The organism is Paenibacillus hubeiensis, assembly GCF_032334105.1.
Taxonomy (GTDB): Bacteria; Bacillota; Bacilli; order Paenibacillales; family Paenibacillaceae; genus Paenibacillus; species Paenibacillus hubeiensis.
Map to the genome: position 1 here is coordinate 1 of NZ_JAVYAE020000020.1, position 81,902 is coordinate 81,902.

Sequence of the window (81,902 nt, forward strand, 5' to 3'; positions counted from 1 at the left end):
AATCCCTCCACCCGCATAGCAGGTGGTTTTTTGTTTCGCGCGTTTCACGCACTCAACTGGCTAAAGCCATAATAAAAAGGCTGCAAACAGGTTATCCCTGATTGCAGCCTTTTATTGTGCAGTGTCTTCTATCCCTTATTACTCTTTAATCAAAGCGCGGATGTCCGCGGCAATCGCTTCCGGTTGGACGTCCTCCGTATTGAAGGCATTGTACACTTTGCGCAGTTTGTTGTTTTTGTCAACCAAACCGATCATGTTCATGTGGGCAAAGTCGTCCTTGCTCTCGCCTTCGATCAGGATCTGAAACGAATCCCTGGCAAGCTGCTTCGTTTGATCCATATCGCCGCGCAGGAAATACCAACCCGCATAGTCCGCATGGAAGCGGTCGGCGAACGTTTTGATCTTTTCCCTCGTATCCACTTTCGGGTCAAACGAGATCGATACGAATGAAGCATCGTTGCCGAACGTATCATCTTCTTTTAGCAGGTCCTGCACCTGCGAAAGGGTAAATGTCGTAATCGGGCAAACATCCGGACAGCTCGTGAAGTAGAAATAAAATAACCGAACCTTGCCTGCCGTATCATCCAGCGAGATCGTTCGCCCGTCCACATTTTCCATGGAGAAGGATTGAACTTCACGAATCTCGGGCAGTTTCTCTTTGCCGGCGAATACGGTATTCCATGTCAGATATACAGCCATGATCAATGCCAGTCCCAGCAGCATCCAGGTCCACTTATACTTTTTCAGCATCACATTCGTCCCTTCTGTTCATTTGCCCAACTTTCGGGTCGTTTCCATTGTCTATGTATACAAATCACCTGTTTATGAATAAGCTCTCATTATTGTAACTGTTTTTCCAGCAATTGCCCATGCCTTTTGCGCATTTCTTCATGGAACCTGTACAGTCCCCCTATTTTCTGATGTTTTGCTTCGTGTCGCGGGGATATTATACACTGGATATGGGCATCACCTTAAGATAGATACACGTCATTGCGTACAGAAAAAAGAAGGATTTCAAAGGAGTCGTTTATGGACACTTCCACACATTTTGTCATGGGCGTCGGTTTGGCCGGTCTGGCTTATGTCGATCCGGTCGTAGCTTCGAACCCCACGCTTGCCGCAGCTGTCATGATCGGCACGATTGTCGGCTCGCAGGCACCTGACATCGACACTGCGCTGCGCCTCAAAAGCAATTCCCTGTACATCCGGAACCATCGGGGACTTTCCCATTCCCCTCCGTTCCTGCTGTTATGGGTAGCGCTTATTACAGGCGCGATCGCGCTCTTTTTTCCGAATGTTCCCATTAGCCATGTCGCGGGCTGGACCGCCATCGCTGTCTGCGTACACGTGTTTACCGATCTGTTCAATACGTATGGAACCCAGGCGGGCAGGCCGTTCACGGAACGCTGGATTGCCTTGAACGTCATTCACATCTTCGATCCGTTCCTGTTCGCTTCCCATGTCGTGGCCATTCTCTTATGGGCTTTCGACCTTGTCGCACCTGCTCCGATGTTCATCACGCTGTACGTCGTGATCGCATTGTATTACGTCTGGCGAGTGGCCGCTCATGCCAAAGCCGTCGCGAAGGTGAAACAATTGGATCAGGCCGAGGGCAAAACGAAGGCCCATTACATGGTCATCCCTACGATTTCGTGGAATCAATGGCATATCGTGAAACGGTATGCTGACGGCTCCTATGATATCGGCAAGATGGAGCACGCTCAACTGATATGGAATCTCCATGCAACGTCATCGACCCATGCCGCCGTGGAAGCGTCACGGAAATCACCCGAGGTGGCTGCGTTTCTGTATTTCACGTCCTATGCCGTCGCTGAAGTCGAAGAGCTGTCCGCAGGGTATAGAGTCCGGTGGGCGGACGTAAGATATCGGCATCGCAAGCAGTATCCTTTCGTTGCCGTCGTCGTTATGGATCGAAATTTCGAAACGATTGATACGTACGTCGGCTGGTTAAGCGAAGAGAAGATGAACAAAAAACTTTTATCTGCCCGGTCTTGACGAAAGTTGCGGGGAAGGGCAAAATCAAACATAGGAGCCGGTGCAAAAGCAAAGCCCGGAGCGTTTCCCGCTCCGGGCTTTTTTTGGAGATATTGGTACTGCGAAAATTATGATGGATTATTTGCCAGACCCAGCCAGAGACTGCTCAGCCAGTTGGACCAGACGTTTAGTGATATATCCACCCAGAGAACCTGTTTCGCGGGACGTGTAGTTACCGTAGTAACCATCCTGTGGGATTGTTACGCCCAGTTCTTGCGCAGCCTCCATTTTCAATTGTTGCAGAGCTGCTGTTGCTTGAGGTACCACCAAGTTGTTAGAACGAGATCCTTGAGCCATATTTAAAATCTCCTTTCAATCTGTGTCTGTGATGTATTGCAAGCTTGCAAGATTATTATGGCTCTCCCGTATCAGGTTATACGGAATTTTCAACAAAATCATGATGGAGGTTTTTCCCAATGAGCAAAGGCTTGTCTTTATGGTTTGCGTTTTCGTCCATTGTTTTGTTAACGGTTACAGCAATTACGATGTCTTATTCCGGTTGGCTTGCTGCACTTCTGTTTGTGGCATCTATCGGCAATATCGGCTGGGGCTTTGTCATTCGCGCCCAAAAAGAGCGCCAATCCTTGGGATCGCCGAATTCCGCATCCTGAGTATTCCCAAGCCTGCTGAATTTTTCAGGCTGCAAGAGAAGCCGCCATTCGGCATTTTTTATGACAAAAGGAGCGAATCGCCCAGGCAACCATTGCCGGCGAATCCCGCTCCTTTTTGTCATGTTCGCAGAACCCTTCCGCAAGATGGCTCAAGCCTACTTGCGTTTAGGGACAAACCCCATGCGTTCCTTAACTTCGCGAATGGTTTTGTCGGCCACTTCTTCGGCACGGCTTGCCGAAACCGCCAAGATTTCGGTCAGTTCGCCCGATTCGCGAATTTCGCGATACCGCTGTTGCAGCGGCTCAATGACCGAAACGACGGCTTCTGCCAATTCCTTTTTGAAAGGACCGTACATTTGCCCCTCGAAGCGCTCAGCCACTTCGTTCAGCGTAATTCCCGCGCATTCCGCATAAATGGTCATCAAATTGCTGACTTCAGGTTTGTTCGCAGGATCATACACGACCTCGCGTCCCGAATCCGTCGTGGCACGGCTGATCTTTTTGCGGATTTCGGCCGGTGTGTCCAGCAACGAGATGTAACTGCCCGGATTCGGGTTACTTTTGCTCATCTTGCTGGATGCGTCATCCAAAGACATGATGCGTGCGCCAACCTTCGGAATATACGGCTCCGGAATCGTGAAGTAGTCCCCGTAACGATGATTGAACCGTCCGGCGAGATCGCGCGTAAGCTCCAGGTGCTGCTTCTGGTCGTCCCCGACCGGAACGAGATCGGCATTGTAGAGCAGGATGTCCGCAGCCATCAACGACGGATACACGAACAAACCGGCTCCGACCGATTCTTTGCCTGACGACTTGTCCTTAAATTGCGTCATGCGTTCCAGCTCGCCCATCGCGGTGAGTGTGGTCAGCAGCCATCCAAGCTCGGCATGCTGCGGAACGTGGGATTGCAGGAAGACGTTGGACTTGGTCGGATCGATTCCTGCTGCAATAAACAGAGCAGCAACCGCCTCGGATTGCTCGCGAAGCGCTGCCGGCTCCTGCGGAACCGTGATGGCGTGTAAATCCACCACCATAAAATGGCACTGATAATCATGTTGCAGCTTGACGAAATTTTTGATCGCGCCAATGTAATTGCCCAGCGTAAGCTTGCCGCTGGGCTGAATTCCTGACAAAACGGTTTTCATATGACAAATTTCCTCCCTTAGATCGTGTCGAATTACAATCGTTATATTTTTGTACGCAAAAAGATCCCACATCCGCAAGGGACGTGAGACCGTGGTGCCACCCTAATTCACATTTCTTCCTTCAAAGAAATGCCTTCCATTTCCGTAACGTGGAATAGACGTCAGATCCTACTGCAGACCTGTCCTGCCTTCTCGGCTGCCGGCCTGGTTCAAACCCGCGCTCCAGAGTCCATTCGGCAATAAGTCCCTCATCGGTTCGCATCCTCCACCGACTTTCTGAAGAGAGCTCTCATAGCTTACTTGTCCCTATCATCGCTTTATCGTGTTTCAAATTCATTCAAACAACTTCTGTCTAATTCATATTAATGCGCAAGCGGCGGATTGTCAAAACCGGAAGAGCTTTTTTTACCCCCGGCCCTAAAATCTGTTATGATGGAATTGTTCATTGAAGGTAAGGCACATCATGATCCGACGGTTCCGGGAGACTGTTGTGCACAATTGACACGCCTGCAGGCGGCATGCTATCTTTGAGCCGCGCAGACAGATTTCAAGTGGGAAAAGGAGCATCCAAATATGAAACAAGTGACCAAAGGCCAATGGAATGGTTACGACACGTATATTCTACATAGCCGTGAACTGGAGATTACCCTGCTGCCTCGTCTGGGGAATAATATCATTTCGATTCGGGACATGGTACAGAATCGCGATGTTGTTCGCAGCCCGGAGGAAGACGAGCTTGCCTTTTATCTGCAGAAGCCTTATCACTTCGGCGTACCTTTGCTGGTTCCGCCAGGGCGTATCCATCGTGGCTCCTTCGAATACGAAGGCGTCCCCTACCAATTTGTTCAAAATACGGCCCATGACAATCATATCCATGGACTCCACCGCACTCAAGCCTGGTGTGTCAGTGACATAGAAGAAGACGAAGACGGCTGCGCGATCACCACCGAATTTCTGACTTCCAGCGATGAGGACTGGATGGCGCAATACCCCATTCCGCTTAAGCTTGAAATGACATTCAGGCTGCAAAACGCTGTCCTGAGCCAGAAGCTGAAAGTGACCAATCTGGGTTCGTCTCCCGCCCCGTTCGGGATGGGTTATCATACATGGTTCTTGCTGGACGGCAAACCTGCGGAATGGACGCTGCAAATCCCCGTTTCCGGAGAATATGCCCTCAATGAGGAACAACTGCCTACAGGCGCGATAGAACCGCCAGGAGAGTGGGCAGCCCTTAATGAAGGGATGAACATGGAAGGACGCAACTGGGATAACATTCTCAAGGCGACACCGGGCCAGCCGGCGATTGCCCATTTAATTCGCCAAGATGGTTATCAAATTAAATATTCAACAGATGAAGCCTATTTCAAGCATTGGGTACTATTCACAAAGGGTGAATCCGACCAGTTTTTGTGCATCGAGCCATATACCTGGCTGTCGGACGCCCCGAACTTATCTCTGCCCGCTGAAGAGACGGGGCTAATTCGTCTAGAACCCGGATACCCTGTCGAGCTGCTCACGCACATTGAAGTCGTTCCGCCCGCAGAATAGCTGCTTCTTTCTGCTGCATTGCCGGGTTTCACATGAAACTGCTTGGCCGATCCTTAACGGATCGGCTTTTTCTTCGTTTAGGAGCATTTCATTCCAAATGTTACCTCGCCCTCTATCGGGTATATTTCTCGCACCTGCAACCATACTAACATCACCAAGACATAAGGAGGTGATACACATGTACGGAGGTCAAAACCAAGGTAGCGGAAACCGTTCTTCCAACAACCTCGTTGTTCCCCAAGCTACAGCAGCACTGCAGCAATTGAAAATGGAAGCTGCACAGGAGCTGGGTGTGACAATCCCTCAGGATGGTTACTACGGTAACTACACGTCCCGCGAGACAGGTTCCCTGGGTGGATATATCACTAAACGTCTGGTTCAAATCGCTGAGCAGCAATTAGCGGGTCGTTCCTAACACTCGGAATAATTGCTTGGATTACCTACAGCAACATGCGGCCTTCTTCGGAAGTGCCGCTTTTTATGCTCATCGTCATGAAGTCGATCCCAAGCCGGAATCCTTGTATGTATTGGTTCTAGGGTAGCGGATCATAAGATTGGCCATATTGTAGTTGGACTCCATCGTAGCGTCTACCATGATCATGCCTTGCCTAACCGTAAAATCAAAAGAAATTTCTCCGTGCGTCCAATTCCGCTTGAACTTCAGCGTCTCCAGGGCCATGGCCCGGAATGAAGCACGCTGGGTCTCGTTCAAACCTTCGTGATCGGATTCCATTTGCCCATTGCGTCCAGCTATCGGATTATGTCGAATACCAAACTTCCCAATGACATTATTTCGTATTTGCACAAACAAAATTCCTGACCCCACCCCGCCTAACTCCTGATCCACTTCTTTGAACACCAAATCCAATTGTCTTGCTAACGAAATCTGGTCAATTTTTACCACATCTATTCCTCCTTTATGCAATAAGACCTGAAAGTTCAGGACTTACGGCTCATTATATGACATCATATTGGCCTATTCAACAATAATAAACAAATTTGGGTATTGCTTACTATATGTTGCGCAAATAATTGCCATTCTCCGACTTTTATACGAGTTTTTTCTTTCTATTACGACATCGGTATTCGACAAAAAAACCTGCAACCCTGTGTGAAACACAGCATTGCAGGTTAAGATTACTGGATGCTTGCAGGCGCTGCCTACTCCGTCATGGCAAGGAACTGTTCGATATCATCCGTAACGAGCCGGGCAGCATTCTGCCAGAAATCAGGCTTCGTCAAATCGGTGCCGAGATGCTTCTGCGCCAGTTCCTCAACGGTCATTCGTCCGGTATCACGCAGCAAGTCATCATACTTGTCTGCAAATGCGGTACCCTCTTGTTGCGCTCTGGCGTAAATGCCCGCGCTGAACATATAACCAAACGTATAGGGGAAGTTATAGAACGGAACGCCTGTCAAATAAAAATGCAGTTTGGATGCCCAAAAATGCGGATGGTTCGTCGCGAGCACGCCGCAGAATGCTTCATCCTGCGCCTCAGCCATGAGTTTGCACAATTCATCGGCGCTGACCAGCCCTTGTTTTCGTTTTTCATAGAAACGGGTCTCAAACAGAAAACGTGCATGAATGTTCATAAAGAACGCGACGCTGCGCTGAATTTTGTCTTCCAGCAAAGCCAGCTTTTCCTGCTCGTCCGTCGCGGCCTGAACAAGCGCATCGGCCACGATCAGCTCCGCAAAGGTGGAAGCCGTCTCGGCTACGTTCATCGCATAGCGCTGGTTCAAGGCAGGCAGCTCCTCCATGATGTGCTGGTGGTACCCGTGGCCCAATTCATGTGCAAGCGTGGATACATTGGAAGGCGTGCCGGAGAACGTCATGAAGATTCGGGTGGCTTTGCTCAAAGGAAGCGAAGTACAGAACCCTCCAGGACGTTTGCCGGGGCGATCCTCGGCTTCAATCCACCGTTTCTCAAAAGCCATCTCCGCAAATGCGGACAATTTGGGACTGAACTTGGCAAACTGTTCGACAATATTCAACGCGGCTTCGTCATAAGTCACTTTTCCGCCCGCTGTGCCCACAGGAGCATCCACGTCACTCCAGCTGAGTTTGTCTACGCCCAGCAACTTGGCTTTTCGTTCGAGATAACGCACGAGCGCCGGTTTGGCATCGTTAATAACGCCCCACATCGTATCCAAGGTCTGGCGGCTCATGCGGTTGATCGCGAGCGGTTCCTTCAAAATATCCTCCCAGCCGCGATTCTCATACAGCTTCAGCCGGAAACCAGCCAGATGATTCAGCGTATCCGCGCAGAAATCTTCCACATCGGTCCAGGCCTGTTCCCATTTGGCGAATACGGATTCGCGAACGTTCCGGTCGCTATCGCTCAGCTTATTGGAAGCTTGGCCTGCAGACAGCATCACCGTTTCACCATTTTGTTCAAATGGAATGTTCACTTTGCTTACAATGGTGTTGTAGAACTTGCCCCAGCCATGGTAACCATCGACACCCAGATCCAGAGCAAGCCCCTCCATCTCAGGCGACAATTTCTCCCGGGCCAGACGGCGGCTTTCGTTCAAAACAAAGCTTAGCGGCTGCCATTCGTCTCTGGCGATCCATGCTTCCCATACCTCATCTGGGGTCTGGCTAAGCAGGTTGTCAAAACGCGCTTTGCTGCTATTCAGCATGGCTGCAATAGAGCTGACGGTTCCCTGGAGCTGGGCGGCCTTTTTGTCAGCCTGGTTTTGCGCGGACAGACAGCTCACAAATGCGGAGCCTTCGGAAATGCGAACGTAACAGCTTTGCAGCAGCTCCAGTACTGGATCGAATACATGTGTAGCCTTGGCAGAGGTAGGTACAGGCGTTTCCTGCAAAAGCTGCTGCAGTTTACGCACGTCCTGTTCCAGATCCTTCAAATAAGCAGCAAATGCTGCGGAGGAGGATCCCCCGCTAAAAACGGACTCCAAATCCCAAACGGGCTGTAATGGCATTTTCATATTGCGCGACACCTCTCCCTTATCACATTATTCGAAATCAATGAATTCAAACTGGTGTTATGCATGATCGTTCACTATACTATAGAGACAGTTCAAGCCACACTCAGGAGGTTATAATAGATGAAACCTTTGCAAATATCGGCAGACACTGCCGTCAAATTAGCGGAATCTCTCGGCGTACCGCTCGAGCACTTGATGCATATGCCGCAGCATATCCTGTTGCAAAAAATCGCGGAATTGGCCAAAACGGAAGCAAGCACTCCCAAACCATCTTCTTCGGAAGGCGATCAGCAATGATTCCTTTCGAAAACAGCTGGCCCTACGACATCGTTATGGGCGATATCTATATGCCGCAATGCCCGTTCTGCAACGCGCACAATGTGCTGCTTCCCTTGAAACCGAAGGAGCTTGTTCGCATCCGGGAAGGCAAAAAGAAGCTGCTCGTCCTGCCCTGCTGCAACGGCAGCATGACCATCGTCGACAATGATGCCGACTATCTTCTTGCCAGCTCTCCGCTTCGCAAAGCATAATCCAGATTTGCCTACAAGGGGCTGCGCTTCGCAGCCTCTTTGTCTGCTTCGAGCATTTCCTCGGGCAATTCCATCTTTCCGGAAATCATCTGTTCGCGAAGCAGCGCCCACTGTTCCCTTGACGCGCGAATCATGGCCGCATCCGTGATACGCTTATCATGGATCACCCGGCCGAACCATTTGACCGCTTCATGAAAACGGCCTATTCTGCGGTTCAGCTCACCGATCAGGTAGAGCAACCTTGCTTCATTGCTGCCCGCGCCTTCCATTTCGAACACCTTGACGTAGGCATCCAGGCTGAATTCCAGAAAACGGCGCTCCTGTTCATGATCTTCCCGATACCGGTATAACCAGGCGATATGGTGGAGCAACCCGGCAATGACCCTGTCCTTCTCTTTGATGGCCTGAGCACATAATAACCCAAGCTTGTACGTTTCCAAGGCGTTAGCCAGCGTGCGCGGTCCGCTGTAATCGCGTTTTTCCCAACGGCTGCCGACCTGATCCATAAAGTTTTTCTTCTGCAGATCGCTCAGCTTTTCGGTGGAATTTTCCGTCGAGGCGAATCCGCACTCCGGGCATATGCGCACGACGTAGAAATCCGGGTTTTCTTTTTTATAATAGGCGCAAAAATCGGAATCCGAACGGTAAGGCCGCTTCAAACTCGGTCTTACCCGCGAGGTTTCGAATACATGCTCGCAATAATTGCATGTGATTTTCACTTTATACAGAGGTTCCAGTTCCAGATCCACTTTCTCCACTCCTCTCCGAATGCCTGATGGCAGGCTAAGGCGTATTTACGAAATGGTAAGCCGGCCCCGACAAACGTTGGAGAATAAAGGAATGCAGCGGCTCTTCCACACCAATCTGTGTCAATGCTTGATCCATGCAAGCGAGCCAAGCCTCTGCCCGCTGCACCGTCACTTCAAACCCCATATGGCGGGCACGCATCATCGGATGACCATATGCTTCGGAAAACAGAGCAGGCCCGCCAAAAAATTGCGATAAAAACATAAATTGTTTCTCCATGACCGGTCTGATATCCTCAGGAAACAGAGGGGCCAGCTGTTCGTTTTGCTGCACAATGGGATAGAACGCTTCGACCAGAGCGCGAACGCCCTGCTCACCGCCAAGGTTGTCATAAATACTTTGTCCTGGGTTCATTGGGCAAAACCTGCTTTGATCGTGTCGAATTTTGGCATTTATTACACTCCTATGCTTAATCTTAACAATACCTGCATGACTCGTAAGGCTCAGGCTGCAGTTGACCTAAACCTCATTCTATCAAAAAAATCCCAAAACTCCTATCTAACATGACATAGCTTTCCTTCAATTTATCCGCTATATAAACCACACGAATCAATCACACAAGGCCTCTGCGGGTGCAGTACCATCTTCCCATCGCTGTTATCCCCAGATTTTTTTATTCCCCTTTTCTAAGGGAACATCCGGTGATAAGCCTATGCTTCCGATGCAGCTTTCTTTCAGAAAGCTTTTAAGCGACCGCTTCGCTTCTCCAGATTGGTTCTGCCTCTCCGTTAACGTGTGTTTGTTTTTTGCGTTTATATAGGTCGCCGCCTAACGTAAACAAAAAAAGCACCAAACCGAAGTTTGGTGCATCACTCGATTTAATAGCTTCTCCAGTCCTCTTCCTCGGAAGGGACCAGCGAGGCTCGGATTACATACACAAATGCGCAAACCAAGATTCCCATGACAAGGCTCATCATCATCGCTCCATCCGTTCTGAATTCCACCGTCTGGACAATTGGGTGACGTATAGGCGTTGGGTTCATTTTAGCATACATCGTTTAAAAATACAGCCATTTATGCAAGCGTTTTCTTTATGAAAATGGTACTGTTTGTCCCTGCCGTTTCATATTATCGGAGAGACGAGCTTTTGTTGATTTCCGCCTTCATTCCAAACTAAAAAAGGAGAACTTTATGGCCGCAACCCAAAAGTGGATTCCCGCAATGATTGCCTTTGCGCTGCTCCTGATGTGTGGACTGATGGCCATGTTCCCAGCCGAAACCTGGCATGCGGGAGTGCGCGGACTCTCAATCTGGTGGGACGTGTTGTTCCCTTCCTTATTCCCGTTTCTGGTGCTGTCCGAGCTGTTGCTCGGATTCGGCATCGTTCATTTTCTTGGCACGATGCTTAATCCGTTGATGCGGCCGCTGTTTCGCGTGCCGGGAAGCGGAGGATTCGTATTTGCAGTCAGCTGCGCCTCCGGATATCCGACAGGAGCCAAACTTACGGCACAGCTGTATGAACAAAAGCTGGTTACGCGCGAAGAGGGCGAACGTCTGGTCTCTTTTACAACATCATCCGATCCGATCTTTATGATCGGGGCTGTATCGGTCGGTTTTTTCCACAACGCGGCCATTGCTCCTGTGCTGGTAATCGCCCACTACGCTTCCGCATTCATTGTCGGCGTGCTCATGCGCTTTCACGGCTCCTCAGGCACGATTCCATCGGCTCCCGCATCGGATGCGCATGTCCTCTCCTCCGGTGAACGGCGGAAAAACAGGGTCGCAAGGGCCATTCGGGCCATGCATGAAGCACGCCTGGCAGATGGGCGACCGCTGGGGGAACTGCTGCGTCAGGCGGTCGCATCTTCCCTCCGCCTTATTATTATCGTCGGCGGGCTGGTTGTATTCTTTTCGGTCATCATGGAGCTTCTGGTCCAGACAGGGGCACTCGGTCAATTGTACCGGTTTACCGAACATTTGCTTCAGCTTGCCGGCCTGCCTTCTGCCGTTTCCCACAGCCTTGTCGGCGGATTGTTCGAAGTCACCTTGGGTGCCAAAGAAGCGGGAGCTGCCGGCTCGGCAGTCCCCCTTCCGTATAAAGTGGCCGCCGCCACGTTTGTACTGTCCTGGGGCGGGTTATCCGTTCATGCCCAGATTATGAGCGTGCTCAGCCACACTCCGCTCAGGTACGGTCCTTTCCTGCTCGCTCGGGTTATTCATGCGTTGATTGCACCCGTACTCGTTCTTCTGTTATGGTCGCCCATCACGGGAAGTTTGACGCAATCCGTGTTCCATCCGTCGGGCGTGATTTCCGGGCAAAGCGCCTATAGGGCGGACTGGTCCTTAATCCTGTTTTCCGGGATCGGCGTACTTGCGGGCATGATACTGTTTATGCTTTGCATCTCTTTCATGTGTTCGCGGTTCTTGCCTCGTCGCATCGAAAGGTAGGCCCCTTCGTCACCATTTCGTCATTTAGTTTCCGCTAAACGTTGTGTTCTTCCGTGGAATTGATTATCATCGGTAATATAATGACCACAAAGGAGCTTTCATCTTGAGATACTATGTTCAAGACCGCGGAGACCAGTTATCGATTGAACTGAGTCAGCAGTTCCACGCGCTGGCCAAAGAAGCCGGATTCAAGCTTGATGCAGAATCCCCGCAGATCGTCATTTCCATTGGCGGAGACGGAACCATGCTGCAGGCCTTTCACAACTTTATCGACCGGATTCCGGAAATCGCCTTTGTCGGAGTCCATACAGGCCATCTCGGGTTTTATGCCGATTGGAAGAAGGATGAGCTGCGCGAACTGATTGATTTGATGAGCGGCAAAGGAGACCCGGAACTTCTCAAGCCCCGCATTGTGCAATATCCGCTGCTCGAGCTCGAAATTCGCAAAAAATCCGGCAACGCCTCGTACATTGCCTTGAACGAATTCACGCTCAAAGGCGTGGACGGCACGGTCGTCGCGCAGGTGGACATCAATGACGTTACCTTCGAGATGTTTCGGGGTGATGGAATCTGCGTATCCACGCCGTCAGGCAGTACGGCCTACAACAAGGCGCTTGGAGGCGCCATGGTTCATCCCACCATTGATGCGATTCAAATCGCGGAGATCGCTTCGATCAATAACAGGGTCTACCGGACGCTCGGCTCGCCCATCATTTTGCCCAAACATCACCACTGCGACATTTTTTCGCGAAAAGAACAGCGTTTGCTGCTGACGATCGATCATGTCAACGTGATGGTTGAGGATTTGATTTCGGTACGCTGTCAAGTATCCAGCCAAAAGGTAAGCTTTGCGCGTTTCCGTCCCTATCCGTTCTGGAGCCGGGTACGTACTGCATTTTTGGACTAGCCCTGCCAAAACACTTCGGGCACCTGTCGAACCAACAGCACCCCCAATAATAAGCAAACCAAAAAGCGGCCCTGTTCAGGAGCCGCTTTTGGCTTTCGGTGGCTGATCCTTGCTCTTTTGCAGCACGAAATATGCACAACCGAAATTGCAGTATTCATTAATGTAATCGACCATATGCGAAATGGCAGAGTCCTTGTTAGCCTTGGGATGGTTGTCCCGGTAAAATCCCTTCAAGCGCAGCTGGCTGTATCCCCAGTCCCCGACGATATAGTCGTAACGCTCCAGCACTTCGCTGTAACGATCGCGAAACACCTCGGGATTCCAGCCGTTTTTATGGTTTTGCACGATCTCGTAATTTTTGTTGCCGACCTGTACGATCACTTTTTCCTTGGGCCGCTCTTCGGGCTTTTCCTGAATTTGATCCTGGATCTGCTCCTGCTCGGGCGCCATGCTTTTCTGTTCTTCCAAGCCTGTATCCTCCATCATGCGAGTGTTGCCGCTTGCTCCGTATGCTTCGTCGCAGATTTGACTTGCTCATGGGCATGATAGGAGCTGCGCACCATTGGGCCGGATTCGACGTGGCTGAAACCGCGCTTCAAGCCTTCCTGTTTCAAGGCCGCAAATTCTTCCGGCGGGTAGTATTTTTCCACGTACAAATGCTTCTCTGACGGCTGCAAATACTGCCCTATCGTCATGATATCACAATCCACAGCCCGCAGGTCGTCCATCGTTTGCAAAATTTCATCATATTCTTCGCCTACGCCAAGCATAATGCTCGATTTGGTCGGGATGTTGGGCTGCATTTCTTTGGCGCGTGCCAGCAGCTCCAGAGACCGTTTGTATTTGGCCTTTGCCCGGACCTTATCCGACAGGCGTTCAACCGTTTCAATATTGTGATTCAGAATGTCCGGCTTCGCATCCATGACGATTTTTAAGGAGTCGCGATCCCCCATAAAGTCAGGAATAAGCACTTCCACGCTGCAGAGCGGCAGACGCCGACGCACGGCTTTGACCGTTTCTGCAAAAATGGATGCCCCTCCATCCTTCAAGTCGTCCCGCGCCACGCTGGTGATGACGCAATGCTGCAGGTTCATCTGCTCGGCTGCTTCCGCTACCCGTTCAGGTTCCTGCAAATCGAGCTCCGTCGGCAAGCCGGTATTTACCGCGCAGAACCGGCATGCCCGTGTGCAGATGTCGCCCAAAATCATAAAAGTGGCCGTTCGATTGGCCCAACATTCGTAAATGTTCGGGCACCTCGCTTCCTCACATACCGTATGTAAGGTTTTGGAACGCATCATGTTTTTGATTTCCTGATAATTATCGCCGGTTGTCAATTTGATCCGAATCCAGTCCGGTTTCGGCTCCTTAACACGTTTAGCCAATGTATAAACCTTCTTTCTACTGAAGTTAGGCTGTTCTCGGAACATATTATACCATGAAAGCGTTGGAAAAACTCCCATTTGTCACATCTTGTCCGATTCGGCCCCAAATGGGATAAAATTCACGCTTTTGTAGAACGCTACGAAAAAGGGCGATTCAGACGGAAAGGAGGAAGCTTCTACCGTGAAAAAGCGTTTGAACGCGCGATTATACCGTCATCGCTGGATCTACATCAGTTTTGCCGTCCTGCTGCTAATTCCTGGTTTGTCCGTGCGAACCTACGCCAAACCCGCAGCACCCGAACCAAGGCCGCAACTTAAGGAATTGAAGCCTGCGGAAATTTTTGCCGAAAGAAGGCATTTGTACGAAAGCATCGGCCAAATGACGGACATTCCGTGGTACAGGCTCGCCGCAATCGATCAGTATGAGCGAACGCTCACCCAAGCTCATCCGAAGGACCGCAAACACCCGGAGCGGCTGACAGGCATATTCATGACGTCTCCTGCCTGGAGAGGCTGGCTGAATCCGGATGAAACGGATCAGAAGCCGCAATCGATCCTGGTCTTCGGCGGTTACGGGCGCGACGGCTCCGGCGACGGTATGGCCGACGCCAATAACGATGTCGACGTGTTGTACAGCATGGCTGAATTTATTCGAAAGCACGGAAACCGGCAGGAGGATTTCAACATCGCCCTATGGGAGTATTACCACAATTCCCGCGCCGTGCAGCGGATCCAGCAATTCACCAAGCTGTATGAGCATTTCGATACGCTGGACCTGTTTGCGCACGTTTTTCCCGTGCCCCTCGGTACCAATTATTCCTATCGCAGCACCTGGGGAACGAAGCGCAGTTGGGGCGGCTACCGAATCCATGAAGGAACCGACATTTTCGCGCCTTATGGTCTCCCCGTTCGCAGCACCTGTTACGGGATCGTGGAAGTCAAAGGCTGGAATCCGTTCGGGGGCTGGAGGATCGGCATCCGGGACTTGAACAACCATTATCATTATTACGCGCACTTGTCCGGTTTCGACAAAAAGACGCATATCGGCCAAATCGTTACTCCAGGCCAAATCGTCGGATGGGTGGGCAGCTCGGGCTACGGCAAACCGGGCACGCAAGGCAAATTTCCGCCCCACCTTCACTATGGCATTTACAGGGACAGCGGGCTTGCCGAGTGGTCGTTCGACCCCTATCCGCTGTTGAATCATTGGGAGAAGGAAGAATACCGCCAAATCAAAGCAGGCAAAAAAAATAAATGATGCGCAGGCACCGACCAAACAGGACCTCGGTGGAACGAAACCGTTTGTTTCTTTCCATCATGAGGTTCTGTTTGTCATTGTTTTAATGGCTTTCATGCGCCGCGTCCGTCTGCAGTTCCTCCTCCATGCCGGGAATCGCGGGCTGCGGCTCGTGTTGTCCACCAGGCAGAGTCTGCTGCGGCACGACAGGCGTGCTCACGCCTCCGCTGCCCGATACGCCGCCGCCTTGGCCCGACGGCAGGGCAATGGCAGGTGCACCGTTTCCGTTATCCCCTACAGGCCTTCCTTGGTTATCGTAGTAGTACATGGGAACATCCCCTACGACTAACAAGTAGGAAATCGGAATTTCCGTATCCACCGTTTCGGGTTCCATATCAAACGGGACAACGACCGCGACTTCCGCAATAATGCGGATGTATACTTCGACCAGTATCATATTGATGCCCGCGTTCTGTTGGCGGGTATTCAGGTCGACTTTGACCGCGCCTTGAGGCTCTACACGGAGCGGAATGCTGGGTCCGAACGATGCCAGAACGGGGCTTCCCAACGCCTGGCCGAGAGGGATCTTTTCTTTCAACATATGGATGTTCTGCAGCGTGGACTGCACGATGTTCATCGTACTTGCGGTGATGCGCATATGTTCGTCATAGTTCAGCATGAAACCCGAAACTTTTCCGGTTTGATCCGTCTTCCAATCGATCAGCCCTTCCGTCGCTTTTCCTTCGGCCACTTGTGCGGTGATCGCGCTGTTAATCGCCTCTGTCGCAATCTGCTTGACCCGGATCTTGGCCAAATGCATGATTGGCGGCTTCATTTTTTTCTCGACGTAGGCAAACCCCTGCAGCACGCAAAAAACCGATACCAGCAAAATAATCAGCCATATGCGCCGCTTTCCGCTTGGCGGCTTTCGTGGTTTCCTTATCCTGCGGCTTCTCCAGCGCATTCTTCTTCTCATCATCGGGCAATCCTCCCCTGCAGGATGAGCTGTAATGTATACGTTATCCTTATGCAGGACATGGCCGAAAAAGAAGGACAATGCCTCAGCTCACCGCAAGCAACAGGACTAGGCCGGGCAAACGCAAAAAAGCCTCGCGGGCAGCTTCGCTGCCGGCAAGACTTTTTTCGCACGGTCCGAACCCTTATACAGGCCAGCTCATAGGCCCAAGGATACGGAATCATTCATGCTATTATTTTTTTTCGACAGCATGTCCGCCGAATTCGTTGCGAAGCGCCGCAACGACTTTACCTGTAAACGTATCTGTTTCAAGGGAACGATAACGCATCAACAGGGACAACGCGATAACCGGGGTAGCGGTTTGCAGGTCGAATGCCGTTTCAACCGTCCAGCGGCCTTCACCGGAAGAATGCATAACCCCTTTAATTTCGTCCAGGTTAGCGTCTTTGGAGAATGCACGCTCCGTCAATTCCATCAGCCACGAACGGATAACGGAACCGTTGTTCCACACGCGAGCCACTTTTTCGAAGTCGAAGTCGAAGTCGCTTTTCTCCAGAACGTCGAAACCTTCGCCGATGGAAGCCATCATGCCGTACTCGATGCCGTTATGCACCATTTTGAGGAAGTGCCCGCTGCCCGCTTTACCGGCGTACAGGTACCCATTTTCCACGGCAGTGTCGCGGAACGCAGGTTCAACGATTTCCCAAGCTTCCGGATCTCCACCGATCATGTAACAAGCGCCGTTGCGTGCGCCTTCCATACCGCCTGATGTTCCTGCGTCCATATAGTGAATGCCTTGCGGTTTCAGTTCTTCGTAACGACGGATGGATTCTTTGTAGTGGGAGTTGCCTGCTTCGATGATGATGTCGCCTTTGGACAGCAACGGAGCAACTTCTTTCAATACAACGTCAACCACGTTATGTGGAACCATGATCCACAGTACGCGCGGGGATTCGAGGGATGCCACCATATCTGCATAAGAAGATACGCCTTGTGCACCGTATTCTTTCATTTCTGCTACAGCTTGTTCGTTCAGGTCGAAGGCAACAACCTCATGTTTATGGTCGATCAAGTTTCTGCCCAGGTTCAAGCCCATTTTACCAAGTCCGATAAGTCCAAGTTTCATTCCAAACTCCTCCTATTTTATCAACATTTTTTTCTATATCTAAAGGGCCCGGAAGCGAAAACGGCATTACCAACGTATTAAAGAAAAATGACAAACTCGCCGTTTTCGCTGTTTGGGGCCACTTATCGCTATATCACACGCATGTTCTAATATATAACAGTAAAATGAAAGCTAATTTCCTCTAACGGTTCGGTTTTTCGTCTTACCACCAACGGAATCCGTCTGCCGCCGTCAGGCGATCTGCGGATTCAGGGCCTTGAGATCCTGCCGCATACGTATCCAGCGGTATGCTTCCTTCCTGGAAAGCTTCCAGGATCGGTTGTACCCACTGCCAGGACAGCTCCACCTCTTTCCAATGCGCAAAGAATGTGGAATCACCGCGCATGGCATCATAAATGAGGTTCTCGTAAGCTTCAGGAATGTTGCGCTTGCCGGAGGAGAACGTCAGGTTAATCGGCTCCACCTCGCCATGATGCAGCGGATTTTTCCCGTTGAGCTGCAAGGAAATGCTCTCGCCTGGACCGATTTCGATTGTCAGCAGGTTCGGATCGGATGTTCTTTCCGATTCATGACCCGTTTTGAGCGGCTCTTTGAATTCAATGACGATGCGCGTCGATTTCTCCGCAAGGCGTTTACCTGTGCGAATATAGAACGGAACTTCGCTCCAGAACGGATCGTCGATCCACAATCTTGCGGCAACGTAAGTTTCATTTTGGGAACCGGCAGGAACGCCAGGCTCGTCCAAATAACCTACAACGGATTCGCCTTGAAGTTCGCCGGCAGCATATTGTGCACGCACGACTTGGGAAGCGATCTTTTCTTTCGTCAGCGGACGAAGCGATTCAACGATTTTCCGTTTTTTGAAGCGGATTTCATCAGGCGTGCAGCGCTTCGGCAAGTGCAGGGCTGTCATCATCAGTATTTGCAGCATATGGTTTTGGAACATGTCCCGCGTTGCGCCGCTTTGATCGTAATACGCTGCGCGTTCCTCGACGCCAACCGTTTCGCTTGCCGTAATCTGTACGTTCGCGATGTAACGGTTCGACCACAAGGCCTGAATGACCGGGTTGGCATAACCGAGTACTTCGATGTTCTGCACCATCGGTTTGCCAAGGAAATGGTCAATCCGGTAAATTTCTTCTTCCGCAAACGTGCTGCTTAATTTCTCGTTCAGTTCGCGTGCGGATTGCAGATCATGGCCAAACGGTTTTTCAATGATCAATTTCTTCCAGCCTTTGGTGTTGCCCAAACCGCTTTGCTGAATGTTCTCCGCGATTGGCTCGAAGAACTCAGGAGCGACCGACATATAAAACATGCGATTTTCCGGAATATTCAATTCCTTCTCACGCTGCTCCACAAGCTCCAGAAGCTTCACATAATCTTCAGGCTTCGTATTGTTCAGCGAGCAGTAACGGAACGCCCCGATAAAATCGCGTACGACGGATTCTTCTTCCGGCGTCTGGCGCGAAAAGGTATGCAACGATTTTTCAACATTGCCCTGGAACTCGACATCCGACAGTTCACGCCGCCCCAATCCGATCACGGAGAAGGATTTCGGCATTTTCTGATCAACGAACAAATTGTATAAAGCAGGATAAATTTTGCGCTTGGCCAAATCGCCAGTTGCCCCAAACAAGACAAATGTCATTGCGTCCATTGAAGTGCCTCCTGTGTTCTGTGCAGTATAGTATATGATGTTGCAAAATGTTCAAATCCAAGCATGACAAAAGACGGAATTAGTGGGTATGTGCCCCGCCTTCGCTCCGTTTCGTGCCTTGGTTGAATTTAAACATCTGACATTCCTTCTCTCCACAACCCGAGTGATCAGGTTATAAAATGTAACCTACTTGAATTGCCGTAACCCATAATACACCCGTCGTCACATTTCGTCAATAATCGTGGCAAAACTGTGAACCCCAGATCCAGCAAGGGTTTTCAGTGTTGTTAACGCTTAAATTGGTAATATAAACTAACAATTGTATGTGATTTTTGACACATTCCGCGGTGGACATCTTGGTTACAATAAGTATACTAATGCTATATAGAGCCAAACTTTGAATAAAGGAGCACGTTTATGAGTGATGATAAGAATGCCAATCAGCTATGTGGAAAAGTGGAACAGTCTTATCTGATCATTGGCCGGAAATGGGTCGCCCTCATCATTCACGCATTGATGGAAGAGCCCAAACGTTTCAGCGAAATACACGCTTATATTCCAGATCTGAGCAAGCGTGTGTTGAATGACCGAATGAAGGAACTTGAAGAAGAGGGGATCGTCGTTCGCCATGTGGTGACAGAGCGCCCGGTTCGTACCGAATATATGCTAACGCGCAAGGGTACGGAGCTTGGGCGGGCATTAGGCGCTGTCGAGCAGTGGGCTGAAAAGTGGCTGTAACGAATGCATGGCATCTAAGAGGTAAATATGATGCATCATACCGTCTAAAAGTTTAGTGTTTTTCCCTAATGGAACATAAAGACAACAACAAAACCCCTTTGTCTGAACATGACAGCAGCGTCCGACTCATTTGCGGATCTTCGCCATTTCATCACAAAGGGGTATTCGTTCTTCTAGTCCGACAGGATGACTATAGGGTTGGCCGTATATTCCTTCCTATCGTATTTCAAGGCCCAGCCTCTTCAAATAAATGCTAATGCGCTGTGTAAGTTCGTCTAAATCCGAACGCTGTTTCTCGGACAGTTGGTCTTCATTTACGGTGCCATCACTGGTTACGGTCAATGCTTCAATGCGCTTCATTTCCTCGTAGACAGCTTGGAAATCGGCATAGTCTTCCGCACTGAACATTTCCTTGGCCTGGGCAAACTGTTCTTTCCAAAACTGCTCTTCACCCATGATGATGTTATGTGACATCCTTATATCATGTGAACTAACTTGCTCTAGTTGAGTAAAATAAGGTTCTAACTTCACGGCCAATGCTTCGTACTGCTGTCTGACTCCTTTATCCCATTGCTCGGGATGCAGCTGTCCATCCGGACCGGCTTGAGCAAGTGCAATTTTCCCCCACTGCTGGAGCAGACTCATAAAGGCGGTGTAATCTTCATTGCTAAAATGAGCCTTGGCGCCCTGCAATTTGGCTTCAAGCCGGGCATACTCTTCTACCGTCACGCCCAACGCCGCAACCGATTGTTGACTGCCATAGATGCCATCTGCCAAATAGGTGTAACCTGCATAGGCACCGGTAGGGATTAACAAGGCGATGCTAATGATGCCCGCAACCATCCATCTGCTGCTTCTTCTTTTGTTTATGGAACTGACTCTTTTTTCGATCTGCTGCATTAATCGTTCCTTGCTTTCCGTCGGCACGGTCCATTGACCTGTCTGATCCTTGTATGCTTCGCGTAATTCGTTCTCCAATTCCTTCATCCCCAATCCTCCACCTTTCTGCCTTCGATGAATTGTAAAATGCGCTTCTTCTGACGCAGCTTGCCCAATCCGGCATGGATGCGGGATTTCACCGTTCCAAGCGGAATATCCAGAATCGTTGCAATCTCTTCCTGCGTATACTCGCTCAAATAATGGAGAGTAATGACTTGCCGCTGTTTGTAGGGTAATCGCTGTACTTGTTCAAGCAACGGACGATGGGCCAGTTTGCTAACCAATTCGCCTGTAAAGTCTTGTTCCATGGCTGTGTCCGTTTTGTTCACCCGCTCGTTAAAGCGCAGACGAAGCAGTTTTTTTCGCCGATCGTTCTGAACGATACGCATGGCAATGCCCATCAGCCACGGGCGAAACGGACGCTGGACATCAAATATCTCCAGGGAGCGATACGCCTGAATGTAAACTTCCTGCACCAAGTCCTCCGCATCACTCGCATGCCTCACCAAAAAACGAACGGTGCGATACACGTCCTGCACTGTCTTTTCATAGATTTCCCCATATGCTTCGTGGTCCCCCGCACGCGACAGTTTAATCAAAGTTACGAATTGTTCATTGTCATCCATAAGTCTCTCCTCTCTGCAGCCTTTACTATATATTGTCGCGGGAAGCAGATATCGTTCGATTTATTTGAACAGCTTAACGAAAAATGGAGCAGCTTGCCAACCGGCAAACTGCTCCATGACGTTCTAAGCTAACGTTTCCCGTTAGCTGAAGTCCTTAACCTTCGGATCTACCAAACAAACAGTTTAGAATGGAATCCGCACATTCCTCTGAAGAATGTATGTGTGTGTTGACAGTACAGTCATACTGTATATCTTTTGCCATAATTTCGTTTTGCCAGTCTGATTGATCTTCGGTTCGATCTCCTCGTTCAATATTTCTCTGGCGACAAATTTCCAATGGACAAAACACTTCAACAATATGAAAGGGATAACCAGCAAATATTTCCTTAACTTTTTCATAATGAGGCTTTAACTCAGGTCTTTCTACCAAAATGCCATCGATAAGTACATTTTTGCCATGGTCAGAAAATAGTTTGGCGGTATGATACATCATAATAATGGCATCACTTAAATATTTCCAGTAATCTTCCCGAAGATAGTTATCGCCAATTGTATTTTCAAAAAGGTCGTTTGCAACAACGTAAAAGAACTCATCTGAGTTTAACTGGATAGCATCTACTATAGAAGTTTTTCCTGAACTAGTTACTCCGTTCAAAAATACAATTTTTCCTCTACTCATATCTCATCCCCAATTCATTGTTATAGGTAAAGTTATAACAGTTCCAACGTAATAAGAATTGCTACCGTGGCTGCCGCAGAGCAATTTTCCTGTCAGAATAATCGATATAGTTCTACAGCCCACGCTTTATTATTCAGTAAATGAAAAGGAGTATTATTAAAAGTATGGGCCCCGAAAGTGTCATTATTATAGAAAACTTCTTGTTTTGTATAAATTGGACTAAATAAAACACCAAAGAACCTGCCATAAAAATAAAGAATAGCGGCCAGTATCCTATAGATGCTATACCTCCTAAAAGTATATATAGTAAGGAACATAGGAAAAACTTTGATTCTTTATTATATTTAACGAGAATGGCATATAAGGCGATCCCCAATATACAACTAACGTAGACGTATAATGTGATCATTCCAAGTTGAAATTTGATGTATTCACTATGAATGGGGACGGAAAGGAAATAAATCAGTATACCTACCAATAAAGAACTGCCAGTCCCCCTCAAGTATCTAACAAACAAAATTAGGCCCCCTTTCTTTAAATAACTATTTTTCCACCCTATCTGACCACCGGCTACTGTCGATTACCTTTCTTTTCAAGCGAACACTTCCCGATAGTTGAATCCTTTTCCCTTATATGTGAGGTTTATAATCTTGTTCTTACGACAATTTTGTCCATATCATATTTTAGAAGATTAACTAGACCTGCCACGGTTATAAGTTCAAAGTAACCTAAGAAATTGATTTGATCTTGATCAGAATAAAGCGTAATTTCATCATTGACGCTCTTGCTAGCAGAAACCATAAGCCCATAACAGAATAACTACTGTAGTACTCGAACATATATTGTTTGAATATTACTCACCTAACGGTTATATCTTAACACATTTTGGAAGTGACCCTCCCCGTATGTTGAACAAAAGCAGCCGATCACATTGGTCAGCTGCTTTCTTATCAGTATTGAGCTATCGTTTCCCGTTAGCTTAATCCCTGGTTAAGTATTACACTGAACCTTTGTAAAAGCGTTCTATATATTCGTCCTTTGTTAGCCCAAACAATATGGAATCATAGTATCTTCCATTAGTGTAAAACACTTGCCGACGAACCCCTTCTTGGATACATCCTACGTTCCTAAGCATTGCAGCCGATGCCTCGTTCCCTTCAAGAACGTAATCATTGAATTTATTAAGCCTTCGCTCGAAAAATGCATATTTTAATAGTATATGTACAGCCCGTGTACCGTAACCTTTTCCTCGATAATCTCTGTCGATTTGAATCCCGATGCTAAAGGTACCATTTCTTTCATCGATACTGTTTAAGTTAACTCCTCCAACATTTTCACCGTCCAAACTCTCAATTGTAAACATAAGTCGATTAGATGAAAACTCAGAAAAGTTCTCTGCAAAAGCTTTTGCTTCTGAAATCGTGGGTGGTAGCTCAACAGCGCATTCTAACAAGCGTCGTGCTGGTGTATCGAAACGGTTAATATAGTGACCTTCCCAATCTTCTGGCTGTATCGCACGCAGTCTTATAACCTCATCTTGCCAAAAATAATGATTGTAATCTATATTCCTCATTGGGATTCCCTCCAATAATTTAATAATTCCTCCATATTATAACTAATGAATCCATTCTGTTGATAGTAATTTTTGATTATAACTAACCCGCCCGTATGTTGAACAAAAGCAGCCGATCACATTGATCAGCTGCTTTCTTATCAGTATTGAGCTATCGTTTCCCGTTAGCTTAATGAAATAAAAAGATAATCTTTCTATGTACCACTCGCCCTATCATATACAGCTACTCTCTCCACCAGAATAATTGGACTTGCGGTGAACCATCTTCCTCATGATGCTTTAATTCTGTCTCTACGGGGATGATTGATTTCTCTGTAACTATGGGTATAGGAAAGCCAATAAAATGAATACCCAATAATAAAACAAAGCTGATAACAAGAATTCCAAACAGGGTAAGGATAACACGTTTCAATGGATTCTCTCTCCCCAAAACAATAAGATTATCTTCCTTTTACGTGCTACTTTCAATTTCGGTATACAAACTATTAACTTCATTATTTTGAATCATCAACTTTCTCCCCTTCATACCAATTCAATATGTGTGCCATTCCATGAACCAAGATTTAAGCCACTGTGATTTAGTATCATTATCCCACACTGGAGCCATTCCTCCAAGGAAACAGCAATGGGGTCTGAACATTTATCGGGATATACGAAAATGAATCTTTCTACTGAGAGCTTAGTGTAAAGCTTCTTCCACTTAGAGCAGGGTAAGATTTGATGTCACGGGTCAATTAAACTTTACATCTTTAGTAGGGATATTGAGGCTGTCGGCTTCGACATTGCGGCTTCAGACATTATGAATGATTTCCAAAACACAACAAAAGCAGCCGATCATTGATCAGCTGCTTTCTTGATATTATTGAGCAATCGTTTCCCGTTAGTTTAATGCCGGTCTACATATTTTACTCTTGTTTTGAGGCATGGTAACTGAGTCCTTATCTACAAATATTATTTTGTAACTCCATTATGCTGCTTAATTTTTGAAAATCACGACCATATGCTTGCTTCCCATATATTCAACGGAAGTATTTAACTGCTCCGCCACAAAACGAACAGGAACGAACGCACTGCCGTTCTTCAGAAGTAAAGGAGCATCTTGCATCACCGTTTGCTGGTTTACTTTTACCTGCCTGTTCCCTACAACCCAACGAATCGTTTTACCATCCTTCTGAATCGTTACCTCTTTGGTGCTCTGCTTCCAATTCACGGCTGCCCCAAGCTTCTCGGAGATGAAACGGATCGGCACATAGGTACGTCCTGTCTGAATAAATGGCGCTGTGGTAATACGATAAGCACTTTCTCCAACATAAGCAGTCGTGCTGCCGATCACCAAGCGCTGTGTCTTACGCTGACCGCCAGGCAACTCATTTCCTGCCATTTTCACAAATAATTTATATGTTTTCGATCCCTTGCTTAAATCTAAATAGTTATTTTGCAGTGCAAGTGGTTCAATGAATGCACCCGTATCATAATACGGTAAAAAACCACGTTGTTGGAGCGGTTCTAAATCCCAGACTCGATTATTTTTCAAATAGAGGTAAGACAATCTTTGAAGATTTCTCAACGGCTCCAAATCATAGATCTGGTTAGATGATAAATCCAGAGAAAGTAAGTTAGTTAATTTAGATAAAGGAGCAAGATCTTTGATGTTATTATTCGCAGCATCGAGTCTCCAAAGATTAACCAATCCTGCTAGCGGCTTTAGATCTGTGATCTTGTTAGAACTTATGGACAACGTATTCAGATTAACTAGTCCCGCTAGCGCTGAAAGATCATTGAATTGGTTCCTAGATACCGATAAATCTGTCAACTTCGTTAACTTCCTGAGGGGCTTAATATCCTCAATTTGATTGTCACTCAAATCCAAAGTCGTCATATTGACTGCATACTCCAAACCCTGCAAACTCTTAATTCCTTTACCCGATAAATTAACGTCGGTCAGTGACTCTAAATCCTCTTTTGTCAGTGATTCATCGTCGTTTTTATTCAATAATGACTTAATCGCTTGTTCTAGGTTGATATCCTCAAAAGCTAAAGGCTGTTGGTTAAACGCCTCCATGTAAGCCTGTCTTGGTAAGCCAAAACATAGGACAAAAATAATTAATAATCCAGCAAGGTATTTCTTCATTCTGACCATTCCTCTCCAATCACTGTATAAACTAGCCAATGTTGCTTGAATTAAGACGCAGTTTGCAAAGAAAAGTTGTATTGAAGAGTAATGTAAGTATTCTGCTCGTTAGTTGAACAGCCCATCACAGTTGATCCGCCGCTTTCATTGTGTTATTGATTTATGACCCGTCTCGTAGTCGCTGGCAGCAAACAGTTTGGCTCCTTTATGCTCGCCATGAGTCGGGATTTTGCGTTGTTATCCTTTCGGAGACCAGTGGCACTGTAAAGCCAAATAGGCCCTTACCATTTTTTGGTGAATATATGTTTTAAAGTAGGAAATAATTGTTGGTATAGAAAGGCGGGGATAATATGTTTAAGAAAATATATTTAATAGCCTTTGCAGTGACTATTATTTCAGGAGTGTCATTAATTTCCAATTCAAAAGCAGACACCTATCCAGAAATGGAAACCGTAAATAAGACAGATAAAAATCCTGTTAACACGAATTTTTCAACAAATAATGTGAAATCCGAAGAATCAGTAAAAAACGTAGAATCCGTAGAATCAAAAATCGCAAAAGGGTATTATAGTCAATTCTATACACCTCATGGCATGTTCGTGCGAGCAGATGAACAAAGTATCTTTAAGGAATCAGAGATAGCAAGAACTATAGATGAAATCGGGCCTAATACGAATCAACTAATTTTTGAAGGCGAGTTTTTTTTAAAAGTAGATGAAGCAGAATTTTCTAAAAATTATCCCAATTCGTTGCTCTTAGGTAAAACCTTAAATGATGAAAACCCGACTGATACCGATGTTCCATCAAGTTCAATCTATATAGATTGATAAGCTCCGTTTCATTCACGTCCCTATCCTACGTTAACCTGCCCTTTAGTTGAACAAAAGCAGCCGATCACATTGATCAGCTGCTTTCTTGATATTATTGAGCTATTGTTTCCCTTTATCTTATCCTCAGATGCGTTTGGTGTAGGCAATCAAATCCGATATTGAGGCATCCATACGCTGCTGGATTTCGTGATCTAATTGGAATTGAATGTCTTGGTTACGAACTTCAATACGTTCGATCTGACTGTCGATGGCAAATACATTTTCCGCAAAAGATTTAGTTCCCATCGAGGCTAAAAGGGGCTTCAACGCATAGTCGATGGAAAGCAAGTTCGAAAGGGTACCTCCTACAAAATAGGCAGCTGCGATTTTATCTTTAAAGGCTTTTTGCGGCAATAAATCAACGTAAGCTTTAAGGATGCCTGTATAGGTTGTTTTATACACCGGGCTTGCAATAATGATTCCTGTCGCTTCTTCCACTTTGGCATGTGCGCTTAATATGGGCTTGCTGTTGAAATTGGCGTGCATCAAATCAGCCGGAGGCAAGGAGTACACATCGATGATCGCTACTTCGCAGCCTTGCTGCTCCAATTTCAGTTTGGCATATTGAACAACGCCGTTTACCCGAGATCTATTGTTGAGACTTCCAGAAATGATCGCTATTTTACTCATTATTTGCTTCAGCTCCAACAGCTGATCCTAGAGACGATGCGTAAGCTAATGTCATCCCATGCTGTGGCGGTAAGCCCATTAGTACTCTTCCGTATAGCTCAAGCCCGGTAGATGCCGTAGTCAGCGCATGATTAGAGCCGCCTCTAATGTCACGAAAGATTTGAGACAAGCGATTGGAATCGGCAATGACACTCCCTCCGCTCTCCGCCATTAGCATATCTACGGCTTCCCAGCATAACATCGCTGCATAGGTCATATCCGTCTGAAGCTGAGCCACTTCCTTTAGGCTGAATCCTTCTGCATTTTGCACATGACGCTCCAGATGATCAATGGCTCGACTGATATGAAGATGAGCGGATTCGACTTTCATGGCGGCAAGCCCTACTTTATACTGAATATGGCCCACTTCCGCCTGAGAATGATGGATGGTCATCGTTATTCCTCGATGAGGCGCTTTTTCAACAAAATACTCGACAGCCTCTCTGGCCAGTCCGAGAATCGCACTGATCCCGGTCGTAATACTTGTAATAAGCTGTACATAAGGTTTGTATTTGTCACGCCCTTTTAATTCAACAGGCAAAGAACTCATTTGTTTCGTGTCCTGGCTGACGACATATTTCTCTGGAATAAAGACATTTTTGATTTCCAGACTATTACTTGCCGACCCTTTTAAACTCATCGTGTACCAGTCATCTATAATGGTAACTTCACTCATCGGAACGACACCCAACATCATCCCCAAATTTTCGCTTTCCTGCATGGACTTTGCGTCATTCAGATTTAACAAAGCATGGGTTGCATGCTTGGAACCTGAACCGAATCCCCAAAAGCCCTCCTCTACCCAATAGCCCCCGTCTACTTTTTTCACTACAGCTTTGCGTGCTGCTAAGACGGAACAAAAACGTACTTCCTCTTGCTGACCAAAGAGAGCATCCAATGCTTCGGAAGATAAAGACAATGAAGCCGTATAGTTGTTGCCGTTAATGATTTGAACGACCCAGCCAACAGAGCCGTTCCCCTTGGCCACCTCGGAAATAATTTCAACCATGGCACGGATACTTACCTCATGACCTCCGTACTTTTTCGGTGTGCCAAGCTTAAACAAACCCGCATCCGAAACTTTCTGAATAACCTCTTCAGGAATATGTCTTTCTTCATCAATCATCGTTCCGAATTTTTGAAGATAGGGAACTAACGCTGTAGCTTTGTTTAGTAATTGACGTTCAAGTGTGGTGAGCTGATGGTCGCTGCTTAAGTTAGCCATTCGTATATCGCTCCTTGTTTTCGAATTATACATCTGTATATTTAAAATGTATTTGTAGAATAAATAATATGATGTATAATAGGCCTCATCAACCGATAAAAACGCCAATATGTCGAAAAACGATACACAGAGAGGAATCTGTCATGGTAAATAAAACAACGGAAGACCTTAGAGTCAGAAGAACCCATAAGCTCCTGTACAATGCTCTATTTGATCTCATGGGCAAACACTCATTTGAACATATAACGGTGAAGCAAATTTGTGATTTGGCGATGGTGCACCGGACTACGTTCTATACGCATTTTCAGGATAAATTTGATTTACTTTCACGTGCCGTGCAGCAAATTGCCGAGGAAGAATTCAAGAACTTTGCCGAGGTATCCCTTTCTCCGTTCGATAATTTTCGGGAATTGTTTTCCGTTGCAGCGAAACATAAAACATTATTTTCACAGCTTTTATTTGAGGAAAGAGATTCCTTAAGGAATTTGCTGCGGAGGGATATGGGGGCAGGTATGAAGAAATACTTGGTTGAGCATCACTCCATTGAAGTAGATTCCATAGAAATACAAATTAAACTGGAAGCCTACATCGGAGCTGTTCTTGGTGTGTTAAATTGGTGGATGGAGAACAACATGTCTATTGATGAAGAGGAATTATACAAAAAGATGAATATCTTTTCAGAATGGACTTTCGCAGAATAGTCTCATTGCACCAAAAAACCGATCCCGATGGAACCGACGGACAAGCCAGTCCCTAACATTGAACGAAAAACCCCTCGAAACCACCGTTAACGTGGGTTTGAAGGGTTCTTGTGCTTCGCTTATTTCTCATCTAAATGGTAGATGACTTGCACGACACCGGAAGCAAACGTTCTTGTATCCACCGTTTTCAAGTTTATTCTCTGTTTCATATCCATAAATAGCGGTTTTCCTTCCCCTAATATGACAGGGTGAATGGATAATCTAAATTCGTCAACTAACCCTAAATGAATAAACGTAGTTATCAGATTTGCTCCACCATATAACCAAATATCTTTACCCGGTTTATTTTTTATTTTAATGACTTCTTCCATAATATTATTATTAATGTAGGTCACTTTATGATCCGTCTCGTTTTTAGTCCTGGAAAATACATATTTCTCTTTCGCATGAACCAAATCCCAAAGCTCTTTCTCAGCATCCGTAGATTCATTTTCTGGAGTAAGTTGTCCCCATAAATCATAGCTTTTTCTTCCGTAGAAAATCGTATCAATTTGACTCAGAAAGTGATTAAACTCCATATCAGGATCCATGATGCACCAATCCACTTCCCCATTTTTCCCTTCAATGAAACCATCTAACGTAACGGCTAGATCTAAAATAACTCTTCGGTTCATCCCTTGCATCTCCTTTCATTCATCTACCTTCAGTATAGATCTGAATTACGACAAATCACGTCGTAGTTAAGAAGAGAAGGTTCTTTTCAATTAGGTTAGTAGAGCTATAAATTCATTCGTTGAATTAGGCTGACCGCTTCGCTTCACCAGATTGGTTCTGCCTCTCCGTTAGCCGGTACTTTCTACATTCTGGCTCTGTTAAGACAAAGTAATCTAAGCAAAAATAAATATATTTCATACCTTTGTATAAGTTTACTTTACTTTTATAAACATTGAGTTTATAATCGATCCATGAGGTGATGGTCGTGAAGAAAGATTTTGGTGATTCGATATCAAACAAGGTTTACGAATATCGTGTACTTGCCAGAATGTCTCAGCAAGAATTAGCAGAGAAAGTCGGGGTTTCCAAACAAACCATCTTCGTCATGGAAAAAGGAAATTATGTTCCAACTTTGCTGTTAGCTTTTCGAATTGCCGCTTTTTTTAATGTCGATGTAAACGATATTTTTACTTATGTGAAAGGAAATGATCAAAATGATAACTAAGTTCTTCTCAGATGTCCATAATGCTATTTTTTCCCCTTTAAAGTCCTGGGCTGAACAATCTACGGCAAATTGGAATATTCTCATTGGAGTTGGTTTTTTACTGGTTATGGGGAGCGCAATTTTAGTGTATGTATTGTATAAGAAAACCGGGCAAGACGACGAACGGACCAATAAAATCTTTTTGAAAAGCAGTTCCTACATGCTGTTGGCCATTATTCTATGTGACATCATTTTTCCTAAAGACGATATGTGGACCATCTTCTTCTTGTTCAAATATACGCTGGCATTTCTAGCCGGTGGAATTTACATGGCCGTCCAATATAAAAGGGATTTTTCATAAGGAAAGATCGAGAAGCGAGATTGGGGTGCAGTAGGGCTCGTTATTACTGGTTGTACTCGTGTTTTACCTAATGGGCATGGATTTACGAATGAATTTGCTCGATACAACGATGAATTGTTCCAAGTTTACACCAAAGCAGCTGATCACTATGATCGGCTGCTCTCTTGGTTATATTGAGTTTACGTTTCCCGTTAGTTCAATGTCGTGGCGCATAAATACGGTCAGTATCCGTATCAATTACAACATTTGGCCTGACATCTATTTCTTCTGAAGAAGGTAGACGCTCAAATTGAAACATCCTACAAAAAATATCTGCAAATTCACTTATGTTTGTACAACAGGTTTTGGCTATTTCATATTTCTTTCTTAATTCCGAAATTGAACATGTTTTGCCGATGATAAGTACATTTTCAAAATAACCATCAATTTCAACGATCAAGTTCATCACCGCCAGTTGCTATCCAGCCTGTAAGCTCAAAAGTATTGATACATAAAGATTAATAACGGCACCTCTTAGTTAAACTAAAGTTTCTCGATAGTTGAATCTAGAATCTTTAGATTTTCACTTCTTCCATAACTCGACTCAATTTCTTTAGACAATACTTTTGTTTGTTCCCCTAGATATTTCAAGGCGTTAGTATAAACTGTTGTATCGTCGCCTAGCCGAGCCATAACGGTTACACTTACAACATTTCGAACATCAACATCATTACTTAAAGCCATTTGTTCAATAAACCCAAAAATTATAACAAGTAAATTTTCCTCACTTTTGGTTAATTTATAGTTAATTTGGAGTCGGTTGATTAAATATGGATTCAGTATATTGCCAAATGCAACGTGAGGCGGAATCTCCCCCTCTTCTTTCCATAGTTCATTTAGCTCTTTTATGTATAGCGTATTTAATACCGGCAATAGCCTACGCATTTCGTGAACAACGTTTTTATAATTCACCGTCATCTCTTTCCTCCTTTAGCAAGGTTAATCCCTCTTAACTCTTCGACTTATTTGTTAAACTAACCTGCCCGTTAGTCGAACAAAAGCAGCCGACCATGTTGAGATCGGCTACCTTAATGTTTTTATCAAGCTATCGTTTCCCGTTAATTTAATCACTTGGCAGGCTTCTCTGCATCAATAATCAATGAGACAAAGCCTAATTTACCATTAATATTTCTATGATCAAAACGTTTGGAACGGAAAATTAAACCTTTGTTTTTGTCCCATTCCTTGTAACGAAATTTACCTTCTTTATCACAATATTCGAGTAAACGCACATTGAATCCAGCAGCTTTAAACATGATAGTTAAAGTCTTATAATTATATACAATCTTATGAGAAGCAGCTGGATGGTCAACTGGTCCTGGTCCTCCAATTTGCACTTCATTTTGATATTCTTCATTGGGAAAATAACCATCTGGAACCGCGCAACGTACATAACCGCCGGGTTTTAAAAATTCAAAGCATATTTTTGCTGCTTTTACACCTTCGTCAAAATCTAAGTGTTCCCAAACATGTTCTGCTAAGATTGATGTTATCGTATTAGGTGTAAAACGATCTGCCCATTGATTTCTTTGTAGTAAACTCAACTCTGATTCCTGAGTTTGTATCCACTCAGGATTGTTATTATACATTCCAGCGCCAATAACTACTCTGATATCCTCTTTTATACCATGCCACTCCTTTACATATTTATATAAAGTTTAGCATACATATTCTGGATATAAATGGATTTAAATCACTTCCGGATGGAACGATGTGATATCTATCAAAAACTCCTTGTTCAAACAGAATACTTCCGAGCGAATCACGTTATACATCCCCTTAGAAAAGCTTTCAAGCTCCAACTGTGAAATTGCAGAATCATTGTGCTAACCTCCCGTTAGACGAATGAAAGTAGCCAATCACAATGATCGGCTTTTTATGTTATTGAGCTATCGTTTCCCGTTAGCATAACAACGAATTATACATCATTTATGCGGCACGTAAAGCTAAATCTTTATGATCCCATTTAACCACCATTCTACGTACTTAGTCACTGAAGGCGCGACCCACATTCGGCTATCATTTTCATGATTCCATACAAACACATCATCTCTGCAAACTCTATTTTGGGATACTGGAAAGGCAAACAAATCACCAATACCACTCTCTGCAAAGAAGACTAGATTTTCAAATGGCATATAATACTCTTCTAAAAAACCATCTCTATAATGCTTGTTTTCATTCATAATACGGTCCAATGGCCATATCAGCCCCAGATCATAACTCCCCTTCACCCCATTTGTCTCTAACATGATTTCTTTCAATTCCTGTGGGAGAGTCACATTGAGCAAGCTTTCAACCTTGTCAATCTCGTCTTTTGTTGCAGGAGTGCCGAATGTGCACTCCTCTGAGATTCCCTGAAAGTATTTTTTCCACATACAATAGCCCACCTCCCAATATGTCTACTTTGTATTTTTATTGATTAAGAGCAATTCTTTATAATGATCGTTTGCGCTCTTGTTTGTTTGAGAGGTATTCCACGTAAATCAGATCCTCTACCTAGGTCTTGAAGACGTCGACGCCTTGAAACAGGCACGGAATGCAGAATTACCTCTAATAGTGCGGATTCATCAGTTAGAAAAAAGTTCCCTCGCTTGATTCTAAACCAGAAAAATCATTTGGCTCTAGTTCGCCATCATTCAATACAACTGGATGTTAAAGGAAACATTTATCCAGCTTGTAGCGTTTATGTTACGTAAACAAATTACTTTAGGAGGAATCAAGATGAAGCGGATCGTTTCTCTATTGTTGATGTTAACTTTAATTGTGGGTGTAGGGTCCGTTGCCTCTGCTGCTTTGGACCAATCCTTGTTGGATCTACCTTTTAAGGAGCGTGCGGCGAATGTATATAAAGCTTCACTAAAGAAGGTAGAGCTAAATATCACAAAGAATCACAAATTAACTACCACTGATTATAATTCCGTTTATGTTCCTGTAAAGGATGTCTTTAAACAATCAGGAGCAACAATCCAATGGGATGGAAAGAACAAAGTTACCACCATTAAAAATCAGGGAAAAGAATTGATTCTCAATTTCTCAGGAAAGGACATCATTGTGGGAAAGAGCCAGGTTACTCTTCCGCAAGATTGGGTCCAATTGAAAAACGGGGTTTCAAGTATCGATGCATTTGTCCTAGCATATATTTTTGAAGTAGCTGCTGATGACTCGGATCAAGAAAGAGTAAATTGGGAAGAAAAACTTAAATTTTTGGATATCAAAGGAACGACTGGTCTTCCAGGATTCGATAAGTATATGCATGTGTTTGTTGAGTTTAATGATTAATTACGATCGTTTATTTATTCTTACGAGCCTTTTTCGGTTATCACCGGGAGAGGTTTCTTTTTGTCTTAGTCCATGGACACCCATCTATAGGATACTCGCACGTCAGTTGAATAAAAGCAGCCGCTTGGACAATGCTGCGTTTGCGACTGATGTATGGTATGGCCATTAAAACATCATGAGTAACCCCCGTCGCAGGATACCGGCTAGCGGATCGAATGCAGAACGGGGGTTAGCATATTTATTGTCTTACATAAGCAGAACGGCACATTTATTGCACGGCTGTAACCGTGATATTATCCACATTCGGCCCTTCCGTGCCGGTTGTTACCACTGTAATCGTATTGGTTCCCGCGTTCATGGGAACCTGAATGGTTTTTTCACTCCAAGTCGACCAGCTGCCAGTTGCCGGGAAAGGTTCGTTGCTGATGACTTTGGTCCCGTTGACATAAATGTCGAGATTACGCGTTCCGCTTTCCAGCGCATAGCGAAACTTTACGTTTTTGGTACCTGTTATCACGTTATTGATGGCATTCCATTGAATGGCCGAACCTGTCAATGCGTTGAAGTTCACGTATCCAGACCCCGTGTATCCAGGATAGAGGGTCTCAATGACAGCATCGGTAAGTGTGGTGCCCGTCTCTGCCTCGTATGTGGTTCCACTACCCGGGTTAACGCCGCCGCCGGTGAGATCGGCTACGAACGTGGTTACGCTTTGGGCTGGCAGTTGTGCCGTAAAGGCTCCACCGGACACCGTAATCGGTGCTCCGCTTGCCAGGTTTCGACTGCTGTCCGTAACCCATGAGGATACCGTAGAGGCGTTCCCGTTCTGCAGAACGAATTTTTGGCTTGCAGCCGAGGTACCGCGATTAATTGCCACAATGACCACCTTGTTGTCGCCTTTATAGGCCGAAACGAAAGTATTGGTATCCGGATTTTTGGTAGCATCTACTCTGTAGTAGCCTGGCCGTACAAATTTCGAGAAATGGGCCATATTATATCCACGTTTGCTAATGGTCCCGTTCTCATTCATCGGACCGTATTGTCTCCGAATGTACCACCATACATAAGCCTGGAAATCCCCTTCAACCATGGCGTTATGCATATGGTAAGATACGTCCAGTGCCTCAGGCCAGCGGTCCGACGAGTTGTTGTCACTGTTCGGGTAATACACCTCGGTCATCCACAGTTCTTTGCCTGCTCCTTTTTGCTTAAAGAGCGGGTATGCAAAATCTTTGAACTGAGTTCCATAGGTATGTGCTCCCAGAATGTCCATGTTGGCGAGTGCCTGAGGATCATTCAGGATCGGGTCAGACATGTTTTTCAAATACTGGAACGATTCAGGTGCCATGACCTTGGTATTTTGAATGGAACCGGCATTCTCCTTCATGAAACGAAGCATCTCCTGCGGTGTCCACCAGGTCCAGTCATGGGCATAATCCGGCTCATTTTGTACCGAGATGGCATACAGGTCTACGCCATTATTTTTCATATAAGTGACAAAGTCGTTCAGATGCTGCGCGTACGCGGCATATTTGTCGTATTTCAATCGTTTGGCGTTCGGATCCCCATTGTGATTAAAGGTTTCGACCATGTCGCTTGGCGGATTCCAAGGTGAAGCGAATACGAGGGCGCCTTGCTCTATCGCTCTTTTCGCGGTAGCAACCTCTCTGTACCAGTTATTTCTATTTTCGTCGACATAGATTCTTAAAATGGAAAACCCAAGCTGATTTTGTCCGTTACCAAAGGCGGTTTCACGCTGAGCTGCCGTCAAGTCGCCGATCCAGGCCGGATGGTTAATTCCCCCAAAACCCTTGATGAGCTGTTTTTCGGAGGATAAATTAATGTTGGCATCACTTGCTGCTGACACGTGGGTCGGAGTTAACATTAGGGGCAGAGCCGTCAAACAGGCTAACAGAATATGGACGGATCTTTTTAAGTTCAATTTCAACATGTTCACCTTCCTCAAATGGATATACTTATGAGAGCGCATTCAAAACTATAAACTTGTTCAGTGCCCAATAGAATTGTACGTACCACACCCTCTCGAATTGCAAAAGAATTTGACTTATATTTGTAAATATTACTATATTATTCCCCGCCCCAAAACCTGACAAATTATAGTTCATTCATTTTTTGATCTCAGGCATGTCGGATTTCAATGACAATAAAAAAGATGACCCCTAATGAACATAGGAGTCATCTGCCGATTACGAAGCAAGCTCAAGTTAATATTCCAAAAATGTATACAACAAGGAGGTTCGTTCAGATGTGAATCGAATTGGTCCCTTTTTCATCGGAGGCCGTTGGGTTGTTCGTTTCCTTGTAAACAAAGTAATCAAAATCAGCGTGTTTCCGGGTCCCGCCAAGATCCTGCGCACACAGACCGATATAGGTTCCCGTGAACCGGATGTATTCCGGGGATTCATCACACAGATGTGTGATATCCGTCCACCCGCCTGCCGGAACCCATGACGGATCATCGTCTAACGCATAGTAAAAGCAGGCACGATCATGATCGACCACGGTTTTTAAGCGAATCCGATGCCCCGATTTCAGTGGAATGTCCTCCTCCAAAACTTCATCATACACCCCGTATTTGGACTGAATGATGCCAAGGCACAACCCCTTGTCTTCATGATGCGTTACCCGTAGGTAGAGGTAATCCTGAGTATCGTAATACAGAATAAGTCCTGCCATTTGCTGCGGATGGTCCGGCGCGAATTCAAGGCACGTCTCGGCTTCGCACTCGAAAGCCTGCAACCTGCGGGCAAGCATGCTTTGTCTGTGCGTTGAACTCATCGATTCCATCCCATGCAAGCGTAAATAACCTGGACGTTCCGTCAGACTAAGCCATGTTGCATCCGGCGGGATGCGAAGTGTATTCCAATCGTGGCGAAGCTCGGCCTGATCAAAATGGTCCATCTCCCCTGGCGGTTCAAACGGGTGCGGCTTGATCGTCGGTGCTGTCACCTGAAGCTCCGGATACCGATCCCCGCTTGCAAGCCTTAGCCATCCGTCATCACTCCAAGTACAACGCTGCAGAGCCGTCTCACGACCAAGGATGCAGTGTTTCTCCTGAACAGGTCTTCCCACTAGGTGCGCCATGTACCATTCGCCCGTGTGCGTCTCGACGAGACTGCCGTGACCCGCCTTTTGCAGCGGTAAATCCGTCCTGCCGTGTGAAGTGAGAATCGGATTAGCCGGATCAACCTCATAAGGACCTTGTAACGAACGAGAGCGGGCAACCGTAACGGCATGCTCGTATCCGGTTCCGCCTTCAGCTGTGATCAAATAATAGTATTCGTTGTGTTTATACAGATGAGGCGCTTCCGTCAGTCCCAGTTCCGTTCCCTTAAAAATGTTAACCGCGGGTCCGACCAGCTTTTGTTCCTGAACCGAATATTCCTGCAGCACGATGCCTGCAAACCGGTTTTTGCCTTTGCGGTGATCCCAGATCATATTGACCAGCCACTTGCGTCCATCTTCGTCATGAAACAAGGAAGGATCAAAGCCACTGCTGTTCAAATATACCGGATCGGACCAAGGGCCCTCAATCTCCGTTGCTGTTACAAGATAATTATGAGTATCTTTAAAAGCGCCTATCCGGCTCTTCACATCGGTGTATATCAGATAAAACACGCCATTATCGTAGCTGAGACAAGGGGCCCATACGCCTCCCGAATTAATATTTCCCTCCATGTTCAACTGAGCCATGCGAGTCAACGGAGCAGCCATCGCGCGCCAATGAACCAGATCCCTGGAGTGGTGAATGCGTACACCCGGGAACCACTCGAAGGTAGACGTAGCGATATAATAATCTTCCCCAGCCCGGCATATGGAGGGATCAGGATGAAAACCGGGGAGAACGGGATTGGTAATCCTATTTTTGATCGTATTCATTAAAGAAACCTCCGGTAAGTAAATGGTAACTGTACAAAACAGGTAAGAACATGATGCCAGAGTTGCTTGGTTTCAGTGCCACCCCAGCGCTTTTTTGCCAGCCTCCAGAGCCGTTATGATCCGTTCGACATCGTACACATTGCCTCTCCACGTACCACCGCTGACGGATTGCAGTGCTGCCCACAATCGTGTATCCTCCGGCAGCGCTTCATCTGGCTGCATATCCGGATGAAAAGGCCGCTGTGCCAGGATGAGTGCTCCTTCTTCGGGGGAAACCTCCATCCCTTCTTCTCCGACAAAATTAATGCTTCCATCCAGGGTGCTTCGATCCACCACAATGTCAATCAAGTCACCGTTCCGCAGCTTGCCGATCGGCCCGCCGGCCAGCGCTTCGGGACCAACATGCCCAATACACGCACCGGTGGACACACCGGAGAACCGGGCATCGGTAATGAGTGACACGTATTTTCCAAAGGACAGATGCTTGAGCGCAGACGTAAGCTGATAGGTCTCCTCCATCCCGGTCCCGGAGGGTCCCCGTCCAAGCAGAACGATGATGTCCCCTGCCCGAATTCCGCCTGTTTTGATCGCCCGGATCGCTTCACGTTCCGTTGTAAATACCTTTGCTGTACCCCGATGACGATATACCCCGTGCTCATCCAGTACATCCGGGTCGATGGAGGTGGATTTGATAACCGAGCCTTCGGGGGCAATATTGCCGGTCGGGAATGTCACGGTGGAGGAAATCCCGAGACGCTGCGAGTGTTCTGCACTCATGATGACGCTGTCCGGATCAATGCCGTCCTTCTCCTTCAATTGTTTCCGCATGACATGGCGGCGTTCTGACGATTCCCACCAATCCAGCACTTGCCCCAAAGATGTGCCGCTTACTGTCGGAACAGACTCATCAAGTAAACCAAGCTGCCTGAGGTGAAGCATGACCTCGGGGACACCTCCGGCCTGGAAAACACGAATAGTCGGGTAAAAGATGGGGCCGTTCGGCAGAGCACTCACCAGTCTCGGAACATTCTTGTTGACCTGAATCCAGTCCTGAACGCCGGGCAGCGTTAAACCAGCCGCATGAGCGATCGCCGGGATGTGAAGAAGCAGATTGGTAGATCCGCCGAACGCGGCATGTACAATCATTGCATTGCGAATCGATGCATCTGTGACAATGTCCGCCATCTTCATCCCTTGGGTCTCCATATGGATGAGTGCACGCGAGGATTGCCGTGCCATCTCGATCCAGATCGGCTGCCCTGAAGGAGCCAGAGCGGCATGAGGCACCGTCATGCCCATGGCCTCGGCTACCACCTGGGCTGTTGCCGCTGTCCCCAGGAACTGACAGCCGCCGCCCGGTGTAGCGCAAGCCCGGCATCCCAATTCCGATGCCATTTCCAGCGAAAGCTCACCATTGGCGTACCTTGCGCCGATGGTTTGAATTTTACCCGCGTCTTCTCCGTTCGTAGGCGGAAGGGTAACGCCGCCGGGAACGATCACTCCTGGCAGCTGCGGCATACCTGCCAGCGCGAGCATCATGGCGGGCAGTCCCTTATCACAAGTTGCAACGCCGAGCACGCCTTTTCGCGTGGGCAGGGATCGAATCAATCTGCGGAATACGATAGCGGCATCGTTCCGGTACGGCAGCGAGTCGAACATGCCGGTTGTTCCTTGCGACCTGCCGTCGCAAGGATCGCTGACATAGCCGGCAAACGGGATTCCGCCGCGGCTGGACAGTTCTTCTGCCGCCGCCTTCATCAGCAGACCAACCTCCCAGTGCCCCGTATGATAACCGAGAGCAGCAGGACTGCCATCCTCGTTTCGAATACCGCCTTGCGTACTCAGGATCAGAAACTGTTTTCCGTTTAATTCTCCAGGCTTCCATCCCATTCCAACATTCTGGGACATGCCGAACAAGTCGCCGCTTGGAGCATTTCGCAGCAAATCGTCGGTCAAAGGCAGATGTCCTGCAGCCCCTGGAGCATGAGCTGTAATCCCGAAGAAGTCGGACTCCTTCTCCCCCATAATCGACATGATCTGTTCGTACATGATACCCTCCCCGCAGTTTATGACTTCACGAAGACGGTTTTGATGGCGGTGAAAAATTCGATAGCCGCTTGTCCCTGCTCTCTGGAATGCGAACTGGACATTTTCATCCCGCCAAACGGAGCCTGCAGCTCTACACCGGCCGTTTCCGCATTGATTCTTACAAGTCCGGCATCCATATCCCGGATGAACGAAAGCATAGCCCCGACATTTTGTGTGTAGATCGAAGCACTTAAACCATAATCACTGTCATTTGCCGACGCTATAGCCTCTTCAAGGGAATCCACCGGAATCAAGGCCAGTACCGGGCCGAATATTTCTTCCCGGGCAATGGACATATGTGATTCGACACCTTCAAATACGGTCGGCTCGACATAGAATCCTTCTGCAAGCTCAGGACTGTCCGGTCTTTTTCCTCCAGCGAGCAGTACTGCACCTTCATCCTGTCCTTTTTGAATATAGCTCAGTACGGTGTTGAGCTGTCCTTCGCTTGCACATGGGCCCATCCAGCTGCCGGCAGACATGCCGTCGCCCAACCGGATTTCTTGTATCTGCGACAGAAGCTTTTCTTTGAAAGCATCATAAACTTTGCGTTCAATAATAACGCGGCTGGTGGCCGTGCATTTTTGACCCGTTGATTTCAGGCCGCCGCTGATCGTTCCCTCTACAGCGAGATCCAGATCAGCGTCGGCTGCAATGATGATCGGGTTTTTGCCGCCCATTTCAAGCTGGTACTTGGCTCCACGAGCAAGGGCTGCAGCGCCGACCCGCTTTCCGACTTCATTGGAGCCTGTAAACGTTATGCCGTTCACATCCGGATGCTCGGCAAGTGCGGAACCGATTACCGAGCCTTTGCCGCACACGAGATTGAGAACCCCGGCCGGAATGCCGGCTTCCTCAAAACATTCCATTATTTTGGCTGCCGTAACCGCCGTTTCCTGGGCCGGCTTCAATACAACCGTATTGCCATAGATCAAAGCAGGTGCCGTTTTCCAGATGGGAATAGCCACCGGGAAGTTCCATGGCGCAATTACGCCGACTACGCCAAGCGGTACACGGGTCGTGAACATTAATGCTTCGCTATCCGTCGACGGAATCACATCACCCGTTTTGCGCATGCCTTCCCCTGCGTAATACCTCAAGATGGCGACGCCGCGCATCGTCTCTCCTTTGGCTTCAGGAAATGTTTTCCCCATTTCTCTCGTCATGGCTTCCGCCACCTCGTCGGCCCGGCGTTCCAGCACGTTTGCTGCCTGAAAAAGATAATTGCCCCGTTCTGCGCCGGTTAATCTCCGCCAGGTCTTCGCAGCCGCTTTTGCCGCTGCCACAGCATCGTTCAGATCCTCTACGCCGGAGGCAGGCACATGCCCTACGATTTCTTTTCGATTCGCCGGATTCATGCTGGGTTCCGTCTTTCCGGACGCTGCCTTCACCCATTCTCCGTTAATAAAATTGTTATAGGTCTGCTCTAACTGAAAAACGCTCATCGCCTTCATCCTCCTTAAGTCAACTAGTTTGAAATGACAGGATTAACGAGAGTCCCAATCCCGCTTATGGATATTTCAATACGGTCTCCGGATTCAAGCGTAAAATCATTGGGCGGTACAATATTGGTACCTGTCAGTAGAACCGTGCCGTCAAACAAATCGTTGTCTCTTGCTAAAAAGGAAACCAGTTCATCCAGCTTTCGGTTTAATTCACTTGTACTGGCCTCACTCTTCACCACCAATTCCCCATCGCGGAATATTTCGCAGACGATGTTAAGGTCATAAGGATTCCGGACCGTTTCCGCCAGACGAATCGCCGGACCGATCGAGCAGGAACTGCGCCATATTTTGGCCTGCGGCAGATAGAGCGGGTTATCCCCTTCAATGTCCCGGCAGCTCATGTCATTGCCCACGATGTATCCCGCAATGGTGCCATCTGCGGCAAGCACCAGTCCGAGCTCTGGCTCCGGGATCTGCCAAGTGGAATCGCTGCGAAGGGTAACCGCTTCATTCGGTCCAACGGTGCGGGCTGCTGTGGATTTGAAGAAGATCTCGGGACGTTCTGCATCATATACCTTGTCGTAAAAGGTGTTCGCATCCAGCTTGCCATCCGTTGCTTCATAGTTTCGAGCTTCCCTGCTCCGCTGATAAGTTACACCCGCCGCCCATACTTCCGGAGCTTCCACGGGTGTGATCAGGTGCAGGGAAGTCCAGTCGCCGCTCAGCTCGTTCAGCGGTTTAAAAGCGCTTTCAACCAGTTGAACCGGAGAAATTCCCCGCTCCCTTGCTTGATAGATCAGCGTCATGAAATCTGCTTGCGGCAAACGATAGGCTTTTTCATCATCCGTAACTGCTGCCAGCCACTTCTGTTGTCCATCCAGAAATCGAATAATTCTCATTCATGCTTGCCCCCATTCTCCCCTTCGGGGTGATAACACTACCATAGCATCAGCTAAGATTCATGACGATGTGCTAATCACTCCGACGACTTACCCTTTTCACGCATTTTTTTTCTGTTAATATGAATTTATCAGTATTTGGAATACAGAGCATTAAGAGGAGGTTGCTGTGACCAAAATCCCGGAAGCCATGTATTTAGGCCGTCTACCCGATGTTCGCATGTCTTTTCAGTTACTGGGGCTGCATGCAAGAAAAGTAGATTCCAACTGGACGTATCCATCCCATGAGCATTCCATGTATGAAATCCACTGGATGTTGAACGGTCAGATGGACATGGTGGTTAACGGACAGTTGTACAGTCAGTCTGCTGGAGACCTTCTGTTCATCCGCCCCGGTATGACCCATTCCTGCACCGGTGCCGGACCGCAGGGCTTCTCGTACTTTTCCGTTCATTTCAGCGTACATGATATCTCCTTTTGCAGAGAGCTCAACCGGTCCAAGGATATTTATTATCCGGCAGATTCGAATTTAGCCCTGGGACTTTCCTCTTCACTGTGTACGCTGTATGATCTGGCCACGGAGCACTTATCCATCCCGCTGTCTTCCTCCAAACAGATGAAGGTGCATGCTGCCGTATTCGATTTGCTCGGCTCCCTGGTCGGCCAGTTATCTCAGAACGCATCCGTGACCTTATCCAGAAAAGAAGCCATCGCCCATCAAATCGCTGAGCACATTGAGGATTCCGTTAGATATATCCATCTTCATGGTGAAATCCGGGATAGCGAGCGAACCTGGATCCAGGACATTGCCAAGTCGCTGAACATTAGTCCGTCGCAGGTCAATCGAATTTTTCGGCAGGTATATGGCACAGCACCGCGCAAGTTTCTATCAGAAACCCTTCTGAACGAAGCCCAGCGGCTGTTAAAGCAAACCGACCTAAGCATTGACCACATTGCGATGATGTTAGGATATAAGACCAATGCGCATTTCAGCAGGCAGTTCAAGCGGTGGACAGGCATTGCGCCAAGCGAATTTCGCAGCCATTCCCAGCAGGCTCCAGCAGCCGACCACCCTGATCATTGAAGAATCCGCTCATATCAACGGAGAGATGTACGAAACACGTCTCCGTATAAGATACTCAGGCCCCCACGTAGGGCATTACAAAAATCACATCGAAATATGCACTGCGGATGTTCAAATGAAATAGCAGCTGCTGGCGTCCAGCAGCTGCTATTTCATTACGCAGGTCGAACCTGCTAAGCCGTTAATTCTAAGGTAAATGAAGCCAAGCTCGCGCCTTCTGTAAGTAATACACGTTCTCCCCTTTTCCTTCAAAAGGCCCCCATTCAAGCCGCAGGAAGCCATTTTCCGCCTGAAGAATGGTTCCGTCCTCGTTAAAAAAGATCCGTTAGTGTGGATTTGATTTCAACAATCGAATGGTAAACGAGGTCCCTTGTGAGAGTTCACTTTTAACCGTGATCGTGCCGTTATGGGCTTGAACCAGCTTATAGACGATGGCCATGCCCAATCCCGTGCCGTCGGAAGCAGCATCCGTCGTGGTGCCACGGAAATATTGCTGGAATACATGTTCTACCGTATGGGGCGGCATGCCTACGCCGTTGTCTGCAATGCGAATCGTCGCATGCTCTCCTGTTTCCTCGATCTCGACGTAGATATCCGTATGTTCCGGATTGTGGATGATGGAGTTCATCATAATATTTTGCAGGATACGCTGCATGTATTTAACGTCAAAATCGACGTGAATGACCGACGGATCTGCTTGAAAATGCAAGCGGTAGCTGCTTGCTTGCGGAGTATTGCTGATATCCGCAACTGCCCTTTTGGTAAATTCGACGATATCCTGCATCGTCTTCTGCAGTGGCAGCGCGCCTTCAGCGCTATGGAGCTGTGTGACGAGGCTTAAATCTTGTATCAATTCCTCCATATGCTTCCCTTTGCCGTCCATTTCCCGGATGAACGACATCGCCTCTTCCTTCGACCACTCGTATTGCTCATTTAATAAGAGAGCCGAATATCCTCTGATATAGGTCAAGGGCGTTTTCAAATCATGGGATATCCCCGCAATCCATTCCTGCTTGGCTTGTTCGATCCGGTTTCTCTCCACTTCGTTTGCTTGCAAGATACTGCCCAAGGATTGAAGCTGCTGGAGCACCTCCTTATACAAGCGGTACCGCATGCGTAATTTTCCGGTTCGGTTATATATGTTCGCCATATTGCCGGGCTGCATGTAGTTGTCCCGCGAGAGCTGCTGAATCCAGGACATAAGGAAGCCGATCGGACCGCCGAAATACCAGCCGAACAAAGCGATGCATAGCAGCGTGCTAACCCCGAAAATCCCCCCTACGATAAGACCCTCATCATCCATATTGATGTGAAAACCAAGCAAGGGAAGAAGGCCTTCCACAATAATAGCAATAGATATCCCCGTACCTAGAAGCCACAGCACGAGCCCTAATGCCAAGTGAATCGTGAATCGAGTTTTTATTCGCATAGCCGTACCTCATTCGGGGGGATGAATTTATAACCGATTCCTCTTAAGTTCACGATGATTTTGGGTTTTCGGGTATCGTCGCCGAGCTTCTTGCGCAGCTTGGAAATGTGAATCGTAACCGTTTTTTCTTCTCCGAACACATCATTTCCCCATACCAACTCGTATAGCTGGCCCGTCGTAAAGATATGATTGGGGTGCTTGCAGAAGAAATGAAGAAGGTCCAGCTCCTTCGCCGTGCAATCGACGGTTTGGCCCTTCACGGTTAACGTGGCCGACTCCGGATGAAATGAGAAGTCCCCGTAATCGTACGCCTTGTTTTGTTGGTATGAACGTTTCAGGATCTTTTCCCGGCGAAGGATCGCCTTGATTCGGGCAACGACCTCCAATGGATTAAAAGGTTTGGTGATATAATCGTCTCCGCCGATCCCGAGCCCCGTTAATTTGTCGAAGTCGGTGGAGCGGGCGCTTATGAAAATAATCGGTGCATTCGTATGTTTCCGAATCTCCGTACAGAGCTCAAAGCCGCTTAGATCCGGGAGCATGATATCCAGCAAAATCATATCATACGTCTTTTCTCTGACGCGCTGCAACGCGTCTCTGCCCGATGATGCCGTGTCCATATGCGTGAAATTCTCTTTCCGAAGCGTGATCTCCAGCAGCTTCAAAATGCCGATTTCATCATCGACGGCTAGTATGGATGCAGATTCCATGTTGATCTTCCCTCATTTCAAACGTGTCCTGAATCTTCTCTTTCTATCTTACTCCATTTACAAATTCAGGAGGTTGATTCAAGTAAAATGTTACGTGTTTTTTCCGTACCGTTTACTTTATTTTTACTTTCATTCCCTAAGCTTAGGGTAACACATCCATAAATGATCGGGAGGAACTCAGGAATGGAAGCCATCATTCAAATCCATCAAGTCAGTAAGACGTTCCAGGGCACAGATACCATTAAGAACGTCAATATGAGCATCAGCAGAGGAGAAATTTACGGTTTTTTAGGTCCGAACGGGGCAGGAAAAACAACGATTATGAAAATGATATTAAATTTGGTCAAACCCTCTTCCGGTGAAATCCGGGTATTCAATCAGATCGTTACGCCAACGTCCCATCAATACTTAAAAAGAATCGGCAGCATCATTGAATATCCCGTATTTTACGATCGGCTGACGGCGGAAACCAATTTGGAGTTTCATTGCAGGTACATGGACTACAGCGATAAGCCTGCGATCAAGGACGCGCTGGAGATCGTAGGTCTGCAAGGAGTAGGGAAGAAAAAGATCCATGAATTCTCGCTGGGCATGAAACAACGGTTAGGCATTGCACGTGCGATCGTGACGAAGCCGGATATTCTCATCCTCGACGAACCGATCAACGGCCTTGATCCGATCGGGATTAAAGAAATGCGGGAGCTTCTGCTGTTATTAAAGGAAAAATACAAAACAACCATTTTAATTTCGAGTCATATTGTGTCGGAAATCGAATCGGTCGCCGATACGGTTGGCATTATTCATCAAGGCACTTTTTTACAAGAAGTCAAGATGGAAGACATCCGAAAACAACATGCGGGATCGTTAGAAGAGTATTTCATCAATCTCATTCATGGGGGCCAACGTTATGCTTAAACTTATCCAACTCGAATGGCAAAAAAACAATCTATCTCACAATCTTAAAGGGGTCTTCATTTGCATGGTGGCCATTTACGCTGCCGTTGTCCTTATGACGTTGGGTACCCAGGGTGAGAGCGAACCTATGGATTATGCTGAATTTATGTCTTTAACGGATATTTTGATCCGGATCACCTTTATCATTTTCGCAAGCGTGATTTTATCCCGTTTAGTGATTGAAGAATATAAGAGCAAGATGATCCAAGTGTTGTTCACCTATCCGCAGCAGCGAAAAAAAATAATGCAAGCCAAGTTATTGATCGTGTATGTATTCTGTTTCTTCAGCATCCTTGTAACGACGTTGATGATTAATCTGTTAACGTATTTCCTAAATCCGATCCTAGGGTTATTTGACGCACCGGTTCGTCTTGATGAAATGGCTGCCACCCTTCCGTCAACGCTGCTAAACGCCTTTATGATCGCAGGAATCAGCCTGATTCCGCTAATTTTTGGCATGAGAAAAAAGTCGACGGCTTCCACCATTACATCCGCTGTCATCATTGGATTTCTGGTTAACGCCACGGTGTCTGACGGAGGAAGCTCGTCCAGCCTGTTCCAATTCATTGCCATTCCGATCATACTCTGTCTGCTTGGTCTTCTCCTCGGCTATCTTTCTTTTTACAACATCGATCAAAACGACGTGGCCTAAACATGTGCTCCGTACATAAGGGGAGGGAATAGAGCATGGGAAAAATGCTAACCGCTTTGCTTGTCCTGATGGCCATTGGTGTGCTGGTAAGTGGCTGCCAAGGAATAGGAAAAGCAAGTTATCACCATGAAACATCCTTTGAGGCAAAACGCATAGAAGAAATTGAAGTTCATAATGATTCTTGGGATATCGAGTTCCAGCATACAGATTCCCCGAACATCATCGTCATTTGCGATGGAAAGCAGTTGGACGGAAAGAGCGATCCGGTAACGATTAATCAGGATGGGAACAAAATGATCATCACCCAGCAAGATCAAGGAGGAATCACAGGGGGATTTTCATTAGGCAAAAATGGCACGATCTATATCTCCATTCCCGATCATGAAATCGATACGATTACACTCAACAACGACGCAGGCGATATTAAGATGAAGGACATAGCGACCCAAAACATTTTCCTTACCAACAATTCAGGCTCTGAGCATATTGAAGGACTTTCCGCAGACAAGGGAGAGTTCACATCCAAGGATGGGGAATTCACGCTGAAAGACAGCTCACTAAACGAATCAAAGGTAACTTCCGGCAGCGGCGACAGCTCCCTGACCCGTGTAACCAGTCCTGATATGACCATCACTTCAACGGCCGGGGAAGTATCCGTCACGGAAGTTGAGGAAGGAAAATGGCTGCACGTAGAAACAAACTCCGGAGATATCACCGTAGCTTATACTACACCTCCTGCTTCATTAAAGCTGATGGCAAGCAGTGACTCGGCGGATATCCGTGTTGGCTTCGATGGCTTTATGGAGCAGCAGAACACGGAAAAATCGATAGAGGGCACGATTGGGAATGGATCTAATACACTGGAGCTTGTCAGCCATGCAGGAACGATAACCGTAAAATAATTCAATACCGGTTACCTTACGAATATTTCTCAAGCCTTTCGAACGGAGGGCGAGTAAAATACGTCACTATGCATATGCTTGATTTTGTCCCAGTTGCCAGGATTCATCGTGTCTGGAGAGCGGTGCTCCAAAATGGCCTGATACAGGTCGGTTTTTTGTTCCAGATGAGCAACGTGCAATTTGGCTTCTTCAAGCTTGGCGATTGCCTCCTCTTTGTGCTTCATCATGAGTGCGTAGCGCTGCGGGAGGGTCGAATCCCCTTCAAGACAGAGATCGACGTACCTTTTAATGACCTCAATCGGCATCCCGGATTGCTTGAGGCATTTGATGCCATGCAGCCAGTTGATCGATTCTTCGTCAAACATGCGAATGTTGTGTTGATTGCGCTGCACGCTTGGCACCAGACCTTTATCCGTGTAAAAGCGTACTGCATGCTCGGTGAGTCCCGTTATGAGGGCGGCTTCTTTGACCGTATGCATGTGAAACCCTCCTTGAAAAATAAATGTATAAAGACGCTTGCCTTCGTGTAACACGAAGGTGGTAGGTTTATTGTAATGCAAATCGACCGTAAGCGGAAGCCCCGCTGAGATACCCGATTTCCGAGTTTCGTGGCCGTTTGCGTTTTACAATTAAACACTAGGAGGAATTACAATGCAAACCGTAACATTGAACAATGGCGTGAAAATGCCGATCATCGGTTTTGGTGTCTACCAAATTCCGGATGCAGAAGAATGCGAAAACGCCGTATACGAAGCGCTGATGGCCGGTTACCGCTTGATTGATACCGCTGCCGGTTATCTGAATGAGGAAGCGGTCGGACGCGCGATCAAGCGCAGCGGCGTGCCGCGTGAGGAACTGTTCATCACGACCAAGCTCTGGGTTCAGGATGCCGGATACGAGAGTGCCAAGCTGGCTTTTGCCAAATCCCTGAAGAAGCTGCAGCTCGACTATCTCGATCTCTACCTTATTCACCAGCCGTTCGGCGATTACTACGGCGCTTGGCGTGCAATGGAAGACCTGTACCGCGAAGGCAAGATCAAGGCGATCGGTGTCAGCAACTTCCTGCCCGACCGTCTGATGGACCTCATTGTGCATAATGAAATCGTGCCCGCCATCAACCAGGTCGAAACGCACCCGTTCTATCAGCAAATCGAGGGTGCCGCTTTTATGAAAGAACAGGGAGTACAACATCAGTCGTGGGCACCGTTCGCGGAAGGGCTCAACAACATGTTCAGCAACGAAGTGCTGGCATCGATCGCGACAAAACACAATAAGTCGGTCGCCCAGGTCGTGTTGCGTTGGCTTGTTCAGCGTGAAGTCGTTGTCATTCCAAAATCGGTGAATAAAGAGCGGATCATCGAAAACTTCGACATTTTCGATTTTGAGTTAAGCGCGGACGATATTGAACAAATCGCGGCCCTCGATACGCGGGAAAGTCTTTTCTTATCGTACCGCGATCCGGAAGTCGCCAAGATGATGGGCAACTGGAGAGTGGATCTGTAAACCATGATCGAATCCTAAACTTATCACGTGTTTTTCCTTATCTAGTGAAAAAGGACAGGTCGGTCTGAGTTGACCCCTGTCCTTATTTACTTAAAGCCCGCCCTGTTAAAGCCTCGCGAACGTGATGTAATCGACTTGGACCGGCTCTGCCGATTCGCTTCGAAGTGCCCGGTTGATCTGTCCCCGGTGATATTGCCCATGCAGGATAACCTGCGACAGGATGTCCCGGACGGATGATCGGAACGGCAACCCGCTCTGGTTCGCATAGTCGATCATCTCATCCAACTCGGATTCCTCGAGCCCTTCCATATAGACGCGATATTGCGCGGCATTTTCTTCGAACATCGTCCGGATTGCCGTCAGGTCTTCCGTTTCCTCCCAGAGCGAATATGAAGCGCTGCCCTTGCCCTGCAATCGGGATAACCAAACTCGTTCCGCGACCGCGACGTGCCTAACCAGCTTCAGAAGGTCTTTGTTCTTCGTCCCACTCTCTTCGAGCGCGTCCAGGATGCGTCCGTCCGCCCAGTACAGATGGTCCATCATACACTTGATCGTCTTCATTTCGGCTTCCCCCTCTTCGTTTCATCAACTGGAACCTGCTGGGATCCATTCGTTTAATGGATTCTCGGTTGAGGCTATTCCATTCTGAAGACTATTTTTGTTCCCGTCTCATTGTCACTGAACGGCTTCCTATATTCTATGAACGTTAATTCAATTCCTGAAGTTTGATCGGGTAATGGCGGAGATATTACATAGTTAAATGAAGCATGACCTGAGTGGCTGCCGCCATTCATCATTCGGCAATCATACTGTTCTCCCATTTTCAATTCAAAATAGCTGTGATTGTTAGAAGTTGGAGGTGTCTCAGTCACATCCCAATCCATACTAAAAGTCACTACACTAGCATTACTATACTGCCTTATTGAGTTTACAGTATAAAAGCAGTTCCCTTCTTCGACTGATTTTAGCAGGGGGATATGTTTTCTAAAATCCGACGGTTCAACCATGGGCTTAAAATGCTCTTCACTGCTAAAAGTTCCAAAAACGGCTTTCAGAAAGTCCTCGTAAAGTTCAAACGTTTCAGCCCATTTAGAGATATATTCAAAGGGCGGGAAACCAGGATTGTTGTTGGATAGCTGCTTACGGAGTTTCAATAATTCACAAATTTGTTCATCAATATTATAAATTCGCTCGTCATAATGCTCCACTGGGCGTTCAAAAGGCATCCGTTTCAACATGGATCTCCCCTTTACATGGGTTCAATTACAGGAAAAACGACCAGCCCGCGTCTGGTTATAGGTGTTCCGTTAGCGTAACGCTAAATGGGATTAAATCAAAAGTAAAACTACACAAGAAAAGATACAGCTTAGTACGGCAATGAAACTATGAAGACAACTACATGAGATTTTTTCCAGAAGAATTCTTTGTTTTTTTTGAATGAAGTACGAGTAAAAGAACACAGTAATCACAAGGGGCAAATATATATGAAGATCCCGCCCATCACTACTCGGCAAGACTTTATTAATATATCCACCTATAGTTTCGTCAATTAACATACATCCGTATATAACTCCGATTATCCCTGAAACAAAAAACTGAGCTGCTACCTGAACTAGATTGTTCTTTAAGAAAAGAGGAACCAGTTTCCGGTAGAGGTTATGGATCATAATATATTTGGATCCTCCTCCATTTTTTAAGATTATCCTTCTATATTTTACCACACAGTTCCAATTCGTGCAGATAGCTTCATTTTAGCAATTCCGCGTGATAACGCCACACGTCGAAACGATCCTGCCCGTTAACGTTAAATGAACAAAGCAGCCGATCACAATGATCGGCTGCTACTTGCTCTTACTGTGCTATTTTTCCCGTTAGCATAATGACCTTGCTGATTAAACGATTGGTCATTCTAGCATTTTGCTACGTTTTATTTGCTAATCATGCAATTCTATCCATTTGATACCCTGTGCTGATCATTATGATAGGCATCTTCATTAAAGTAATGTTCAAACTGCTTTTCCATTTTATTCGCTACCAATTGGGTGTGGCGTGAATGCACAATGGCTCTAATGACAAAATAAAGGGAGACTATTGTAATCATGAAATAAATGATTTCCATCGAAAAACTCCTCTCTGGAAGGTTTACCATTCAACCTGATCAAAACGCATATCTTTATAGTAGAACTCTTTATCATGATCCGTAATCTCCCGAAGAACTCTGCATGGATTTCCAACAGCGATTACATTCGCAGGAATATCCTTGGTTACCACGCTGCCGGCACCAATTACACTCCCTTTGCCAATGGTGACTCCTGGTACAATAATCGCTCCGCTTCCGATCCACACCCCATCCTCGATGACCACGGGTAATGCAAACATCCCGCCCTCTTTGCGCTTTTCTGGATGTACAGGATGATTCGTTACAGCAATCGTAACATTCGGGCCAAACATGACATCGTTACCGATGGTAACTTTATAGTCGTCAACCACGGTGAGATTGAAATTGATATATACATTATTTCCTACGGTTGTATTTGAACCGTACGACATGCGAATGGGCGGCTCCAACCATACATGTTCTCCAATGCTTCCAAAAAGTTGTTTCATTAACGTTTTGCGTTTTTCAACATCATCCGGATGCAAATGGTTAATTTCATAGCATAACGCCTTACCACGCTGGCGTGCTTTGGCCAACGCTTCAGCCTCTTTCGGATAATTGGCATCATCATCGGTGAATAATTGTTTGCAAGCCATTCGTTCCTGGATATTCATTCGAAATTTCTCCTTTGTATATAAATTTAGATTCAATTGCATAAGTCTTGGTTATGATCAGGTTTTTGCAAAGTTTCTGGTAAGATTGTTAAGCCACTTAAACTGTCGGTATCGTATAAAAGCAATGGGTAATTTAATCACCTCGTCTAAGCTGATGACGATATACAAAAGGATCGGTGGTACATGCCAAACAAAAGCACATAGGTAACTAAGCGGCAGAATAATGAACCACATAACAACCGTGTCACACCATAATCCAAATTTAGAATCCCCACCAGCTGTGAATATGCCCGCGATCGTTGTGGAGTTTATCGATTTGGCTATACAATAATAAGCCCCAATGTACAGCATGCCATCTAGGTAACTTTGAGCCGTTGGATTCAAATTGACGATGGAATATATCAATGGTTTAATGAACAGAATCGTGCAGCCTGCAATGACTCCAAATATCAAAGCATAAAAACACATTTTGTTGCCCGCATGCTTTGCTTTCTCGATTTCACCCTGCCCCAAATACTTTCCAACAAGTACAGAACCCCCAGTAGCAATGCCTCCACAGAGTACAACTGCTAGATTTTTAACTACAGACGCTATGGAATTTGCAGCTACCATATCGGAGTTCACATGGCCAATAATGGCAGCAGTCGCGGTAAGAGCTCCTCCCCAAACGATATAATTCCCCTGTACAGGCAGCGTATATTTCAAGAAATCTTTTAATAAATTCCGTTGAATGCCGTCATATATGGGCATCATACGAAAACGAATGGGGCCCTTGGTGATGGAGTGAAACATACAACATGCGAGTTCAACAACCCGTGCCAAAACCGTGGCAAGAGCTACGGCTGAAATGGCCAGTTCGGGCCTGGACGGGAACAAAACAAAAAGGCAAATGGCATTCAACAAAATGTTTAAAATCAAACATAAGGAACTAATCCATGCACTAAGTTTTGCATTTTCCATACTTCTAATCACACTGAGATACATCTGGGATATTCCCATCACAAGATAAGAAAAGGAATTCATTTTCAAAAATCTTGAGCCGTATTGAATCAGTTCTGCATCATTGGTGAATAAACGCAAAAGTGTATCCGGAAAAAAGAAGGAAGATAAACCAAACAAAATAGAGACACAAAGGGAGAACATGCAAGCGATGTTAAAAATGCGCTGTATGGTTGAAGTATCCTTCTTCCCCCAGTATTGCGCAGTGAGGATACTTGCCCCCGCTGATATCCCCATGTAAAACAAGGTTAATGCAAAGGTAATTTGCCCTGCGAGTGATACCGCTGACATTGCAGATTGGCTAATCATACCCAGCATAAGTACATCAACGGATATGACGGTTGCCGATATTAAATTTTGTAATGCAATGGGAATGACAAGCGTCATTAACTCCCGATCAAAATCACGATGGCCAGTTCCTTTGAGTCGTATGCGGTTTACCACCTATATCCTGTCCTCTCTGCTGATCTTCACAATATAAGGATAGGATATTATCATTGTTGTTTCCATTAATATTGGCTATAATTTTATAAAAATCGTATATTTCTAAAGGATGGTCTCTTTGATGACAAATTTAGAGGTATTTTCGGATTTATCGGAACGTTTGAATTATAATCTTCCTGATTTACCGCTCTATGTCCGAAAGGGAAGCCTGCATCAATTTAACAATTATGCTGCAGTCGCGCATTGGCATTTGGACATCGAGTTTATCTACGTACTGCAAGGATCGATGGACTTCTCTGTCAACGGAAAGATCACTCGATTGCATCAAGGGGATGGGCTTTTTGTGAATAGCCAGCGTTTGCATTTCGGTTATTCTCTTGCAGACCATAACGATTGTTTATTCCTTGTCGTCGTCGTTCATCCCTCGATCCTTGGCGAGAAGACTTCATTTATTCAAACATACTGGGGGGAAAAGTTTAGTTTAACGATGGCTGATTTTGTTGTGCTTACCGATCAGGTTGATTGGCAGCAAAGCATATTACGGTCCATTCAAGAAATCTATCAGGAAATGCACAAGGACCATGCTCCTCTCAATCCGCTTCGTCTGGCATCACAAGCTTTATCTTTGTGTGCAGCAATAGGGGACCATTTGCAGCCCATTTCTGGGCAACCTGGAGTATTGACGCATGTCCAAGAAATGACTCGTTTCATTCATCAAAATTATGATCAAAAAATAACTCTCGAGGACATCGCCTCTGCAGGAGCTGTTTGCCGAAGCCGCTGCTGCACATTATTTAACAAGTATGTGGGCCAGACGCCGGGCAACTATGTCACTCAATATCGCCTTCAAAAAAGCTGTGAAATGTTAAAAGAAACCCGAAGATCCATAAGTGAAATTGCACTTGCCTGCGGTTTTCAAAGTGCTAGTTATTTTTCGTCCATTTTCCGTAAACAGATGGGCATGGTTCCGCAAAATTATCGAAAACAAGTTGCGAATATCGACTTAACGTGAATCAAGGTAATAGGGGCACCCTTGAAGATGTTATTTCTTTAGCTAAAACAAAAAAATGACGGGACAATTATGGCCCCGTCAAGTCAATGCAGTACCAATGGATAAGAAAAGATCACTGCAAGTCCAGTAATTTTTGAACCGTGAGAAGAACACCGTTTTCTTCGTTTGACTTCGTAATGAAGCTCGCTGCCTTTTTCGTATTTTCACAAGCATTACTCACTGCAAAACTGTATTTTGCGATGGCCATAAGCTCCACGTCATTCTCTCCATCACCAAATGACATGGTTTCCTCGTAGGTGACGCCCAACATTTCTTGCAGTTTCTTCACTGTCTCACCTTTATGCGTATGCAATGCGGTAATATCCAGCCATCTGGCTTCCGAATCAACAATATAAATTTGTCCACCCAACGTATTCTCCACATGCGCTCTTAATGCTGTACTTCGCCCCTCCGTATCGAAGACCGTAATTTTGATAAAACGGGTATCTATGTTTGCAAAGGAATCTGTTTTCACTACACGTTCATAAGAGCCTTTAACCACTTTGTACATATCTTCTGAAATGGAAGAATGAACGTAAGCAGCGTCGCTTGCACAGACGATCAGGGTCATGTTGTTGTCAAAGTCTTGAATTCGATCAATCGCCTGTAGGGCGAGATCCCGATCAATACTAAATTCTTTAACCACTTGGCCATCTTTTTTAATTCGAGCAGCACTGTCACCCAGTATCCAAACGCCTTTGCCATGCTCGTCAAACAATTTTTCAACACGTTCACATTGTTTGCCGGTACATGCGACAAATGTGACTCCTTTTTGCTGCATCTCTGCATAAACTGTTTTGAAAAGTTCGACATCGTACAGACCTTCATTGTTCAGAAATGTTCCATCTAAATCCGTGACTACAAGTTTAATCATTGTATTCGCCTCCTGTGAAATTTCATAAATTACTTTTTCAGACACTTTATAATAGTGATTTAAAAAGTATCTAAAAAAATCATAACGACTTGGTAACATGCTTATCTATGTTCTACTCGCTACAAAACAAGATTAAAATATGTAACTGGTTTCATGTCAATAAATGAATTGCAGAAATGTTTTCCTTTATCCATGAACGCAACTGATCGGCATCGAAAGCGCGTTCATCTGGATCGGACGGAGAACCTTTATCCCCCAAATACAACAAAATGGACATTCGTACCCTTCGGGCTGATGTGAAAATGATGCTGTCACCGTTCTCATTCAATTCCTTTTTCCTTTCATGTTCGAATTGCTGTCGTTTCCCGCTAGTTTAATAGCTTGGTAAGAAAAATTTCCAATGGTTGTGTATCAAGTAATAGGCATCCAGCATCTTGATAGCCTAGCTTTCTATAGAAATGTTGAGCGCCTTCATCAGCCTGGGTGGATGTCATGACCACGTTGAAGTCCTTTTGTTCCATTTGCTCCTCCCAGAAGAGAACAACTTTACTCCCTGCATCTTTGACCAGAAACGGTTCTTCGATCCAAATCATGTTCATAACGGTATGTTGTCCCAAAAATAACCATACTTCATTCATCCGATGTTACTTCCATCCAGGTTTCTTATGATATTGGATTTATTGAATTATTGTTTCCCGTTAGCGTAACAAAATCCCACTCCATGGTCGAGTGGGATTTTGAAAGAACTTCTCTTTTGTGGAAATATCGTTCCGCTAAATCAAGGGAGAGTAGTATTTCTAACATACTTCATTCCAACTCTAAAATTGATTTGCCACTAATTATCGTACCATTATTCTTACCCTCACAGATTTCTTTCATCGAACCTGGTTTATTGAAGTTAAACACATGCATTGGCAAATTGTAGTCTCTTGCCAAAATGAAAGCTGATTGGTCCATTACCTTTAAGTTGTGTTCTAAAACGTCGTTGTAATGGAGCGAACGAAATTTCTTTGCATTTTTATCGAATTTAGGGTCTGCATTAAGAACACCATCAACACCTTGCTTTGCAACTAATAAAGCGTCACAATTAACCTCGATGGCTCTTTGTACTGAAGGATAGTCTGTTGTAACGTAAGGTTGACCGTTCCCTCCTGCAAAAATTACAATATAGCCTTTTTCTAGATGGTGAATTGCTTTTAGACGGATGTATGGTTCTGCAACTGAAGTAATAGGTATAGCGGTCATTACCCGTACTTCCTTTTTGGTCTTGGCTTTAAGAACTCCACGAAGCATTAAACTATTTACTACAGTCGCAAGTGTTCCAATGTTGTCAGCTTCTGCCCTTTCTATCCCCCAGCTTTCCGCCATATTACCTCGAAAAATATTACCCCCACCAATAACTAATGATACTTCAACTCCTAAGTTTACTATTGACATAATTTCATCAGCGATATGGTCCAATCTTTCCGGCTCAAAACCAAATTCAGAGTTTCCGGCGACTGCTCCGCCACTTAGCTTAACGAGAACTCTTTTATACCTTGACAATTATTACACCCCCATAAAATAAAAACACTAAAGCAATAAATGCTCTAGTGTCCTAATGGAATGGAAATATGAAATTACACAAGCCGACTGAATATAAGTCTTACGCTTCCACCTCATACCCCCACCCCTTCCATGTTTTTCCGTTAAGTAATTTTACATTACGTGAGGCTTAATTGCAATTACCGTCAATATTAAATCTGCAAGCAATTTCAATAAGTTATAGAATGATTTACGATGATCCGTATCAAAGAAGCTACCTTGCCACTATACTGCCCGTTAACTTAATAAACTTCCTCTGTCACTGGGAACCAAGTAATTATTACAACATTACAACTACTCTTACTTAGTGAACACTCCTTCAAAGCTCATACATAACTTGAAGCTGGACTTTACACTAGGTGAAGCATTCTGGACTGGGAGTCAAATCGATCAGATTCATGGAAAAATCGCAATATTCACTTTTGTTGTCTGGGACATTCTCCACGCTATCGTTGGGATCGGCGCAGCGATCATATCTGTTTATTGGTCCCTTGATTGGTCTATTGTTTCACCCAATCCATAGTTTCATTAATTTCCTGCCGGCAGTCTGGCAACTTGATTAACTTGTTCAAATAACAAAGCGTTTACAGATGCCTCCATCCCCAATCTATAGCTAACCAACAGCACAGCAACCTTCAACGGTTGCTATCTTGCTATCTTTGCTTTTGGCTCTAGGGTCTTGCTGTACGTTTTGTATTATTCATGACCTTCGTTCATTTTCAAGTCATTTTTTAGTCGCTCCAGCTGCAAAAGATGATGTCTGTAGTGCATTTCGATTAACAAAAACCACTCTGTAGCGTTTAATTCACCGAGTCTCGGGTGAAGAACTTTCTTATGATCGGGAGCTTGGTACAGATCAGGTTCCTTACTTTTCATACGCTCCATTACACGATTAAGACCATCGGACAGCTGCTCTTTATTCTGCGGTTGCTGTGGGGTGTATTGCGGCGAAGCAGGTACCCGTATCCGAACCTGCGGGAAGCTCCCTAGTTTAAATACTGCCTTCCCCTCCTCCGTTTTCTCTCCAACGGTGCTCAATGAAACATCATGATCTGCTAAACATTGGTCAACATTCTTCAAATGCATAAATAGCGCGGATTGAATCAAATGCATGTACATTTGCCCGACGGACCATTCCTCCTCACACCTTTTATGGAGCAATTGCTCCATATCGAGGTTATTTAACTCGCTTAAATACTGACCGATCGTCTCTTCAAGCGATTGCAATACTTTCTCTGTTTCTCTCATTTTTCGAACAACTCCTCTTCTTGTTTTGCTATACCTTCATCATAAAAAAATGCTGCTGACAACAGTGTGTCAGTAGCGTTTTGTCATTTTTTTGCCCCTTCTTGATCCCGATCACATAGTATGAGACTACTGCTTTTAATAGCTAATTCGAGATTAACATCATCAACCCGCTCCCCGCCCAAAGTAAGTACCCGGCTTGAATAATGATATATAATACTTTTTCCATAAGCGTTAGTTTTCTTTGTCTTTTAACCTTTCGTAATTGCAGATAAGAAATGAAGGAACCAATGAGTAATAGAATCACTGCCACTTGATTAAGCGTATCTAATACCGTTATGATATTTCATTCCCTTCACAGTTATAAAATGAGTTAAAACCAAGAGTAATCACCCTCCGTTGCCAATCCACCTGTTTTTAATAGCAGCGCCCATGATGATGAAGACTTTTTTTCCATTGCTTATCCCCTTCATATTTGGCTGCTGCAATTAGAACGGAATGGGTTACATAGATCGTTACGCTAATTTGAATTTCAATTCCAATTTTGACTTGAGGCAGATTTACGCTTCCCCATACCTCGTTAAGCTTGTTCCATTTCAAGGTTCCTTTCCTCAGACTTCACCGATGGTTCTGCCTGAGAAACTTTGTCCCGGAAAGCCCGGCGACTTAGCAAGCCTACCAAAAGCGCTAGCATGGTCAGGCCGGCCGCGAACAGGTAGAGATTCACGATCCCGATATATTCGGCAAGCCCAGCCATGCCCAGCAGCGAAATGCAAAATACGAGATGCATAAGAGAAGCTTGGGCAGATAACACCTTGGGCAGCAAAAGTTTAGCTACGCTGCGCTGAATTAAGGTGCGCCGGTTAATAACGGAAAGCTCTGCGAAAGGCCCCATTAACATAACCAAAATAAGTGCAACGTATGGCTCTGTATTGAGCGCGTAAAGTGCGGTTAGAACGCCATAACCGGCCATGCCGATCATCATCACCGCTAAATAGCGGTTGCCGATGGTTTTTGCCAGTGCCAGTACCAGCATTCCACCACCTATTGTTCCTGCAAAATAAGCGGCATTGATAAATCCCCACCATTCTTCGCCTTGTCCAAGTGCGACTTGAACGAACGCAAGGGTAAAGGCGCCAACCCAAATCGAACCGCCAAGCATGTCGATCATGTCCATAAACGTAAGCACCCGCAGGCGAGGTGTTTTCCATATCATCTTCCAGCCTTCGGTCAGCGTATGCCATCTGGATGGGCCAAGTGCCGGTATTTCGTCAGAGGACGCGTTCAATGCCTTATCTCCAGATCCCGATTTCGTTGGTTCTTTGACGCCCAGCGTAAATGCCGCGGCAAGACCATAGATAACAGCCGTCAGCAACAACGTGGGGCTGGCACCCAGAAATGCAACGACGATGCCGCTTAATCCCCAGCCTGCGAATTGCACGACCTGATCGCTGACGCTAATCAGCCCGTTGGCTTTAAGCAAACCTTGCTCACGCGTTACTAAACGTGGTATAAGTGCATTTCGGGCCGGGGTTGTCCATCCGTCGAGAAAAGACATTACGAATACGAGTGAAAATACCAATACAAGCGATGAAGCCTCTCCATGAAGCTGTAAATAAACGGCCAGGCAAACGAACAGCAGGAATTGCCCCACTTGCGACAATAAAAGAAGGTTGGACAACTTGAAACGATGGATCAGCAAAGGCGCAATCAGGCTGCTCAACATTTGAGCCCCGCTGCGCATCAGCGGCATCAGCGCCGCCGATACGAGAGACTCGGTCCGATCAAGGACCAGCACCGTAAGCGCCATTATGTAAAGCACATCAGCTGCATTCGCCGCGGTTTGGGTCGTCCACAGGAAATAAAAAGGACGGGTCAGATTCGATGACTTCATGACAAATTTTTCTCCATTTCTTAAAAGTTACTTATTAAACAACAATAAGAGTCATTCTTAAAAAATATTCAATAAAAATAAGATTAATGTAATTAAAACAGTTTTACAACAAAAAACAGGAAAAACATAACATAAGTAAGCAGCAGCGGGTTCTCGAACGATTTATATGCATCTTCACGTTTTTTTTGGGTTTTCCACACATTCTATAAATTCGAGCACACTGTTAGCTGTTGGCTTCGTCTTTTGTTTATGCAAGAGTATCCTTTATTCCTTTCGTTCCACTTTATACGGCAATTGAATGATGAATCGGGTTCCTTCGTTCACTTTACTTTCGACTTCAATTGTCCCCTGGTGGGATACAACGTATTGTTTGGCAATCGATAAACCTAAACCGGTCCCCCCGCTCTCTCTGGTACGAGCTTCATCGGTGCGGTAGAAACGGTCAAAGAGATACGGTAAATGTTCTGAAGCAATACCAATACCGGCATCTTCCACAATCAGTGTCAGTCTTCGATTGTCCTTATTCAACATTCGAACGAATATTGTCCCTTGATTCGGTGTATAGTGAATGGCGTTTGTAAGCAAATTAATCAGGACCTGTTTCATTCGATACGGATCCACGAATAGTATGGTTCTGTCAGTTGAAACCTCCATTTGAATCGAAATCCCTTTTTCTTCAGCAAGAGGCTCTAATTCATAGCAGAGCTGCTGCACTAGATGTGCCAGGTCAGTATCCGTTTTATTTAGAGTTAACTTCCCCGCTTCTGCTAATGATAAGGTTCTTAAATCCTCGACTAATCGATTCAAACGAATAAATTCGTCCTGCAAGGGAAGAAACATCTGGGGGGACACGGGTTGCCCCTTCTGCTGCAGATCGTCCAACTTCCCTCCAATAATGGTGAGAGGTGTTCTTAGCTCGTGAGCGATATCTGCGCTTATATTCCGCCTTAATTCCTCCGCTTTCTTTAGCTTTGCTGACATCTGATTGAATGCGTCTGCAATTTTTCCATATTCATCATTCACTTGAAAATGAGCCTGCACACCAAGCTCACCTTTTCCTAACCGTTCTATCGATGAAATAAGGACTCTTAACGGAGAAGCCAGCCACCTTGATAATTGGTAGGCGATAAGAAGAGCGAGTAAGATCAGTAGCAAACCGCTCCCGATTAAAACAATAACAACGGATATCGGAATGCCGATCAGCATTTTATTGAAATACGCCACCTCTGGATCGTAATAATACAACTGTCCAATGGGTTCTCCTTGATTGATGATTGCTTCCGTTACCCCAAGTCGAGTTATTAATTTCATAGGCGAGTTGCCCTGCAACAAAATGGTTTGTTTATCGTTGTCCATCACAAGAAGGCTTGGACGCTCCTGATCGATCTCCTGCAGGAGATCGGTTTGCCCAACCCCTTCCCATGATCCATCATTATGCACATAATAGTCGGTTAGCTTGGACGCAAGAAGTGTCATTTCGTCATTGCGAAATTCATGAATGCTCGCCTCAATCGAACGTTGGACAACAAAGTGGGTTAGTGCAACAAAAATAAATATAATTCCCACAATCGTCAAAGCCATCGTTATGAAAATTTTAAGATGAAACCTCATGCCTGACCTCCAAAACGGTAACCAAAACCGTAAACGGTTTGAATGTACTTTGGATTCTCAATATCATCCTCAATCTTCTTCCTCAGTCGGCTGATATGGGCATCCACCGTTCGCTCCACGTTAATTAGATCATCATCCAGGGCAGCCTTTAGCAGCTGCAGGCGGCTGTACACAATGCCCGGTTTGGCGGCCAACGTGTACAAAAGCTTGAATTCGGTCGGCGTCATACTCATTTCGGCCCCCTGTTTCCATACCCGATACTGTGAACCGGAGATGATCAAATCACCTCTGACCAAATGATCTTCAACCGCAGAATTGCCATTCAATCTTCGCAAAACCGAACGAATGCGAGCTAATAGTTCTCTCAATGAGAAAGGTTTGGTCATATAATCATCCGCTCCCACCTCAAGGCCTATAATCTTGTCCATCTCGTCCGACTTTGCAGTCAGCATGATAATGCCTGCCTGACTTCTTTTACGAATTTCACGGCAGACATCGAGCCCGCTCATATTCGGCATCATCCAATCCAGAACCACCAATGCCGGGTTCACTTCCTCGACTTTCGAGAGTGCCTCCATTCCGGTTTGGGCCGTAACAATCTGAAACCCTTCGTTTTTCAGAAAAGAACTCATGAATTCCAAAACTTTCTCTTCATCGTCTACTAACAACAGCGTTTCAGCCATGATATACACGCTCTCCTTTCCCTTCCCACCGGTCATTATAGCGAAAATATAAGGGCCAATGTAATTATCATGATAACCGCAAAGGATCGTAATAAGTTCACAACAATAGTTTGTTAAAGTAACGATAGCTCAGGCACTGCAAGATTCAAAACATCTGGATCGGTAGATTACATTAGGAGAGGAGTGAAACCTATGGCTTATCGACTAAGTCATAAAAAGAAATGCATATTCGTCGCCATACACGTTATTTCTGCATCTTCGTGGATTGGCGGTACATTGGGGATGCTCCTGCTGGGCCTATATTTGTATAACGTTGCAAATGGAGAGCAACTGGCCTACACATTGGCCAGCATGGAAATCATTGACGAGAACTTGCTCAAATATCCGGCCCTGATGACTTTGCTGACCGGCATCCTGTTGTCGATATGGACGCAATGGGGGCTCGTCAAGCATTACTGGATCGTCATCAAATTGATTCTTACCTTAACCACGATCCTTATCGGCATCTTTTTCCTGAATCATTGGACAGCTTCTCTTGTGGATATGGTCAACGAAACAGGATTTGCAACCTTGCAGGATCATAACTTCCGGTCGAAATGGTTAGCGATCTTACTCACGGCAAGCTTCAACTTATTATGCCTGTTTATCATGGTGTTCATCACTTATTTTAAACCATTCGGGAAAATCAAGAAGAGACGCGCCACCAACTCATATAAACCATCGGAGAGGAACTGATATGGAATGAGAACCAAAGACATTTTGAGGGAAAACTTGCTTTTGATCCTCGGACTAGGTGCTATAGCACTTATTAGACCTATTATGAAAATAACCGGGGTAATGGACTTAATCGGTCAATCATTCGGGAGCATTCTAATGACATTATTCATTTCCTTGACTTGGCTGATTATCGTCCTGATCAGGAAAGTTTCCGCGCCAGTAACCATTCTGATCGGAGCGGGTGTTTGTTATGCTTTTTTCGCAATTCTGCTTAGCGGCATCTTATCTCCCGTGCTTGATGGTAAATTACAGGGTCCTTTAACCAATCCTCTTGCCATTGCAAGCGTCTTTGCGACAAATGCAATATGGGGATTCATTATTGGCGGAATAGCTAAAACGCTAAGTCGTAAAAGCTAAATCCAACACGCCTTGCCTTCTATAATCGCCAGGTATTCAACCACATATTTGCGATTGCTGCGTCCGCCTTCATACGCAACGCCGATACGGACTTCTCGCCCATCCGAAAATGCTTATTTGGCTTCTACCCCATTGATAGAAGCCGTTTTTGGATATATACACTGTAAAAAAAAGTTATAATCGAGTCGATAAAAACAGCCCTAAAAAAATGAAATTATTAGGACTGTTCAAGTTAACAAAAGCTATTAAGTTGTAACTAGGCAAGGAGATGTTATCTCACTTTTATCTCACAACAGCAACATGTCAGTTTTACACCATCCGCTGTCTCATCGCCTCAAACAACAGGACCGTTGCCGCCATCGCGGCGTTCAGCGACTCGGCTTGTCCCTGCATCGGGATGGTGATCGCATCGTCGACCCGCCGGGCCGTGGCATCGGAAATGCCCTTACCCTCGTTGCCGATGACCAGCCAAACGGACTGCGTAAAATCATAACTGTAGCACGAGTGCTCTGCCTGCAGTGACGTGCTGACAAGTCGTACGCCCGCCGCTTTTGCCTCAGACAGGATCGTTTCCAGATCGCCTTCCACGATCGGCAAATGGAACAAAGAGCCCATCGTAGATCGAATCGTTTTCGGATTATATACATCGGCAGAGCCGGCACCCAGCACTACGCCTGCCGCTCCGGCGGCGTCGGCACTGCGAATGATCGTTCCTACATTGCCCGGATCCTGCACGCCATCCAGCACAACGACGAGTCCTTTCGCGTCTGACCACAGGTTTTGCAGCGGTTCGCTGCTTTTGCGCACCACGGCAAACACAGGCTGGGGCGTCATCGTATCCGTACATTTTGCAATGACCGCTGGGGAGACGCTAATCCACTCCACGTTCTGAAGCGGCGTTTCCAAACCGGCCAGTTCCTTCGGAATGCCGCGTTCCCCGTCGTAAGCGATGCATTCCAGATCCGCGCCTGCGCGCAATGCCTCCTGCACGAGGTGAATGCCTTCAATCATATATTTATGCTGACGGGTACGATGCTTCTTCTCCAGCAATTGTGCCCATTCTTTCACGCGGTTATTTTGAGGTGATACGATATCCATGATTCCATCCTTCCCGTTCTCGGGTCATTTCTTTCGCTTATTTGGGATACGCCAGCTCCATCTTGGTCAAATGATCCTTGTGGCCCACGATAATGAGCACGTCCCCTTCTTCGATCCGATCCTCGGCATACGGCGAAATGTTCATTGAACTGCCTTGGCGAATCGCCATGACGTTACAGCCAAAGCGCGCTCGGATATTCAGTTCCAGCAAGTTTTTGCCGATCATCTGCTCCGAAGCCTTCATTTCGAGAATGCTGTAATCTTCGGACAACTCGATATAGTCCAAAATGTTGGGCGAAGTCAAATGATGCGCAACCCGCAGTCCCATATCCCTTTCCGGATAAATGACCTTGTCCGCTCCGATCTTTTGCAGCACTTTGCCATGAAGCTCGTTCTGTGCTTTAACAATCAACACCGGAACGCCCATATCCTTCAAAATTAGCGTCGTCAGAATGCTCGCTTGAATGTCCTCGCCAATCGCAACCACCACGACGTCAAAATTACGAATGCCCAGCGCCCGCAGCGCTTCTTCGTCGGTGGAATCGGCCGATACCGCATGCGTTACGATATTCGACATCTCTTGAGTCCGTTGTTCGTCCGCATCGATGGCGAGTACGTCAAAGCCCATGCTGCTGAGCGCATTCGCCACACTGGACCCAAAACGTCCCATGCCAATGACGGCATATTGCTTCTTTGCCATTAGGGTCTAACCTCCCGCTCCGTGCTTCAACATCCTTCGTAGTATACCACAAAGACCGACAAACTTGAATGCGCTCACGGTCTGCAGGGTACAGTATAAGGGCAGCCGAATATACGAGGAGGGACTTGCGATGCCAATTACTTTAAGCCTGCGTGAAGCGATTGTTCATAAGGTTCATGACAAAAGCGATGCCCAGCTCCGCGAAATGATTGAAGGTTCTGTCGACGGCCCTGAAGCGGCCTTGCCCGGACTGGGTGCCATTTTCGAAATGATCTGGAAGAACACCGATCCTGCCAAACAGGATGAACTGATCCAGGTAGCACAACAGCATCTGCACACGATTCCCGTTAAGCCCCTGCGATAATGTCGGGAATGGCCGGGAATAGACTGTCACCCGTTATTACGTTGTTCTGTCTGCACACAGCATTTGCCTGATCGGTCCGAATTATGCTCCGCGGTTCTTAACTTGCGGCATTGTTCAGTAAAGCCGATTGGCTTGGCTTACCGAATCACAAAAACAAGGTACAGCTCTTGATGAGCCGTACCTTGTTTCCTATGAAAGCCCATGAACTGCACCATCAACTTTATCGACGGACGAACTGAATTAAAAAAAGACCGAAACACCCTTCACAGGGGCTTCGGTCTTCCTTTTGTTGCTTTGCATAACACACGTAACTTGTTTTATTAAACGCTACTCCTAGAAAAACGAGGCTTATGGCGCCGTCTCCAGGAACTGGGCGGTTGGGTTTTTGTCCATGGCCGTTCTCATTGCATATTCATTTTCGAACAGGACCACGTAATTTCCTTTTTTGTCCTTCACCAACGCCGAATTGATGCGGAACTTGCTCGGGTCCAGATTCTCGTCGATGATCCAACGGGCGAACTGATACGGCATGCGCTGAAGCTGCACGTCCACGCCATACTCGCCTTTCATGCGGTATTCGAACACCTCGAATTGGAGCTGGCCGACTACGCCGAGCAGCGTTTCATCGAAGTTGACCGTCTGGAATACCTGGATGGTGCCTTCTTCGGTCAGCTGGTCGATCCCTTTTTGATATTGCTTATGCTTGAGCGCATTCTTCACCGTGACTTTGGCAAAAATCTCAGGAGAGAACGTAGGCAGCTCGTCAAAGACGATTTCGCTGCCTTGGCTCAGGGAATCCCCGATGCGGAAGATGCCTGGGTCGAACAAACCGATGATATCGCCGGCGTATGCCTCTTCCACGATATCCCGGTCCTGTGCCAAAAATTGCTGCGGCTGCGACAGCTTGATTTCTTTGCCGACACGAACATGCTTGACGCTCATGCCGCGTTGGAACTTGCCGGATACGATGCGCAGGAACGCAATGCGGTCCCGGTGTGCAGGGTTCATGTTGGCCTGGATTTTGAATACGTATCCGCTGAATTTCTCGTTCGTCGGTTCAATTTCGCCAGCCGTGCTGCGGCGAGGCTCCGGTTTCGGCGCGAGCTGCAGGAAGTTCTCCAGGAACGTTTGCACGCCGAAGTTGTTGATAGCACTGCCGAAAAATACTGGCGTCAATTCGCCGCGCTGTACTTTTTCCATGTCGAACGGATCTCCCGCCACATCCAGCAGCTCCAGGTCCTGACAGAGTTGATCATGCAGGTACTCGCCCGCCATCTCGCGGATGACCGGATCTTCATATCCGTCCACTTTTTGCACCTTGATCGTCGAATGGTCGTCCCCTTGGAACAGCTCCACCTGATTTTTCATCCGATCGTACACGCCGCACAGATCACGTCCCGATCCGATCGGCCAGTTCATTGGCACGGAACGGATACCCAAGACGTTCTCCAGCTCTTCCATCAGATCGAACGGGCTTTGCCCCTCGCGGTCCAATTTGTTAATAAACGTAAAGATCGGAATACCGCGTTTCGCGCAAACCTGGAACAGTTTGATGGTCTGTGCCTCGACCCCTTTGGCCACGTCGATCAGCATGACCGCGCTATCCGCCGCCGTCAGCGTGCGGTACGTATCCTCGGAAAAGTCTTGGTGACCCGGTGTATCCAAAATGTTGACGCGGTGTCCCAAGTAATCGAATTGCATTACGGAGGACGTTACCGAGATCCCCCGCTGTTTCTCGATTTCCATCCAGTCACTTGTCGCGTGTTTGCTGGCTTTCCGTGCTTTGACCGTTCCGGCGAGGCGAATCGCGCCCCCGAACAGCAACAGCTTCTCGGTTAGTGTCGTTTTACCCGCATCCGGGTGAGAAATGATGGCAAACGTCCGGCGTTTGTCCACTTCCTGTTGTAAAATCTGATCTTCAGCTTTGCTCATTCCCTCTATTCCTTTCGTCCGTTCATTCTAAAGTTCAGTCTCCGGCAGTCGCCGGAAGGTTATTCATCGATATGCAGTCCGGCATTTGCCGGTTGATGTGATCCGCTGGCGTTCAAACCTATGCTTGAACCATTTTACGCATTTACAACGGAGTTCATCCTCCCTGACCTGTTGTATTATTGCATGCCGTTACTTAATATGTGTATTCAACTTTCCTATTGTACCATAATCCCGGCCGAAAATAACCGATTCCATGCCGCAGAGTTCATCCTTTTTCGCAAAAAAAGAGCACCCGCGGCCCGGTTAAGGCTTATGGGTACTCAATCCTGCTTTTGAGCATACACTTCGTATTAGAAAATCAATGCATCCAGGGCATATTGACCGCCGCCTGTAAGTGCCAATGCAACCCCGACGGCCAGAATGGCCAGGTTGTATTCGTATCCGTTTTGCGTAGACCAGTAACCGTTAGCTCCATGCACTTTGACAATGGCAATGACCATCGTGAGCGCAATCAGAACGCCGCCAACCGGAGTGAGCAATCCCAGGGCCAGCAACAATCCGCCGCCAAATTCCGCAAGTCCTGCAAGCAAGGCAACCACCGCACCCGGTTTCATGCCCATCGATTCAAACCAACCGCCTGTGCCTTTAATGCCGTAACCCCCGAACCAACCAAACAGCTTTTGCGCGCCATGCGCCATAAACGACAGTCCAATCACCAAACGAAGCAACAACAATCCTACATCCAACATGCTTTTCTCCTCCTATCAAATATATGCAAAATAGTATTCTTAGAATAAAGATATTATGCTAAAATATTTCCTTCATGAATGATTCTGCTCTGTATCCCCTTCTGCCGCGCCTTTTTCATCTCATGAATCTTTGGGTGATCCCCGCATCGTGCCGACATCACTTTTTCTTTTGCGTAATCTCTTTATGTCCTGGAATGAGTATATGTTATCTACTTACTTTTTGTCAATAACTTATTTTAGTAATGTTATTACCATTATTATCATCATCGCGAAAAAAGCCCGAAAAACGCATAATGATGCGCTTTCCCGAGCTTCGCATATCCCCTGTCCATACGTTCAACCAAATAGGTTGAGCCGTATTTCATCTATTTTTCACCTGATTAATGATTGAATTGCCACACCACTTCGTCTTCAGCCTGCCCGTTTACCGGCCACCAGTGGAATCCGTCTTGTTCCAGCAAAGCATTCGTTGCTTCCGGTCCCCAGGTTCCTGCCGGGTAGGTGTGCAGTTCCCCCATGTTGTTCGACCAAGCCGCAGCAATGCGATCAACGAAGGACCAAGCCGTCGCAACCTCGTCCCAACGCGTGAAATACGTGGAGTCCCCTTCCGCCGCATCGTGCAGCAAACGTTCGTATGCCTCCGGCGAATTGATGCCGATCATGCAGCTCTGGCAGAAATCCATGGCTAAAGGTTGGATTTCCGAATCCGAGCCCGGTTTTTTGGCATTGATTTTGATATAGATGCCTTCCATCGGATTCACGCGAATCACGAGCAGGTTCGGCTCCAATTTGTACTTTTGACCCAGGTACACGTTGCTCGGCATCGATTTGAACTCCACGACGATTTCGGTCGTTTTGACCGGCAGCCGTTTCCCCGTCCGGATATAAAAAGGAACTCCTGCCCAGCGGAAATTGTCCACGAAGACCCTTGCTGCAAAATACGTCTCGGTCGTGGACTGCGCATCCACTTTGTCCTCTTCCCGGTAACCCGGCAGAGGTTCGCCGCGGAACGTTCCTGCCCCGTACTGGGCCCGAACCACATTCCGGCGCACGTCTTCATCCGAGGAAAACGGGCGCAGCGAGCGAAGCACCTTTACCTTCTCGTCCCGAATATCCTCGGGATACAAACGGCTGGGCGGCTCCATCGCAATCATGGCCAACATTTGCAGCATATGATTTTGCCCCATGTCCCGCAGTGCACCCGAGTGGTCGTAATATCCGCCGCGCTCTTCCACGCCGACCGTTTCCCCAAGCGTAATCTGTACATTGGCAATATGCTTGTTGTTCCAGAGCGGCTCAAAAAAGGCATTGCCAAACCGGATTACTTCGATGTTCTGCACCATTTCCTTGCCAAGGTAGTGGTCGATCCGGTAAATCTCTTCTTCTTTGAACACTTCTCGAATCTGCTCGTTCAACTTCTCCGCCGAGGGCAGATCATAGCCGAACGGTTTCTCGATGACCAGCCGATTCCATCCGCTGCCGTCCAGCATGCCTCCATCACGGAGACTGTAAGAAACGCTGCCGAACAGCTCCGGCGCAAGAGCCAAATAGAACAAACGATTGCCCGGAATGTTGAATTGTTCTTCCAGCCGTGCAGTCTGGACGTTTAACTCCCTGAAACCATCCACATCATTGATATCCAACGAGGTATACTCAAAATGTTCGGCAAACCGATTCCACTTCTCTGTTTCCTCCACAGGGTAACGACAAAATTCCTTGATCGATTCGAGAAGATCTTCTCTGAATTCCTCGGGAGACCGTGGGCGGCGCGCTACGCCAATAACGGCGAAATCCTCGCCTAATTTCCCTTCCCGATAAAGACTATAGATTGCTGGAAACAGTTTCCGGCGCGCCAAGTCTCCGGTCGCCCCAAAAATGAGAAATATTGCGCCTGGCGTCTGAACTTCGTGCTGCATTTGTTTTTCGACCATGAGCTCCTCTTCCTCCCGCAAAAGCGATTCATATCGCTTCTTTGATTAAGTCGTAGAAGTTACCAGTTTTAGTCAAAACATATGTCATCGCCTGCAGAGTTGATGACATTTTAGCATAAAGCATGAATACTTGCATTAATTTTCCTGTCGCTTTCTATCAATATTCAATCGTTATCACCGGGAACCCTACCGTAATTCGATTCTCTTCCCGATTTTGGTCCGTGTGTACGGCCAGCTGCATGTTCAGTTCGCGAGAGGCGCTCGCGATGGAAAGCGGCAGCCCGGGTACTTCGTAAGATACGGCCACCGTGCCGTTGTCCGTATATCGCTCCGCCTCGTGAACATCAAGCCGGGAAGCCATCGCTCGTTCGGCCTGCTCCAGTTGTTCCCCTGCATCTGTCTGCGACGCAGCTTCTGCAGGTGTACTGCCCTGCATGGCAAAATTCCACGCCGCCTGAAGCCCTGCTTCGTTCAGCAGCCGCCCGACCTCCTCATGCAGCGCGAGGAATGCGTTCATGTCCGATTTCTCATCGGCCGTTAACTGCACGATGAGATAATACTCGCCTTCGTCAACGACGGCTGCGTTTACAAGGACCCCCGCCTGCAGCTCTCCCCCTTGCCGTTCGCTGCGGTATACCTCATGTCCCGTTTGAATGGTTTGTTTGGGTTCAGGCAGCCCAAGCTGCCGGGACAATACGGATGCGGCTGTCTGCGCATTTCCCTTTCCCTGACCCTGCCATTTAACGATCATGCGATCCGCTTGATCCATGGCCAAATGGCCGGTATGTATAAGTGCTTCAAGCTGTGTTCTTTCGGATTCAGACTTAAGCGGCTGTTTGTCCGCGTACACCCGACTCACTCCGACCAAAACGATAACCAATGCAAGCATCATTCCCGCTTTCATCCAATGTGCCTTCATGTTCAGCCCGCCTTTTCTATAATCTATCAATCTATCAACAGCATGCCCCGGATGATCCGGCTGTAAACGCAGCAACACAAAAAAGCCCAACCTGCCATAAAGAGGATGGCAAATTGGGCTTCCGACCGAGTCAGGAAGGTATACCTGATGATCAGTTATTGCATTTTCTGCAATTAGTGCAGTTTTCGGGTTATCCGTTCATTCGATATGTTCGGCCCTGCTCAAGGCATAGCTCGCTTTTATTCGGCAAGGCCGTTTTTATATGCGTAAATCGCTGCTTGCGTGCGATCATCCACGCCGAGTTTGGCCAAAATGTTGGTCACGTGGAATTTGACGGTTTTGATGCCGATCACGAGGTCGTCCGCGATGTCCTGATTCGACTTCCCTTGCGCCAACAGCCTCAGCACGTCCATCTCCCGATCCGTAAGCTCTTCATGGGCAGGCGCGGTCGCCTGCGGTTGACGGAAACGGTTCATCATTTTGGAGGCCACCTGGGACTCCAATACAGACTGGCCGCGAGCGGCAGCACGAATGGCATCGGCAACTTCGTTGGCCCTTGACGTTTTCAGCAAATAACTGAACGCGCCCGCCTCAATGACCGGATACATCTTCTCGTCATCCAAATAACTCGTAAGCACAATGACCTTGCATTCCGGATACATTTTAAGCAGTTGTCGAGTTGCCTCGATGCCGTCCATGCCCTCCATCACGAGATCCATAAGCACCACGTCCGGTTTGTACTCCTGAGCCAGGCGAATGCCTTCTTCTCCGCTGCCGGCTTCGCCCACGACTTCAATGCCGTCCTCCGTATCCAGCACCGCGGCCAGACCGATGCGCACCATTTCATGATCGTCCACGAGCAGTACCTTGATCGACGTTTCGTTATCCGATTCCATCTCGATTTCCGTTTCCGTTGCCATGTTCTTCCCCGCTTTCATCGTTCATCAAAGGTATCGTAATCTCAATTCTTGTTCCCTTCCCGGGAGCGGTGACAAATTGGATCGCTCCACCGATTTCCGTAACGCGCTCACGCATGTTCGCGAGCCCATAGGAGGCCTGCTTCTGGTCATTCAACTCAAAGCCTTGCCCGTCATCGCGAATGAGCACCCGAATCGCATCCATTTTGCGCTGCAGCCGAATCTCCATTTTGTCCGCCTTCGCATGGCGCAACGTGTTGGACATGGCTTCCTGGATGATCCGGAACAAATGGTTCTCAATGCCCTTCACCAAGTGAATGTTGTCATCGATTTCAAGCACGATTTCCATCGGCACTTTCGTTTTCAATTCCATCACCAGGTCGCGAAGTCCCTGCTCCAGCTGTTTACCCTCCAAGTATACCGGCCTCAAGTGGAGCAATAATGCGCGCATCTCCGATTGCGCGACGGATGCCATCTCTTCGATGAGTGCCACTTGTCTCTGTGCCCGATCAAAATCTTGGCCCATTTTGCGCCCGACTGCCGTCGCCGTCATGGAAATGGCGAACAACTGCTGTGATACGGCATCATGCAGTTCGCGAGCCAAGCGCTGTCGTTCCTCTACGATCGCCGTAATGCGCGCCTGTTCCGCAAGCTGTGCATTATTGGTGGACAAACGCTGCAATGAAGTCACCTGTTCTTCCCACTTTTTGCCGATGCGTCCGAGTTGTTCACTCAGGCGACCCACATCATCCGGGCCGAGATCGGGCACCGTACGAGAAAGCGATCCTTTCTCCCATTGAAGCAGCGTTTCCCGCAGCAGTTCAAGCCTTCGTTTGACGCGGTAGCTTTGGTAAAACCCGAATATTGCCCCGATGGCAACCAGGAGCAATAGCAGCGGCAGACCCGCTTGGAGCAAATGCCGCCAGCCTGCAAAAGGAGCCAAAAAACCATATGTATACAATACATACAAAATGACGGCCAGCACAACGAAAACAAGGAGGATCCCCTCACCCATGCTTCGGGTTACCATATCGGCATGTCGTTTCGTTTTCAACAGGGTCTCCTCCTCTTTGCTTTTATTAACTTACTACGGTTTACTGATGAATAAGTCGCCAACAATATAGGAAATGACAAATTTTGCTTTATGTTCACTGGATTCATATCCAGGAGTTCTCCATACCAGTTTGTTCATCATTCCGCTGTCCTGCTCGCCCAGAAATTGAATGCGCCCGAACAAGACAGAGGCTTCGATTTCGACGCCGTAATCTTCAGGCAAGTTTAAACGTACATTTCCCATGACACCTTGGAGCAGTACGACGGTTTGTTTTTCTTCCGGCAGGGAGAGGGACAGATCGGCATTCACTTCGCCGAGAACATGCCACAGGCTCATGCTGCGCAGCGTCCAAGGCGCACGATCCCAATAATAACGGGCCATAAAGTTTTGTTTGCGCATCACTTTTTGATGCAAATCCATCTTTTTGTTATTTGAATAAAAATAAGCGAGTGAACCAAGCACAATCAAAAACACGATCATTAAGTTGTCCAACAATAGCAAGCCTGCGCCGATGCCCAGACAACGGTAACCTTTGCGCGTATCTCCTTTGCGGACTTGAAGCATCCCGATCGTTAACAGGATGAGTGCGGCAGCCGTCAGCACGTTAATATGGCGATTCAGCAGCATCACAACGCCGATGGCAATGATCACTACGGCAAGCCATTGCGCTTTTCTGTTCATATCTGCCACACCTCCTCTGTATGCTGGTGAACCCTTGTCGTTGGAAAAGCCATACCAGGCATCTTTCATCCCGTATGGCTTTACCTTTTACTCTACAAACCGTTCTCTATTCACGATCTATAGAATATCATATTGTTTGCTGACCGAACAGTTATTCTTTGGTTGTACCTGCATCATTTTTGGCGCCATTGCCCAATTTGTTTTTGAGGGCTTGCAGCTGCTGGTCGACTTTGAATTGTTTTTCAGCGTCCGCTGGGTTGGTGTACGTTGCGTTAGTCGCATGAGCATTGCGATACGGTGCACGCATTACGTCAGCCTCTGCTTCCATTTGCATGATTTTTTCTTCCATACGGTGGAACCCAAGCGATGCACTTCCGCTCTCGATCGTATGCAGGCTGTTGATTTGCGACATTTGTTTTTTCGCTTTGGCCATTTGAGCACGGGATACAAGCTCATTGCGTTTGTTGCGCATTTTGTAAAACTCGTCTTTCATGTCATGCAGCTGTTGCAGCAGGTCTTTAGCTTGTGCTTCGGATTGTGCATGCAGCTCGCTGTACTCGGTGATCTTTTGATCGAAATAGATTTTTTCTTCCAGCAGCTTGCGTGCTACCTCTTCCTGACCGTTTGCCAAAGCCGCTTCGGCTTGAGATTCGCGTTGTACGGAAGTACGCTCAGCTTCATCCAGACGCTGCTTCATGCGGCGCTCGTTGGCCATTTGTTTCGCTACCGTTACTTCGGCCTCATGAATTTCGGCCTCCATATCGCGCAAATATTGGTTGAGCATTACGATTGGGTCTTCTACTTTATCCAAAAGATCATTCACCGACGCCTTTGTCATATCCTTAATCCGTTTAAATACTCCCATGTTATTTTTCTCCTTTCTCGTAACGAGATAATTTTTGGCGAAGCTCTTCGACTTCTTTTTGCAATGCTTTTTTCTCGATATCCTTCATCATGGAATCCAGTTCGCTTTCCTGCTGGTTTCCTGCGTAATTGCCGTCATAACGCGTTCCCTGATTAGGTCTGTTGTTATACCCTGGACCCGGTCCGAAACCGCCGGAACCCTGGTTGAACGGGCCTTGGTTGAATGGACCTTGGTTGAATGGCCCTCTTGGCGGATGTTGATCGTGACCCTGGAAACCTCGGCCGGGACCTGGCCCGGGGCCATATGGATCATATGGAGGGTAAGGTTCCTTCGGCACAACCAGTGCGGCGATGAAGTAGATCAGTAACGACGTGCCGCCCGTAACGAAGATGCTGATGACAAAGATGATACGCAGCAGCGTAGAATCCATGCCGATCGATTCGGAGATGCCGCCGATTAATCCGGTAAGCATCCGGTCACGCGTTGAGCGATATAGTTTGCTCATGTCGTGTTACTCCTTTCTGTCATTTGTATCCTCTTCCGAAATCAGGGCCGTATCCGTACGACTCACCGGGGTAAGTTTCCTTCGGTACCAACAGTGAAGCGATGAAATAGATCAGCAGCGACGTGCCGCCCGTGGCAAAAATACTGATGAAAAAGATGATGCGCAGCAGCGCGGAACTCACGCCGAGGTTTTCGGAAATGCCGCCGATTAGGCCTGTCAGCCTACGATTACGCGTCGACCGAAATAATCTGTTCATGCTTGGTTACTCCTTTCTGTCGGTATTCAGCTTCTGTCTCAGGCGCTCCAGCTCTTTATCGAGCTGGGAGGATGAGATTCCGCTTGAGGTGTCTCCCTGCCCCATTCTTCGCAAATCCCGAAGACTCTGGGTTTCATATTCAAGATCCGATACTTGATCATCCAAACGATTGAACATGCGAGGAACATTTTGGCCGTTATACTGGCTGCGCTGATTCATCCGCTGCTGCAGTTGAATCGTCTGCATCCGGGCGTAATAATATTGGCGCTTGCTGTATACGGTTTGATATTCAACCTTCAGTTGGTTGATTTGCTCATCCAGTTCCTGCAAAGCGGAGTTGCTTTGTTGGTACAGTTCGTTGTACTGCTCCATCTTTTCTTCGTAGATGATTTTTTCCTGCAAGGCTAGCTTGGCAAGGTGCTCTTCCCCGGCTTTCAAAGCCATCGAAGCTTGCTCCTCCCGTTTGTGTACCATGGCGGCGGCCTGATCGGCCTGTTGTTTCATTTGTCTTGTGTGTGAAGCATACTGGTGACGGAGCTTCTCGGCTTCGCCAATATCCTGGCGGGTCGAGACCAGAAACTGGTCGATCAATTTCACTGGATCCTGACTTTGCTCCAAATGCTCATTCAATGTTGCTACGGTAATGTCCCGCATTCGACGAAATACACTCATTATGCTCTGGCCCTCCTTTTCATAATCGTTAATGGCTTAGTACCGACGATATCCGCGTTTGTTGTTCAGCATGGAGATTCCGAAGATGATTAATCCGATAGCGATGATCGGACCGATCAACCAGGACAGTTTGACCATCAGCGAAAGAATACCGATGAGGAGAACGATCCATCCCAGAGCCACATTGCCTCGCTTCACGCCGTAGTATCCAAGTGCAATCATCAGAATCGGAATCAGATAACCTGTCAGATGTCCCAACAATGGAGTCAATTTCCCGAAGAGAAGCAGTACGCCGAGTGCGATAAAGACGATCGCCCAGCCATTTCCTTTGTTCCATCTCATGTTCTTGTTCACCGCCCTTTCAGTTCGTTTGTTTCTTGTTTAACCTTATGTCCTTATTCTAGGGGAATCCGACGTTTTTCAAAACAGACCGCGGACGGTTTTTCATCCTAGACTCTGGTCGGGGAAGGATTTGGACCTTCGGCTGTCCGTACGCTGGACCTCGATTCTCTGCATGGATCCCGGCCTGTTATGCTTCATTAACCATGTCAAACGCGTCTTCATCCAAGATGAAATCGGTGCAGCGAAGCACATGCAAGCACTGTGCACGTTTCCTGTCCCTCTTTTATGAGGTAATGAACGGCAATCCTTCTTTAACACATTACTTTTTTATCCAATTAAACAAAATGTTGTTGTTCTTTATGTAAGCGTTTACTAAAATAGAGTTGAAACTAACTTCATTCCAGAACGTCAGGAGTTGACTATGGGAGCACACAGTTATCTTCATCGGATGATCATTTTTGGCATGCTGTTAAGCACTCTCCCCATGCTGTTAACCGGAATTTCCGCTTTTTTCTATACAACGAACCAGAGTGAGCTGCATCAGCTTCAGACGAACAAACAGCTGCTGAATCAGATGCAGTCCAACGTAGAACATAAACTCGGTACTATAAGCTACATGCTGGATCAAGCAACACGTTGGCCAGCCACGCTGGAGCAGCTGTCAGCCCCACGCCTCGACGCGAAGACACCCAGCGCCGACCGGCTGCAGACCGAATTTCAAAATATGCGTTCCTGGGAGCCTTCCATGGATATCGCGCTCATAAACCAAACGCAGGACTGGCTGATCGATCATGCCGGAATGTATTTAAGCACAGAATTTCCGCTGGCTCTTCCCATGAAAGAAATGCTCTCGAAAACGTTAACGTCCGGTTGGCAGCTCATACCCTCGAGCGTGTTCAACAACCCGGAACACATCTCGGATAACGGTTGCATCTATCATATTGCCCTTGCCAGGCCAGTTCCGCACCTGAGTGCGCCGACCCATTCCGCTGTCATTGCAGGAATTCCTGCCTGCTCGTTGCAAAGCCCGGCCGATATGGAGCAAACCTCGGCTGCAGGCTTAATTATCGTCAACCGGGAACAACGCATTTTGGCCCATCCCAACCCCGCTTATATCGGCAAGCCGCTTGCGGGAATGGATATGCGGGAAGAAGAGTCTGGAAGCAACATGTCTGAACGGCTGCCTTCGGCATCATCCCATGCAGCGGGAGAAGCCAAAGTACGTCTGGGCGACTCGCGGTACTCTTTGTCCTACACCCAATCCTCATTAAGAGGCTGGACCTACATGCTTTTGACGCCAATGAACGTGCTGACCCAGGAATACACGCGCATCGCCGAGCATACCCTGCATGTCAGCCTGATCATGTTGTTGGTCTCTTTAGGGTTAACCTGGCTAGGCTCCAAACGAATGCATGTCCCGATTCGCAAACTGTTGGCCCATGTCGGACTTCATTACCATCCATCCGTGCGTCAAGCGATGGCTAAGAAGCGTGCAGATGCTTTCCCCACTGAGTTCGAGCAGATTCAGGCACGCTTTACGCAGATGGTGGATTCCAGCTCACGGCTTGAAAACCGCCTGAATCAGTACGTGCTTCAAACGCGTGTTTTTTTTGTCATGGACATGCTTCTTGGCAAATGCTCCCCTTCGGCTCTTCAAAGCGGCTTGATTGAGCATGGGTACGGTCACTATCTGGACCAGTGGCAACATGTTGCCGTTATTGTCATTCAGGCAGATCTTGTGCATCAATCCAAGTATACGGTGAGCGATCTCGAGTTATTGTTGTTCGCCGTGCAAAATATGATGGAGGAAACGTTAGACGAACATCACCAGCTATACCCTGTAGTTTTGGAACAAACTGTAGTCACCATATTGGGGGACGCTGAATCGGATCCGGTGAAATTTGCCGCACATCTGCATGCCATTACCGGACAATTGCAGCAGCAGGTCGAACAAGTGCTTCAACTCACAGTGAGTATCGGGTTCAGCCAACCTTGGACATCTCTCCTGCAAGTACATCGTGCCTATTCCGAGGCCTTAAAAGCACTGCACCAGCGTTTGCGGCTGGGCACAGGCATTATCATTCAATATGAGCAGCCGATTCATAGCAGCAGCCCCGCATCTATCAGTTATCCTTCATCCTTGGAGTACGCTCTCGTTCAAGCGATTCAGACCGGCGACGAAGGTGAAGCGGAAGTGCTGCTGTCCCAGATGCTCGAGCATGTTTTGGATCCGGAATGCAATTCTGAAGATTATCATCTTGCTCTGGCCCGACTGCTCACCCGTATTCTGCAGATGCTGCATGAGAGCGGGATTCGGCTTGATCCGACAACTTCCGGCCATGATTCATTGTACAAGGAACTATTTAACCTTCGATACGCCTCAGAAGTGGAGCATTGGTTCAGTCAGCGGATGATCAAACCCATCATTTTGCTTTTCAAGGAGAGACAAGTTACACAGTACCGTCATATTTCGGACAAAATGATTGCGATCATCCATCAGGAATATGATAGAGATCTCACGCTAGAGGAGTGTGCTGCCAGGCTTCACTATAATGCCAACTACTTAAGCAGTGTGTTCCGCAAGGAAACGGGATCGTCATTCAGCGAATATTTGGCCAAACATCGGTTCACCATCGCCAAAAGATGGTTGGAAGAAACGGATCTGACCGTAAAGGACATCTCTAACCGGCTTCAGTATAACAATCCGCAAAACTTCATCCGTTCCTTCCGCAAATGGGAGGGAATAACCCCGGGCCAATACCGGCTTCGGCAGCAGAACCTGCATGCCGAAAGACAGGTTTAATTTCTAATGAGCTGCCCAGGCCATGAAATACATTCGCTGTTCTATAGCTGCAATCCAGTTTTCTGAAGGATAATTTTTGAAAATTTTCGGGTTTCCTCTATCATATGAGCTTCAGCCCGTTCTAAAAACCTGTTTGAAGGCGCACTACGAGGGATTTGGTCTGTTATTTATGGGGAGAATCCATTTCGTGAAAGGGTACAAGGTATACCTCGGAACCATGCATGCAAAAGGGGCAGCTTCCACTGCCCCTCTTGGTTTTTCTGATCATACTATTATATGAACAACCGCTCGTAACTTCATGCTTATTTCCGTACAGTTTTCATCTGAGGTTGATCGAGTTGAATCAATATTTTTCCGAATCGTCCTCCCCGCGTAAACGTGACGACGCCATCCGGAAATGTCTTTCTAATGTGCTCTTCAGCAAGTCGCAGAGTCTGTTCATCCGTTGGCAGCTTGTACGTTTTGAGCCATTCCGGCAGCTTATGCACGACATCCTCCAACGGCATCTCCAACGTAGTCGTTTCTTTGGTGATCAGGCTCGTATAAGAATATCCCTTCAAATATAGAAGCTGTTGGATGTATGCCATATCTCCTGCTCTGAATGTCGATTTTACCCCCAACACCTCTTTCAACTCATCCATTAGGGTGTGCTCGCGTGGAGCCGCCATCGTGCTGATATACACATATTGCCTGGCACAGTGGATGGCTTGTTCCACCGTCTCCCAGTCGGACATGGCTGGACACATGGAGGCAAACACCAAGTCGAACTTCTTTTCCCAGCCTTTGTCCTGAATGGACAATTCCTCAAAACGTTCCGACACAATGTCGATCCTGGATCTTAATTCGGCAGGAATGGTTTCTTTCATCAAAGCGGTCAGAAAATGCGAAGGTTCAACAGCAGTAACCGTTGCTCCTTTTTCCGCGAATGGTATGCTGAACGCACCTGAGGCGGCGCCGACATCCAGTATCGTTAACCCCTTATATTCGACACCCTGATTCTCAATCCAGCCCATAATACGACCAGAACGTTGTTTGCCTTCTTCCGTGAACGACTGATGGTGATATTCTCTGGCCCACCGTTCAAAGGCTTCCTCCGTATCGAACGGATAGCTCCCTTTCCTGGGAGGCATGGACGCCTTTCTCTTTCTCCAGGCTTCTTCCCAAAGAGATAGGTCAAATAATAATTGCGAATAATCGTGTTCTGTATGCAAATCCGGCACTGTACTCCCACCTAATCATTTCATTTTGTAAGCATATAGATAAACAAAAAAAACAGCCCATTAGATGTAATCTCTACTGGACTGTTTTCTTAATACTGAATACCGGCGAGAGGACTCGAACCTCCACGGTTTCCCACTCGATTTTGAGTCGAGCGCGTCTGCCATTCCGCCACGCCGGCATATTTACTGGAGGCGCCACCCAGATTCGAACTGGGGATAAAGCTTTTGCAGAGCTGTGCCTTACCACTTGGCTATGGCGCCATATTCTATTGGAGCGGACGACGGGAATCGAACCCGCGACCCTCGCCTTGGCAAGGCGATGCTCTACCGCTGAGCCACGTCCGCAAATAATGGCTGGGGATATAGGATTTGAACCTATGCATGACGGAGTCAAAGTCCGTTGCCTTACCGCTTGGCTAATCCCCACTAGAGGGCGATCGAGGGGAATTGAACCCCCGAATGCCGGATCCACAAACCGGTGCGTTAACCACTTCGCCACGATCGCCATAATACATAATTAATAAAGAATTGGCAGGGGCAGCAGGAATTGAACCCACACTAACGGTTTTGGAGACCGCTGTTCTACCTTTAAACTATGCCCCTAAAAGCAATGGTGGAGGCTGATGGATTCGAACCACCGAACCCGTACGGGAGCAGATTTACAGTCTGATGCGTTTGGCCACTTC

At 47.0% G+C, this 81,902-nt stretch carries 84 protein-coding genes, 6 tRNA genes, 1 pseudogene and 1 other annotated feature; of the genes and pseudogenes, 25 read left to right on the forward strand and 66 right to left on the reverse strand.

Annotated features, from left to right (window positions below; translation table 11 throughout):
* Positions 1–138 precede the first annotated feature (138 nt).
* Entirely contained in the window at positions 139–750 is a 612-nt protein-coding gene (locus tag RSX24_RS29265; protein WP_343262601.1) for an SCO family protein, read from the reverse strand.
* Positions 751–1,029: 279 nt separating this feature from the next.
* Between RSX24_RS29265 and RSX24_RS29270 the strand changes: the two genes are divergently transcribed.
* Positions 1,030–2,016, forward strand: coding sequence for a metal-dependent hydrolase (locus RSX24_RS29270; RefSeq protein ID WP_343262602.1), 987 nt, complete (start codon positions 1,030–1,032; stop codon positions 2,014–2,016).
* Between the two features lie 117 nt (positions 2,017–2,133).
* Here the strand turns inward: RSX24_RS29270 and RSX24_RS29275 are convergent, their stop codons facing one another.
* Complete coding sequence (locus RSX24_RS29275) at positions 2,134–2,352, reverse strand: alpha/beta-type small acid-soluble spore protein (RefSeq protein WP_175399207.1); 219 nt, start codon at positions 2,350–2,352, stop codon at positions 2,134–2,136.
* A gap of 119 nt (positions 2,353–2,471) precedes the next feature.
* Here RSX24_RS29275 and RSX24_RS29280 point away from each other — a divergent pair, with 119 nt between their 5' ends.
* Positions 2,472–2,666, forward strand: a complete 195-nt coding sequence (locus RSX24_RS29280; protein ID WP_343262603.1) for a hypothetical protein — start codon at positions 2,472–2,474, stop codon at positions 2,664–2,666.
* A gap of 155 nt (positions 2,667–2,821) precedes the next feature.
* On the opposite strand, the gene trpS is transcribed toward RSX24_RS29280, so the two are convergent.
* Complete coding sequence (trpS, locus tag RSX24_RS29285; RefSeq protein ID WP_236414714.1) at positions 2,822–3,811, reverse strand: tryptophan--tRNA ligase; 990 nt, start codon at positions 3,809–3,811, stop codon at positions 2,822–2,824.
* A gap of 74 nt (positions 3,812–3,885) precedes the next feature.
* Positions 3,886–4,133, reverse strand: a binding site (T-box leader).
* Between the two features lie 251 nt (positions 4,134–4,384).
* On the opposite strand from trpS, the gene RSX24_RS29290 reads away from it, so the two are divergent.
* Together RSX24_RS29290 and RSX24_RS29295 are read left to right on the forward strand one after the other, a co-directional pair.
* Positions 4,385–5,359, forward strand: a complete 975-nt coding sequence (locus RSX24_RS29290; RefSeq protein ID WP_236414716.1) for an aldose 1-epimerase — start codon at positions 4,385–4,387, stop codon at positions 5,357–5,359.
* A 178-nt stretch (positions 5,360–5,537) separates the two neighbouring features.
* Positions 5,538–5,774, forward strand: a complete 237-nt coding sequence (locus RSX24_RS29295) for an alpha/beta-type small acid-soluble spore protein (protein WP_236414718.1) — start codon at positions 5,538–5,540, stop codon at positions 5,772–5,774.
* A 75-nt stretch (positions 5,775–5,849) separates the two neighbouring features.
* On the opposite strand, the gene RSX24_RS29300 is transcribed toward RSX24_RS29295, so the two are convergent.
* Positions 5,850–6,263 (reverse strand): O-methyltransferase, encoded by a 414-nt coding sequence (locus RSX24_RS29300; protein WP_236414720.1) that lies wholly within the window; start codon positions 6,261–6,263, stop codon positions 5,850–5,852.
* Positions 6,264–6,520: 257 nt separating this feature from the next.
* Positions 6,521–8,311: a M3 family oligoendopeptidase gene (locus RSX24_RS29305; protein WP_343262604.1), complete on the reverse strand. Its 1,791-nt coding sequence runs from the start codon at positions 8,309–8,311 to the stop codon at positions 6,521–6,523.
* A 120-nt stretch (positions 8,312–8,431) separates the two neighbouring features.
* Between RSX24_RS29305 and RSX24_RS29310 the strand changes: the two genes are divergently transcribed.
* Together RSX24_RS29310 and RSX24_RS29315 are read left to right on the forward strand one after the other, a co-directional pair.
* Positions 8,432–8,608: a YycC family protein gene (locus RSX24_RS29310; protein WP_236414722.1), complete on the forward strand. Its 177-nt coding sequence runs from the start codon at positions 8,432–8,434 to the stop codon at positions 8,606–8,608.
* Positions 8,605–8,841, forward strand: a complete 237-nt coding sequence (locus RSX24_RS29315; RefSeq protein WP_236414725.1) for a hypothetical protein — start codon at positions 8,605–8,607, stop codon at positions 8,839–8,841. Before RSX24_RS29310 ends, RSX24_RS29315 begins: the two co-directional genes overlap by 4 nt.
* An 11-nt stretch (positions 8,842–8,852) precedes the next feature.
* Here RSX24_RS29315 and RSX24_RS29320 read toward each other — a convergent pair whose 3' ends face one another.
* Positions 8,853–9,584, reverse strand: coding sequence for a DUF2225 domain-containing protein (locus RSX24_RS29320; RefSeq protein ID WP_343262648.1), 732 nt, complete (start codon positions 9,582–9,584; stop codon positions 8,853–8,855).
* Between the two features lie 40 nt (positions 9,585–9,624).
* Entirely contained in the window at positions 9,625–10,002 is a 378-nt protein-coding gene (locus RSX24_RS29325) for a globin domain-containing protein (protein ID WP_236414726.1), read from the reverse strand.
* Positions 10,003–10,779: 777 nt separating this feature from the next.
* Between RSX24_RS29325 and ylbJ the strand changes: the two genes are divergently transcribed.
* On the forward strand, positions 10,780–12,036 hold the full coding sequence (gene ylbJ, locus RSX24_RS29330; RefSeq protein ID WP_343262605.1) for a sporulation integral membrane protein YlbJ: 1,257 nt from the start codon (positions 10,780–10,782) through the stop codon (positions 12,034–12,036).
* A 103-nt stretch (positions 12,037–12,139) separates the two neighbouring features.
* Complete coding sequence (locus RSX24_RS29335) at positions 12,140–12,943, forward strand: NAD kinase (protein WP_236414728.1); 804 nt, start codon at positions 12,140–12,142, stop codon at positions 12,941–12,943.
* A 75-nt stretch (positions 12,944–13,018) separates the two neighbouring features.
* Here RSX24_RS29335 and RSX24_RS29340 read toward each other — a convergent pair whose 3' ends face one another.
* A complete protein-coding gene (locus RSX24_RS29340; protein ID WP_343262606.1) occupies positions 13,019–13,411 on the reverse strand; it encodes a YutD family protein in 393 nt (130 codons plus the stop codon).
* 14 nt (positions 13,412–13,425) lie between these two features.
* Positions 13,426–14,325, reverse strand: coding sequence for a lipoyl synthase (gene lipA, locus RSX24_RS29345; RefSeq protein ID WP_236414730.1), 900 nt, complete (start codon positions 14,323–14,325; stop codon positions 13,426–13,428).
* Positions 14,326–14,506: 181 nt separating this feature from the next.
* On the opposite strand from lipA, the gene RSX24_RS29350 reads away from it, so the two are divergent.
* Positions 14,507–15,583: a M23 family metallopeptidase gene (locus tag RSX24_RS29350; RefSeq protein ID WP_343262607.1), complete on the forward strand. Its 1,077-nt coding sequence runs from the start codon at positions 14,507–14,509 to the stop codon at positions 15,581–15,583.
* 82 nt (positions 15,584–15,665) lie between these two features.
* Here the strand turns inward: RSX24_RS29350 and yunB are convergent, their stop codons facing one another.
* The 3 genes from yunB to zwf (RSX24_RS29365) form a co-directional block, all read right to left on the reverse strand.
* On the reverse strand, positions 15,666–16,541 hold the full coding sequence (yunB, locus tag RSX24_RS29355) for a sporulation protein YunB (RefSeq protein ID WP_438286904.1): 876 nt from the start codon (positions 16,539–16,541) through the stop codon (positions 15,666–15,668).
* Between the two features lie 229 nt (positions 16,542–16,770).
* Positions 16,771–17,664, reverse strand: a complete 894-nt coding sequence (gene gnd, locus RSX24_RS29360) for a phosphogluconate dehydrogenase (NAD(+)-dependent, decarboxylating) (protein WP_236414732.1) — start codon at positions 17,662–17,664, stop codon at positions 16,771–16,773.
* A gap of 202 nt (positions 17,665–17,866) precedes the next feature.
* Positions 17,867–19,321, reverse strand: a complete 1,455-nt coding sequence (gene zwf, locus RSX24_RS29365) for a glucose-6-phosphate dehydrogenase (protein ID WP_236414733.1) — start codon at positions 19,319–19,321, stop codon at positions 17,867–17,869.
* Between the two features lie 417 nt (positions 19,322–19,738).
* Here zwf (RSX24_RS29365) and RSX24_RS29370 point away from each other — a divergent pair, with 417 nt between their 5' ends.
* Positions 19,739–20,059, forward strand: a complete 321-nt coding sequence (locus RSX24_RS29370) for a winged helix-turn-helix transcriptional regulator (protein WP_236414734.1) — start codon at positions 19,739–19,741, stop codon at positions 20,057–20,059.
* A 216-nt stretch (positions 20,060–20,275) separates the two neighbouring features.
* Here RSX24_RS29370 and RSX24_RS29375 read toward each other — a convergent pair whose 3' ends face one another.
* The 6 genes from RSX24_RS29375 to RSX24_RS29400 form a co-directional block, all read right to left on the reverse strand.
* Positions 20,276–21,046: a DUF3600 domain-containing protein gene (locus tag RSX24_RS29375; protein WP_343262608.1), complete on the reverse strand. Its 771-nt coding sequence runs from the start codon at positions 21,044–21,046 to the stop codon at positions 20,276–20,278.
* The gene (locus tag RSX24_RS29380) at positions 21,043–21,624 is read right to left on the reverse strand and encodes a sigma-70 family RNA polymerase sigma factor (RefSeq protein ID WP_343262609.1); all 582 of its coding nucleotides are present in this window, start codon (positions 21,622–21,624) and stop codon (positions 21,043–21,045) included. Before RSX24_RS29380 ends, RSX24_RS29375 begins: the two co-directional genes overlap by 4 nt.
* A gap of 154 nt (positions 21,625–21,778) precedes the next feature.
* Positions 21,779–22,303: a phosphotransferase-like protein gene (locus RSX24_RS29385; RefSeq protein WP_343262610.1), complete on the reverse strand. Its 525-nt coding sequence runs from the start codon at positions 22,301–22,303 to the stop codon at positions 21,779–21,781.
* A gap of 997 nt (positions 22,304–23,300) precedes the next feature.
* Positions 23,301–23,876, reverse strand: coding sequence for a GNAT family N-acetyltransferase (locus tag RSX24_RS29390; protein WP_343262611.1), 576 nt, complete (start codon positions 23,874–23,876; stop codon positions 23,301–23,303).
* A 223-nt stretch (positions 23,877–24,099) separates the two neighbouring features.
* Positions 24,100–24,288 carry a hypothetical protein gene (locus RSX24_RS29395; RefSeq protein ID WP_343262612.1) on the reverse strand — a complete coding sequence of 63 codons (189 nt, stop codon included), beginning with the start codon at positions 24,286–24,288 and terminating at the stop codon, positions 24,100–24,102.
* A gap of 564 nt (positions 24,289–24,852) precedes the next feature.
* Positions 24,853–26,007, reverse strand: coding sequence for a stalk domain-containing protein (locus RSX24_RS29400; RefSeq protein ID WP_343262613.1), 1,155 nt, complete (start codon positions 26,005–26,007; stop codon positions 24,853–24,855).
* Between the two features lie 350 nt (positions 26,008–26,357).
* Here RSX24_RS29400 and RSX24_RS29405 point away from each other — a divergent pair, with 350 nt between their 5' ends.
* Positions 26,358–26,834, forward strand: coding sequence for a hypothetical protein (locus RSX24_RS29405; RefSeq protein WP_343262614.1), 477 nt, complete (start codon positions 26,358–26,360; stop codon positions 26,832–26,834).
* Positions 26,835–26,960: 126 nt separating this feature from the next.
* On the opposite strand, the gene ssuE is transcribed toward RSX24_RS29405, so the two are convergent.
* Complete coding sequence (ssuE, locus tag RSX24_RS29410; RefSeq protein ID WP_343262615.1) at positions 26,961–27,506, reverse strand: NADPH-dependent FMN reductase; 546 nt, start codon at positions 27,504–27,506, stop codon at positions 26,961–26,963.
* On the reverse strand, positions 27,499–28,770 hold the full coding sequence (locus tag RSX24_RS29415; protein WP_343262616.1) for an acyl-CoA dehydrogenase family protein: 1,272 nt from the start codon (positions 28,768–28,770) through the stop codon (positions 27,499–27,501). The genes ssuE and RSX24_RS29415 overlap by 8 nt, the downstream gene beginning before the upstream one ends.
* A gap of 143 nt (positions 28,771–28,913) precedes the next feature.
* Between RSX24_RS29415 and RSX24_RS29420 the strand changes: the two genes are divergently transcribed.
* On the forward strand, positions 28,914–29,471 hold the full coding sequence (locus tag RSX24_RS29420; RefSeq protein ID WP_236414755.1) for a TetR/AcrR family transcriptional regulator: 558 nt from the start codon (positions 28,914–28,916) through the stop codon (positions 29,469–29,471).
* 119 nt (positions 29,472–29,590) lie between these two features.
* Here the strand turns inward: RSX24_RS29420 and RSX24_RS29425 are convergent, their stop codons facing one another.
* Entirely contained in the window at positions 29,591–30,145 is a 555-nt protein-coding gene (locus RSX24_RS29425) for a dihydrofolate reductase family protein (RefSeq protein ID WP_343262617.1), read from the reverse strand.
* A 299-nt stretch (positions 30,146–30,444) separates the two neighbouring features.
* On the opposite strand from RSX24_RS29425, the gene RSX24_RS29430 reads away from it, so the two are divergent.
* Together RSX24_RS29430 and RSX24_RS29435 are read left to right on the forward strand one after the other, a co-directional pair.
* Positions 30,445–30,690 carry a helix-turn-helix transcriptional regulator gene (locus RSX24_RS29430; protein WP_343262618.1) on the forward strand — a complete coding sequence of 82 codons (246 nt, stop codon included), beginning with the start codon at positions 30,445–30,447 and terminating at the stop codon, positions 30,688–30,690.
* Positions 30,680–31,030 (forward strand): DUF2178 domain-containing protein, encoded by a 351-nt coding sequence (locus RSX24_RS29435; RefSeq protein WP_339274568.1) that lies wholly within the window; start codon positions 30,680–30,682, stop codon positions 31,028–31,030. The genes RSX24_RS29430 and RSX24_RS29435 overlap by 11 nt, the downstream gene beginning before the upstream one ends.
* 196 nt (positions 31,031–31,226) lie before the next feature.
* Here RSX24_RS29435 and RSX24_RS29445 read toward each other — a convergent pair whose 3' ends face one another.
* From RSX24_RS29445 to RSX24_RS29460, 4 genes are all read right to left on the reverse strand, one after another.
* Complete coding sequence (locus tag RSX24_RS29445; protein WP_236414759.1) at positions 31,227–31,469, reverse strand: hypothetical protein; 243 nt, start codon at positions 31,467–31,469, stop codon at positions 31,227–31,229.
* Positions 31,470–31,552: 83 nt separating this feature from the next.
* Complete coding sequence (locus RSX24_RS29450) at positions 31,553–31,987, reverse strand: DUF7674 family protein (RefSeq protein WP_343262619.1); 435 nt, start codon at positions 31,985–31,987, stop codon at positions 31,553–31,555.
* A gap of 149 nt (positions 31,988–32,136) precedes the next feature.
* A complete protein-coding gene (locus RSX24_RS29455) occupies positions 32,137–32,658 on the reverse strand; it encodes a class I SAM-dependent methyltransferase (protein WP_343262620.1) in 522 nt (173 codons plus the stop codon).
* Between the two features lie 357 nt (positions 32,659–33,015).
* Positions 33,016–33,447: an SMI1/KNR4 family protein gene (locus tag RSX24_RS29460; protein WP_343262621.1), complete on the reverse strand. Its 432-nt coding sequence runs from the start codon at positions 33,445–33,447 to the stop codon at positions 33,016–33,018.
* A 346-nt stretch (positions 33,448–33,793) separates the two neighbouring features.
* On the opposite strand from RSX24_RS29460, the gene RSX24_RS29465 reads away from it, so the two are divergent.
* Complete coding sequence (locus RSX24_RS29465) at positions 33,794–34,351, forward strand: stalk domain-containing protein (protein WP_343262622.1); 558 nt, start codon at positions 33,794–33,796, stop codon at positions 34,349–34,351.
* Between the two features lie 268 nt (positions 34,352–34,619).
* Here the strand turns inward: RSX24_RS29465 and xynC are convergent, their stop codons facing one another.
* The 5 genes from xynC to RSX24_RS29490 form a co-directional block, all read right to left on the reverse strand.
* Positions 34,620–36,302 (reverse strand): glucuronoarabinoxylan endo-1,4-beta-xylanase XynC, encoded by a 1,683-nt coding sequence (gene xynC / locus RSX24_RS29470; protein ID WP_438286905.1) that lies wholly within the window; start codon positions 36,300–36,302, stop codon positions 34,620–34,622.
* Positions 36,303–36,613: 311 nt separating this feature from the next.
* On the reverse strand, positions 36,614–38,251 hold the full coding sequence (locus RSX24_RS29475; RefSeq protein WP_343262623.1) for a glycoside hydrolase family 43 protein: 1,638 nt from the start codon (positions 38,249–38,251) through the stop codon (positions 36,614–36,616).
* Between the two features lie 72 nt (positions 38,252–38,323).
* The gene (locus RSX24_RS29480) at positions 38,324–40,300 is read right to left on the reverse strand and encodes a YjhG/YagF family D-xylonate dehydratase (protein ID WP_343262624.1); all 1,977 of its coding nucleotides are present in this window, start codon (positions 40,298–40,300) and stop codon (positions 38,324–38,326) included.
* A 17-nt stretch (positions 40,301–40,317) separates the two neighbouring features.
* Positions 40,318–41,784, reverse strand: a complete 1,467-nt coding sequence (gene gucD, locus RSX24_RS29485; RefSeq protein WP_343262625.1) for an alpha-ketoglutaric semialdehyde dehydrogenase GucD — start codon at positions 41,782–41,784, stop codon at positions 40,318–40,320.
* 23 nt (positions 41,785–41,807) lie between these two features.
* Positions 41,808–42,683, reverse strand: coding sequence for a fumarylacetoacetate hydrolase family protein (locus RSX24_RS29490; protein ID WP_339274588.1), 876 nt, complete (start codon positions 42,681–42,683; stop codon positions 41,808–41,810).
* A 169-nt stretch (positions 42,684–42,852) separates the two neighbouring features.
* On the opposite strand from RSX24_RS29490, the gene RSX24_RS29495 reads away from it, so the two are divergent.
* Entirely contained in the window at positions 42,853–43,767 is a 915-nt protein-coding gene (locus RSX24_RS29495; protein WP_343262626.1) for an AraC family transcriptional regulator, read from the forward strand.
* 325 nt (positions 43,768–44,092) lie between these two features.
* Here the strand turns inward: RSX24_RS29495 and RSX24_RS29500 are convergent, their stop codons facing one another.
* Positions 44,093–45,196 carry a sensor histidine kinase gene (locus RSX24_RS29500; RefSeq protein WP_343262627.1) on the reverse strand — a complete coding sequence of 368 codons (1,104 nt, stop codon included), beginning with the start codon at positions 45,194–45,196 and terminating at the stop codon, positions 44,093–44,095.
* Complete coding sequence (locus RSX24_RS29505; protein ID WP_343262628.1) at positions 45,187–45,906, reverse strand: response regulator transcription factor; 720 nt, start codon at positions 45,904–45,906, stop codon at positions 45,187–45,189. Before RSX24_RS29505 ends, RSX24_RS29500 begins: the two co-directional genes overlap by 10 nt.
* Positions 45,907–46,089: 183 nt before the next feature.
* On the opposite strand from RSX24_RS29505, the gene RSX24_RS29510 reads away from it, so the two are divergent.
* The 3 genes from RSX24_RS29510 to RSX24_RS29520 are packed head-to-tail and all read left to right on the forward strand — an operon-like array spanning position 46,090 to position 48,414.
* Positions 46,090–46,821 (forward strand): ABC transporter ATP-binding protein, encoded by a 732-nt coding sequence (locus RSX24_RS29510; RefSeq protein ID WP_339274594.1) that lies wholly within the window; start codon positions 46,090–46,092, stop codon positions 46,819–46,821.
* The gene (locus RSX24_RS29515) at positions 46,814–47,512 is read left to right on the forward strand and encodes an ABC transporter permease (protein ID WP_343262629.1); all 699 of its coding nucleotides are present in this window, start codon (positions 46,814–46,816) and stop codon (positions 47,510–47,512) included. Before RSX24_RS29510 ends, RSX24_RS29515 begins: the two co-directional genes overlap by 8 nt.
* Positions 47,513–47,547: 35 nt before the next feature.
* Entirely contained in the window at positions 47,548–48,414 is an 867-nt protein-coding gene (locus tag RSX24_RS29520) for a DUF4097 family beta strand repeat-containing protein (protein WP_343262630.1), read from the forward strand.
* A 29-nt stretch (positions 48,415–48,443) separates the two neighbouring features.
* Here the strand turns inward: RSX24_RS29520 and RSX24_RS29525 are convergent, their stop codons facing one another.
* Positions 48,444–48,893 carry a MerR family transcriptional regulator gene (locus tag RSX24_RS29525; protein ID WP_339274600.1) on the reverse strand — a complete coding sequence of 150 codons (450 nt, stop codon included), beginning with the start codon at positions 48,891–48,893 and terminating at the stop codon, positions 48,444–48,446.
* Positions 48,894–49,065: 172 nt separating this feature from the next.
* Here RSX24_RS29525 and RSX24_RS29530 point away from each other — a divergent pair, with 172 nt between their 5' ends.
* Positions 49,066–49,917, forward strand: coding sequence for an aldo/keto reductase (locus tag RSX24_RS29530; protein ID WP_343262631.1), 852 nt, complete (start codon positions 49,066–49,068; stop codon positions 49,915–49,917).
* Positions 49,918–50,022: 105 nt separating this feature from the next.
* On the opposite strand, the gene RSX24_RS29535 is transcribed toward RSX24_RS29530, so the two are convergent.
* The 5 genes from RSX24_RS29535 to RSX24_RS29555 form a co-directional block, all read right to left on the reverse strand.
* Positions 50,023–50,478 (reverse strand): DinB family protein, encoded by a 456-nt coding sequence (locus RSX24_RS29535; RefSeq protein WP_343262632.1) that lies wholly within the window; start codon positions 50,476–50,478, stop codon positions 50,023–50,025.
* Positions 50,479–50,552: 74 nt separating this feature from the next.
* Positions 50,553–51,155 (reverse strand): hypothetical protein, encoded by a 603-nt coding sequence (locus RSX24_RS29540; protein WP_343262633.1) that lies wholly within the window; start codon positions 51,153–51,155, stop codon positions 50,553–50,555.
* A gap of 710 nt (positions 51,156–51,865) precedes the next feature.
* Positions 51,866–52,036: a hypothetical protein gene (locus tag RSX24_RS29545; RefSeq protein WP_343262634.1), complete on the reverse strand. Its 171-nt coding sequence runs from the start codon at positions 52,034–52,036 to the stop codon at positions 51,866–51,868.
* A gap of 23 nt (positions 52,037–52,059) precedes the next feature.
* On the reverse strand, positions 52,060–52,689 hold the full coding sequence (locus tag RSX24_RS29550) for a DapH/DapD/GlmU-related protein (protein ID WP_236414783.1): 630 nt from the start codon (positions 52,687–52,689) through the stop codon (positions 52,060–52,062).
* 57 nt (positions 52,690–52,746) lie between these two features.
* Positions 52,747–54,132 (reverse strand): MATE family efflux transporter, encoded by a 1,386-nt coding sequence (locus RSX24_RS29555; RefSeq protein ID WP_343262635.1) that lies wholly within the window; start codon positions 54,130–54,132, stop codon positions 52,747–52,749.
* A gap of 121 nt (positions 54,133–54,253) precedes the next feature.
* On the opposite strand from RSX24_RS29555, the gene RSX24_RS29560 reads away from it, so the two are divergent.
* The gene (locus RSX24_RS29560) at positions 54,254–55,144 is read left to right on the forward strand and encodes an AraC family transcriptional regulator (RefSeq protein WP_343262636.1); all 891 of its coding nucleotides are present in this window, start codon (positions 54,254–54,256) and stop codon (positions 55,142–55,144) included.
* A 112-nt stretch (positions 55,145–55,256) separates the two neighbouring features.
* Here RSX24_RS29560 and RSX24_RS29565 read toward each other — a convergent pair whose 3' ends face one another.
* From RSX24_RS29565 to RSX24_RS29595, 7 genes and pseudogenes are all read right to left on the reverse strand, one after another.
* Positions 55,257–56,057 carry a Cof-type HAD-IIB family hydrolase gene (locus RSX24_RS29565; protein ID WP_236414790.1) on the reverse strand — a complete coding sequence of 267 codons (801 nt, stop codon included), beginning with the start codon at positions 56,055–56,057 and terminating at the stop codon, positions 55,257–55,259.
* A 368-nt stretch (positions 56,058–56,425) separates the two neighbouring features.
* Positions 56,426–56,691 (reverse strand): annotated as a pseudogene (locus tag RSX24_RS29570) (N-acetyltransferase); the annotation flags it as partial.
* Between the two features lie 173 nt (positions 56,692–56,864).
* Positions 56,865–57,602, reverse strand: a complete 738-nt coding sequence (gene pyrH, locus RSX24_RS29575; protein WP_343262637.1) for a UMP kinase — start codon at positions 57,600–57,602, stop codon at positions 56,865–56,867.
* A 735-nt stretch (positions 57,603–58,337) separates the two neighbouring features.
* Entirely contained in the window at positions 58,338–58,889 is a 552-nt protein-coding gene (locus RSX24_RS29580; RefSeq protein ID WP_343262638.1) for a DinB family protein, read from the reverse strand.
* A gap of 577 nt (positions 58,890–59,466) precedes the next feature.
* Positions 59,467–60,780, reverse strand: coding sequence for an MFS transporter (locus RSX24_RS29585; RefSeq protein ID WP_343262639.1), 1,314 nt, complete (start codon positions 60,778–60,780; stop codon positions 59,467–59,469).
* A gap of 264 nt (positions 60,781–61,044) precedes the next feature.
* Entirely contained in the window at positions 61,045–62,391 is a 1,347-nt protein-coding gene (locus RSX24_RS29590) for a sensor histidine kinase (RefSeq protein ID WP_343262640.1), read from the reverse strand.
* A complete protein-coding gene (locus RSX24_RS29595) occupies positions 62,388–63,074 on the reverse strand; it encodes a response regulator (protein WP_236414797.1) in 687 nt (228 codons plus the stop codon). The genes RSX24_RS29590 and RSX24_RS29595 overlap by 4 nt, the downstream gene beginning before the upstream one ends.
* A 192-nt stretch (positions 63,075–63,266) precedes the next feature.
* Here RSX24_RS29595 and RSX24_RS29600 point away from each other — a divergent pair, with 192 nt between their 5' ends.
* Positions 63,267–63,809, forward strand: coding sequence for a hypothetical protein (locus tag RSX24_RS29600; RefSeq protein ID WP_343262641.1), 543 nt, complete (start codon positions 63,267–63,269; stop codon positions 63,807–63,809).
* A 6-nt stretch (positions 63,810–63,815) separates the two neighbouring features.
* On the forward strand, positions 63,816–64,208 hold the full coding sequence (locus tag RSX24_RS29605; protein WP_343262642.1) for a hypothetical protein: 393 nt from the start codon (positions 63,816–63,818) through the stop codon (positions 64,206–64,208).
* A 309-nt stretch (positions 64,209–64,517) separates the two neighbouring features.
* On the opposite strand, the gene RSX24_RS29610 is transcribed toward RSX24_RS29605, so the two are convergent.
* Together RSX24_RS29610 and RSX24_RS29615 are read right to left on the reverse strand one after the other, a co-directional pair.
* Positions 64,518–65,306 carry a TrmH family RNA methyltransferase gene (locus tag RSX24_RS29610; RefSeq protein ID WP_343262643.1) on the reverse strand — a complete coding sequence of 263 codons (789 nt, stop codon included), beginning with the start codon at positions 65,304–65,306 and terminating at the stop codon, positions 64,518–64,520.
* 37 nt (positions 65,307–65,343) lie between these two features.
* A complete protein-coding gene (locus RSX24_RS29615; protein ID WP_236414817.1) occupies positions 65,344–66,006 on the reverse strand; it encodes a potassium channel family protein in 663 nt (220 codons plus the stop codon).
* Positions 66,007–66,136: 130 nt separating this feature from the next.
* On the opposite strand from RSX24_RS29615, the gene RSX24_RS29620 reads away from it, so the two are divergent.
* Positions 66,137–66,370: a small acid-soluble spore protein SspI gene (locus tag RSX24_RS29620; protein WP_339274615.1), complete on the forward strand. Its 234-nt coding sequence runs from the start codon at positions 66,137–66,139 to the stop codon at positions 66,368–66,370.
* Between the two features lie 348 nt (positions 66,371–66,718).
* Here RSX24_RS29620 and RSX24_RS29625 read toward each other — a convergent pair whose 3' ends face one another.
* From RSX24_RS29625 to RSX24_RS29680, 12 genes are all read right to left on the reverse strand, one after another.
* On the reverse strand, positions 66,719–68,302 hold the full coding sequence (locus tag RSX24_RS29625; RefSeq protein ID WP_236414821.1) for a peptide chain release factor 3: 1,584 nt from the start codon (positions 68,300–68,302) through the stop codon (positions 66,719–66,721).
* A 350-nt stretch (positions 68,303–68,652) separates the two neighbouring features.
* Entirely contained in the window at positions 68,653–69,051 is a 399-nt protein-coding gene (locus RSX24_RS29630; protein ID WP_236414823.1) for a DoxX family protein, read from the reverse strand.
* A gap of 380 nt (positions 69,052–69,431) precedes the next feature.
* Complete coding sequence (gene zwf, locus RSX24_RS29635) at positions 69,432–70,982, reverse strand: glucose-6-phosphate dehydrogenase (protein WP_236414825.1); 1,551 nt, start codon at positions 70,980–70,982, stop codon at positions 69,432–69,434.
* Positions 70,983–71,139: 157 nt separating this feature from the next.
* Complete coding sequence (locus RSX24_RS29640; RefSeq protein WP_343262644.1) at positions 71,140–71,901, reverse strand: YwmB family TATA-box binding protein; 762 nt, start codon at positions 71,899–71,901, stop codon at positions 71,140–71,142.
* 239 nt (positions 71,902–72,140) lie between these two features.
* Positions 72,141–72,797 (reverse strand): response regulator transcription factor, encoded by a 657-nt coding sequence (locus RSX24_RS29645; protein WP_236414886.1) that lies wholly within the window; start codon positions 72,795–72,797, stop codon positions 72,141–72,143.
* Positions 72,784–73,872 carry a sensor histidine kinase gene (locus RSX24_RS29650; RefSeq protein WP_343262645.1) on the reverse strand — a complete coding sequence of 363 codons (1,089 nt, stop codon included), beginning with the start codon at positions 73,870–73,872 and terminating at the stop codon, positions 72,784–72,786. Before RSX24_RS29650 ends, RSX24_RS29645 begins: the two co-directional genes overlap by 14 nt.
* 33 nt (positions 73,873–73,905) lie before the next feature.
* The gene (gene liaF, locus RSX24_RS29655; RefSeq protein ID WP_236414831.1) at positions 73,906–74,553 is read right to left on the reverse strand and encodes a cell wall-active antibiotics response protein LiaF; all 648 of its coding nucleotides are present in this window, start codon (positions 74,551–74,553) and stop codon (positions 73,906–73,908) included.
* 151 nt (positions 74,554–74,704) lie between these two features.
* The gene (locus RSX24_RS29660) at positions 74,705–75,418 is read right to left on the reverse strand and encodes a PspA/IM30 family protein (protein WP_236414833.1); all 714 of its coding nucleotides are present in this window, start codon (positions 75,416–75,418) and stop codon (positions 74,705–74,707) included.
* A 1-nt stretch (position 75,419) separates the two neighbouring features.
* Entirely contained in the window at positions 75,420–75,923 is a 504-nt protein-coding gene (locus RSX24_RS29665) for a PspC domain-containing protein (RefSeq protein ID WP_236414836.1), read from the reverse strand.
* 19 nt (positions 75,924–75,942) lie between these two features.
* Positions 75,943–76,179 carry a PspC domain-containing protein gene (locus tag RSX24_RS29670; protein ID WP_236414838.1) on the reverse strand — a complete coding sequence of 79 codons (237 nt, stop codon included), beginning with the start codon at positions 76,177–76,179 and terminating at the stop codon, positions 75,943–75,945.
* A gap of 6 nt (positions 76,180–76,185) precedes the next feature.
* On the reverse strand, positions 76,186–76,851 hold the full coding sequence (locus RSX24_RS29675) for a PspA/IM30 family protein (RefSeq protein WP_236414841.1): 666 nt from the start codon (positions 76,849–76,851) through the stop codon (positions 76,186–76,188).
* A 36-nt stretch (positions 76,852–76,887) separates the two neighbouring features.
* On the reverse strand, positions 76,888–77,193 hold the full coding sequence (locus RSX24_RS29680) for a LiaF transmembrane domain-containing protein (protein ID WP_236414843.1): 306 nt from the start codon (positions 77,191–77,193) through the stop codon (positions 76,888–76,890).
* A gap of 421 nt (positions 77,194–77,614) precedes the next feature.
* Here RSX24_RS29680 and RSX24_RS29685 point away from each other — a divergent pair, with 421 nt between their 5' ends.
* A complete protein-coding gene (locus tag RSX24_RS29685; RefSeq protein ID WP_343262646.1) occupies positions 77,615–79,996 on the forward strand; it encodes a helix-turn-helix domain-containing protein in 2,382 nt (793 codons plus the stop codon).
* Positions 79,997–80,298: 302 nt separating this feature from the next.
* Here the strand turns inward: RSX24_RS29685 and RSX24_RS29690 are convergent, their stop codons facing one another.
* From RSX24_RS29690 to RSX24_RS29720, 7 genes are all read right to left on the reverse strand, one after another.
* Complete coding sequence (locus RSX24_RS29690) at positions 80,299–81,126, reverse strand: class I SAM-dependent methyltransferase (RefSeq protein ID WP_343262647.1); 828 nt, start codon at positions 81,124–81,126, stop codon at positions 80,299–80,301.
* A gap of 190 nt (positions 81,127–81,316) precedes the next feature.
* Positions 81,317–81,395 (reverse strand) — tRNA-Leu (locus tag RSX24_RS29695).
* An 8-nt stretch (positions 81,396–81,403) separates the two neighbouring features.
* Positions 81,404–81,477 (reverse strand) — tRNA-Cys (locus RSX24_RS29700).
* A 9-nt stretch (positions 81,478–81,486) separates the two neighbouring features.
* A tRNA-Gly gene (locus tag RSX24_RS29705) sits at positions 81,487–81,561 on the reverse strand.
* Between the two features lie 6 nt (positions 81,562–81,567).
* Positions 81,568–81,642 (reverse strand) — tRNA-Gln (locus tag RSX24_RS29710).
* A gap of 6 nt (positions 81,643–81,648) precedes the next feature.
* A tRNA-His gene (locus tag RSX24_RS29715) sits at positions 81,649–81,721 on the reverse strand.
* Between the two features lie 24 nt (positions 81,722–81,745).
* Positions 81,746–81,819, reverse strand: a tRNA-Trp gene (locus RSX24_RS29720).
* Positions 81,820–81,902: the final 83 nt, after the last annotated feature.

Bases quoted from the DNA above. Each gene is read 5' to 3' on its own strand.
- RSX24_RS29325 (WP_236414726.1), bottom strand. From the start codon at position 10,002: ATGAACCCAGGACAAAGTATTTATGACAACCTTGGCGGTGAGCAGGGC.
- RSX24_RS29310 (WP_236414722.1), top strand. From the start codon at position 8,432: ATGAAACCTTTGCAAATATCGGCAGACACTGCCGTCAAATTAGCGGAA.
- RSX24_RS29595 (WP_236414797.1), bottom strand. From the start codon at position 63,074: ATGGCTGAAACGCTGTTGTTAGTAGACGATGAAGAGAAAGTTTTGGAA.
- RSX24_RS29510 (WP_339274594.1), top strand. From the start codon at position 46,090: ATGGAAGCCATCATTCAAATCCATCAAGTCAGTAAGACGTTCCAGGGC.
- RSX24_RS29280 (WP_343262603.1), top strand. From the start codon at position 2,472: ATGAGCAAAGGCTTGTCTTTATGGTTTGCGTTTTCGTCCATTGTTTTG.
- RSX24_RS29590 (WP_343262640.1), bottom strand. From the start codon at position 62,391: ATGAGGTTTCATCTTAAAATTTTCATAACGATGGCTTTGACGATTGTG.
- RSX24_RS29680 (WP_236414843.1), bottom strand. From the start codon at position 77,193: ATGAGATGGAACAAAGGAAATGGCTGGGCGATCGTCTTTATCGCACTC.
- RSX24_RS29530 (WP_343262631.1), top strand. From the start codon at position 49,066: ATGCAAACCGTAACATTGAACAATGGCGTGAAAATGCCGATCATCGGT.
- RSX24_RS29390 (WP_343262611.1), bottom strand. From the start codon at position 23,876: ATGAGGAATATAGATTACAATCATTATTTTTGGCAAGATGAGGTTATA.
- RSX24_RS29500 (WP_343262627.1), bottom strand. From the start codon at position 45,196: ATGCGAATAAAAACTCGATTCACGATTCACTTGGCATTAGGGCTCGTG.
- RSX24_RS29315 (WP_236414725.1), top strand. From the start codon at position 8,605: ATGATTCCTTTCGAAAACAGCTGGCCCTACGACATCGTTATGGGCGAT.
- RSX24_RS29685 (WP_343262646.1), top strand. From the start codon at position 77,615: ATGGGAGCACACAGTTATCTTCATCGGATGATCATTTTTGGCATGCTG.
- RSX24_RS29515 (WP_343262629.1), top strand. From the start codon at position 46,814: ATGCTTAAACTTATCCAACTCGAATGGCAAAAAAACAATCTATCTCAC.
- RSX24_RS29690 (WP_343262647.1), bottom strand. From the start codon at position 81,126: ATGCCTCCCAGGAAAGGGAGCTATCCGTTCGATACGGAGGAAGCCTTT.
- RSX24_RS29560 (WP_343262636.1), top strand. From the start codon at position 54,254: ATGACAAATTTAGAGGTATTTTCGGATTTATCGGAACGTTTGAATTAT.
- ssuE (WP_343262615.1), bottom strand. From the start codon at position 27,506: ATGAGTAAAATAGCGATCATTTCTGGAAGTCTCAACAATAGATCTCGG.
- RSX24_RS29660 (WP_236414833.1), bottom strand. From the start codon at position 75,418: ATGGGAGTATTTAAACGGATTAAGGATATGACAAAGGCGTCGGTGAAT.
- RSX24_RS29630 (WP_236414823.1), bottom strand. From the start codon at position 69,051: ATGTTGGATGTAGGATTGTTGTTGCTTCGTTTGGTGATTGGACTGTCG.
- RSX24_RS29625 (WP_236414821.1), bottom strand. From the start codon at position 68,302: ATGAGCAAAGCTGAAGATCAGATTTTACAACAGGAAGTGGACAAACGC.
- RSX24_RS29435 (WP_339274568.1), top strand. From the start codon at position 30,680: ATGATAACTAAGTTCTTCTCAGATGTCCATAATGCTATTTTTTCCCCT.
- gucD (WP_343262625.1), bottom strand. From the start codon at position 41,784: ATGAGCGTTTTTCAGTTAGAGCAGACCTATAACAATTTTATTAACGGA.
- RSX24_RS29415 (WP_343262616.1), bottom strand. From the start codon at position 28,770: ATGGCTAACTTAAGCAGCGACCATCAGCTCACCACACTTGAACGTCAA.
- RSX24_RS29665 (WP_236414836.1), bottom strand. From the start codon at position 75,923: ATGAGCAAACTATATCGCTCAACGCGTGACCGGATGCTTACCGGATTA.
- RSX24_RS29675 (WP_236414841.1), bottom strand. From the start codon at position 76,851: ATGAGTGTATTTCGTCGAATGCGGGACATTACCGTAGCAACATTGAAT.
- RSX24_RS29600 (WP_343262641.1), top strand. From the start codon at position 63,267: ATGGCTTATCGACTAAGTCATAAAAAGAAATGCATATTCGTCGCCATA.
- RSX24_RS29565 (WP_236414790.1), bottom strand. From the start codon at position 56,057: ATGATTAAACTTGTAGTCACGGATTTAGATGGAACATTTCTGAACAAT.
- RSX24_RS29375 (WP_343262608.1), bottom strand. From the start codon at position 21,046: ATGAAGGAATTGGAGAACGAATTACGCGAAGCATACAAGGATCAGACA.
- RSX24_RS29580 (WP_343262638.1), bottom strand. From the start codon at position 58,889: ATGAGAGAAACAGAGAAAGTATTGCAATCGCTTGAAGAGACGATCGGT.
- RSX24_RS29535 (WP_343262632.1), bottom strand. From the start codon at position 50,478: ATGAAGACGATCAAGTGTATGATGGACCATCTGTACTGGGCGGACGGA.
- gnd (WP_236414732.1), bottom strand. From the start codon at position 17,664: ATGAAACTTGGACTTATCGGACTTGGTAAAATGGGCTTGAACCTGGGC.
- xynC (WP_438286905.1), bottom strand. From the start codon at position 36,302: ATGTTGAAATTGAACTTAAAAAGATCCGTCCATATTCTGTTAGCCTGT.
- RSX24_RS29585 (WP_343262639.1), bottom strand. From the start codon at position 60,780: ATGAAGTCATCGAATCTGACCCGTCCTTTTTATTTCCTGTGGACGACC.
- RSX24_RS29620 (WP_339274615.1), top strand. From the start codon at position 66,137: ATGCCAATTACTTTAAGCCTGCGTGAAGCGATTGTTCATAAGGTTCAT.
- RSX24_RS29305 (WP_343262604.1), bottom strand. From the start codon at position 8,311: ATGAAAATGCCATTACAGCCCGTTTGGGATTTGGAGTCCGTTTTTAGC.
- RSX24_RS29370 (WP_236414734.1), top strand. From the start codon at position 19,739: ATGAGTGATGATAAGAATGCCAATCAGCTATGTGGAAAAGTGGAACAG.
- RSX24_RS29430 (WP_343262618.1), top strand. From the start codon at position 30,445: ATGGTCGTGAAGAAAGATTTTGGTGATTCGATATCAAACAAGGTTTAC.
- RSX24_RS29520 (WP_343262630.1), top strand. From the start codon at position 47,548: ATGGGAAAAATGCTAACCGCTTTGCTTGTCCTGATGGCCATTGGTGTG.
- RSX24_RS29275 (WP_175399207.1), bottom strand. From the start codon at position 2,352: ATGGCTCAAGGATCTCGTTCTAACAACTTGGTGGTACCTCAAGCAACA.
- RSX24_RS29475 (WP_343262623.1), bottom strand. From the start codon at position 38,251: ATGAATACGATCAAAAATAGGATTACCAATCCCGTTCTCCCCGGTTTT.
- RSX24_RS29425 (WP_343262617.1), bottom strand. From the start codon at position 30,145: ATGAACCGAAGAGTTATTTTAGATCTAGCCGTTACGTTAGATGGTTTC.
- RSX24_RS29460 (WP_343262621.1), bottom strand. From the start codon at position 33,447: ATGTGGAAAAAATACTTTCAGGGAATCTCAGAGGAGTGCACATTCGGC.
- RSX24_RS29385 (WP_343262610.1), bottom strand. From the start codon at position 22,303: ATGAGTAGAGGAAAAATTGTATTTTTGAACGGAGTAACTAGTTCAGGA.
- RSX24_RS29525 (WP_339274600.1), bottom strand. From the start codon at position 48,893: ATGCATACGGTCAAAGAAGCCGCCCTCATAACGGGACTCACCGAGCAT.
- RSX24_RS29550 (WP_236414783.1), bottom strand. From the start codon at position 52,689: ATGAATATCCAGGAACGAATGGCTTGCAAACAATTATTCACCGATGAT.
- yunB (WP_438286904.1), bottom strand. From the start codon at position 16,541: ATGATGAGAAGAAGAATGCGCTGGAGAAGCCGCAGGATAAGGAAACCA.
- RSX24_RS29505 (WP_343262628.1), bottom strand. From the start codon at position 45,906: ATGGAATCTGCATCCATACTAGCCGTCGATGATGAAATCGGCATTTTG.
- RSX24_RS29670 (WP_236414838.1), bottom strand. From the start codon at position 76,179: ATGAACAGATTATTTCGGTCGACGCGTAATCGTAGGCTGACAGGCCTA.
- RSX24_RS29545 (WP_343262634.1), bottom strand. From the start codon at position 52,036: ATGGAAATCATTTATTTCATGATTACAATAGTCTCCCTTTATTTTGTC.
- RSX24_RS29400 (WP_343262613.1), bottom strand. From the start codon at position 26,007: ATGAAGAAATACCTTGCTGGATTATTAATTATTTTTGTCCTATGTTTT.
- RSX24_RS29450 (WP_343262619.1), bottom strand. From the start codon at position 31,987: ATGACGGTGAATTATAAAAACGTTGTTCACGAAATGCGTAGGCTATTG.
- liaF (WP_236414831.1), bottom strand. From the start codon at position 74,553: ATGAACAGAAAAGCGCAATGGCTTGCCGTAGTGATCATTGCCATCGGC.
- RSX24_RS29405 (WP_343262614.1), top strand. From the start codon at position 26,358: ATGTTTAAGAAAATATATTTAATAGCCTTTGCAGTGACTATTATTTCA.
- trpS (WP_236414714.1), bottom strand. From the start codon at position 3,811: ATGAAAACCGTTTTGTCAGGAATTCAGCCCAGCGGCAAGCTTACGCTG.
- RSX24_RS29540 (WP_343262633.1), bottom strand. From the start codon at position 51,155: ATGTTGAAACGGATGCCTTTTGAACGCCCAGTGGAGCATTATGACGAG.
- RSX24_RS29265 (WP_343262601.1), bottom strand. From the start codon at position 750: ATGCTGAAAAAGTATAAGTGGACCTGGATGCTGCTGGGACTGGCATTG.
- RSX24_RS29490 (WP_339274588.1), bottom strand. From the start codon at position 42,683: ATGAGAATTATTCGATTTCTGGATGGACAACAGAAGTGGCTGGCAGCA.
- RSX24_RS29270 (WP_343262602.1), top strand. From the start codon at position 1,030: ATGGACACTTCCACACATTTTGTCATGGGCGTCGGTTTGGCCGGTCTG.
- RSX24_RS29290 (WP_236414716.1), top strand. From the start codon at position 4,385: ATGAAACAAGTGACCAAAGGCCAATGGAATGGTTACGACACGTATATT.
- RSX24_RS29610 (WP_343262643.1), bottom strand. From the start codon at position 65,306: ATGGATATCGTATCACCTCAAAATAACCGCGTGAAAGAATGGGCACAA.
- RSX24_RS29480 (WP_343262624.1), bottom strand. From the start codon at position 40,300: ATGTACGAACAGATCATGTCGATTATGGGGGAGAAGGAGTCCGACTTC.
- RSX24_RS29380 (WP_343262609.1), bottom strand. From the start codon at position 21,624: ATGGATGACAATGAACAATTCGTAACTTTGATTAAACTGTCGCGTGCG.
- RSX24_RS29455 (WP_343262620.1), bottom strand. From the start codon at position 32,658: ATGTATAATAACAATCCTGAGTGGATACAAACTCAGGAATCAGAGTTG.
- RSX24_RS29645 (WP_236414886.1), bottom strand. From the start codon at position 72,797: ATGGAATCGGATAACGAAACGTCGATCAAGGTACTGCTCGTGGACGAT.
- RSX24_RS29605 (WP_343262642.1), top strand. From the start codon at position 63,816: ATGAGAACCAAAGACATTTTGAGGGAAAACTTGCTTTTGATCCTCGGA.
- ylbJ (WP_343262605.1), top strand. From the start codon at position 10,780: ATGGCCGCAACCCAAAAGTGGATTCCCGCAATGATTGCCTTTGCGCTG.
- RSX24_RS29420 (WP_236414755.1), top strand. From the start codon at position 28,914: ATGGTAAATAAAACAACGGAAGACCTTAGAGTCAGAAGAACCCATAAG.
- RSX24_RS29465 (WP_343262622.1), top strand. From the start codon at position 33,794: ATGAAGCGGATCGTTTCTCTATTGTTGATGTTAACTTTAATTGTGGGT.
- RSX24_RS29615 (WP_236414817.1), bottom strand. From the start codon at position 66,006: ATGGCAAAGAAGCAATATGCCGTCATTGGCATGGGACGTTTTGGGTCC.
- zwf (WP_236414825.1), bottom strand. From the start codon at position 70,982: ATGGTCGAAAAACAAATGCAGCACGAAGTTCAGACGCCAGGCGCAATA.
- zwf (WP_236414733.1), bottom strand. From the start codon at position 19,321: ATGGACGCAATGACATTTGTCTTGTTTGGGGCAACTGGCGATTTGGCC.
- RSX24_RS29295 (WP_236414718.1), top strand. From the start codon at position 5,538: ATGTACGGAGGTCAAAACCAAGGTAGCGGAAACCGTTCTTCCAACAAC.
- RSX24_RS29640 (WP_343262644.1), bottom strand. From the start codon at position 71,901: ATGAAGGCACATTGGATGAAAGCGGGAATGATGCTTGCATTGGTTATC.